General features: G+C 72.3%; 89 protein-coding genes, 1 tRNA gene, 4 pseudogenes and 1 riboswitch (2 of these 95 running past the window's edge). Of the genes and pseudogenes, 58 read left to right on the plus strand and 36 right to left on the minus strand.

Annotated elements, in window-relative coordinates:
* Together ACFZBU_RS23970 and ACFZBU_RS23975 are read left to right on the plus strand one after the other, a co-directional pair.
* On the plus strand, nucleotides 1-284 hold the 3' end of the coding sequence (locus ACFZBU_RS23970; protein ID WP_391585660.1) for a hypothetical protein. It extends 1,843 nt beyond the left edge of the window; only the last 284 of its 2,127 coding nucleotides appear in the window; its start codon lies beyond the left edge, outside the window; the stop codon is at nucleotides 282-284.
* 235 nt (nucleotides 285-519) lie between these two features.
* A complete protein-coding gene (locus ACFZBU_RS23975; RefSeq protein WP_391585661.1) occupies nucleotides 520-1,071 on the plus strand; it encodes a DinB family protein in 552 nt (183 codons plus the stop codon).
* A 42-nt stretch (nucleotides 1,072-1,113) separates the two neighbouring features.
* On the opposite strand, the gene ACFZBU_RS23980 is transcribed toward ACFZBU_RS23975, so the two are convergent.
* Nucleotides 1,114-1,743 carry a uridine kinase gene (locus ACFZBU_RS23980; RefSeq protein ID WP_391585662.1) on the minus strand — a complete coding sequence of 210 codons (630 nt, stop codon included), beginning with the start codon at nucleotides 1,741-1,743 and terminating at the stop codon, nucleotides 1,114-1,116.
* Between the two features lie 178 nt (nucleotides 1,744-1,921).
* On the opposite strand from ACFZBU_RS23980, the gene ACFZBU_RS23985 reads away from it, so the two are divergent.
* The 5 genes from ACFZBU_RS23985 (at nucleotide 1,922) to ACFZBU_RS24005 (ending at nucleotide 6,427) form a co-directional block, all read left to right on the plus strand.
* The gene (locus ACFZBU_RS23985; RefSeq protein WP_360311037.1) at nucleotides 1,922-2,242 is read left to right on the plus strand and encodes a multidrug efflux SMR transporter; all 321 of its coding nucleotides are present in this window, start codon (nucleotides 1,922-1,924) and stop codon (nucleotides 2,240-2,242) included.
* Nucleotides 2,239-2,787: a TetR/AcrR family transcriptional regulator gene (locus ACFZBU_RS23990; protein ID WP_391585663.1), complete on the plus strand. Its 549-nt coding sequence runs from the start codon at nucleotides 2,239-2,241 to the stop codon at nucleotides 2,785-2,787. Before ACFZBU_RS23985 ends, ACFZBU_RS23990 begins: the two co-directional genes overlap by 4 nt.
* A 261-nt stretch (nucleotides 2,788-3,048) precedes the next feature.
* Nucleotides 3,049-3,633, plus strand: coding sequence for a TMEM165/GDT1 family protein (locus tag ACFZBU_RS23995; RefSeq protein ID WP_391585664.1), 585 nt, complete (start codon nucleotides 3,049-3,051; stop codon nucleotides 3,631-3,633).
* A 196-nt stretch (nucleotides 3,634-3,829) separates the two neighbouring features.
* The gene (locus ACFZBU_RS24000) at nucleotides 3,830-4,795 is read left to right on the plus strand and encodes an LLM class F420-dependent oxidoreductase (RefSeq protein WP_391585665.1); all 966 of its coding nucleotides are present in this window, start codon (nucleotides 3,830-3,832) and stop codon (nucleotides 4,793-4,795) included.
* A gap of 450 nt (nucleotides 4,796-5,245) precedes the next feature.
* Nucleotides 5,246-5,440: riboswitch (cyclic di-AMP (ydaO/yuaA leader) on the plus strand.
* A 6-nt stretch (nucleotides 5,441-5,446) separates the two neighbouring features.
* A complete protein-coding gene (locus ACFZBU_RS24005) occupies nucleotides 5,447-6,427 on the plus strand; it encodes an NlpC/P60 family protein (RefSeq protein WP_391585666.1) in 981 nt (326 codons plus the stop codon).
* 564 nt (nucleotides 6,428-6,991) lie between these two features.
* Here the strand turns inward: ACFZBU_RS24005 and ACFZBU_RS24010 are convergent.
* Together ACFZBU_RS24010 and ACFZBU_RS24015 are read right to left on the minus strand one after the other, a co-directional pair.
* Entirely contained in the window at nucleotides 6,992-8,023 is a 1,032-nt protein-coding gene (locus tag ACFZBU_RS24010) for an ROK family protein (RefSeq protein ID WP_391585667.1), read from the minus strand.
* Nucleotides 8,020-9,582: an APC family permease gene (locus ACFZBU_RS24015; RefSeq protein WP_391585668.1), complete on the minus strand. Its 1,563-nt coding sequence runs from the start codon at nucleotides 9,580-9,582 to the stop codon at nucleotides 8,020-8,022. Before ACFZBU_RS24015 ends, ACFZBU_RS24010 begins: the two co-directional genes overlap by 4 nt.
* A 224-nt stretch (nucleotides 9,583-9,806) precedes the next feature.
* Between ACFZBU_RS24015 and ACFZBU_RS24020 the strand changes: the two genes are divergently transcribed.
* The 9 genes from ACFZBU_RS24020 (at nucleotide 9,807) to ACFZBU_RS24060 (ending at nucleotide 29,061) form a co-directional block, all read left to right on the plus strand.
* A complete protein-coding gene (locus tag ACFZBU_RS24020) occupies nucleotides 9,807-11,045 on the plus strand; it encodes an ROK family protein (RefSeq protein WP_391585669.1) in 1,239 nt (412 codons plus the stop codon).
* Between the two features lie 597 nt (nucleotides 11,046-11,642).
* On the plus strand, nucleotides 11,643-14,933 hold the full coding sequence (locus ACFZBU_RS24025; protein WP_391585670.1) for an amino acid adenylation domain-containing protein: 3,291 nt from the start codon (nucleotides 11,643-11,645) through the stop codon (nucleotides 14,931-14,933).
* Nucleotides 14,930-20,527, plus strand: a complete 5,598-nt coding sequence (locus ACFZBU_RS24030; RefSeq protein WP_391585671.1) for an amino acid adenylation domain-containing protein — start codon at nucleotides 14,930-14,932, stop codon at nucleotides 20,525-20,527. The genes ACFZBU_RS24025 and ACFZBU_RS24030 overlap by 4 nt, the downstream gene beginning before the upstream one ends.
* Nucleotides 20,524-22,038: an AMP-binding protein gene (locus ACFZBU_RS24035; RefSeq protein WP_391585672.1), complete on the plus strand. Its 1,515-nt coding sequence runs from the start codon at nucleotides 20,524-20,526 to the stop codon at nucleotides 22,036-22,038. Before ACFZBU_RS24030 ends, ACFZBU_RS24035 begins: the two co-directional genes overlap by 4 nt.
* Complete coding sequence (locus ACFZBU_RS24040) at nucleotides 22,035-25,229, plus strand: amino acid adenylation domain-containing protein (RefSeq protein WP_391585673.1); 3,195 nt, start codon at nucleotides 22,035-22,037, stop codon at nucleotides 25,227-25,229. Before ACFZBU_RS24035 ends, ACFZBU_RS24040 begins: the two co-directional genes overlap by 4 nt.
* Nucleotides 25,226-25,444 carry an MbtH family protein gene (locus ACFZBU_RS24045; protein ID WP_391585674.1) on the plus strand — a complete coding sequence of 73 codons (219 nt, stop codon included), beginning with the start codon at nucleotides 25,226-25,228 and terminating at the stop codon, nucleotides 25,442-25,444. Before ACFZBU_RS24040 ends, ACFZBU_RS24045 begins: the two co-directional genes overlap by 4 nt.
* On the plus strand, nucleotides 25,441-25,707 hold the full coding sequence (locus ACFZBU_RS24050; protein WP_391585675.1) for an acyl carrier protein: 267 nt from the start codon (nucleotides 25,441-25,443) through the stop codon (nucleotides 25,705-25,707). Before ACFZBU_RS24045 ends, ACFZBU_RS24050 begins: the two co-directional genes overlap by 4 nt.
* Nucleotides 25,700-27,163, plus strand: coding sequence for a condensation domain-containing protein (locus ACFZBU_RS24055; RefSeq protein ID WP_391585676.1), 1,464 nt, complete (start codon nucleotides 25,700-25,702; stop codon nucleotides 27,161-27,163). Before ACFZBU_RS24050 ends, ACFZBU_RS24055 begins: the two co-directional genes overlap by 8 nt.
* A complete protein-coding gene (locus ACFZBU_RS24060; RefSeq protein WP_391585677.1) occupies nucleotides 27,160-29,061 on the plus strand; it encodes a N,N-dimethylformamidase beta subunit family domain-containing protein in 1,902 nt (633 codons plus the stop codon). The genes ACFZBU_RS24055 and ACFZBU_RS24060 overlap by 4 nt, the downstream gene beginning before the upstream one ends.
* 150 nt (nucleotides 29,062-29,211) lie before the next feature.
* Here the strand turns inward: ACFZBU_RS24060 and ACFZBU_RS24065 are convergent, their stop codons facing one another.
* The 3 genes from ACFZBU_RS24065 to ACFZBU_RS24075 form a co-directional block, all read right to left on the minus strand.
* Nucleotides 29,212-29,709 carry a cupin domain-containing protein gene (locus tag ACFZBU_RS24065; protein ID WP_391585678.1) on the minus strand — a complete coding sequence of 166 codons (498 nt, stop codon included), beginning with the start codon at nucleotides 29,707-29,709 and terminating at the stop codon, nucleotides 29,212-29,214.
* A gap of 134 nt (nucleotides 29,710-29,843) precedes the next feature.
* Entirely contained in the window at nucleotides 29,844-31,208 is a 1,365-nt protein-coding gene (gene glsA, locus ACFZBU_RS24070) for a glutaminase A (protein ID WP_391585679.1), read from the minus strand.
* A gap of 247 nt (nucleotides 31,209-31,455) precedes the next feature.
* A complete protein-coding gene (locus ACFZBU_RS24075; protein WP_391585680.1) occupies nucleotides 31,456-32,391 on the minus strand; it encodes a LysR family transcriptional regulator in 936 nt (311 codons plus the stop codon).
* A 257-nt stretch (nucleotides 32,392-32,648) separates the two neighbouring features.
* Between ACFZBU_RS24075 and ACFZBU_RS24080 the strand changes: the two genes are divergently transcribed.
* Nucleotides 32,649-34,022 (plus strand): MFS transporter, encoded by a 1,374-nt coding sequence (locus ACFZBU_RS24080; RefSeq protein WP_391585681.1) that lies wholly within the window; start codon nucleotides 32,649-32,651, stop codon nucleotides 34,020-34,022.
* Nucleotides 34,023-34,157: 135 nt separating this feature from the next.
* Here ACFZBU_RS24080 and helR read toward each other — a convergent pair whose 3' ends face one another.
* Together helR and ACFZBU_RS24090 are read right to left on the minus strand one after the other, a co-directional pair.
* Nucleotides 34,158-36,311, minus strand: coding sequence for an RNA polymerase recycling motor ATPase HelR (helR, locus tag ACFZBU_RS24085; RefSeq protein ID WP_391585682.1), 2,154 nt, complete (start codon nucleotides 36,309-36,311; stop codon nucleotides 34,158-34,160).
* A 190-nt stretch (nucleotides 36,312-36,501) separates the two neighbouring features.
* Nucleotides 36,502-36,696: a hypothetical protein gene (locus tag ACFZBU_RS24090; protein WP_391585683.1), complete on the minus strand. Its 195-nt coding sequence runs from the start codon at nucleotides 36,694-36,696 to the stop codon at nucleotides 36,502-36,504.
* 615 nt (nucleotides 36,697-37,311) lie between these two features.
* Between ACFZBU_RS24090 and ACFZBU_RS24095 the strand changes: the two genes are divergently transcribed.
* Nucleotides 37,312-38,118, plus strand: a complete 807-nt coding sequence (locus tag ACFZBU_RS24095; RefSeq protein WP_391585684.1) for a sugar phosphate isomerase/epimerase family protein — start codon at nucleotides 37,312-37,314, stop codon at nucleotides 38,116-38,118.
* Between the two features lie 255 nt (nucleotides 38,119-38,373).
* Here ACFZBU_RS24095 and ACFZBU_RS24100 read toward each other — a convergent pair whose 3' ends face one another.
* From ACFZBU_RS24100 to ACFZBU_RS24115, 4 genes are all read right to left on the minus strand, one after another.
* Nucleotides 38,374-39,198, minus strand: a complete 825-nt coding sequence (locus ACFZBU_RS24100; protein WP_391585685.1) for a hypothetical protein — start codon at nucleotides 39,196-39,198, stop codon at nucleotides 38,374-38,376.
* A gap of 325 nt (nucleotides 39,199-39,523) precedes the next feature.
* Nucleotides 39,524-40,168 (minus strand): response regulator, encoded by a 645-nt coding sequence (locus ACFZBU_RS24105; RefSeq protein WP_391585879.1) that lies wholly within the window; start codon nucleotides 40,166-40,168, stop codon nucleotides 39,524-39,526.
* Nucleotides 40,169-40,221: 53 nt separating this feature from the next.
* Nucleotides 40,222-41,565, minus strand: a complete 1,344-nt coding sequence (locus ACFZBU_RS24110) for a sensor domain-containing protein (protein WP_391585686.1) — start codon at nucleotides 41,563-41,565, stop codon at nucleotides 40,222-40,224.
* Nucleotides 41,566-42,037: 472 nt separating this feature from the next.
* Nucleotides 42,038-42,655, minus strand: a complete 618-nt coding sequence (locus tag ACFZBU_RS24115; protein ID WP_391585687.1) for a CGNR zinc finger domain-containing protein — start codon at nucleotides 42,653-42,655, stop codon at nucleotides 42,038-42,040.
* A 38-nt stretch (nucleotides 42,656-42,693) separates the two neighbouring features.
* Between ACFZBU_RS24115 and ACFZBU_RS24120 the strand changes: the two genes are divergently transcribed.
* Nucleotides 42,694-44,022: an MFS transporter gene (locus ACFZBU_RS24120; RefSeq protein WP_391585688.1), complete on the plus strand. Its 1,329-nt coding sequence runs from the start codon at nucleotides 42,694-42,696 to the stop codon at nucleotides 44,020-44,022.
* Nucleotides 44,023-44,376: 354 nt separating this feature from the next.
* Here ACFZBU_RS24120 and ACFZBU_RS24125 read toward each other — a convergent pair whose 3' ends face one another.
* Nucleotides 44,377-45,804, minus strand: a complete 1,428-nt coding sequence (locus ACFZBU_RS24125; protein WP_391585689.1) for an MFS transporter — start codon at nucleotides 45,802-45,804, stop codon at nucleotides 44,377-44,379.
* Nucleotides 45,805-45,830: 26 nt separating this feature from the next.
* Nucleotides 45,831-46,493: an NAD(P)H:quinone oxidoreductase gene (gene wrbA, locus ACFZBU_RS24130; RefSeq protein ID WP_391585690.1), complete on the minus strand. Its 663-nt coding sequence runs from the start codon at nucleotides 46,491-46,493 to the stop codon at nucleotides 45,831-45,833.
* A 153-nt stretch (nucleotides 46,494-46,646) separates the two neighbouring features.
* Here wrbA and ACFZBU_RS24135 point away from each other — a divergent pair, with 153 nt between their 5' ends.
* Complete coding sequence (locus ACFZBU_RS24135) at nucleotides 46,647-47,099, plus strand: MarR family winged helix-turn-helix transcriptional regulator (RefSeq protein WP_391585691.1); 453 nt, start codon at nucleotides 46,647-46,649, stop codon at nucleotides 47,097-47,099.
* Between the two features lie 122 nt (nucleotides 47,100-47,221).
* The gene (locus tag ACFZBU_RS24140; protein WP_391585692.1) at nucleotides 47,222-47,737 is read left to right on the plus strand and encodes a DinB family protein; all 516 of its coding nucleotides are present in this window, start codon (nucleotides 47,222-47,224) and stop codon (nucleotides 47,735-47,737) included.
* 497 nt (nucleotides 47,738-48,234) lie between these two features.
* On the opposite strand, the gene ACFZBU_RS24145 is transcribed toward ACFZBU_RS24140, so the two are convergent.
* Nucleotides 48,235-49,305: a LacI family DNA-binding transcriptional regulator gene (locus ACFZBU_RS24145; RefSeq protein ID WP_391585694.1), complete on the minus strand. Its 1,071-nt coding sequence runs from the start codon at nucleotides 49,303-49,305 to the stop codon at nucleotides 48,235-48,237.
* A 213-nt stretch (nucleotides 49,306-49,518) separates the two neighbouring features.
* Between ACFZBU_RS24145 and ACFZBU_RS24150 the strand changes: the two genes are divergently transcribed.
* The 5 genes from ACFZBU_RS24150 to ACFZBU_RS24170 all read left to right on the plus strand — a co-directional run bounded on the left by ACFZBU_RS24150 (nucleotide 49,519) and on the right by ACFZBU_RS24170 (nucleotide 55,796).
* Nucleotides 49,519-50,688 (plus strand): Gfo/Idh/MocA family protein, encoded by a 1,170-nt coding sequence (locus ACFZBU_RS24150; protein WP_391585695.1) that lies wholly within the window; start codon nucleotides 49,519-49,521, stop codon nucleotides 50,686-50,688.
* On the plus strand, nucleotides 50,685-51,857 hold the full coding sequence (locus ACFZBU_RS24155; RefSeq protein WP_391585696.1) for a dihydrodipicolinate synthase family protein: 1,173 nt from the start codon (nucleotides 50,685-50,687) through the stop codon (nucleotides 51,855-51,857). Before ACFZBU_RS24150 ends, ACFZBU_RS24155 begins: the two co-directional genes overlap by 4 nt.
* A gap of 163 nt (nucleotides 51,858-52,020) precedes the next feature.
* Nucleotides 52,021-52,908 carry a sugar phosphate isomerase/epimerase family protein gene (locus tag ACFZBU_RS24160; protein ID WP_391585697.1) on the plus strand — a complete coding sequence of 296 codons (888 nt, stop codon included), beginning with the start codon at nucleotides 52,021-52,023 and terminating at the stop codon, nucleotides 52,906-52,908.
* Nucleotides 52,909-53,233: 325 nt separating this feature from the next.
* Nucleotides 53,234-54,343, plus strand: coding sequence for a glycerate kinase (locus ACFZBU_RS24165; RefSeq protein ID WP_391585880.1), 1,110 nt, complete (start codon nucleotides 53,234-53,236; stop codon nucleotides 54,341-54,343).
* A gap of 295 nt (nucleotides 54,344-54,638) precedes the next feature.
* Nucleotides 54,639-55,796 (plus strand): methyltransferase, encoded by a 1,158-nt coding sequence (locus tag ACFZBU_RS24170; protein WP_391585698.1) that lies wholly within the window; start codon nucleotides 54,639-54,641, stop codon nucleotides 55,794-55,796.
* A 295-nt stretch (nucleotides 55,797-56,091) separates the two neighbouring features.
* On the opposite strand, the gene ACFZBU_RS24175 is transcribed toward ACFZBU_RS24170, so the two are convergent.
* Nucleotides 56,092-56,712: a MarR family winged helix-turn-helix transcriptional regulator gene (locus ACFZBU_RS24175; protein ID WP_391585699.1), complete on the minus strand. Its 621-nt coding sequence runs from the start codon at nucleotides 56,710-56,712 to the stop codon at nucleotides 56,092-56,094.
* A gap of 69 nt (nucleotides 56,713-56,781) precedes the next feature.
* On the opposite strand from ACFZBU_RS24175, the gene ACFZBU_RS24180 reads away from it, so the two are divergent.
* Both ACFZBU_RS24180 and ACFZBU_RS24185 read left to right on the plus strand, forming a co-directional pair.
* Entirely contained in the window at nucleotides 56,782-58,029 is a 1,248-nt protein-coding gene (locus tag ACFZBU_RS24180) for an MFS transporter (RefSeq protein ID WP_391585700.1), read from the plus strand.
* Between the two features lie 10 nt (nucleotides 58,030-58,039).
* Nucleotides 58,040-58,111, plus strand: a tRNA-Arg gene (locus tag ACFZBU_RS24185).
* A gap of 269 nt (nucleotides 58,112-58,380) precedes the next feature.
* Here the strand turns inward: ACFZBU_RS24185 and ACFZBU_RS24190 are convergent.
* Both ACFZBU_RS24190 and ACFZBU_RS24195 read right to left on the minus strand, forming a co-directional pair.
* Nucleotides 58,381-58,689 carry an amidohydrolase family protein gene (locus ACFZBU_RS24190; protein ID WP_391585701.1) on the minus strand — a complete coding sequence of 103 codons (309 nt, stop codon included), beginning with the start codon at nucleotides 58,687-58,689 and terminating at the stop codon, nucleotides 58,381-58,383.
* Nucleotides 58,690-58,704: 15 nt separating this feature from the next.
* Nucleotides 58,705-59,373, minus strand: a complete 669-nt coding sequence (locus tag ACFZBU_RS24195) for a tetratricopeptide repeat protein (protein WP_391585702.1) — start codon at nucleotides 59,371-59,373, stop codon at nucleotides 58,705-58,707.
* Nucleotides 59,374-59,709: 336 nt separating this feature from the next.
* Between ACFZBU_RS24195 and ACFZBU_RS24200 the strand changes: the two genes are divergently transcribed.
* The 4 genes from ACFZBU_RS24200 (at nucleotide 59,710) to ACFZBU_RS24215 (ending at nucleotide 62,756) form a co-directional block, all read left to right on the plus strand.
* Nucleotides 59,710-60,138, plus strand: a complete 429-nt coding sequence (locus ACFZBU_RS24200) for a hypothetical protein (protein ID WP_391585703.1) — start codon at nucleotides 59,710-59,712, stop codon at nucleotides 60,136-60,138.
* A complete protein-coding gene (locus tag ACFZBU_RS24205) occupies nucleotides 60,132-60,371 on the plus strand; it encodes a helix-turn-helix transcriptional regulator (protein WP_391585704.1) in 240 nt (79 codons plus the stop codon). Before ACFZBU_RS24200 ends, ACFZBU_RS24205 begins: the two co-directional genes overlap by 7 nt.
* The gene (locus ACFZBU_RS24210; RefSeq protein WP_391585705.1) at nucleotides 60,368-61,345 is read left to right on the plus strand and encodes an NAD(P)-dependent alcohol dehydrogenase; all 978 of its coding nucleotides are present in this window, start codon (nucleotides 60,368-60,370) and stop codon (nucleotides 61,343-61,345) included. Before ACFZBU_RS24205 ends, ACFZBU_RS24210 begins: the two co-directional genes overlap by 4 nt.
* A 352-nt stretch (nucleotides 61,346-61,697) precedes the next feature.
* On the plus strand, nucleotides 61,698-62,756 hold the full coding sequence (locus tag ACFZBU_RS24215) for an NAD(P)-dependent oxidoreductase (protein ID WP_391585706.1): 1,059 nt from the start codon (nucleotides 61,698-61,700) through the stop codon (nucleotides 62,754-62,756).
* A gap of 327 nt (nucleotides 62,757-63,083) precedes the next feature.
* Here ACFZBU_RS24215 and lpdA read toward each other — a convergent pair whose 3' ends face one another.
* The 3 genes from lpdA to ACFZBU_RS24230 form a co-directional block, all read right to left on the minus strand.
* Nucleotides 63,084-64,490, minus strand: a complete 1,407-nt coding sequence (gene lpdA, locus ACFZBU_RS24220) for a dihydrolipoyl dehydrogenase (protein ID WP_391585707.1) — start codon at nucleotides 64,488-64,490, stop codon at nucleotides 63,084-63,086.
* Between the two features lie 54 nt (nucleotides 64,491-64,544).
* On the minus strand, nucleotides 64,545-65,237 hold the full coding sequence (locus tag ACFZBU_RS24225; RefSeq protein WP_391585708.1) for a helix-turn-helix domain-containing protein: 693 nt from the start codon (nucleotides 65,235-65,237) through the stop codon (nucleotides 64,545-64,547).
* Between the two features lie 192 nt (nucleotides 65,238-65,429).
* Complete coding sequence (locus ACFZBU_RS24230; protein ID WP_391585709.1) at nucleotides 65,430-65,894, minus strand: PPOX class F420-dependent oxidoreductase; 465 nt, start codon at nucleotides 65,892-65,894, stop codon at nucleotides 65,430-65,432.
* Between the two features lie 508 nt (nucleotides 65,895-66,402).
* Between ACFZBU_RS24230 and ACFZBU_RS24235 the strand changes: the two genes are divergently transcribed.
* From ACFZBU_RS24235 to ACFZBU_RS24250, 4 genes are all read left to right on the plus strand, one after another.
* A complete protein-coding gene (locus ACFZBU_RS24235; protein ID WP_391585881.1) occupies nucleotides 66,403-67,830 on the plus strand; it encodes a pyridoxal phosphate-dependent decarboxylase family protein in 1,428 nt (475 codons plus the stop codon).
* Between the two features lie 321 nt (nucleotides 67,831-68,151).
* On the plus strand, nucleotides 68,152-68,406 hold the full coding sequence (locus tag ACFZBU_RS24240) for an acyl carrier protein (protein ID WP_391585710.1): 255 nt from the start codon (nucleotides 68,152-68,154) through the stop codon (nucleotides 68,404-68,406).
* A 645-nt stretch (nucleotides 68,407-69,051) separates the two neighbouring features.
* Nucleotides 69,052-70,995 (plus strand): ABC transporter ATP-binding protein, encoded by a 1,944-nt coding sequence (locus ACFZBU_RS24245; protein ID WP_391585711.1) that lies wholly within the window; start codon nucleotides 69,052-69,054, stop codon nucleotides 70,993-70,995.
* Nucleotides 70,996-71,229: 234 nt separating this feature from the next.
* Nucleotides 71,230-71,625, plus strand: coding sequence for a Rid family hydrolase (locus ACFZBU_RS24250; protein ID WP_391585712.1), 396 nt, complete (start codon nucleotides 71,230-71,232; stop codon nucleotides 71,623-71,625).
* A gap of 257 nt (nucleotides 71,626-71,882) precedes the next feature.
* On the opposite strand, the gene ACFZBU_RS24255 is transcribed toward ACFZBU_RS24250, so the two are convergent.
* On the minus strand, nucleotides 71,883-73,079 hold the full coding sequence (locus ACFZBU_RS24255; protein WP_391585713.1) for a hypothetical protein: 1,197 nt from the start codon (nucleotides 73,077-73,079) through the stop codon (nucleotides 71,883-71,885).
* Nucleotides 73,080-73,934: 855 nt separating this feature from the next.
* Between ACFZBU_RS24255 and ACFZBU_RS24260 the strand changes: the two genes are divergently transcribed.
* From ACFZBU_RS24260 to ACFZBU_RS24290, 7 genes and pseudogenes are all read left to right on the plus strand, one after another.
* Entirely contained in the window at nucleotides 73,935-75,131 is a 1,197-nt protein-coding gene (locus ACFZBU_RS24260; RefSeq protein ID WP_391585714.1) for a porin PorA family protein, read from the plus strand.
* A 500-nt stretch (nucleotides 75,132-75,631) separates the two neighbouring features.
* Nucleotides 75,632-76,114 (plus strand): LLM class flavin-dependent oxidoreductase, encoded by a 483-nt coding sequence (locus tag ACFZBU_RS24265; protein ID WP_391585715.1) that lies wholly within the window; start codon nucleotides 75,632-75,634, stop codon nucleotides 76,112-76,114.
* A gap of 42 nt (nucleotides 76,115-76,156) precedes the next feature.
* On the plus strand, nucleotides 76,157-77,005 hold the full coding sequence (locus tag ACFZBU_RS24270; RefSeq protein ID WP_391585716.1) for an SDR family NAD(P)-dependent oxidoreductase: 849 nt from the start codon (nucleotides 76,157-76,159) through the stop codon (nucleotides 77,003-77,005).
* Nucleotides 77,006-77,216: 211 nt separating this feature from the next.
* Complete coding sequence (locus ACFZBU_RS24275) at nucleotides 77,217-78,203, plus strand: threonine/serine dehydratase (RefSeq protein WP_391585717.1); 987 nt, start codon at nucleotides 77,217-77,219, stop codon at nucleotides 78,201-78,203.
* Nucleotides 78,204-78,465: 262 nt separating this feature from the next.
* A pseudogene (locus ACFZBU_RS24280) lies at nucleotides 78,466-78,790 on the plus strand (FadR/GntR family transcriptional regulator); the annotation flags it as partial.
* 11 nt (nucleotides 78,791-78,801) lie between these two features.
* Nucleotides 78,802-79,137 (plus strand): annotated as a pseudogene (locus tag ACFZBU_RS24285) (FadR/GntR family transcriptional regulator); the annotation flags it as partial.
* A gap of 181 nt (nucleotides 79,138-79,318) precedes the next feature.
* Complete coding sequence (locus ACFZBU_RS24290; RefSeq protein WP_391585718.1) at nucleotides 79,319-79,924, plus strand: short chain dehydrogenase; 606 nt, start codon at nucleotides 79,319-79,321, stop codon at nucleotides 79,922-79,924.
* A 239-nt stretch (nucleotides 79,925-80,163) separates the two neighbouring features.
* Here ACFZBU_RS24290 and ACFZBU_RS24295 read toward each other — a convergent pair whose 3' ends face one another.
* On the minus strand, nucleotides 80,164-80,823 hold the full coding sequence (locus ACFZBU_RS24295; protein ID WP_391585719.1) for a hemerythrin domain-containing protein: 660 nt from the start codon (nucleotides 80,821-80,823) through the stop codon (nucleotides 80,164-80,166).
* 305 nt (nucleotides 80,824-81,128) lie between these two features.
* Here ACFZBU_RS24295 and ACFZBU_RS24300 point away from each other — a divergent pair, with 305 nt between their 5' ends.
* The gene (locus tag ACFZBU_RS24300) at nucleotides 81,129-81,509 is read left to right on the plus strand and encodes a hypothetical protein (RefSeq protein ID WP_391585720.1); all 381 of its coding nucleotides are present in this window, start codon (nucleotides 81,129-81,131) and stop codon (nucleotides 81,507-81,509) included.
* Here the strand turns inward: ACFZBU_RS24300 and ACFZBU_RS24305 are convergent.
* The 5 genes from ACFZBU_RS24305 to ACFZBU_RS24325 all read right to left on the minus strand — a co-directional run bounded on the left by ACFZBU_RS24305 (nucleotide 81,495) and on the right by ACFZBU_RS24325 (nucleotide 88,057).
* Complete coding sequence (locus ACFZBU_RS24305; RefSeq protein ID WP_391585721.1) at nucleotides 81,495-82,826, minus strand: hypothetical protein; 1,332 nt, start codon at nucleotides 82,824-82,826, stop codon at nucleotides 81,495-81,497. The genes ACFZBU_RS24300 and ACFZBU_RS24305 overlap by 15 nt on opposite strands.
* 526 nt (nucleotides 82,827-83,352) lie before the next feature.
* On the minus strand, nucleotides 83,353-84,681 hold the full coding sequence (locus tag ACFZBU_RS24310) for a nucleotidyl transferase AbiEii/AbiGii toxin family protein (protein WP_391585722.1): 1,329 nt from the start codon (nucleotides 84,679-84,681) through the stop codon (nucleotides 83,353-83,355).
* 77 nt (nucleotides 84,682-84,758) lie between these two features.
* Nucleotides 84,759-85,298: a GNAT family N-acetyltransferase gene (locus tag ACFZBU_RS24315; protein ID WP_391585723.1), complete on the minus strand. Its 540-nt coding sequence runs from the start codon at nucleotides 85,296-85,298 to the stop codon at nucleotides 84,759-84,761.
* Between the two features lie 195 nt (nucleotides 85,299-85,493).
* On the minus strand, nucleotides 85,494-86,930 hold the full coding sequence (locus tag ACFZBU_RS24320) for a GuaB1 family IMP dehydrogenase-related protein (protein WP_391585724.1): 1,437 nt from the start codon (nucleotides 86,928-86,930) through the stop codon (nucleotides 85,494-85,496).
* A gap of 242 nt (nucleotides 86,931-87,172) precedes the next feature.
* Nucleotides 87,173-88,057: a sigma-70 family RNA polymerase sigma factor gene (locus tag ACFZBU_RS24325; protein ID WP_391585882.1), complete on the minus strand. Its 885-nt coding sequence runs from the start codon at nucleotides 88,055-88,057 to the stop codon at nucleotides 87,173-87,175.
* Nucleotides 88,058-88,685: 628 nt separating this feature from the next.
* Here ACFZBU_RS24325 and ACFZBU_RS24330 point away from each other — a divergent pair.
* From ACFZBU_RS24330 to ACFZBU_RS24350, 5 genes and pseudogenes are all read left to right on the plus strand, one after another.
* The gene (locus ACFZBU_RS24330) at nucleotides 88,686-90,320 is read left to right on the plus strand and encodes an MFS transporter (protein ID WP_391585725.1); all 1,635 of its coding nucleotides are present in this window, start codon (nucleotides 88,686-88,688) and stop codon (nucleotides 90,318-90,320) included.
* A 222-nt stretch (nucleotides 90,321-90,542) separates the two neighbouring features.
* Nucleotides 90,543-90,971 (plus strand): OsmC family peroxiredoxin, encoded by a 429-nt coding sequence (locus tag ACFZBU_RS24335; protein ID WP_391585726.1) that lies wholly within the window; start codon nucleotides 90,543-90,545, stop codon nucleotides 90,969-90,971.
* A gap of 460 nt (nucleotides 90,972-91,431) precedes the next feature.
* Nucleotides 91,432-91,923: pseudogene (locus ACFZBU_RS24340) on the plus strand (cupin domain-containing protein); the annotation flags it as partial.
* An 87-nt stretch (nucleotides 91,924-92,010) separates the two neighbouring features.
* A complete protein-coding gene (locus ACFZBU_RS24345) occupies nucleotides 92,011-92,313 on the plus strand; it encodes a helix-turn-helix transcriptional regulator (protein WP_391585883.1) in 303 nt (100 codons plus the stop codon).
* A 778-nt stretch (nucleotides 92,314-93,091) separates the two neighbouring features.
* Nucleotides 93,092-94,159 carry a Gfo/Idh/MocA family protein gene (locus ACFZBU_RS24350; RefSeq protein ID WP_391585727.1) on the plus strand — a complete coding sequence of 356 codons (1,068 nt, stop codon included), beginning with the start codon at nucleotides 93,092-93,094 and terminating at the stop codon, nucleotides 94,157-94,159.
* 1,138 nt (nucleotides 94,160-95,297) lie between these two features.
* On the opposite strand, the pseudogene ACFZBU_RS24355 reads toward ACFZBU_RS24350, so the two are convergent.
* Nucleotides 95,298-95,974 (minus strand): annotated as a pseudogene (locus tag ACFZBU_RS24355) (class I SAM-dependent methyltransferase).
* Nucleotides 95,975-96,173: 199 nt separating this feature from the next.
* On the opposite strand from ACFZBU_RS24355, the gene ACFZBU_RS24360 reads away from it, so the two are divergent.
* Complete coding sequence (locus tag ACFZBU_RS24360) at nucleotides 96,174-96,851, plus strand: hemerythrin domain-containing protein (RefSeq protein ID WP_391585728.1); 678 nt, start codon at nucleotides 96,174-96,176, stop codon at nucleotides 96,849-96,851.
* A 1,020-nt stretch (nucleotides 96,852-97,871) separates the two neighbouring features.
* Nucleotides 97,872-98,378, plus strand: coding sequence for a GNAT family N-acetyltransferase (locus ACFZBU_RS24365; RefSeq protein ID WP_391585729.1), 507 nt, complete (start codon nucleotides 97,872-97,874; stop codon nucleotides 98,376-98,378).
* A gap of 220 nt (nucleotides 98,379-98,598) precedes the next feature.
* Here ACFZBU_RS24365 and ACFZBU_RS24370 read toward each other — a convergent pair whose 3' ends face one another.
* A complete protein-coding gene (locus ACFZBU_RS24370) occupies nucleotides 98,599-99,540 on the minus strand; it encodes a hypothetical protein (protein WP_391585730.1) in 942 nt (313 codons plus the stop codon).
* Nucleotides 99,541-100,083: 543 nt separating this feature from the next.
* Between ACFZBU_RS24370 and ACFZBU_RS24375 the strand changes: the two genes are divergently transcribed.
* The 4 genes from ACFZBU_RS24375 (at nucleotide 100,084) to ACFZBU_RS24390 (ending at nucleotide 102,814) form a co-directional block, all read left to right on the plus strand.
* Nucleotides 100,084-100,608: a hypothetical protein gene (locus ACFZBU_RS24375; protein WP_391585731.1), complete on the plus strand. Its 525-nt coding sequence runs from the start codon at nucleotides 100,084-100,086 to the stop codon at nucleotides 100,606-100,608.
* Between the two features lie 165 nt (nucleotides 100,609-100,773).
* Entirely contained in the window at nucleotides 100,774-101,610 is an 837-nt protein-coding gene (locus ACFZBU_RS24380) for a DUF4097 domain-containing protein (protein ID WP_391585732.1), read from the plus strand.
* A 532-nt stretch (nucleotides 101,611-102,142) separates the two neighbouring features.
* Nucleotides 102,143-102,241: a hypothetical protein gene (locus tag ACFZBU_RS24385; protein WP_391585884.1), complete on the plus strand. Its 99-nt coding sequence runs from the start codon at nucleotides 102,143-102,145 to the stop codon at nucleotides 102,239-102,241.
* Nucleotides 102,242-102,322: 81 nt separating this feature from the next.
* Nucleotides 102,323-102,814, plus strand: a complete 492-nt coding sequence (locus ACFZBU_RS24390) for a hypothetical protein (RefSeq protein ID WP_391585733.1) — start codon at nucleotides 102,323-102,325, stop codon at nucleotides 102,812-102,814.
* A 51-nt stretch (nucleotides 102,815-102,865) separates the two neighbouring features.
* Here the strand turns inward: ACFZBU_RS24390 and ACFZBU_RS24395 are convergent, their stop codons facing one another.
* Both ACFZBU_RS24395 and ACFZBU_RS24400 read right to left on the minus strand, forming a co-directional pair.
* Nucleotides 102,866-103,306, minus strand: a complete 441-nt coding sequence (locus tag ACFZBU_RS24395; protein ID WP_391585734.1) for an NUDIX domain-containing protein — start codon at nucleotides 103,304-103,306, stop codon at nucleotides 102,866-102,868.
* A gap of 438 nt (nucleotides 103,307-103,744) precedes the next feature.
* Nucleotides 103,745-104,320, minus strand: a complete 576-nt coding sequence (locus ACFZBU_RS24400; RefSeq protein ID WP_391585735.1) for a TetR/AcrR family transcriptional regulator — start codon at nucleotides 104,318-104,320, stop codon at nucleotides 103,745-103,747.
* A 539-nt stretch (nucleotides 104,321-104,859) separates the two neighbouring features.
* Here ACFZBU_RS24400 and ACFZBU_RS24405 point away from each other — a divergent pair.
* Nucleotides 104,860-105,558 carry a hypothetical protein gene (locus ACFZBU_RS24405; RefSeq protein ID WP_391585736.1) on the plus strand — a complete coding sequence of 233 codons (699 nt, stop codon included), beginning with the start codon at nucleotides 104,860-104,862 and terminating at the stop codon, nucleotides 105,556-105,558.
* 343 nt (nucleotides 105,559-105,901) lie between these two features.
* Here the strand turns inward: ACFZBU_RS24405 and ACFZBU_RS24410 are convergent, their stop codons facing one another.
* The 4 genes from ACFZBU_RS24410 to ACFZBU_RS24425 all read right to left on the minus strand — a co-directional run bounded on the left by ACFZBU_RS24410 (nucleotide 105,902) and on the right by ACFZBU_RS24425 (nucleotide 108,980).
* Entirely contained in the window at nucleotides 105,902-106,639 is a 738-nt protein-coding gene (locus tag ACFZBU_RS24410) for an NIPSNAP family protein (RefSeq protein WP_391585737.1), read from the minus strand.
* Nucleotides 106,640-106,744: 105 nt separating this feature from the next.
* The gene (locus ACFZBU_RS24415) at nucleotides 106,745-107,173 is read right to left on the minus strand and encodes an Rrf2 family transcriptional regulator (RefSeq protein ID WP_391585738.1); all 429 of its coding nucleotides are present in this window, start codon (nucleotides 107,171-107,173) and stop codon (nucleotides 106,745-106,747) included.
* Between the two features lie 256 nt (nucleotides 107,174-107,429).
* Nucleotides 107,430-108,071 (minus strand): TetR/AcrR family transcriptional regulator, encoded by a 642-nt coding sequence (locus tag ACFZBU_RS24420; protein ID WP_391585739.1) that lies wholly within the window; start codon nucleotides 108,069-108,071, stop codon nucleotides 107,430-107,432.
* A 273-nt stretch (nucleotides 108,072-108,344) separates the two neighbouring features.
* The gene (locus tag ACFZBU_RS24425) at nucleotides 108,345-108,980 is read right to left on the minus strand and encodes an HIT family protein (RefSeq protein WP_391585740.1); all 636 of its coding nucleotides are present in this window, start codon (nucleotides 108,978-108,980) and stop codon (nucleotides 108,345-108,347) included.
* Nucleotides 108,981-109,425: 445 nt separating this feature from the next.
* Between ACFZBU_RS24425 and ACFZBU_RS24430 the strand changes: the two genes are divergently transcribed.
* Both ACFZBU_RS24430 and ACFZBU_RS24435 read left to right on the plus strand, forming a co-directional pair.
* Nucleotides 109,426-114,786, plus strand: a complete 5,361-nt coding sequence (locus ACFZBU_RS24430; RefSeq protein WP_391585741.1) for a caspase family protein — start codon at nucleotides 109,426-109,428, stop codon at nucleotides 114,784-114,786.
* Between the two features lie 400 nt (nucleotides 114,787-115,186).
* Nucleotides 115,187-115,343, plus strand: the beginning of a protein-coding gene (locus ACFZBU_RS24435) for a DinB family protein (protein WP_391585742.1). It continues 350 nt past the right edge of the window; only the first 157 of its 507 coding nucleotides appear in the window; the start codon lies at nucleotides 115,187-115,189; its stop codon lies beyond the right edge, outside the window.

A 115,343-nucleotide genomic window follows, 5' to 3' on the forward strand; every position in this document is an offset into this window, starting at 1 on the left:
CGAGTGCGCAGATCCTCGGCTACGTCCCGCACGTCGGCGTCCCCGCCGGCCGGATGATGGACTGGTACGTCGCGCACGCGCTGGCCGCGGACACCGCGGCACTCGAACACGGTTCGGGCCTCGGTCGCACCGAGAACTACTGGAGCGGCTGGTCGAGTTCGACGGCGATGGCCGAGGAGTACGCGCGGGCGAACAACGCGAGCCCCGAGGAGATCGCCGATCTCGCCGAGGACCGTCGGTCCAACGCGATGGACGTCGCGCCGCGCCGCCTCGGGCGCAAGTAGGCGGGACTCGGGTGCACCCGCCCGCCCCGCGTCGGGTGTGAGCCCGCGCGGGACGGGCGCGGCGGGTGCGGTCCGGGGGCGGGGTCCGCCGGCCGGGGCGGGGTCCCTGGCCGAGGCCGTGTCCCGGGCCGCGATCGTGTCCGGGGCCGAGGCCGTGCCCCGGGTCGCGCCGGCGGCGGGAGATCGGGCCGGGGCGTCTGAAAGACTCGGGCCTTTCCGAACCGGAAGGTGGATCATGACCGAGCCGACCGCCGTGCCGCTGCACTACGCCCCGCGTTGGAGCGACGACTCCCGAACCTCCCCCTCCGAGCTGGGCGACGAGCGCGAGATCCTGACCGGCTTCCTGGACTGGCACCGGGCGACCTTCGAGCTCAAGTGCGCCGGCCTGTCGGCGGAGCAGCTGTCCGAGCGGGCCGTCTCGCCGTCCGGCCTGTCGTTGCACGGCATGGTGCGGCACTTGGCCGGCGTCGAACGCTGGTGGTTCCACATCCAGTTCGCGGGCGACGACGTCCCGATGCTCTACTACACCGACGACGACCCCGACCAGGACTTCGAGCGGCTGGACGGCGACCCGGCCGAGGCGTTCGCCCGCTGGCATGCGGAGTGCGACCGCTCCCGGGAGATCGTCGCCGCCGCGACGTCCCTGGACGACACGGGGATCCGCAAGTCCACCGGCAAACCGTTCTCGTTGCGCTGGGTCCTGGTCCAACTGATCGCCGAGTACGCCCGCCACAACGGCCACGCCGACCTCCTGCGCGAACGCCTCGACGGCGCCGCCGGCATGTGAGCACTTCCTGACGAGAGGCGGCCCAGGGCCGGAACAGCGGCCCTACGGCCGACCGCCGCTGCCCGCAAGCGCACGCCGCCCCGCGCCGGCGCCACATCGCCCGTCGGTCCCGTCGACGCGCAGGTGCGGGCGGGTCCAGGGGCGGTCTTCGGCCAGGTGCGCGGCCTCGGCGGTGCGCCACAACCGCCAGAACCAGGCCACCTGGGGGCCGTCCCGGTCCAGGGTGCGGGCGGCGGCGAGTTCGGCGGGCGTGTCCACCCGGATCCGCAGCGCGGTCACCGCGCCGAGTTCGCGCCGAGCCGCGCCGACCCCCTCCAGGATCAACACCGGCGCGGCCGGCACCTCGCTCCAGCCGCTGACCCGATAGCCGGCCCAGTCGTAGGTCTCGCAGCGGGTCGCCTGCCCCCGGGCGAGCGGTTCGAGCAGTTGAGCGCGCAGTCGCGGCAACCAGCCGAAGAAGTCCCCGGGTCGGGCGAAGTCGTCCAGACGCACCACGGGCGCACCCCCGAGCCGTACGGCGAGCGCATCGGCGAGCGTGGTCTTGCCCGAGCCACCGATGCCGTCCACCGCCACCAGCCGGGTGCCGCCGACCGACGGCGGCAGCACGACGGCACGCGCGGCGAGTCGAGCGGCCGTCGCGTCCCAGGGCGGATCCGGCCGTTCGATGGACACCGACGCAGCCTACCCACCGAGCCTTCCCGAACGCCCCGCGCGGCGGGCCGCGACACCGGGCGCACGTCGTCGTCCGGCCGCCGACCACACCGCCCTGGACACCTCCGAATCCTGCACCAGTACATTTGTACTTGTACATCTGTACCACTACGTCTTCACCACTCGGAGGGAGAGGCCTGTGGCCTGGCTGTTCCTGGGGCTGGCGATCTCGTGCGAGGTGATCGCGACCAGCCTGCTCAAGAGCACCGACGGGTTCACCCGACTGTGGCCGACCGTGACGTGTCTGGCCGGATATGCGGGGGCCTTCTACCTGTTGACGCTGTCGTTGCGACAGTTGCAGGTGGGCACGGCGTACGCGATCTGGTCCGGGCTCGGGACCGTGGCGATCGCGCTGGTGGGGGCGGTCTTCCTGAACGAGCCGGTGACGCTGCTCAAGGCGTTCGGGATGGCGCTGGTGATCGCCGGCGTGGTGGTGCTGAACCTGGGCGGTGCGCATTGAGCGGGACCCGCGATCCCGAGGGGCGGCGGCTGCGGATCCTGCGTGGTGCGTGCGAGGTGATCGCCGAGGTGGGCGTGGGCAACACGACGCATCGCCTGGTCGCGTCCCGGGCCGGCGTCCCGCTGGGGGCGACCACGTACTACTTCGCGACGCTCGACGACCTGGTCGGCGCGGCGCTCGCGCACGCGTCGGCGGAGACGGTGGCGCTGCTGGAGGAGTGGGTGCGGCGGGCCCACGACGCCGAGGACCTGCCGGGGGTGCTCACGGCGCTCACCGCCGAATACCTCGCGGACCGTTCGCGCGCGCTGGTCGAGTACGAGTTGTACCTGGCGGCGGCCCGCAGCCCGCAACTGCGCGGTTTCGCGGTGGCGTGGGTCGAGGGGGTCGGCGACTTCCTCGCCGGCCGGGTCGGGCGGCGGGCGGCGGCAGCGGCGCTGGCGGTCCTGGACGGCACGATGTTGCAGGTGCTCACGCTGGACACGGCCCTGGACGAGGAGCAGCTGCGCTGGTCGCTGGACAGGGTCCTGGGGGCGGCCGCGCCGTAGCCGGGCGGGGGGCGCGGTGCGGTAGGGTCGGCGACAGCGAAGGGGAGTAGCCCCGCGAACCGGTCGTCGACATGCTGGAGTCCTCGGACTCCCGGTGGCCGGGCCCGTGCTCGATGCGGGCGGGCGAGACCTTCGGCCAGGTATCGACGCATCCGCGTTCTTCGCGGGTGCACCCGTCGTGCCGGGCCGAGTGGTCCTCCGGTCGCCGAGCGGCGCCTTCGTGAAGACCCGGAGGCCCGGCTCTCGCAGAAAGCCACCCGGATGCACCTCGACCCTCTGGCGATCCTGACCGCCTTCGGGCTCATCTTCCTCGCCGAACTCCCGGACAAGACGATGTTCGCATCGCTGGCCATGGGCACCCGCATGCGGCCGCTGTTCGTCTGGTTCGGCACCTCGACCGCGTTCGTCGTGCACGTCGCCATCGCCGTCGGCGCGGGCGGACTGCTGGGCCTGCTCCCCGGCTGGATCGTCGAACTCGTCTCCGCCGCGCTGTTCGGCTTCGGCGCCTTCATGCTGCTGCGCGGCGGGGCCGGCGACGACGACGAGGACACCGCGGGCAAGACCGTGACCGGTTTTTGGCCGGTCTTCTCGACCGCGTTCACGGCCGTGTTCATCAGCGAATGGGGCGATCTGACCCAGATCACCACCGCCAACCTGGCGGCCACCAACGGCACCTGGTCCACCGCGATCGGCTCGGCCGCGGCGCTGATGTCGGTCTCCGCACTGGCCCTGCTGGCGGGGCGATTCATCGCCAAGCGGGTCCCCCTCCGGACGGTGCAGCGGATCGGCGGCGTGTGCATGCTCGGGCTGGCGATCTGGTCGGTGGTCGAGGTGTTCACGGGCTGACCTGACCCGGGCGGCCCGGGCGGCGGATGCCCGCCGGCTGCTCGTCCGGTGCTCGTCCGGTGCTCGTCCGGTGCTCGTCGGATGCTCGGCCGGTGCCCGGCGAGTGCCGGAGCCGCGGGCGTCGCGGGGACGGGCGTCGCGGAGGCGGGAGCCGCAAGGGCGGTTTTCCGCCGTGCCGCTCGGGCACCCGCGTCCCATGGTGAAAATCGGCTACACGATGATGACCGAACAGGCCGGACCCAAGGATCTCGTCGAGCACGTGGTGCACGCGGAGCGGGTCGGCTTCGACTTCTCGGTGACCTCGGACCACTACTTCCCATGGCTGGATGCGCAGGGCCACGCGCCGTACGCCTGGAGCGTGCTGGGCGCGGCGGCCCAGGCCACGTCGCGGATTCCGTTGATGACGTACGTGACGTGTCCGACGATGCGGTACCACCCGGCGGTGGTGGCGCAGAAGGCCGCCACCGTGCAGTTGTTGTCGGACGGGCGCTTCCGGCTGGGACTCGGCTCCGGCGAGAACCTGAACGAGCACGTGATCGGTGGCGGGTGGCCGGCGGCGGACGTACGGCAGGAGATGCTCGGCGAGGCGGTGCAGATCATCCGGGCCCTGTTCGCGGGCGGCTATGTCGATCATCACGGCACACACTTCGACGTCGAGTCCGCCAAGTTGTGGGACCTGCCGGATCGACCGCCGCCGATCGGCATCGCGGTCTCCGGCGCGCAGAGCTGCGCACTGGCCGGGCAACTGGCCGACCTGGTCATCGCGACCGAGCCCAAGGGTGAGTTGTTGGCCGAATTCGATCGGCACGGCGGCGCGGGCAAGCCCCGGGTGGGCCAGCTGCCGGTGAGCTACGACCCCGACCGGGACGCCGCGATCGCGCGGGCGCACGAGCAGTTCCGCTGGTTCGGGGGCGGGTGGAAGGTCAACTCCGAGCTTCCGGGCACCGCCGGCTTCGCGGGCGCCACGCAGTTCGTCCGGCCGGAGGACGTGGCCGAGTCGATTCCGTGCGGCGACGACGTGGGCGCCTTCGTCGACGCGGTGCGCCCGTACGTGGAGGCGGGGTTCACCGAGGTCGCGCTCGTCCAGATCGGCGGCGAGACGCAGCACGCCTTCCTGGACTGGGCTCAGGACAAGCTCTTGGCGGCACTGCGGGAGTTGTGACGGGTTGGGACTGCGGAAGCGGGACGGAGCGGGGGCGCGAGGTCGGCGCCCCCGCTCCGTGGTTTCGGCGATCGGCGGACGTGCGCGTGGGGTGGGGCGGGTGGGGTTGGGTGGATCGTTCGATCGCCGGCATGTCCGGCATGTCCCTTCGATCGAACCGTCCGAAATGTGATGTAGGCCGCATGGATAAAACGGACATAAATTACTAAGCCGACTTCGCGTGGTAATTCATTTCCCGCGCCCCGGCATGAGTTTCGACTATTTTCCGTGACCGGACGATCACGCCACTCTCCGAGATATCCCCTCGTCATCACCGGTGCGCCGCGCCGAGTCCGGGTGAGATGTCGCCTTTATTCCGCCTTTACGCCGGAGGCAAAGTCGGCGTTTCGGTTGTGATCCGGCATCGGCATTGCCTACCTTTCTCGCCGATTCACCTTTCGGGTGAACCCTGTCGCCGGTACGCCGAATCCCGTCGCCGGCAGCGGGAGGTCTACATCGAAGAATCCGACGGGAGCGGGGGAACCAGGTGGATCGCCGTGGCCGGGATCGTTCCGGTGACGGCTAGGGGTGAAGTCGCGTGTTGCGCGACCGGGCTGCTCCAGTCCGAATCCGACAGCTCACCTCGTAGGCGACAGGAGAGGACCCCATTTCATGCTGTCCGCAAACGCTCGCCACCGCGCCGCTCGCCCCGCCAACGTCCGCCGCTTCGTCGCGGCGGTGGGCATCGCCGGCATGGGTGTCGTAATCCCGGTCGCCACTGCCGGTACGGCTCAGGCACAAGCCCCCTCCACCTCCGAGCAGCCCACCTCCGGCGCCTCCGCCGTCCTGTCGGCGACTCCGACCGCCGCGGTCGAGAGCGCTCCGGTCCAGGCCGCGCCCGCCGCGCAGGAAACCGCCGTCCCCGCCGACAAGGCCGGCTACGTGGTCAAGGCCGGCGACACGCTGTTCGGGCTCGCCCGGGCCAACCAGGTCACCGGCGGCTGGCAGAGCCTGTACGAGCTCAACCGCGACGTGCTCGTGTCCGGCCCGGACCTGATCCAGATCGGCCAGACCCTCCGGCTGACCGGCGCCGCGCCCGTGCTGTCCAAGGCCGCTCCGGCCCAGCCGAGCATCAAGGTGCAGCCGAAGACCACCGTCACCCCCGGCAAGACCACCACCAAGCCGACGAGCAAGCCGTCGGCCGGGGTGTCGGTCAAGCCCGCCGCCAAGGCCCCCGCCAAGCCCGCCACCGGCGGCTCGAAGGGCAACCAGGCGCCGACCGGCGGCTCGTCCACCGCGTCGAGCAGCAAGGCCGCCCAGGCCGTGGCCTTCGCCAAGGCGCAGATCGGCAAGCCCTACGTGTACGGCGCCACCGGCCCGAACGCGTACGACTGCTCGGGCCTGGTCCAGGCTGCCTACAAGTCCGCGGGCATCTCGCTGCCGCGCGTGACCAACGACCAGTTCGCCGCCGACCCGCACGTGTCGGTCGCCAACCTGCAGCCCGGCGACCTGGTGTTCTTCTACTCGGGCATCAGCCACGTCGGCATCTACATCGGCGACGGCAAGATGGTGCACGCCGCCAACCCGCGCAAGCCGGTCGAGATCGCCTCGATCAGCACCATGCCGATCGCCGGCGCCACCCGCCCGGTCTGATCACCCCGCCGACAACCGTCGGCCGCAGTAGCACAACCGCACAGTGGGACGCCCTTCCGGCGCCGTGCCCCCCGACGACGGTCGGAGAGCACGGCGCCGCCCCCACATCCCCCGCCAGGTCCGCGCAACCTCAAGCCCCATCACACAAGCACCGCGAGTCCCGAACCCGAAGCAGCCACCAACCAAGTCGCGCACTCGTCGACGACCGGACAAACACAACGACCACCAGGTCCGTTCCCAACCACCAACCCACACGAACCCACCCAGCCCCGCCGGCGCTTGAGGCCACTCAGCCTCGCCGGTGCTTGAGGCGAACCCAGCCCGGCCGGCGTTTGAGGCCACTCAGCCCCGCCGGTGCTTGAGGCGAACCCAGCCCGGCCGGCGCTTGAGGCCAACCAGCCTCGCCGGCGCTTGAGGCGAACCCAGCCCGGCCGGCGTTTGAGGCCACTCAGCCCCGCCGGCGCATGAGGCGAACCCAGCCCGGCCGGCGTTTGAGGCCAACCAGCCCCGCCGGCGCATGAGGCGAACCCAGCCCGGCCCAACGTGCGTATGAGGCCGAGGCGTTCAAGCGCGGCCCGCGTTCGAGGCCCACGCGCCCGGGAGGCGAGGCAACAGTTCCGCAGCCAGCGAGAGAGCCCCCCGAAGCGCCGCATCCTGCAGGAACCGCGCCCGCACCACCGTGGGCGGAAACGGCACCCCCACCCGCACCCGCGCCCGAAGCGCGGCCAGCACCCGCGAAGCGGAGCGCATCAGGCCGCCCGTGACCGCGATCCGCTCCGCGTCCAGCGTGATCGCCAAGTTGGCCACGTGCACGGCCAGTTCGTCCAACGCCTCGTCGACCAGCGCGCGCACCCGCGGGTCCGGGTCGGCGAACAGCGCGGCGGCGTCCACCTCGCGGCCGAGCAGTTCGCTGCCTCGCGTGCCCAGTCCGATGCCGGAGGCGTACTCCTCCAGGGGTGCGCGTCCCGCGCCGAAGCCGGTGTCGGCGCGACCACGCAGCAGGTAGCCGATTTCGCCCGCCGCCCCGTGCGCGCCGGCCAGGACGCGCCCGCCCAGCACGATCGCGGCGGCGATCCCGGTGCCGGCCGTGAGCAGGATCGCCGGGTCCGCGCCCCGCAGTGCGCCCCAGCGGGATTCGGCGAGTGCGGCGGCCTTGCCGTCGTTGCCGACGGCCACCCGTTCGGGGTCCAGGCCCAGCCCCTCGCACAACGTCGCGGCCAAGGCCAGGTCCTGCCAGCCGGGCACGTTGGGCGCGAGCAGGATCCGGTCGGGCAGCACGATGCCCGGGCTGACCGCGCCGACGGCCGCGCAGTGGCCGCCGGCGGTCGCGGCGGTGTGCGCGACCAGTGCGCGGGTCGCCGCAACCGCGCGTCGCACCGCCTGGACCGCTCCCTCGCGGGCGTCGGTGATCAGCCGGTCGCGCGCCAATATCGTGCCGTCGGGACGCGCGGTGGCCAGCGCGATCTTGGTGCCGCCGAAGTCGATGCCGCAGACGAAGGCCTCGCCCGCGCCCGCGCCGGAGCAGGCGAAGACCTGCTCCGGCGCGGGCGCGGAGTCGGGAGTACCGGGGGCCCGGCCTCGGTGGAGCGCCGTCATGCGGGCTCCGCGACATTGCCGACCGCACCCGAACCCGCGCCGCCCGAACCCGCGCCGCCCGAACCGGCTTTGCCCGCACCGGAGTTCGAGCCCGAGTCGGAGCGCGAGTCCGAGTCGGAACCCGAACCGGATCCCGGGCCGGACCGGTTCAGGTACTCCTCGCTGATCTCGCGTGGGCCGAACGGCCAGGTCCGCTCCACCTTGGCCCACACCAGGAACGCGGCGCAGCCCAGTGCCACCCACGCCAGTGCCCACTCGATCGGGTGGCGTCCGGGCGAGTTCTTGTCGGCGTAGCAGAAGATCGCGATCCAACCGACCAGCGAGACCAGCGCCGGCACCGGGTACAGCCACATTCGGTACGGCCGGTCCAGGCCCGGTTGCCGGCGGCGCAGCACGATCAGTGCGGCGACCTGGGAGACCGCCTGCACGATCACCATCACCGCGGTGAGCAGCACGATGATCGTGTTGAAGTCGGTGTGGTTGCCGATCAGGAAGCCGGCCGCGGTGACCGCGCCCATGGTGAGCAGGCCCACGGTCGGGAAGCGGTGTCGCGGGTGCAGTCGGGCGAACTGTTTGAAGAACACCCGGTCGCGTGCCGCGTCGTAGGGCACGCGCGAGCCGCCGAGCAGGCCGGCGAACACGGATGCGAAGGCGGTGATCAGGATCAGTACGGTCACCGTCTGGGCCGCGCCCTTGCCCCACGCCTTCTCCAGGACCAGCGAACCAATGGAGGAGGAGCCGGAGATGGTGTCGGTGTCGGTGACCCCGAGCACGCCGATCTGCATGATCAGGTAGATCGCCATGATGCCGACGATGGAGTAGACGATCGAACGCGGCAACACCCGGCCGGGGCTCTTGATCTCGGCGCCGAGGTAGGCGGTGGTGTTGTAGCCGAGGTAGTCGTAGATGCCGATGTTGAGGCCTCCGACGAAGGCGAGCCAGAAGCCGGTGGCGCCCAGGTCGAACGCGCCGTCGGGGTAGGTGAAGGCCAGGTCCGCGTCGAAGTTGGTGTAGCACGCGATGATCACCGCGCCGACGCTGATCAGCATGACCACCCACATGACGCTGCTCAACAGGCCGATCGACTCGATCTTGCGCCACAGCAGCAGGACCACCAGGAGCACGATGCCGACGCCGACGAGGTCGCCCTCGGTCTGCGACATCGAGGGCCACAGGTATTGCAGGTACTGCACCATGCCCAGCACGCCGGTGGACATGATCAGCGGGATGAACAGGATCGCGGTCCAGACGAACAGGAACGGCATCAGCCGGCCGGTGCGGTACTGGAACGCCTCGCGCAGGTAGATGTACGTGCCGCCGGCACCGGGCATGGCCGCGCCGAGTTCGGCCCAGATCAGCCCGTCGGCGAGGGCGAGCAGCGCACCGGCGAGGAAGCCGAGGATGGCCTGCGGGCCGCCGAAGGTGCCCACCATCAGCGGGATGGTGACGAACGGACCGATGCCGCACATCTGACTCATGTTGATCGCGGTCGCCTGGAACAGGCCGATCCGGCGGACGAATCCGCCGTCCGGCGTGGTCGCTCTTGGGCCGGCGCTCACCGTGAACCTCCAGAACAGGGGACGCCCGGGGGACACCGGGAGTCGGAACGGGGTTGCGGGAAAAGGGATTTCGTGGTGCGGCCCGGCTCATGGCGCGGCCGGTTTGTAAAGTAAAATTCCTTAACTAATCCCCGTCAAGGGTGAGCCCGGATCCGGTCCACATCTTTGCCCTTCCATGGCCGTTACAGTGGCGCGAGCACCTCGACACCACTGACGGAGAACCGATGACCGCAGGTGGGATCCCACCGGAAAACGACCCGCCCCCCGTGGCGCACTGGAACCGGGGCGTGCTGCGCAGCATCAACGAGCGCGTGCTCCTCGACCGGGTACGCGCCGCGGCACCCATCTCGCGGGCCCAACTCGCCCGTGACACCGGCCTGTCCAAGCCCACCGTGTCCACCGCGCTGGAGGCGCTGGAACGCGCCGGGCTGGTCCGTGCGGTGGGCCTGGAGACCGGCGCGCGCGGTCGGGCCGCGCTGCTGTACGAACCGGATCCGACCGCGGGCTATGTCGTGGGTATCGACGTCGGACGGTCCTGGATCCGGGTCGCCGTCGCCGACCTGGACGGCCGACTGCTGGCCCGCCAGGACCGGCACAACCGGGCCCGCACCTCGGCGACGATGCTGGCCACCGCCACCGACCTGGCGCAGACCGTGGTGGCCGACGCGGGCCTGGCGCCGACCGCGGTGGTGCACACGGTGATCGGCTGTCCGGGCGTGTACGACCGCGCGGCCGACCGGATCCGCTACGCGGTCAACCTGCCCGGGTGGGGCCGACCGGGGTTGCGCGGGCGGATGGAGAGCGCGCTGGGCACCACCGTGGACATCGTCAACGACGCCAACCTCGCGGCGCTGGGCGAATACCACAGCGGGGCGGGCGTGGGCTGTCCGCTGTTCGTCTACGTCACCGTCGGGACCGGCCTGGGCATGGGCATCGTCGCCGATGGGCGGCTGTTCCCCGGAGCCTCGGGCGCCGCCGGTGAGATCGGCTTCCTGCCGCTGTCGCCGCGGCCCTCGGACCGCGTCGGGCACGGGGCGAGCGCGCCGGTACCGCGCCGCGGCATGCTGGAGGACGCGGTCTCGGCCGACGCCGTGGTGCGTGGTGCCCGGGCGCTGGGCATGACCGGTCCGCTCACCGCCAAGGGCGTCTTCGACGCGGCGCGGCGCGGGGTGGAGCCGGCCGCCGGCGCGGTGCGGCACGAGGCACAGCGGCTGGCGCACGTGGTGGCCGCGGTCACCGCGGTGCTCGATCCCGAACTCGTGGTGCTGGGCGGCGGCATCGGCGCGAACGCCGACCTGCTGATGGGCCCGATGACCGCCGCGCTGCACGAGTTGACCCCGCTGCGGCCCCGGGTGGCGGCGAGCAGTCTGGGCGAGGAGGCGGTCCTGTCGGGCGCGGTCGCCACGGCGGTGTCCACGGCCCGGGAGCGGGTCTTCGCCCACCACACGATGGCTCAGGGGTGAGTCGGGCTCGGCCCCGGGTCGGCGCGGGCTGATCCCTCCGCTCACGAGAGCGGCTCGGGCGATCCGGGCGCCCGGAGCAGCCCGGGCGACGGTGCCGACACCCGGGCGACCTTGGCGACCCGGGCGGCCCGAGCCGCCCGAGCAACCCGAACGTGCCGGCGACCCGGGCGCGCCGCCCGCCGGCATCGCGGACGATGTGCCTGCCACCGGCGCGGCCGGGCACCCACCGGGACCCTCGCCGGGGTCGAATTCGGGTGCGCAACGCGCGGACGAGGGTGTTTTCCGGCCGGCGCACCCGACCCGGGCAATGAACACCCGGTTGGTCTCCGGGGCCGGTCGGGCGGGTTCCGCTTGATTCAAGGTCTGGACCAATATTCGGTTTGGTATAGACCATTGACACTGTGTCGATGGCACTCCTAGCGTGGCCGACGCACGCCACGGGGGCGGACATTCGATCGGGCGACGGCAGGTTGCCCGACGCGCCGCCGTGCCGGGAATCGACCTGCGGCACCGGGTCGGATCCCGGGAACGGGATGACGGCGGGGCCGTTCGGTCGCTGCGTCGCGTCCCTCGGGCGATGCCGGCGAGGGGGTCGACATGGACGACGAACGAACGCTTTCCCACACCCGGTCCGGGGCACGATTCGACCCGGCCGACGGCGCCGGGCGAACCGGGTCGGCGGCGGCCGGCGGCTCCGGATCCGACCACGACCGCGCCCCCGGGGAACGTTCGGGGGTGTTGTCCTTCGGTCAGGAACGGCTCTGGTTCCTCGACCGGTTCGAGCCCGGCGACGCCGCGTACAACATCCCCTGGCTGCTGCGCCTGCGCGGCCCGCTCCGAGCGGATGCGCTGCGCGCCGCGTTCGATGGCGTCATCGCCCGGCACGACGCGCTGCGTACTCGCTTTCCCGACGACGAGGGCCGGCCGACCGCGGTGGTGCAACCCCCCGGCCCGGTCCCGATCGAGACCCTCGACCTGAGCGGACAGGGCGCGGAGGCACCGGCGCGGGTACTCGGCGAACGGGTCAACGCGGGCTTCGACCTCGCGGTCGCCGCACCGCTGCGAGTGAGCCTGATCCGGCTCGCCGCCGACGAGCACGTGCTGTGCGTGGTGTTGCACCACATCGTGGCCGACGGCTGGTCGCTGAACCTGCTCCGCCGCGAGCTCGAACTGCGCTACTGCGCACACCGGGACGGCGTCGACCCGGTGTTCGCGCCGCTGCCCGCCTACACCGCCCACGCCGCGCGCCAACGCGAACCCGACCCGGACACCGACCGGGCGATCGACTACTGGCGCCGGCAACTCGCGGACCTGCCCGCGCTCGAACTCCCGCTGGACCGCCCGCGCACCGCCGACACCGGCTCCGCCGCCGCCTTCCACACCCGCCGGCTCGCCGGCATCGGCCCGCTGTTGGACACCGTCGCCCGGGCCCGGCGCTGCACGCCGTTCATGATCCTGCTCGCCGGCTATCAGGCCGTGCTGCACCGGCACGGCGGACAGCGCGACTTCGCGGTCGGCGCACCGATCGCCGGACGCGGCGAGGTCGACCACGAGGAGATGATCGGCTACTTCTCCAACACCCTGGTGCTGCGCGCCGACCTGCGCGGCACGCCGACCTTCGCCGAACTCCTGCGGCGCACCCGCAGGACCGCGCTCGGCGCCTACGGACACGACCGCATCCCGTTCGAGCAACTGCTCGCCGAGTTGCGGGTGGACCGTGATCCGGCCGCTCCCGCACCGCTGTTCCAGACCCTGCTGACCGTACACACCCAGGACCGGGACACCGGACCCGAACACCGGTTCGCCGACCTGGTCGCGGTCGAGGAGGACGGCGGGCATCGGGCCGGCAAGTTCGACCTCTCGCTCGACATCCGGCGCGCCGGCGACGACCTGATCGCCGTGTTCGGCTACCGCACCGCGCTGTTCGACGAGACCACCGTGGCCGGCCTCGCCGCGCGCCTGGAGACCCTGTTGCACGGCGCCCTGGCCGACCCGGAGACGCCGGTACACCTGCTGCCGCTGCTGACCGCCGCCGATCGCACCCGGCTGCACACGGGCGCCTTCGCCCCGGGCACACCCGCCGATCCGGCCGAGAGCGTGCCCGCCGCGATCGCCCGGGTACCCGGCGACCGGATCGCGCTGCGAGCCCCCGGCGCCACCCTCACCTACCGCGAACTCGGCCTGCGCACGGACGCGGCGGCCCGCCTGCTGCAGGCCGCCGGCATCGGCCCCGGCGACCTCGTGGGCGTGTTGTGCCCGCGTGGCCCCGACGCGATCGTGGCGATGCTCGCCACCTGGCGGGCGGGCGCGGCGTATCTGCCGCTGGACCCCGAATACCCGGCCGCCCGACTGGCCTTCATGCTCACCGACAGCGGCACCCGGGTCGTGCTCACCGACGGCACACCCCCGCACGAGCTGCCCGAGAACGTGCGCGTCGTACGCGTGCCCGCCGCGGACACCGCCGACCCTCCCCCGCCCCTCGACCCGGTCCACCTCGGACCGCAGCACCCCGCGTACCTGATCTACACCTCCGGCTCCACCGGTACGCCCAAGGGTGTTCTGGTCCCGCACGGCGCGCTCGCCGCCCGGGTGCGCTGGATGCGCTCCGGCTACGGAATCCACGACCGGGACCGGGTGTTGCAAAGCGCCTCGCTGAGCTTCGACACCCATGCCGAGGAGCTGTACCCGTGCCTGGCGGCCGGCGCCACGCTGGTCCTGCCCGCCCCCGACGCCACGTTGCCCGACGTGCTCGCCGAGGGCGGCGCGGCCGACGTGACGGTGCTCGACCTGCCCACGCCCTACTGGCACGAACTGGTCGAGACCGGCGCCGACACCATCGCCTGGCCGCCCGCACTGCGCCTGCTCGTGCTGGGCGCCGACCAGGTCCGCCCCGGCGCCGTGGCCGCCTGGCGCGCCCGCTTCGGCGATCGGGTGCGCGTGGTCAACTCCTACGGCCCCACCGAGACCACGATCATCGCGACCACCTCGGACCTGGGCCCGGCCGACGCCCTCGCCCGCCCACCGATCGGCACCCCGATCGACGACACCCACATCGTCGTCGCCGACGCGCACGGCAACCCGGTGCCACCGGGGGTGGCCGGCGAACTGCTGATCGGCGGCGCGGGCCTGGCCCACGGCTACCTCGGTCGCCCCGGCGCCACCGCCGCCGCCTTCCGTCCCGACCCGGACGGGCCGCCCGGCGCGCGCCGATACCACACCGGCGACCGGGTCCGCCTGCGCCCCGACGGGCAGTTGGAGTTCCTCGGCCGACTGGACGCACAGGTCAAGGTGCGCGGCCATCGGGTCGAGCCGGGCGAGGTGGAGGCCGCGCTGCTGGCCCGCCCGGGCGTGCGCCAGGCCGCGGTGATCGCCCGCGACGAGGCGCTCGTGGGCTACGTGGTCACCGACGCCGACCTCACCGTCCCGGAGTTGCGCACCGAACTCGCCGGCCGGCTGCCCGCCCACCTGGTCCCCGACGCGTTGGTCCGACTGGACCGGCTGCCGCTGACCCCCAACGGCAAGCTCGACCACCGCGCCCTGCCCGCCCCGGACCGGCGCGCCGAACAGACCCACGCCTACCTCGCGCCGCGCACCGCCGCCGAGGAACTGATCGCCGAGATCTGGATCGACGTGCTCGGCCTGGACAAGGCCGGCGCCCTCGACGACTTCTTCGAACTCGGCGGCCACTCGCTGCTCGCCACCCGCGTGGTCGCCCGCATCGCCGCCACCGCCGACCTGAGCGTGCCGCTGCGCACGCTGTTCACCCACCGCACCCTCGCCGGGTTCGCCGCGGCCGTCGAAGACCTCCTGGTCGCCGACCTGGAGGCCCTGGACGAGGACACCGCCGAGCAGGAGCTCTCCCGGGAGAGGAACCGTCCGCAACCATGAGCACGGAATCACCGGCACGCGCAGCAACCCTCTCCGCGACCAAGCGCGAACTCCTGGAACGACGACTGCGCAGACGCGCCGACGCCGGTCCGGTCATCCCCCGCCGCCCCGAAGGCACCGTCCCGCCGCTGTCCTACGCCCAGGAACGCCTGTGGTTCATGGAGCAGTTCGCTCCCGGAACGGCCGCCTACACCATCCCGATCGCGCGCCGCCTGCGCGGTGCGCTCGACGTCGAGGCGCTGACCCGGGCGCTGACCGACCTGGCCGCCCGGCACGAGACGCTGCGTTCGCGCTACCTGGTGGACGAGGACGGTCGGCCGCACCTGGAGATCGCCGACCCGGCGCCGGTCCCGCTCGCCCGCGCCGAGGCCGCGGATCCGGCGCAGGCGCTGCGGTTGGTCTCGGCCGCGATCGCGACACCGTTCGATCTCGCCGAGGGCCCGCTGTTCCGCGCCCTGCTGATCGAGTCGGCCGCGGACGACCACGTGCTGCTGCTGACCGTGCACCACAGCGTCAGCGACGGTTGGTCCAGCGAGATCATGATCCGCGAGGTGCTCACCCGCTACACCGAGCACACCTCGGGCAGTGCCGCACCGGTGAGCGCACCGGCAGTGTCCTACGGCGACTTCGCCATCTGGCAGCGCGCGCGACTGACCGGCGAGGCGCTCGCCCGCGAGACCGCGTACTGGCGCACCGAACTGGCCGGCGTCGAGCCGCTCGAACTGCCCACGCGCGGGCCCCGGCCGGCCCGGCAGACCTTCGAGGGAGCCGGATACGCGTTCGAGGTCGACCGCGAACTCCTGGACCGGCTGGCCGCGCTGGCTCGCGAGCGCGGCGCGACGTTGTACATGGTGCTGCTCGCCGCCTTTCAACTGGTGCTCGCCCGGCACAGCGGCCAACGCGCGTTCGCGGTCGGTTCCCCGGTCGCCGGTCGGCCGCATCCCGAGGTCGAGGACCTGGTCGGGATGTTCGTCAACGTACTCGCGCTGCGCGCGCGCACCGACGGCGACCCGACCTTCGCCGAACTGCTCGACCGCACCCGGGAGACCTGCCTGGAGGCGTACGCGCACCAGGAGTTGCCGTTCGCGCAGTTGGTCACCGAGCTGAACGTGCCGCGCGACGTGACCCGTTCACCGGTGTTCCAGGCGGTGCTGGCGGTGCAGAACTACGCCACCGCGAACACCGACGGCGACCGTGCGCGGCTGTCCGCGGAGGTGTTCGGGATCCAGGCCGGCGGCACCCGCTTCGACCTGGAACTGTTCCTGATGGAGTGGCCGGACGGCTTGCGCGGCGCGTTCAACTACAACACCGACCTGTTCGACGAGCCCACCATCGCGCGCCTGGGCCGCCACCTGGGCCGGTTGCTCGCGGTGCTGGCCGATCGCCCGGACGTCCCGGTCTCCACGCTCGACGGCCTGGACCCGGACGAGCGCGAGAACCTGCTGACCCACTGGAACGACACCGCCGCGCCGGTGCCGACCGGGGCGAGCCTGGCGAGCCTGATCGCCGAGCAGATCGCCCGCACCCCCGACGCGATCGCGGTCACCCTCGACGAACGCACCCTGACCTACCGCGAACTGGACGCCGCCGCCGACCGGGTGGCGCACCGCCTGCGGGCCGAGGGCGTGCGTGCCGGCGACCTGGTCGCGGTCGGCGCCGAGCGCTCGCCCGAACTGGTCGCCGCGCTGCTCGGGGTGCTCCGGGCGGGCGCCGGCTATACCCCGCTGGATCCGCAATACCCGGCCGAGCGGCTCGCGTTCATGCTCGCCGACTCGGGCGCGCGGGTGTTGCTGACCGGGCGCGACCTGCCGGTGCCCGCCGACTGCGCCGCCCGGGTCCTGTACCTGGAGGACCTCGCGAGTTGGCCCGACCCGGCTCCCGGCGCGCTGTCCGACGCCGCGCCCGGGCCCGACGACGTCGCGTACCTGATCTACACCTCCGGCTCCACCGGTCGGCCCAAGGGGGTGCCGAACACCCATCGCGGCATCGTCAACCGGATCACCTGGATGCAGGACGCCTACCGGCTGACCGGCGCCGACACGGTGTTGCAGAAGACCCCGGCGAGCTTCGACGTGTCGGTGTGGGAGTTCTTCTGGCCGCTGACCACCGGCGCCCGGTTGGTCCTGGCCCGCCCCGGCGGCCACAAGGACGCCGGCTACCTGCGCGATGTGATCGCCGAACAGGGTGTCACGCTGGCGCACTTCGTGCCGGCGATGTTGACGATGTTCCTGGCCGAGGAGGACGTCGAGCACTGCACGACACTGCGCCGGGTGGTGTGCAGCGGCGAGGAGCTCACGCCGGACGCCGCCCGGGCGTTCCGCGAGCGGCTGCCGCACTGCGCGTTGGCGAACCTGTACGGGCCCACCGAGGCCGCCGTGGACGTCACCGCGTGGGAGTGCGAGGGCCCGCTCGCGGCGGTGCCGATCGGTGCGCCGATCCACAACACCCGGGTCTACGTGCTCGACGATGCGATGCGGCCCGCACCGCTGGGCACGCCCGGCGAGTTGTACCTGGGTGGTGTGCAGGTCGCGTTGGGCTACCACCGTCGACCCGGACTGACCGGCGAGCGGTTCGTACCGGACCCCTTCGGCCCGCCCGGCGCCCGGCTCTACCGCACCGGCGACCTGGCCCGGTGGCGTCCGGACGGCACCCTCGCCTTCCTCGGCCGGCTCGACGGCCAGGTCAAGCTGCGCGGCCTGCGCATCGAACTCGGCGAGATCGAGGCCGTGTTGCGGGCACAGCACGGAATCGACGAGGCCGCCGTGCTGGTCCGCGAGGACGCCCCCGGCGACAAGCGCATCACAGCGTATGTGGTCCCGGTCGAGAATCCGGCGAGGTCCGGAGCCGCCGAAGCCGGCGGGTCGGAGGTCGGCGAGTCGGAAACCGGCGGCGGCGAGGACGGGTTCGATGCCGACGGTGTGCGGGCCGCGCTCAAGCGCACGCTGCCCGACTACATGGTGCCCGCCGCGTTCGTCGCGCTGCCCGCACTGCCGCTGACCCCCAGCGGCAAACTCGACCGCAAGGCGCTGCCCGCGCCCGCCGCACGTCGTTCCAAGGGCGCCGCCGACGCACCGCCCACCACGCCGGCCGAGCTGCTGTTCGCGGCGATCTGGTGCGATGTGCTCGCGCTGCCCGAGGTCGGCATCGACGACGACTTCTTCGACCTGGGCGGACATTCGCTGCTGGCCACCCAGGTGGTCGCGCGGGCCCGCCGGCAACTCCCGGAGATCGGCGGGCGCGCCGTCAGCGTGATGGACGTGTTCACGCACAAGACGATCCGCGAGATCGCCGCGCTGTCCACCCTGTCCGAGGCCGAACGCGGCCCGGCCCGGCTGTTGTACCGGCTCACCAAGCCGGTTCCGGCCGAACGCCGCACCCTGTCCCTGGTCTGCGTGCCCTACGGCGGCGGCAGCGCGGTGGTCTACCAGCCGCTGGCCGACGCCTTGCCGGGCACGCACGACCTGTGGTCGGTGGCGATCCCCGGCCACGACGTGGGCGTCACCCAGGAGCGGCTGCCCTTCGACGAACTCGCCCGGCGGATCGTGGCCGAGATCCGAGAGCGGGTCGAGGGGCCGATCGCGCTGTACGGGCACTGCGGCGTCGGCAGCGCGCTGATCGTCGCGGTCGCGCGGCAACTGGAGGAGGCCGGACGCGAGTTGGCCGCCGTGTACATCGGCGCCCAGTTCCCCTTCGCTCGTCCGCAGAGCCGGGTGCTGAGCACGCTGAGCAAGGTGGCCGCCCTCGAACCGCTGCTCGGCGACCGGGTCTACGCCAACTGGCTGACCTCGATGGGCGCCGACATGGCGGACCTGGACGGCGAGCAGATGAAGTTCATCATCGGCAACATGCGCCGCGACTCGGTGGCCGCCGAGGAGTACTTCACCGAGGCGCTGTCCGACCGACGGCCCCGGCTGCGCGCGCCGATCGTGTCGGTGATGGGCGACCGCGACCCGGCCGCGGACTTCTACCAGGAACGCTTTCGCGAATGGCGCACCATCGCCGACCGGGTCGGCCTGGTGATGCTCGACGAGGCCGGCCACTTCTTCCTCAAGCATCGCGCCGCCGACCTGGCCGAGGTGATCACCCGAGTCCACCCCGCGCTGGTCGCCGAGAACACCGACGCGCTGCCCACCCGCGAGGCGGACGGTCCGTGGTGGTTCCACGGATCGGCCGGTCCACCGCGGGATCCGGAGACGCCCGAGCGCACCGGAGCACGCGAACCCCAGCCCGGGATGGGCCGGTTCCTGCTGGTCGCGTTCAGCCAGCTCGTGTCGATCACCGGCTCGGCGCTGACCGAGTTCGCCCTGCCGATCTGGATCTACCTGGAGACCGGCTCGATGGGCCGGTTCGCCCTGTACGCGGTGATCGGGATGCTCCCGGGCATCCTGATCGGCCCGTTGGCGGGCGCCATCGTGGACCGGCTGGATCGGCGCAGGGTGATGCTCGCCGGCGACATCGCCGCCGGCGGCACCCAGGGGGTGCTGTTGTTGCTGCTGGCCTCGGGCAACCTGCATCCCTGGCACATCTACGTGTTGCTGGGTTCGTTGTCGATGGCGCTCACCTTCCAGCGCCTGGCCTACGCCTCGGCGGTGCCGCAGCTGGTGCCCAAGCAATACCTCGGACACGCCAACGGCATCGTGCAAATGGCCGGTGGGGTCGCGCAGTTCGTGGTCCCGCTGATCGCGGTGGGGTTGATGGCCGGGATCGGCCTGCGCGGCATCCTGATCCTGGACGTGGTCAGTTACGCGATCGCGATCACCATCATCTCGTGCGTGAGGTTCCCGCGCACCCTGCCCTGGCGCCGGCGCGAGTCGCTGACCTCGGAGATCAAGCACGGCTTCACCTACTCCTGGCGCCACCGGGGCTTTCGGGCGATGTTGTTGTGGTTCGCGGTGTTGAACCTGTTCCTGTCACCGCTGTTCCTGCTCACCACACCGCTGGTGTTGTCCTTCGACTCGCTCGGCGGGGCCGCCCGGGTGTCGATGGCGGCCGGCGCCGGCGTGATCGTCGGCGGCATCGCGATGGGCTTCTGGGGCGGCCCGCGCCGGCAACGGCTGCGCGGCATGTTGTGGTTGGCGGCCGGTCTGGCCGGCGCGTCCGCGTTCACCGGACTGCATGCGAGCCTGTGGGTGGTCGGCATCGGCGCCTTCGGGATGTCCTGCGCACTGTCCCTGGTCAACGGCGTCTACACGACCATCGTCCAGGTCAAGGTGCCGCAGCGGTTCCACGGCCGGGTGTTCGCGCTCAATACCCTCGTCGCGTGGTCCACGCTGCCGATCGGACACGGGATCATCGCGCCGCTGGGCGCGAAGCTCTTCGAACCGTTGATGGCCGACGACGGGCCGCTCGCAGGCTCCGTCGGCACCGTGATCGGCCACGGCGAGGGTCGCGGAATCGGCCTGCTGTACCTGGTGTTCGGCGCAGCGATGGTCGCGCTCGTGGTGATCGGCCTGCGCCTGCCGGTGCTGGCCCGCTTCGACCGGGACGTGCCGGACGCACCACCGGACGACGAGGTCGGCATCCAGGAACGCGAACGCCGGCTCCGGGCCCGGGCGGTCGAGTCGGCGCCCGCCCTCGCGGAGGTGTCGCGATGAGCACCGGTACCCGCCCGCGCCCGGTCCCGGCCGCCCGCCGGGCGCCGGAGAGCCTGTCCGCGCTGCTCACCCACCGCGCCGAGCTGGAGCCGGAGCGGCCCGCGATCCTCAGCGGCCGGGAGAAGTTGACCTTCGGCTCGTGGCACGAACGCGCCGACGCCGTCGCCGCCGGGCTGAGCACGCGCGGCATCGGTCCCGGCGACCGGGTCGCGCTGCTGTACGGCAACGGCGATTGGATCGACTACGCGACCGCCTACCTGGGCGCGCAGCGGGCCGGCGCGGTCGCGGTGCCGATGTCGGATCGACTCGCGCCCGCCGAGGTGCGGCACCTGCTGCGGCACAGCGGAGCCGCCGCCGTGCTGCACCGCGCCGAGCTGACCCCGCCGGACGCCGGCACCGGCGCCTGGACCGCGCCGGTCGAGGACATCGAGACCTACCCCGGCAGCGAACTCCCGCCCCCCGCACCCGGCGACCTCGCCCAGATCCTGTACACCTCCGGCACCACCGGCACGCCCAAGGGCGTGGCCGCAACGCACGCCAACCTCGCGCACGGCTGCACGCTGGACGCCCGCCGCCGCCCGCTGGGCCACTCGGCGCACTTCCTGCACGCCTTCCCGGTCGGCACCAATGCCGGGCAGACCATGCTGGTCAACGCCCTGGACGCGAAGGCGACCGCGATCGCCGCGCCGCGCTTCACTCCCGGCCACTTCGCCCGGCTGATCGAACGGCACGCGGTGGGCAGCGTGTTCGTGGTCCCGGCGATGGCGATCGAACTGCTCGGCGCGGAACAGGTGCGCCGCTGCGACCTCTCCGACGTGCGGCTGCTGGGCTCCACCGCCGCCGCCCTGCCGCAGAGCGTCGCGCTGGGCCTGTCCCGGCTGTTCCCGCAGGCCCAGATCGTCAACTACTACACCTCCACCGAGGCCGCGCCCGCGCAGACCACGATGCTTTTCGATCCCGAACACCCCGACTCGCCCGGGCGGCCGGCGTCGCTGCGCGACCTGCGGGTGACCGACGACGCGGGCCGGGTACTGCCGGTGGGCGAGACCGGCGAGGTGTGGCTGCGCTCGCCGACCACGCCCAGGTCCTACTACGGCGAGGACCGCGATTCCGGGGTGTTCTCCGGGCGTTGGGTGCGGATGGGCGATCTCGGCTACCTGGACGCGGACGGCTTCCTGTATCTGGTCGACCGCGAGCGCGACGTGATCAAGTCCGGGGCCCACAAGGTCTCCACGCTGCAGGTCGAGGACGCCCTGCACGAGCACCCGGCGGTCATCGACGCGGCCGCCTTCGGCGTGCCGCACCCCGTCCTCGGAATGACCGTCGCGGCGGCGGTGGTACCACTGGGCAATCTGACCGCGACCGAGCTGCGGGTGTTCCTGATGGAGCGCCTCGCCGCACACGAACTGCCCGGACACGTGCTGTTCCGGGAATCCCTGCCGCGCAACGAGGGCGGCAAGATCCTCAAGCGTGAGCTGCGCCGGCTCCTGGACGACGAGGTCCGACCATGACTGTCACCAACGATCAGATCCCCCCGACGACCGAGGGCGAGGGCACGCCCACCACCGCTGCGCTCGCCGTCGAGCCGTCCTTCGCGCCGCTGTCCGCCGCCCAGTTGGGCGTGTGGGTGACCGAGCGCACGCTGCCCGCCGAGTCCGCCTACCACCTCTCGGTGCTGCTGCGCTTCGACGGCCCGCTGGACGTGACCGCGCTGACGGCGGCCTGCGCGGCCACCGTCGCACGCCACCCCGTGCTCGCGACGGCCGTCGGCGAGGCCGACGGCGTCCCCGGTCTGGTGCCGGCCGCGCCCGCGCCGATGCGGCGGGTACCGGCCGACGACGCCGCGATCGAGGCGCTGATCCGGGCCGAACTCGCCCGCCCGTTCGACCTGCTCGCCGGGCCACTGGCGCGCTTCACGCTGTTCACCCTGGGCCCGGACCGTCACACGCTGCTGGTGACGGCGCATCACATGGTCTTCGACGGAACCTCCAAGGAGATCGTCGTGGCCGGCCTGGCCCGGGCCTATCGGGCCGCCCGGGACGGCACGAACCCGGCGGGCACGGCGCCGGACGCACGCGGGCCGGCGGAGGCGGTCGAGGCCGGAACGGCCCCGGCCCGGCCGGTCACGGACGGCACCGGCGTGTGGGCCAGGCACCGCGAGGAGCCGGGGCGGGCCGTACTGCCCGGCCTGCTGCCCGGTACCCGCGCCGGCAGCGAACCCGCGCCGGGCACCTCGATACCGTTCACCCTCGGCCCCGAGGCGGTCGCCGCGCTCGAAGAGGCCGCACTGCGCCTGGGCGTCACCCACTTCGAACTGCTGCTGGCGGGCTGGCATGCGCTGCTGTTTCGCTACGGCAACGCGCGGGTGCGCACCGCACTGGAGTTGTCCACCCGCACGCCGGCCGACATCCGCCTGGTGGGCCTGTTCGTCAACGAGCTCCCGGTCTCCTCCAGGCCGCGCGCGGAGCAGGAGTTCGGCGCCTTCGCCCGCGAACTGCGCGCGGAACTGCGGGCCGTCTACGCGTTCCGCGACGTGCCCTACAGCCACACCGTGCGCGGCCTGGGCCCCAGGACCGCGCTGACCGACCTGACCGTGAGCTACCGGCGACGCACCCGAGCGGTCGAACCGGTGTTTCCCGGTGTCGAGGTGCGGGTCGAGTGGATCGTCCTGCCACCGACCGCACGCAACACCGCGCACCTGCAACTGGTCGAGGGCCGGGACCGGATCGACGGCGCGCTGCACGTGCCCACCGACGCATTCGCCCCCGCCGTCGCCGCGCGCATCCCAGGCCACTTCGTCACGCTGCTCACCACCGCACTGGCCGACCCCGACCTGCCCATCGGCGACCTGCCGCTGCTGCCCGAGGCCGAACTGGTCCGGGTGCTGCACGCGGACAACGCCACCGACACGCCGTACCCGGCCCGGGACACCGTCGTCGACCTGTTCGCCGCCCGCGCCTGGGCCGCCCCCGACGCGGTCGCCGTGGTGTGTGCCGGCCGGTTCCTGACCTACCGCCAGGTGGCCTCCGCGGCCTACGTGTTCGCCCGCCGGCTGCGCGCGGCCGGCATCGGCGCGGGCGACCTGGTCGCGATCGAGCTGGGACGCACCGGTGAGCAGGTGGCCGCCGTACTCGGCGTGTTCGCCGCCGGCGCCGCCTACCTGCCGCTGGACCCCGGCTATCCGGCCGAGCGGCTCGCCTTCATCCGCGCCGACGCCCGGATCGCGGCACTGGTCACCGAGCGCGGCGAACGCCCCGCCGACACCGCCGCCGAGGTCCTGGTGCTGACCGGGCCCGATCTGTACGGCCCCGACCTGTTCGGACCCGAACCCGCCCCGGTGGAGCCACCGGCCCGGCCCGAACCGGGCGATCCGGCCTACGTCATCTACACCTCCGGCTCCACCGGCCGGCCCAAGGGCGTCGAGGTCTCGCACCACGCCCTGGCCAACCTGCTGGCGAGCATGCGCGACCGGCTCGGCGCCGGCCCGGCCGACCGCTGGCTCGGACTGACCTCGCTGTCCTTCGACATCTCCACCGTCGAACTCCTGCTGCCGCTGGTCACCGGTGCGCGCGTGGTACTCGTGCCCGACGACCGGCACCGGGACGGCCCCGCGCAACTGGCCATCCTGGAGCGGTATGCGATCACCCATGTACAGGCCACGCCGAGCGGCTGGCGGGTGCTGCTCGCGGCCGGCCTGCACCGCCCCGGACTGACCGCGATCAGCGGCGGCGAGGCGCTGCCCGCCCCGCTGGCCGGCGAACTGCGCCGTGCGGTGGGCCGCTTGGTCAACGTGTACGGCCCCACCGAGACCACGGTGTGGTCCACCTACGCCGAACTGCACACCGACGGGCCGCCCGGGATCGGCCGCCCGCTGGCCAACACCCGCGCGTACGTGCTCGATGACCGGCTGCACCCGGTGCCCGAGGGCCTTCCGGGCGAGCTCTTCCTGGGCGGCGACGGCGTGGCGCACGGCTACCTGGGCCGTCCGGGGCTGACCGCCGAGCGGTTCGTGGCCGACCCCTTCGGGCCGCCCGGTGCCCGGCTCTACCGCACCGGCGACCTGGTCCGGCACGCGCCCGGCGGCGGCCTGGACTACGTCGGCCGCACCGACGCGCAGGTCAAACTGCGCGGGCACCGCATCGAGATGGGCGAGATCGAGAGCCTGCTCGCCGCGCATCCGGGCATCGCCCAGGCGGCGGTCCGGCTGCTCGACCGGGACACCGAACACGCCCGCCTGGTCGGCTACGTGGTCCCCGAACCCGGGCAACCACCGGTGCCGTCGGACCGGTTGCGTACCCACCTGGCCCGTACGCTGCCGCCCGCGATGGTGCCCACCACCTTCCTCGTCCTGGACGCGTTTCCGCTCACCCCCAACGGCAAGCTGGACCGCGCCCGGTTGCCCGAACCGGTCCCGGTCCGCCCCCAACCGGTCGATCCCACCGATCCCGCCGGGTCGCCGGGTGCGCCGGCCGACGAGGTCACCGAGATCGTCCGGGCGATCTGGGCCGAGGTGTTGCAGCTGGACGATCTCGGCGTGGACGAGGACCTGTTCGACCTCGGCGGCCACTCGCTGACCATCACCCGGATCGCCGCCCGCATCCGCAAGCGGCTCGGCGTCGAGGTCCCGCTCGACGTCTTCTTCGACACCCCGACCGTCACCGGCGTCACGGACGCCATTCGCGAACTCCAGGAGCAGCGATGAGCACCGACACCGAAATCACCGAGGAGCAGTACCGCGTGGTCGTCAACGACGAGGAACAGCACTCGTTGTGGCCGCTGCGCACCGACCCGCCCGCCGGGTGGGTACCCACCGGCTTCGTCGGCACCCGCGAGGAGTGCTCGGCGCACATCGACCGGGTCTGGCCGGACATCCGTCCGCTGAGCCTGCGCCGGCGCCTGGCCGGGGACGCGGCATGAGCGCCGAGCAGTTGCGCGAGCGGGTGGCCACGCTGATCGCCGAGGTCAGCGACGGCGAGGTGAGCGCGCGCGAGGTACTGGACAGCGAGGGCTCGTTGACCGCCGCCGGGGTGAGTTCGCTGACCTTCCTGCGGCTGATCGACGCGCTGGAGGGCGAGTTCGACGTGTTCTTCGACCTGGATGCCGATCTCGACTTCGTCGAGGACCTGGACACGCTGGTCGAACGATTGACCCGGCAGGGCGTGGCGGTGGGCGATGGTTGAGCGCGACGCGGCGAGAACCCCGGTCGCGGCCGGTGATCCGACCGCGGCCCCGCACGAGGTCCGGGCGCCGTTCGCGGTCGCCGCCGGCGGCCCGGTGGAGGCACCGCTGACCTGGGGTCAGCGGGCCATCTGGCAGGCCATCCGACGTACCGCGCCCAGCGACCACTACTTCAACATGGCCCGAGTCCTGCCGATCGCCGATCGCGGCGGGCCGGTGGACGTCGCACAGGCGAGTGCCGCACTGGGCCGGCTGATGGAGCGGCACGACGCGTTGCGCACCCGCCTGGTGACCGGCGACGGCGAGCCCCGGCAGATCCGGCACGCGGCGGGCAGTCTGCCGGTGCAGGTGTTCGAGGCGGCACTGATCGAGGACGCGGACACGGTCGCCGCGGCGGTGGCGGAGCGGCTCGGCGCGACCCGCTTCGACTACTTCGGCGCGTGGCCGATCCGGGCCGGGCTGATCGTGCAGGGCGGCCGGGTCCGCTACGTGGCGCTGGCCCTGTGCCATGTGGCCACCGACGGGCACGGCGTCGAGGTGCTGGTGCGCGATTTGCGGCTGCTGATCCGGCGCGGCTCGGCCGGCGGCCCGACCTCGGCCGGACCGCTGGATCTGGCCCACGAGCAGTCCTCGGCGACCGGACTGCGCCGGGGCGAATCGGCGCTGGCGCATTGGGAGACGCACTACCGGCGGATCGCGCCGACGGTGTTCGCCGATGTGGTCGCCGAACCCGCCGCGCCGCGCTTTCGCACCGTGCGCCTGGTGTCCGCGGCGCTGGCCCGGGCCACCGACGCGGTCGCGCTGCGGCACCGGATCAGTCCGTCCGCGGTACTGCTGGCCGGCGCGGCCGTGTTGGCCGCGCGGGCGGGTGGTCGGGACACGGCGGTGATGTTGCCGATCGTGGCCAATCGTTTCCGAGCGGACAGTCGCGACCTGGTGACCACGCTGTCCCAGGAGGGCCTGTTCGTGCTGGACCTGGACCCGGCCGCGTACTTCTCCGACCTGCTGCCCGCCGCGTGGCAGGCGTCGTTGCGCGCCTACCGCAGCGCCGGCTACGACCCGGATCGGTGGAACGAGTTGATGCGGCGGATCGCGGCCGAGCGCGGCACGCCGATCCGGCCGTTCTGCTGCTTCAACGACATGCGTCTGGTGGACCGGCCGCCGACGGCCGGCCCGGCGCCGACCACCGCCGAACTGGACGCGGCGCGCAGCCACAGCCGGGTCGAACCGGCGGGCGGGCACGAGTTCATCGCGTGCCGGTACTGCATGCACGTGGTGTCCGAGGGCGATGCGCTGGTGGTCAGCGTCACCGGCGACACGGCGTATCTCCCGGTGCATGCGCTGGAGGCGCATCTGGTCGCGTTGGAGGACCTGTTGATCCGTGCGGCGAGCGGACGGGAGGTGCCGATCGGCGCGTTGACCGGCTTCGCGGAGCGTGTGGCGGAGCCGGTCGCATGAGTGTTCTGGCGTATGCCGGCGCAACGTCCGTGGTCGCGGGCGGCCGGCTGCGCTTCCACCTCGCCTCGACCGACGGTGGCCCGGTGAGCGGCGAGGTCACGGTGATCGACGCGACCACCGAACGGGTGCTCACCCGCGCCCGAGTCGGCGGCGGGCTATGGGAGTTGGCCGTACCCGAGAACTGGCCCAGCTCGCTCTACCGGGCCGTGTTCGACGACGGCACCCCCCTCGCCGGCGTCGAACCACTGGACCACGAGGCGTGGTTCGTGGTGCGTGCGGCCCGCCCTGGCACGGCGGCCCGCATCCTGGTGTCCGTACCGTTCGCCACCTGGCAGGCGTACAACCGCTCCGGCGTGCCCGGACAGGGCCTGTACTACGCGGAACAACCGGACCGCGCCGCCCGGGTCTCCTTCGACCGGCCCGGCGGCGGCCCGCCGCCGGAGCGCTGGGAGGAGGGCCTGCTGCGCTGGTTGCGGGCCACCGGTCGGCGAGTCGAGTTCTGTTCCGGTCTGGATCTGCACGGCGGCGACGACCTGCTGGGGCACTACCGGCTGTTGGTGATCAACGGCCACGACGAGTACTGGTCGAAGGAACAGCGGGACACGGTGGAGGACTTCGTCCGCCGTGGCGGCAACCTGGCGATCTTCGCGGCCAATACGGCGTGGTGGCAGATGCGTCTGGAGGACGACGGGCGCACCATGGTGTGCCATCGGGACGCGGTGACCGACCCGATGGCGGCGATCGATCCCGAACGGGTCACCGTGGAGTGGTCCAGCGCACCGGTGTACCGCCCGGAGAACAGCATGACCGGGCTCAGTTTCCGGCGCGGCGCGGGCGCGTGGGGCGAGGGCATGAAGGTGATCCGGGAGGAGACCTACACCGCCCGGTTCACCGACCACTGGGTGTTCGCGGGCACCGGCCTCGCGGACGGCGACAAGTTCGCGCAGGGCGCGCTGGGCTACGAGACCGACGCGACCGAGTTGGACTGGAGCGGCGGGGTGCCCCGCGCCACCGGGCGGGACGGTACGCCGGCGTCCTTCGTCGTGCTGGCCACCGCCGACCTGCGGCACTGGGCCCGCTACGGGCAGGGCGGGGACGCGGTGATGGGTACGTTCCGGCTGGGCGCGGGCACGGTGTTCAACGCGGGCACGATCAACTGGGGCAGTGCGCTGGCCGATCCGGTGGTGGACCGGGTCACCCGCAACGTGCTCGATCGGCTCGGCGCGGACCGGCAGCCGCAATGGGAGGTGATCGGTCCCTCCGGCGACATCCGCGCGCTGGCGGCCTGTGCGGACGTGCTGTTCGCGGTGGACACCGAGGGCGCGCTGGTCTGCCGCGAGGTGAGCGGGCAGAACCTGCCGTGGCGCACGATCGGCACCGCACGACCCGTGCTGGCGCTGGCGGCGGCGCGCGAGGCGTCCGGGCCGCTGCCGTTGGAGCTGTACGCGGCCACGGCCGACGGCCGGCTGTTGCGCCGGCCGCCGGTGACCGGGCCGGCGCCGTGGACCTGGGTGGCCCGGCTGCCGGCCGGCACGATCGCGCTCGCCCTGTGCGACGGCGGCCTGTTCGCGGTGTGCGCCGACGACACGCTCCACCACGTGTACGCCGCCGACCTGCCCACCGACCCGGACGCGTCGCCACCCTGGCGCGAACTGGGCCGCGCGGGCGGCGCGATCGTCCTCACCGCGATGAACGGCAGGTTGTACGCGGCCGATCGGCGCGGCCGATTGTCCACCCGACCACCGATCACCACCACCGCGCCCTTCACCCCGCTGCCCGGAGAGCCGGCCGCCCCGGACACATGCCGGGCACTCACCGGCCACGCGGGCAGCCTGATCGCCACGGCACCGGGCTCGCGGGTACGCCGCCGGGCGGCGGTGCCCACCGCGAGAGGGTAGGTGTCGGGCCCTCCACGCCCGGCCGCCGCCGGCCCACGCCCCGCCCCGGCACGACCCCGTCGGTCCCCGTCCCGGCCCGGCATTCACTGCACGGCGCGCCGACGCCCCCGACCCGGCCGTCCCCGGCGCGTCACCGCCCCGACCCTCGCCCTACCCGCCGAGGTCCACCCAGTGGTTGTCGTGCCGCAGGAAGAACTGTGCGCGCTCCTTGTCCGTGAGATGTGCGAGCTCGGGCACACCCTCGAAGTACGCCTCGCGCGGCGCACCCGGGGCGAACTGGAGCAACATCGAGGCCGGCTCGCCGGATTCGTTGCGGAACGCGTGCAGGCCGCCGACGGGCACGTACAGGAAGTCGCCGGCCTTGGCGTCGCGCCATGCGTTGCCGTCGAACAGCCGGATCGTGCCGGACAGCACGAAGAACGACTCGGAGATGGTCCGGTGGAAGTGCGTGCCCGGGCCGCTGGGCACGGCGTGCATGTCCACCCGGTACAGCCCGTACTCGCCGTCCGTGGAGTCGGTCGTGGCCAGGTAGTGGAAGCTCGCCCCGGCCGTGGTCAGTTCCGGCGGATGCCCGGCCGGGCGGAAGCGGGCACTGACTTCGCCGCCCTCGCCGTGGTAGCGGGCCTCGGGGTAGGTCGGATACGACATGTCGTGACTCCTCGTGAACGGGGTCGGGCGGAGAGTGTGTGGCTCGCCCTCGGGGTGGGAACCTCCGAAGAATCTCTCCCACCGATGAGTTTCCGGCCGACCGGCGATCGAAGCATGTGAACCGGCCGCGCCCGTCACTCGGTCGGCTGCGCTGCCGCCTGCGCCGTCAGCAGCCGGTCCTCGCACCAGGCGACGGCCTCGTCGCGGCTGCGGAAGGGGGTCCACGGCGCCGGGTCGGCGATCGGGTCCAGCAGCGGTTCCCGGGCCGCGATGGCAAGCTCGTGGCCGGCGGTGGCGAGGTCGGCCGGCGCGGCGCCGAGCATGGCGGCGGAGCCGACGGCGATCCGGGTCACCCGATCCAGATCCAGCACGATCCAGCCGGGTGCCTCCGGCACGGACTCGCGGAGCGCGTGCAGCAGGTGCTCCGTCTCGGTGAATTCCAACATCCCCTGGACCCGGATGACCACGATGCGGTGCCCCTCGTGGTCGAGCACGGCGCGCTGGGCCGGGGTACGGGCCCGACGGGAGGGCAGGTCGAGCGCGGTGGTGATGTCGGTGACGGTCGCGATGTGCCGGCCCGGTTGGTGCATCAGGTGCAGGGCGAAGCGTTCGGAGAGTTCGGTGAGCGCGACCACACCGCGCACCGGGTTGCCCGCACGATCCAGTGGCGGGCTGTGCACGGCGATGCCGAAGCGCGCGGGGCTGCACGCGATCAGGCCGCCGGACACCCCGCTCTTGGCGGGTAGTCCCACTCGCAGCAACCATTCGCCTGCGGTGTCGTACATCCCGCACGTGGCCATCACCGAGAGCGCCCGCACCGCGACCGGCTCGGCGATCACCCGGTCCCCGGTGACCGGGTTGACGCCGCCGTTGGCCAGGGTCGCGGCCATCACCGCCAGGTCGGCGACGCGGACCCGGATCGAGCACTGGCGGAAGTAGGTGCGTACGGTCTCGTCCACGTCGCCGGACAACGATCCCGCGCCGCGCATCAGGTAGGCCAGGGCTCGGTTGCGGTCGCCGGTGTCGACCTCGGAGCGGTATACGTCCTCGTCCACGTCCAGGGGTCGGCCCGCGAACGCGGACAGGCACGCGCGGATGCGCTCGAAGCGGTCCACCGGGTCCGCCGCCGGAACCAGCGAGGTGGTCACGATGGCGCCCGCGTTGACCATGGGGTTCGCCGGCCGGCCGGTGCCGGGTTCGAGGCTGATCGCGTTGAACGCCTCGCCGCTGGGCTCCGCGCCGACCCGGCGGCTCACCTCGGCGGGGCCCAGTTCGGACAGCGCGAGCGCGTAGACGAACGGCTTGGACACGGACTGGATGCTGAACGGCTCGTCGGTGTCGCCGGCGCTGTAGCAGTGGCCGGACATGCTCACCAGGGCCAATCCGAACGTCCGCGGATCGGCCGAGGCCAACTGCGGGATGTAGTCCGCCACTTCGCCGTCGGAGAGGACGCCCAGCCGATCGTGGATCTCGACCAGGGAGGTGGTCACCGGGTCCATGACGCCACCCCGCCCGGGAACCGGGGCACATCCCGTCGTCGCCGCACCATCGCACTCCCATCCACCGACCGACGCCCACCGACCCGCAACGGAGGGTGACCGCCGGCCGCGGAACGTAAACGCCAACGGACACGGCCTGACCACCCCGCCGCCCGCGAGACCCGGGCCGGATGGACCGGTCCGATGGACGGGCCGCCACCCCGGCCGACGCGGCTCGGCCGGCGGGCGGGCGGGCGGGAAGCCCGGGTCAGGGCGCCGTGTGCGGGGCGACCGTGCTCGTGAGAACGGGGGTGCTGCCGGGCGTGGGGGCGGCTGCCGCGTAGAGCACTTCGCGCAGGCCGGGGACGGACTCCCGGTCGGGGCGCCAGACCAGTCGCAGGGACAGGTCGGGGGCGTCCAGGGCGAGTCGGATCAGCTTGCCGGAGGCAAGTTGGTCGGCGACCGCGAAGGCGGGCAACAGGGCGACGCCCAAACCCTGTTCGGCCCACGCCCGGATGACCGCCACGCCACCGACCCGGACCTGTTCCACCTCCGCACCCAGGAGTCGATCGCCGGCCAGCCGGAACGAGCAGGCCGCCGCGTTGACCAGGAGCCGGTGGCCGCGCAGGTCGTCGCCGACGATCGGTGAACGGCCCCCGAGCGGGTGGCCCGGCGCCGCGACCAGGACCAGCCCGACCGGTTCCAGGTCGACGAACGCCAGTGCGGCGGGCGGCGGTTCGAAGCCCAGTTCGCCCAGCCAGGTACCGGTGTCCAGGATCAGGGCGGCATCGAGGCGGCCGGCGGCCACGGCCTCCAACAGGTCGTCGCGCGTACCGTCCGAACGGACCTGGACCCGCAGGTCGGGCCGGCGCGCGCCGAGCCGGGCCAGCACCGGGGGCACGTGCGTCGCGGCGATGCTCTCCAGCGCGCCCAGCCGTAGCGGCGGCGCGGCCTCGGCGACCTCGCGGCGGGCCTGTTCGGCCTGGTCGAGCAGGCGGTGCGCCCAGTCCCGCATACGCTCACCGGCCGAGGTGAGCGTCATCCCCCTGGGGCCTCGGTCGAACAACGCGACGCCGACCGACTTCTCCAGCACCCGGATCTGTTCGGAGACCGACGAGGGCGCGATGCCGAGCACGTTGGCGGCGGCGGTGACGGTCCCGGTACGGGTGACCGTCTCGAACGTGCGGAGCTGGCGAAGTTCCATGGCCCGACAACCTCGGCAGCGCGTTCGGATATTCCGAACGCGGCATGCGGCAGAGCCGGTCGAGCCGAATCCGCCGCGGCCGCACAGTGGTTGCCCTCGAACCGTTTCCTGCCGCCGACGCCCGACCTCGGCGGTGCGCCCGTGTCGAGCCCTGCCCGCCGGACCTGCTCGGGCTCGGACCGTCGCACGAGCGCCGTGCCGTGCGGTGGCCCTGCCCTCGCCGGGTTCGCGCCCCTCCCGTGCTTGGAGAACTCTCGATGACTGTCCTCGATTCACCCGTTTCCACCCGGCCCGCGCCGACGGCGCGCTCGCGTACGATCGCCCTCCTCGGCATTGCGCTCGGCTACTTCATGGTGCTGCTCGACCTGACCGTGCTCTCGGTCGCCGAGCCGGATCTGGCCCGCTCGCTGGGCAGTTCGGTGGCGGGTCTGCAATGGGTGGTGTCCGGGTACACCGTCGTGTTCGGCGCGCTGCTGCTGACCGCGGGCGCGGTGTCCGACCGGTTCGGTGCCCATCGGGCCTTCCGGGTCGGCATCGTCGCGTTCGGCCTCGGCTCGCTGCTCAGCGCATGGGCACCGGACCTGTGGACCCTGGTGGCCCTGCGCGCACTGCTCGGCGTGGCCGCCGCCGCGTGCGTGCCCGCGTCGATGGCGATGGTCACCACGCTGTATCCGGTGCCGGCGGAGCGGGCCAGGGCGGTCGCGGTCTGGGCCGCGCTCAGCGGCGCCGCACTCGCCGTGGGACCCATTGCCGGCGGAGTGCTGGTCGACGCATTCGGCTGGCGGGCCATCTTCCTGATCAACGTGCCGCTCGCCGCCCTCACCCTGGCCCTGACCGCCGGACGCAAGGTGCACTGCCCCAAGGGCGTACGGCCGATCGACTGGACCTCCCAACTCGCCGCGTGTGTCGCGCTGGGACTGGCCACCGACGCCCTGATCGCGGCCGGCTCCGGTGGCACGACGCACGCGGCTGCCTCGGGTGCGGGTGCGGTGTCGGCCGGGCTGCTGTTCGCCGGGTCCGAGCGGCGCAGCGCCAACCCGGTACTGGCCCGGGCGATCCTGCGCTCGCGGGGCACGGTGTCCGCGTTGCTCGCGGGGGCCGCGGTCAACTTCGCGCTGACCGGGCTGCTGTTCGTCCTGCCGCTGCTGTTTCGGCAGAACCTGCACATGTCGCCGCTGGAGACCGGTGTCGCGTTCCTGCCGATGACCCTGCCGTTCGCGGTCAACCCGCTGCTCACCGGCCGGATCGTGGCCCGATCGGGGGCACGCGGGCCGATTCCGGCCGGGTTGGTTCTGCTGACCACGGGCAGCGTCGTGTTCGCGGTGGCGGTGTTGACCGGCTCGGCGTACCCGGTCTTGGCCATCGGCCTGGTGTGCACCGGCTTCGGCGTCTCCTTCGCGCTCCCCGCACTGGTCACCACGGTCATCGCCACTGCCCCCGAGGGCACTGCCGGTGCCGCCGGGGGCCTGCTCAACGCGGTCCGCCAGATCGGCGCGACGGTCGGCGTCGCCGCGATGGGCGCCTTCGTCAGCGTCGACGGCGCGGCCGACCCGCACGACCTGGCCTGGGCCCTGCTGCTGCCGGCCGTGCTGTGCGCGGCCGTGACCCTCGCGGTGTGCCGCCGCCGCTGACCCGCAGGTCGGGCACCGGCGGTGGCGGTGGCGGCGGCACCGTCACCCGGTTCCGCTTCCCCTTCCGCTCCCGCTCCCGCTCCCGCACCGGGACGTCGCCGGCCCGGCCGGGAGCGGGTGTTCGGCCGACCGGCCTCAGGAGCTCGTGAGGACGACGAGTTGTCGGGTCGCCCGGGTCATCGCGACGTAGCGGTCGACCGCTCCTTCGATGCCCGTGCCGAACCCTTCCGGGTCGACGAGGACGACCAGGTCGAACTCCAGCCCCTTCGACAGCTCCGGGGTCAGCGACCGCACCCGGGACGTCGCCCGGAACGCGGGATCGCCGATGACGCAGGCGATCCCCTCGGCATGTGCGGCGAGCCAGGTGTCCAGGATCGAGTGCAGTTCCGCGGTGGATCCGTGCCCGACGGGGATGCCGCTGCTGCGGATGGAGGTGGGCACGTTGGCGTCCGGGAGCACCGCCCGAATGACCGGCTCGGCCTGGGTCATGACCTCCTCGGGTGTCCGGTAGTTGATGCTCAGGGAGGCCAGGTTGATCCGGTCCAGCCCGATCCGTTCGAGCCGTTCCTGCCACGACTCGGTGAATCCGTGCCGGGCCTGGGCCCGATCCCCGACGATGGTGAAACTGCGGGACGGGCACCGGAGCAGCAACATCTGCCACTCCGCGTCGGTCAGTTCCTGGGCCTCGTCCACGACGACGTGCGCGAACGGACCGGCGAGCAGGTCCGGTTCGATGCCGGGCCGGGCCGACTCGTCGACCAGGGAGGTCCGCAAGTCCTCCCCGCGCAGCATGGTCACCACGCCCTCGCCGTCGTCGTCGGCCTCCAGCAGGGCGTCCACGACGTGCGACATCCGCTCGCGTTCGGCGGCTGCGGCGGCCTGGTACCGGCGCCTGTGGCGCGCCGCGTCCGGGTCGCCGAGCCGCTGCCGCGCCGCGTCCAGGAGCGGCAGGTCGGACACCGTCCAGGCATGGGCGTCCGCGCGCTGCAACGTGCGCACTTCGTCGGGTGCCAGCCAGGGAGCGCACATCCGCAGGTAGGCGGGTACCGTCCACAGGTCCCCGACCACGTCGGCCGCTTCGAGCAGCGGCCACGCGCGGTTGAAGGCCGTGAACAGTTCCCTGTCCCGCGCCAGGGACCTGCGGAGCAGGTCGGCCGGGACCTCGTCGTCGTCGTGCTTGTCCACCAGGATCGTGAGCAGTTCCTCCCACACCTGCTCACGCGCCTCGTTGTGCGCCGTACCGGGCTCCGCCGCCTCGAACGCCTCGGCCCAGTCGGCCGCGGTCAGCCGGATGTCCGACCAGTGGGTCGTGATCGTCATCCCCTTCGTGGGCGGCTCCTCGTAGAAGGTGACGGCCTTCTCGATCGCGTTCACCAGGTCTGCGGACGATTTCAGGAGGGCCACCTCCGGGTCGGCCTCGATCCCCGCGTCGGCTCCCTCGGCGACCAGGTCCCGCAGGGTGCAGGTCTGCACACCCTCCTCGCCGAGGCTGGGCAGGACGTCGGCGACGTAGCCCAGGTAGGGCTGGTGCGGTCCGACGAACAGCACACCGCCCCGGCGATGACCCAGGTGCGGGTCGGAGTACAGGAGGTAGGCGGAGCGGTGCAGGGCGACGACGGTCTTGCCCGTGCCCGGCCCGCCGTCGACCACGAGAGCACCGCGGGAGCCGGCGCGGATGATGGCGTCCTGGTCGGCCTGGATGGTGCCGAGCACGTCGCGCATCCGACTCGACCGGTTGCCGCCCAGACTGGCGATGAAGGCGGACTGGTCGTCGAGCGCGGCGTGTCCGACGAACCCGTTCGCGGTGAACACCTCGTCCCAGTAGTCGCTGATCCGGCCGCGGGTCCAGCGGTACCTGCGGCGGCTCGCCAGACCCATCGGGTTGGCGTGGGTGGCTCCGAAGAACGGCTCGGCCGCGGGGGTTCGCCAGTCGATCAGCAGTTGACGACCCGTGTCGTCGGTGAGGCCGAGTCGTCCGACGTACACGGGCTCGGAGTCGTCCGTGCCGACCATGTGTCCCAGGCACAGGTCCAGCCCGAAGCGGCGCAGGGCCCGCAGCCGGGTGGTCAGCCGATGGATCTCGATGTCCCGGTCCATCGCCTGCCGGCCCTTGCCGCCGGGCGACTTGCGCTCGGCGTCGAGGCGGTCGGTCAGGTCGGCGATCGACTGGTCGAGGCATTCCGCAATGGCCGCGAAGTGCCGCTCGTCACCGGCGATCAGCGTCGGGTCGGCCTTGGCGGAGAGGCGGTCGGGAAGGTCGAACGCGCTGATGGCGGTCAGGGGGTTCACGGCATCGGCTCCGATCTGCGGTCGCGGTACGACCGTGGCGCGTGGCAAGGGGTTCGGACCGTCGGGACGAATCCGGTGGCCGGGACGGGCGACACTTCGGCCGACGCGGCCCCATGGCCGCGGTCGGTCCCGGTCTCCGGGGAGTGCGGGTTCTCGTCTTCCTGGTCCCGGTTGGACAATCCCGCGCGGGTCACGCGGACATCGGCGGCCTGTCCCGGCCGGGCGCATCGAACGCGTCGGACGTGTCGAACGCGTCGGACGTGTCGAACGCGCCGGGGGCGTCGAAAGCGTCGAACGCGACGCACGCGTCAAGGGCGTCGAACGCGATTCCCGGCACCGGTTCGACGTCCGCGCGCGACCCGAACGACAACAACTGCACACGCACGTGATGAGTCTCCTGTTTCCGCAGATTCCGCCCCATGCTCGGGCTCAGGTCGACGATTCTGCGGCACGAAGGGGGCCTTGCCACAAGGCCCCCGGTGCGTTATAAGTTGTATACGGCGAGGAGGATATTTCCCTCGCCTTTTTCATGTCCGGCGTTCATGTCCGGCGTTCACGTCCGCTTTCATGTCGGGCTTTCCCGTCCGGCGGACGGACGGCCTCCCACGCGAAGCACCGGCGTGCGCGCGGCAGTCGGCGGGGGCGGGTGCCGAGTCCATCGCCAGCGACCCGGTCGACGGGCAATCCGGTCGACACCGGCGCGGTGGGGACATGCTCTCGGCGAGCGACCTCTACGGCAACCTCGCCGCAGACGTGGCCGTGGCGCGCTGCACCGGCAGGTCGGGATTCGGCACGTCGGCGATTCGGTGGCCGCGAGGGTTCCTACGTCCCGCATCACCCGCTCGACCGAGCCGAAGCGCCCGGATCGGCGTGGCGGCGGGGCACGCTTGACCGGCTGTCCGACGGCGATCTAACCTCGCGTACGGAAAGCGCTTTCCGGTCAACGATCCGGCCCGGCCGGTCGGTGGCGCGGGGTCGGGCCAGGGAGTCGAGGACACACGTGAGCACACCCGAGCGTGCGAAACAATGGGCGTTCAGCACGCTCGGCGCGCCCGGCCGGCCCCTGTCCGAGCACCTCGCCCGGGCCCTGCGGCACGGCTGCACGGGCCTCGAACTACGCGTGCATCAGGACGAGTTCGTCCATCTGGAGCTACCCGTCGGGGAACGCCGGGACATCCGCGCCCGAATCACCGACGCCGACCTCGCCGTGCCGTGCCTGGCCGGCTACGCCGGCATCTGCGCGCCCACCCCCGACCCGGTCGTGCTGTCCACGATCAGCCGGCTCCTGGACCTCGCGCACGACCTGGGCGCACCGGCCGTCCGGATCTTCCCGGGCGGCACCGGCGAGGGCGACGCCGAACGCGCCGGACACAGACTGGCAATGCTGCTTCCGGAAGCCACCGCGCGCGGGGTGACCATGCTGGTCGAGACGCACGACTCGCACCCCACGGGCGCGGCGGTCGCCTCCCTGGTGCGACCGTTCGCGGGCGCGGTCGGGGTGATCTGGGACGCGTTGCACCCGTGGCGGCACGGCGAGCAGCCCGCCGACACGGCCGAGGCCCTCGCCGGGCTGCTGCGCTACGTGCAGATCAAGGACGCCGCATCCGCCATCGACACCACGCCGGTTCCCCTGGGCACCGGGTCCGTGCCGCTGACCGCCATCGGAACCATCCTGCGCGAACACGACTGGCGGGGCTGGGTGTCGTTGGAGTGGGAGAAGGCCTGGTACCCGGACGTGGCCTCGCTCGACGAGGTGTTGCCCGCCGCGGCCGACTGGGTGGACCGCTTCGGCTCGACGACCGAGTAGCGGAGCCGCCCGAGCACGGCGCGTGCGGTGGGCGAACGGGGCGAAGGCGTACAGCCGACGGCCGATCGTCCGCGGGATGTCTGACCGTCCGCGCGCAGTGCCTCGCACCCACGGGGCGCCCCACCGTTCGTACGTCCCGCAGGACGCGTGGGTGCGGCACCGTTCGTGCGCGGTGTCTCGCACCCACGGGATGCCCCACGTTCGCGAGGTGCCGCACCGTTCGCACGGTGCGTGCCTCACCGGCCACGAGGCGCCTTACCAGCCGCCTTCGAAGAAGGCGGCGAGTCCCGGCCTCGGGTCTGTCGCGTTGCCCGTGTTCACCACCGCGACGACGATCAGGACCAGCGACGACAACACCGTGAGAACGCCGAACGCCCCCGACAGACGCCTCGTTCGCCGGTCGGACGACGCCGTCCTCGCGTACCTGTGCCACGACACCGCACTCATCCCGATCAGGACGACCGCCAGGACCGCCCCGAGCACGGCCATCGCCAGGTGGTACCGGGCGAAGTCGTCGATCATCATGTCGAGGGGCGGCGGGGTCTGCTCGCCCGCACCCGAGGGTGCGGCCAGTCGCTGTCGGACCTGGTCGAGCGTGGCGGCGAGTTCCCCGTCGCGGGCACCGGTCGGCAACATCGACAACAGCGACGCGAAGGGCGCCACCGCACCCTGGATGTTGGCCACCGTCGTCACCGCCGCGAACAGCGCGAGGAGCGTGACGAGAATGCCGGCCGACGCGAGGCCGGCGCGCTGTCCCGCGCCGAGACCGCCGGCGCGCAGGAACGCCTTGCGGACGAGAACGCCGAGCGTGACGAGCACGATCAGCAGGATCGCCGCGATCACGGCCTTGGCCACGTGGTAGCGGAACCAGTAGTCGACGACCCGTTCCATGCCCGGGGAGAAATCCCGATTGCCGGCATTCCAGTATTCGACGAACGCCTTGCGGAAGGATTCGGCGAGGTTGCCCTCGTCGAGTGCGGCGCCCGACCCGGTCGCCGCCAACGCGCCGGGGCCGACGAAGAGGGCGACGAGGAGCGCCACGGTGAGGACGACGAGCGCGGCGAGTGTGCGGCCGGGCATGCCTGCGAATCGGGGCGGGGCTGCGCGACCTTGCCGCGGGCCCGTGGTGTGTGGTGTCGCTGTCATGCCGACCACGGTTTCGCACCGACGGCGCCCGGTCACCGGGGCAGGCCGGACACTCGGGGGTATGGCAGGCCACACCCCCGCGCCGAGCCGGCGGCCACCGGGGGAGGGTGGAGGAGGGTCGAATCCGGAGGAAGCCGACCGCCTTCGGCTCCCCGGAGGGTTGGGACTCGGGGGTTCGGCCCGGGGGGGGCTCGGCCCTCCCGGAGGCTCGGCATCCCGGGGTCCGGCATCCGGGACGGGTTCGGTCGCTGAGACGGGTTCAGCCTCTGAGATACGTGAGGACTGCGAGTACCCGGCGGTGCCGGGCGTCGTCGGGCAGCAGGCCGAGCTTGGCGAAGATGTTGCCGATGTGCTTCTCCACCGCGCTGGCGGAGACCACCAGTTGCCGGGTGATGGCGGTGTTGGAACAACCCTCGGCCATCAGCGCCAGGATCTGCCGTTCTCGCGGGGTCAAGGTGCCCACGGGACTGTCCCGGCGCTGGTCCGTCAGCAACTGGGCGACGACCTGGGGGTCGAGTACCGTCGCGCCGTGGGCCACGCGGTCCAGTGCGTCCAGGAACTCGGCGACCCTGGCGACCCGGTCCTTGAGGAGGTAACCCACCGCGCCGGAACCGTCCGCGAGCAGGTCGCCGGCGTAGGAGGCCTCGACGTACTGGCTGAGCATCAGCACGGGGGTTCCGGGAAGGTGCGAGCGGGCGGCGATCGCCGCGCGCAGTCCCTCGTCCGTGTGGGTCGGCGGCATGCGCACGTCGACGATGGACACGTCCGGACGGTGTGCGAGAACCGCCTCCACCAGGGAGGGGCCGTCGCCGACCGCGTCCACCACCTGGTGACCGTCCTCGACGAGCAGCCGGACCAGGCCCTCGCGCAGCAGCACCGAGTCGTCGGCCACGACGATCCGCAACGAACCGCGCACCGCCCGGTCCGGGGCCGATCCGGGCGCTCCTTCGTCCGGGGTCAGCAACACGGCAACACGGCGGTGATCGTCGTCGGGCCCCCGGAGGGGCTGTCGACCTCCAGCCGACCGCCGACCGCACGCAGCCGCTCGTCCAGCCCTCGCAGTCCGTGCCCCTTGGCCGGCGCGGCGCCGCCCACCCCGTCGTCCGTCACCCACACCCGCAAGGTTCCCCCACTGTGCCGTAGTGCGATCGTGCACCGCTGCGCATGGCTGTGCTTGGCCACGTTGGTCAGCGTCTCCGCGACCACGAAGTACGCGGCCGTCTCGATGTCGGCGGCCGGCCGACGGTCCAGGGGAACCGTATCGAGTTCGGCGGGGACGGTGGAACGCGCGGCCAGGGCGGTGAGCGCGTCGTTCAAGCCGCGGTCCACCAGGATCGGCGGGGCGATGCCGCGCGAGAGCGCCCGCAACTCCTCCAGCGCCTCCTGCGTCTGCACGATCGCGTCGGCGAGGGCCGCCCGGACGGTCTCCGGCCTGCTGTCGAGGTAGTGCTGGGCCCGCCCCAACTCCATTGCCAGGCGCACCAGTCGTTGCTGGGGACCGTCGTGGATGTCGCGCTCCAGTCGGCGCAGCGCGGTCGCCTCGGCCGTCACCGCGGCCACGGTCTGCGCGCGGGCGGTGTCGCGCTCCCGCTCCAGGCCGCTGATCCTGTGATGCAACGCGGACGCGTGGGAGAGCAGCGCCTGCCCCAACCCGACCTGGGCGGTGGTGCATGCCCGGGTCACCAGCGGCAGGGTGACCAGCAACAGCAGGCCGACGGTGGTGCCGAAGGCGACCCGATCGCTCGGCGACGACAACCCCAGACTGACGGTGATGTGCGATTCGGCGCTGCCCGCGTTCAGGGACAGCGGTCGCAACGACCCGGGCGGTGCGTACCGGTAGCGCAAACCGCACGTGACGCAGGCGAGTCCGACGAACCACCACAGTGCGGTCATCACCGACGTGACCAGGGCGACCGGGAACACCACCACCGCGTGGACCACGCCGAGCCACCGGCCACCGGCGGACGCGGCGGCGCCTCCGGGCGACCTCGACGGCACATCGCCGCGTTCCTCCGCCGCGGCCGGGGGACGAACCCTGGCAATGCGCCACCGTTCCAGATCGGCGCACCACCGCGCCGGTGCCAAGGCGCGGGCCGCGACCGGCGATCCCCCGGGCAGCAGCAGAGCGACCGTCGCGACGACCACTCCGCCGAGCACCGCCAGGAGGCCGGCCGCGGCGGTCACCGGCGCGGTGAGCAGGTAGAGCGATTGCACGAGCGTGTGCCGCCCCGTACGGGAGACGACCCCCGCGCCCGACCACCACCACCGACCCCGGACCACGGAGGAGAGCGAGTTGGTCATGGCCCTACGCTAATACGGCTGCGGAACGGCCTCCGCCGGCCGTTCCGGCACCGGCGTCGGCGTCGGCGAACTGCCCGGTATCCGCGCGCCGTTCTCGGTGCGCGGCCCGGCGGCGAATGCCGGGTGCGAAGACCGCGTACGTGCCGGCGCCGTACCGGTCGTCGCCCTCGATCACCTCGCCGAACGTGATCGCGGACCGGGACGTGCTGTACGTGGACCGTGGCGACCCGGCCACCGGCGCCGAGTCGGGCGCGGGCATCGACCCGTACCTGCACCCGGTCCGAAATCGTCCACAGCACCGGCCGTGCCGCACGGGTGTGCTCGCGCGCAGCATGGTGCTGCCGACCGCACCGCGAGGGTGGCCGACTCGGCTACGCAGTCCGCCCGTTGCCCGTACGCACCGGCGGGTCGCCGGCCCCGCTGATCGATGGGGCGACGGAGCATCTGGGCACTCTGCGGCGGCTGCGCGGCACTAGACCCGAGTTCGTCGGTGGGCCGCCACTCGCTCGCGGGTGGCGCAGCGGCGGGAGCAGTAGCGGCGGGGCGGGCCGCTGCCCTCGTTGGTGAAGACGTGGTGACAGGTGCCGGACGCGCACACGCCGCCGGGCGGCCGTTGTCGATCCCACACCAGGATGGTCAGCGCCAGGCAGGACGAGGCCAGGAACCACTCGCCCCACGGGGCGTCGTCGTCGCTGTCCAGATGCGGATGCCAGGGGCTGCGCCCGTCGTGCGAGGTGAGCCGGAGGGCACCTCGACCACGACGCAGCAGGCGGTTGAGCGCGGCTGCGGCAGTGGCGACGTCCTCGGCGGCGAAGACCGTGCGCAGCAGTACGGCGGCGGCACGCAGGTCGGTGACGTCGGCCGGGGACAGGTCGATCGGGTCGGGCTCGCCATGGGCCCGCAACAAATCCGCGAGGGCCGCCGGCGATGGCGTCGCCGGAACCTGATCCGGCGCCGTGGCCCGGCCCGCCGCCGGATCGTTCCCGGTCAGGGCGTTGACCAGGGCCACCGTCCGGCGGGCCACGGCCTGGACCGAGTGGCGGGTGGATCGATCGTCGTTCGTGGGAGGCACACTTCGAATGTAACGCATCTGGCGAAGGTTTGAGTTACTTGCGTAACGTTCCGGTCATGGCAAAGCGTTACGGAATGTGGTCGTACACGGTAGGGGCCGCGGCCGCGCGTACGGGCGACGAGATGTCGGGGCCGGCGCTGCTCCTGGCCGGATTCGCGGTCACCGGGTCGGCGGCCACCGGGTCGGCGCTGCTCGCGGCCGTCACAGCGTCCGCGGCGCTCGGTGGCCCGCTCCTCGGAGTGCTGCTGGACCGGTCGGCGCGGCCCGGCCGGTTGCTCACCGGGGCATTGGCCGGCTATGCGGCGGCGCTCGCGGTGATCGTGCTGTGCCTGGGACCGCTCCCGCTCCCGGTCACCCTCCTGATCGCGGCGTGCGCGGGCCTGGCGGCTCCGGCCCTGGCCGGCGGCTGGACCGCGCAACTGCCGCGCGTCGTACCGGCCGCGAGGTTGCCCCGCGCCACCGCGCTCGACGCGATGACCTTCAACCTGGCCGGCCTGACCGGACCGGCCCTGGCCGGCGTCGTGGCCGGCCTGGCGGGTGCCCGCGTCGCCGTGGTCGCCTCGATCGCACTGATCTGCCTCGCGCTGCCCGCGGCCCGGACGCTGCCCCCATCCCGAGACCACCCGCGGCGAGCGCGGTCGACCACGTCGATCGGTACCGACCTGGCCGCCGGCTTCCGGGCCGTCTTCCGCACTCCGCCACTGGCCCGGGCCACGGTCGCGTCGATGTCGTCCTGCGTGGGTCAGGGCATCCTGGTCGCGTACAGCCCGCTGTTGGGCGAACAGGTCTTCGGCTCCGCCGCGCACGGCACGATCCTGCTCTCGGTCGTGGCCGGCTCGGCCCTGACCACCAACGCACTCCTCGCCCGCCGGCCGCACGCCGTCCGCCCGGACACGGTGATGTGGTGCAGCGCACTGATCCTGGCGGGGGCGTTCCTCCTGGCGTCGACCGGCCGGCCGATGTTGCTGATCGCCGCGATGTTGCTCGCCGGTATCGGCGAAGGCCCGCAGCTGACCGCGCTGTTCGCGATCCGCCACCGCGAGGCCCCGGACCGGCTCCGCGGTCGGGTCTTCACCACCGGCGCAAGCCTGAAGATCACCGCCTTCGCCCTCGGCGCGGCCCTCACCGGCCCACTGACCACCCACGCACACCCGATCCCCCTGTACGCGGCAACCACCTTCGAAGTCCTCGCGGCACTGACCTTCGCGCACCTGCGCCCGCGCCGACCCGCCGTACACGTGTGCTCCCGACCGACGCCGTCGCTCCCTGCGCCCGCGCCCACGCCGACCCGACCCGACCAACCCGACCCACGAACGCATGCCACCCCCGTCCGAGGAGAGCCCCCGGAGCCCGCCACCGCCACCGAGGCTCAGCCGCCCACCTAGGCCGTGTCCGGCGGATCTTGGTGGGGCCGCGCCCGGCAACGTTTGCGCCGTCGTGGTGTTCGGTGCGGTGCATCGCCGTGCCGCCGGAACGTTCTCGTACTTGGAGTACTCGGACGTTTCGGCGTGGCGGCGAGGTGCCGTGCCGGGCGCCGCGACGGGGTGAACGTTGCCGGGCACGGCACGAGCTGGTAATAGCCCTTTGCGCCGTCGAGGAGTTCGCGGTCCGAGGTCGTTGTGGAACCACTCCGCGTCGCTCCGGAACCACGCCGCTTCGCGGACCAGGCGTTCGACCTCGTCTCGCCTCGGTACTCCCCCGGGAGACCCACACGGCGACGCCGGGCCTGCCGTTCGCGCTCAGGTGCGCTGGTGGCGCGGAAGAAGCATGCCGACCAAGGCGATTGCCACGGCCAGGCCTGCGGCTATGAGGAACACGAGGCCATAGCCGTCGGCCAGGGCGTTCGCCGAATCGGCATCGGACGCATGGGCCGCCCGGGCGGCCGCAGCCGTGGCGAGCGCGGCAAGCCCGAGCGATCCGCCCACCTGGACGGCGGTGTTCGCCAGACCGCCGGCCGTACCCGCGTCCCCGCCCGCGACCCCGGCGGTGGCGGCAGCCATCAAGGTCGGGAAGGTCACACCGATGCCGGCCGCGATCAGCAACGTCGGGCCGAGCACGTCCGCGAGGTAGCCACTGTCCGCACCGGCCCGGGACAGCAGGCCGAAGCCGACCACAAAGCACGCCGAGCCGCCGAGGACCAACGGGCGCGCACCGACGCGCGGAAGCAGGATCGCCGACTGTCGGGCAACCAGCATGAACGCGACGGCGGCCGGGGTCTGGCCGAGCCCGGCGCGTAGGGCGCTGTAGTCGAGTACGTTTTGGAGGAACAGCGACGTGAAGTACCACATGGCGATGGTGATCCCGCCGAACAGCAAGAGCGTCAGGTTCCCGACGGCCACACCGCGGAGACCGAAGAGTCGCAACGGAAGCATCGGTTGCGCGGCGAACCGGGCCTCAACGACGGTGAAGACCGCCAGTAGGACCAGTCCGGCGGCGGTCGGCGCGACGACGTGCGGCGACGTCCAGCCGAACTCGGTGCCCTGCATGACACCGTAGATCAGCGCGGCGAGGCCGGCCGTACCGGTGACCGCGCCGGTCAGGTCGAGCGACGTGCCGCGTTCGGCACGTACGCCGGGCAGGACGGTCATCGCCACGGCGACGAGGACCGCGCCGATCGGCATGTTGATGAGGAAGACCCATCGCCACGACAGGCCCGTGGTGAGCGCGCCGCCCGTCAACGCACCGGCCATCCCGCCGACGCCGCCCGCGGCCGACCAGGCGCCGAACGCCCGGGCGCGGGCGTGTTCTTCGGTGAAAGTGGTGTTGAGGACGGCCAGAGTCGTCGGGGCCAGCACCGCGGCCCCGACACCTTGGGTGATGCGGGCACCCACCAGGATTTCCGGAGTACCGGCGAGGCCGCCGACCAGGCTCGCCGCGGAGAACACCGACAGCCCGGCGACGAGCATCCGGCGATGGCCGAATACGTCGGCGGCACGGCCGCCGAGCAGCATGAAGCCGGCGAAGGTGAGCAGGTAGCCGTTCACCACCCAGGCCAGTCCGGTCGAGGTGAAGCCGAGGTCGCGGCGGACGGACGGCAGCGCCACGTTCACGATCGACGCGTCCAGGATGACCATGAACTGGCACGCGCAGGCCAGGGCCAGGATCAGCGAAGCGGGGCCGGAGCGGGGTGCGGTGGCTGCGGGTTCGGTGGCTGGGGTGGTGGTCATGGCTTCCCCTCGTGGCAGACGGAGGCTCATGCGGCCCGGGTGGCGGGCGTGCCGCCGTCACGCGGTGCGTCGGCGGTGCTGTCACGGCCTGCGAGGAGCCGGTCGGTGATGGCGACCAGGCGGCGACCCTGGTAGGCGGCCGCGTCCAGCGCCGCATCGTCGGGGCCCTCCCCGGTCGGGCCTGTGACGGCGGAAGTGCCGTAGGGGTTGCCGCCCGCCGCATGGACGGTGGGGTCGGTGAATCCGGGCGGCACGATCAGCGCGCCCCAGTGGTAGAAGACGTTGCTCAGCGACAAGATCGTCGCCTCGCTGCCGCCGTGCCGGTGGTACGCCGACGTGAAGGCGGTCACGGGCTTGTCCGCCAGACCCCCCTCGCGCCACAGGCCGCCGGCTTGGTCGAGGAACTGCTTGAGCTGTGCGGCGGGTGCCCCGAATCGGGTCGGTGTGCCGAACGCGAAGGCATCGGCCCAGGCCAGGTCGTCGATCGCGGCTTCGGGGATGGACGCGGTGGCATCGGTGTGGCGGCGCCACAGCGGGTTCTCGTCGATCGAGTCGTCGGGCGCGAGCTCGGCGGCTCGGCGCAGGCGCACGTTCGCTCCGGCCGCGGCGGCGGCGTCCGCGAGGGCCCTGGCGAGAGCGTGCACCGAACCGGTGGCGCTGTAGTAGACGACGGCGATCCTGGCGGTCATGTACGGCTCCTGGGGAAGGCGAGGGCGCGTGGGTGCGCGTGAAGGCATGCGGCTGCCGGAACCGCCCTCGGGGTGGTGCGGGTAGAATGCTTACGCGCATAAGATTATCTGCATAATGTTATGCGCATAAGTATTTCGTCAAGGAGGAGGACCGTGGACTTCGCACAAGCCGATGCCCTCAACCAGGCCATCCGACTGTTGAGCCTGCGGCACCGGGCCCGGGCTGCGGCGCTGATCGCGCCGCTCGGACTGCACCCCGGCCAGGAGGCACTTCTGCTCGAACTCGCCCGCACCGGCCCGCGCATCCAGGCCCAGTTGGGTGAGGCGCTCGGGGTGGAGCCGCCGAGTGTCACGCTGATGGCCCGCAAGCTGGAAGCGTCGGGGCACATCCGTCGCACGCAGGCCCCTTCCGACAAGCGCGCGAGCATCGTCGAGTTGACCGACAGCGGCCGGGAACTCGCCGAGCAGATCAAGGAGCTGTGGCGGAAGCTCGGCGAGGAGACGGTGGCAGGGATCGCCGAGGCGACGGTGGCCGGGCTGCCCCGCGTACTCGCGGCGATGACGGCCAACGTCGACCCGCGTCGCGTCGGCAGGGGCGTGTCATGAACCTCGGACGGCAACGAAGCGCCGGCTCGGCAGGGCAGCCCGACCAGCCTGGACGCCCCACCGATCGCCCCGCGCGAATAGCCGGGCGTGTTCTCCCGACGGCCCAGGAGGCCTCCGCCGACATGGCACCGGAACTGCAGCGCCCTCCGCTCCAGGCGGACGAACGTACGGCGATCATCGGCTGGCTTGACCTGCAGCGGCAGATCCTGCGCTGGAAATGCGAGGGTTTGAGCGATGCGGACGCGCACCGCTCGGTCATCCCGACGTCACCGGCCATGACGATCGCCGGCCTTGTCTCCCACATGCGCTGGACCGAGCACATGTGGTTGGAGGTGCTGTTCCTCGGCGGCGACGCGAGGCGGAACCCGTCCTTCGACGAGTCCACCGAGGACGCCGACTGGCACACCGACGGCCGCCCGCTCGCCGAACTCCTCGCGGAGTATGAAGGCCAGTGCGCCCGCAGCAACGAGATCGCCGCCGGGGCGTCCCTCGACGACACCGGCCGCCACACCGGATTCCGCTCGGGCAGCGCCAACCTCCGCTGGATGCTGATCCACCTCGTCGAGGAGACCGGCCGCCACGCCGGACACGCCGACATCGTCCGCGAACTGCTCGACGGAACGAAGGGCTACTCCTGAATCACGCCGGTCGGCCCCGGCGCGGCCGCGAGAGGGCGCCGGACTCGTCCGGAAGACGCTGCGTCGGCGCCCTCCCGGCCGCTTCGCCCCGGTGGCCCCCTTCGTCGCCGTCCACAGCGAAGGCCGCCCGGCCTCGACCGGCAGGAAATCAACGCACGCGCAGACTGTCCGGTCCCGGACCCGACGCCCGCCCCGACACGTACCGCCGTCGGCGAACGCCCGGAGCATCACCCCGATGCCGTCGAGGTCCGCTCCCATCCCCGCCGACGCACGCGACCCACGTGTCGCTCCGCGTGAAGCCGACCGACAGGGCGGGGAACACCCTCGACCGGACGATCGTGCGGGCATACGCGCTGTTGAACACGTAGCCCTCGAAGGAACCACGGCGGCGCCCGCTCCGGCGACGCGCGGCATCGGACGCCGCCGAGCCCGACGCGGGATTGCAACCCCGCCCCGGGCCGCGTCCGGCGGACACGGCCCACCCCGCCGGACGCGGCCTAGCGCGGCGCGGTCGTGGTGCTGCTGCGGACGACGAGTTCCGTGTCCAGGTCGAGGGTGCGGGGTTCGATGGTCGGGCCGGTGAGGATCATGTCCATCGCGCGGGCGCCGATGTCGGCCAGCGGCAGTCGGATGGTGGTCAACGGGGGATTCAGGTCGGCGGCGAACGGCAGGTCGTCGAAGCCGACCACCGAGATCCGTTCGGGTACGCGCAGCCCCAGGTCGTCGCGGAGCGCGGCCAGGACGCCGGCGGCCATCACGTCGTTGAGGACCACGATCGCGGTCAGTTCGGGCGCGCGGGTCACGAGCGCGCGGGCGGCGACCCGGGCCTGCTCCCGGGTGAAGCCGCCGTCGATCACCTGTGCCGCGGGCAACGCCACGCCCAGGGAGCGAAGTTGCCGGCGGGCGCCGTCCAGCCGGTCGCGCACGGTGGTCAGCGCGCGCGGTCCGGAGACGATGCCGAAGTTGCGGTGGCCGAGGTCGTACAGGTGCCGCACGGCGAGCGCGGCGCCCGCCCGATTGGCGGGGCGGACCGTGTCCGAGGCGATCCCGTGCGCACCGACGGCGACCACGTGACCGCCGTCGGCGCGGTAGGCGTCCACCTCGGCGGCCAGACGTCGGGTGAACTCGTGATCGGCGAAACCACTGCCGGCCAGCACCACCGCGCGGGCACGTTGGGCGCGCAGCCGGGCCAGGTAGTCCAGTTCGAGTTCCGGGTCGCGGAAGGTCGCGGCGAGCATGACGAGCAGGCCGTGTTCGCGGGCGACGCCCATCGCGCCGGCGGCGATGGCGGCGAAGTACGGGTCGGCCACGTCGTGCACGACGACGCCGACCACCGTGGTCGTCGACCGGGCCAGGGCCTGGGCGGGCGCGTTGGACACGTAGCGCAGTTCGCGGGCGGCGTCCAGGACGCGGCGGCGCAACTCCTCCCCCACGATCCGGGTGCCGCTGCTGCCGTGCAGGGCGCGCGAGGCGGTGGCCGAGGACACACCGGCACGCTCGGCCACCTGCTGCAGGGTGACGGGGCCTCCCGGGCGGGTCGCAGGCGGATCGGAGGTCGGATTCGGCATGGGCACACAGTAGCGATTGGAAAGCGCATACCCAACTTGTCGGGGCGGGCATCGGCTCCCGAGCCGCATGAGTGCGGTGATCCCTTGACCTGATCGTCGCGCCGCCCTAACTTACGGGAAAGCGCTTTCCCGGCGGGAAACAAGGCCACGACCACCACACGGCGCACCCGACCGGCCCACCGCTTCCGTTCCGTCCGCTTTTGAGAGGCCCCCATGACCACCCACACCCTCGGCGTCGTGATGAACGGCGTCACCGGCCGGATGGGCTACCGTCAGCATCTGGTCCGTTCGATCCTGGCCATCCGCGACCAGGGCGGCGTCGCGCTCGCCGATGGGTCCAGGGTCCGGCTGGAACCGGTCCTGGTCGGCCGGGACGCGGAGAAGTTGCGCGCGATCGCCGAGCGGCACGGCATCGACGCGTGGACGACGGACCTGGACGGCGCGCTGGCCGACCCGGCCAATTCGATCTACTTCGACGCGCAGGTGACCACGGCCCGCGAGCAGGCGATCCACGCGGCGATCGCGGCGGGTAAGCACGTGTACACCGAGAAGCCGACCGCCGAGACGCTCACCGGCGCACTCGACCTGGCCCGGGCCGCCGACGCCGCCGGTGTCAAGCACGGCGTGGTGCAGGACAAGCTCTTCCTGCCCGGCCTGCTCAAGCTGCGTCGGCTGATCGAGGGCGGCTTCTTCGGCCGGATCCTCTCGGTACGCGGCGAATTCGGCTACTGGGTGTTCGAGGGCGACTGGCAGCCCGCCCAGCGCCCGAGCTGGAACTACCGCTCCCAGGACGGCGGCGGCATCGTCGTGGACATGTTCTGCCACTGGTCCTACGTACTGGAGAACCTGTTCGGTCGGGTCGAGGCGGTGACCGCGAAGGCGGTCACGCACATACCCACCCGGTGGGACGAGCAGGGGCGCGAGTACCCGGCGACCGCCGACGACGCCGCATACGGCATCTTCGAACTCGCAGGCGGAATCGTCGCGCAGATCAACTCCTCCTGGGCGGTGCGGGTCAACCGGGACGAACTGGTGGAGTTCCAGGTGGACGGCACCGAGGGCAGCGCGGTCGCGGGCTTGCGCCGCTGCCGGGTGCAGCACCGGTCGGCGACCCCGACTCCGGTGTGGAACCCCGACCTTCCGGTCACCGAGCCGTTCCGGGACCAGTGGCAGGAAGTGCCGGACAACGCGGGGGACGCCGGCTTCGACAACGGATTCAAGGTGCAGTGGGAGGACTTCGTCCGGCACGTGGTGGCCGACGAACCGTTCGCCTTCGACTTCCTCGCCGGGGCACGCGGCGTGCAACTGGCCGAGTGCGGACTGCGCTCCTCGGCCGAGGGCCGTCGGGTGGAGCTGCCCGTGCTGGATGGGAAGTCCGCGTGACCGCCGACCTGTTGCTGCCCACCACGAGCGGCGCACTGGAGGCGTACCGGCCCACCGGGGTCTACCTCGGTGCAGCCCCCGGGGGGCCGGCGTTTCGTAGCCGCACCGCATACGCCGCCGCGCACGTGGTGGCCGACCCGCTCGCGGACAACACCCCGGGCCGGCCGGCCGTGCCGGACTGGGACGCCACCCTCGCCTTCCGGCACCACCTGTGGTCGCACGGGTTCGCGGTCGCGGACGCGATGGACACCGCGCAGCGGAACATGGGCCTGAACTGGGCGGCCACCGCCGAACTGATCCGGCGCAGCGCCGCCGAGGCGGCCACGGTCGGCGATCCGTACACGCTGATCGCGTGCGGCGCGGGCACCGACCACGCCGGCCCGGACCTGACCGTCGATCAGGTGATCGCCGCCTACACGGAACAGGTCGCGGTGGTCGAGGAATCGGGCGCCAAGGTGGTGCTGATGGCCAGCCGTCAGCTGGCCGCGGCCGCGCGCGGCGCCGAGGACTACCGCCGCGTGTACGGCGCGCTGCTCCGGCAGGTGCGGCGTCCGGTCGTACTGCACTGGCTGGGCGAGGTGTTCGACCCGGCGCTGGCCGGCTACTGGGGATCGGCCGACGTGGACGCGGCGACCGAGGTCTTCCTGGAGCTGGTGCGCGAGCACGCGGACCGTGTCGACGGGGTCAAGGTCTCGCTGCTCGACCGCGACCACGAGATCCGGTTGCGCGCGGAACTCCCTTCGGGTGTACGGCTCTACACCGGGGACGACTTCCACTACCCGGAGCTGATCCGGGGCGACGACCGGCACTTCAGCCACGCGCTGCTCGGCATCTTCGACGCGATCGCCCCGGTTGCGGCGGGTGCACTGCGCGCCCTGGATGCGGGCGACTCGGCGGGCTACGACGCCCTGTTCGCGCCGACGGTTCCGCTGTCGCGGCATCTGTTCGCCGCCCCCACCTATCACTACAAGACCGGCATCGTCTTCCTGGCCTGGCTCACCGGCCACCAGCCCGCGTTCACCATGATCGCCGGCGCCCAATCGGCGCGCTCGCTCCCGCACTTGGCGCAGGCATATCGCCTCGCGGACGCGGCGGGCCTGCTCCCGGACGCCGACCTGGCGGCCGACCGCATGCGGGCGCTGCTCGCGGTCGCGGGGGTGCGCGCGTGAGGCGGGCGGGCGCACTCGGCGCCGGGCGTCCGGTGTACGTCCTCCGAGGCGGAGGCACACGCGGACGCGGGCCGGGCACGACTACGGAGACGGGCACGGAAGTGGGCACGGGGACGGGCCGCGAACGGCATTTGGAAGTGGACACGGGCACGGGAGCGCCGGCATGAGCACGTTGGATGTACCGAGCGGACGGCCCGCCGCCACGGCCACTCCCGAGGCCGGTGACCCGCGGCTGGCGCGGCTCTCGCTGAACCAGTGGACGACGCGCGAATGGTCGTTGCGCGAGGCGGTGGACGGGTGTGTGCGGGCGGGCCTGCCCGCGATCGGGTTGTGGCGGGACAAGGTCGCCGACGCGGGCCCGACCGAGGCCGCCAAGCTGGTGCGCGACGCCGGGTTGCGGGTGTCGTCGCTGTGCCGCGGCGGGTTTCTGACGGCGCGTGAGCCGGGCGCGTGGGCCGAGGCGATCGCGGACAACCGCCGTGCGATCGAGGAGGCCGCGGCGGTGGAGGCGGCGTGCCTGGTGCTGGTCGTGGGCGGACTGCCCGACGGGGACCGGGATCTGTTGGGCGCACGGGAGCGGGTGGCCGAGGCGCTGGCCGAACTCGCGCCGTACGCCGGTGCGCACGGCGTGCGACTCGCCTTGGAGCCGCTGCACCCGATGTACTGCGCCGACCGGGCGGTGTTGTCCACCCTCGACCAGGCGCTCGACCTGGCCGAGCCGCATCCGGTCGGGCAGGTGGGCGTCGTGGTGGACGCGTTCCATGTGTGGTGGGATCCGTACCTGTTCGCGGCGATCGCCCGGGCGGGCGAGCGGATCGCCTCGTACCAGGTCTGCGACTGGGTGTTGCCGCTGCCGGCCGACAACCTGCTCGCCCGGGGCATGATGGGCGACGGCGTGATCGACTTCCGGACGCTGACGGCGGCGGTCGAGAGGGCCGGTTACACCGGCGACATCGAGGTGGAAATCTTCAACGCGGACGTCTGGGCCGCGAACGGCGACGCGGTGGTCGACACCATGAAGCGCCGCTACGTGACGGAGGTCCTCGCCTGACCCCACCGACCGCGAACCGTCCCCCGGACCCCGGTCGGCCACGGCCGTGGCCCGGGGCGACCCGTCGCCCGGTCGCCCCGGTCACCGACTCTGCACATCCGTCGGAACCACCACCCGATCGGCATCGACGTCGAACCCGAGAAACGGGTGGCCGGCGCCGCGTGTACGCCCGCACGCCGGTGCGCCGCGCACGCCCTACCGTTGGTGGGTCATGTCGCCGTCGTGATCGTTTCGGCCCGTTGGTTCGGGACGGCGCCTCCCGACGAACCTGTCGCCCCATTCCCGGTCGCCATGGCGGCCGGCGAGCAAGAAGGTGGAATGCGTGATGCGCATCGTGATCGCTCCCGACGCGTTCAAGGGCACCGTCGCCGCCGATGCGGCCGCGGGCGCGTTGGCCGAGGGGTGGCTGGGGGTGCGGCCCGGGGACGAGGTGGTGGGGCTGCCGCTGGCCGACGGTGGCGAGGGCACGCTCGACGCCGTGGCGCGGGCGGTGCCCGGAGCCGTGCGGGTGCCGGTGCTCGGTGCGCCCGGTCCCGACGGGCGGCCCGTCGACACGGCCTGGTTGCGGCTGCCGGACGGCACGGGCGTCGTCGAGTTGGCCGCCGTATCCGGGTTGCCGCTGATGGCCGCGCCGGACCCGATGGGCGCCCACACCGCCGGCCTCGGCGTGGTCGTCGGCGCGGCGCTGCGGGCGGGGGTGTCCGCCCTGGTGGTCGCGGTGGGCGGCTCGGCCTCGACGGACGGCGGAGTGGGCGCACTGGCCGCGCTCGGCGCCCGCTTCCGCGATCTCGACGACAATGAACTGCCGTACGGCGGACGGGCTTTGGCCCGCCTCTCGGCGATCGACACGACCGGCTTGGCGACACCTCCACCCGGCGGCGTGCAGATCCTCACCGACGTCACCAACCCGCTGCTGGGCCCGACCGGCGCGGCAGCCGTGTTCGGCCCGCAGAAGGGCGCGTCCGCCGCCGATGTCACCGCCCTGGACGCGGGCCTCGCGCGCCTGGCCGCCCTCCTCGGCGGCGACCCGGCCGCCGCCGGAGCAGGTGCCGCAGGTGGTACGGCGTACGGGTTCGCCGCCGCGTGGAAGGCCTCGATCGTCCCCGGCTCCATCCGCGTGGCCGAACTCGCCGGCCTGCCCGACGCACTGGCCGGCGCGGACCTCGTGATCACCGGCGAGGGCCGCTTCGACGCCACGTCCACGCACGGGAAGGTGGTCGGCACGGTGCTCGACCTCGCCCACCACGGCTCCGGCGTGCCGGTGGCGCTGGTCGCCGGATCGGTGGCCGCGCCGCTGCCGGCCGGTGTCGTGGCCGCCACCGACCTGACCCGCCTCGCCGGGTCGACGGCCGCGGCCCAGGTCGACGCCGCACACTGGCTGCGCCGGGCCGGCGCCGTACTGGCGGAACGCTTCGACCTCGGCCACGCCGACTGACGCTGCGACAAAGCGCCCGGGCGGATCGCCGCCACCGGGCCACACTGCGCACCCCCCTGCTCGCCGGCGGCCCGGGCTCGGAGGCCGCCCGAGCGCTCGGGCCCGGTCCCGGCGCGCGCAGGCGGCCCCACGGGGACGGCCTCGATCGTGGGGCAGCCGAGTTCGGTCCCGTCGATCGGCGCCCGATCGGCGGCCCCGTCCGACCCGTCGTGCGGCGGAGCGACCGCCGAGCGACCGCACCCCGGGCCGACGCGCGGCCGGGGGTCGGCCCGAGCCCGGCTAGGCTGGGTGGACAATGAACCGTTTCTCTGCGCCTTCCGGCGAGTTCGAGCTCACCCGTTACCCCGAGGACCCCCGCGATCTGCTGCGCGCGTGGGACGCGGCCGACGAGTACGTGCTGCGGCACCTCGCCGGGATCGACGACGACAAGCCGACGGATCTGTCCGGCAGCGTCGTGGTGGTGGGCGACCGGTGGGGCGCGCTGGTCACCGCGCTGGCCGAGTCCCGGCCGGTACAGATCAGCGACTCCTTCCTCGGCCAGGAGGCCACCCGAGCCAACCTGGCACGGAACGAGGCGGATCCCGACTGGGTGCGGTTGTTGTCCACCCGGGACGCACCGCCGGAGCGCATCGACGTACTGATCGTCCGGGTCCCGAAGAACCTGGCCCTGTTGGAGGACCAGTTGCACCGGCTCGCGCCGAGCGTGCACGCGGACACCGTGGTGGTCGGTACCGGGATGACCACCGAGATCCACACCTCGACGCTCAAGCTGTTCGAGCGCATCATCGGCCCGACCCGGACCTCGCTCGCGGTCAAGAAGGCCCGGCTGATCTTCACCACGCCCGACCCCACGCTCCCGCGTACGGCAAGCCCCTGGCCGCGCAGCTACACGCTGCCCGCCGACGTCGGCGCGGGATCCGGGATCGTGGTCACCAACCACGCGGGCATCTTCTGCGCCGACCGACTCGACATCGGTACCCGCTTCCTGCTGCGCAACCTCCCGCGCCGCACCGGTCGCGACCGGGTGGTGGACCTGGGCTGCGGCAACGGCGTGGTGGGTACCGCGGTGATGCTGGCCAACCCGCGCTCGGACGTGTTGTTCGTGGACGAGTCGCATCAGGCCGTCGCCTCGGCGCGGGCCACGTTCCAGGAGAACCTGGGATCGGATGCCGGTGCCGAGTTCGTGGTCGGCGACGGTCTGACGGACGTGGCGGCCGAGAGCGTCGACCTGGTCCTGAACAACCCGCCGTTCCACACCCATCGGGCCACCACCGAAGCCATCTCGTGGCGGATGTTCGCCGGTTCGCGTGCGGCGCTGCGCTCCGGTGGCGAACTGTGGGTGATCGGCAATCGGCACCTGGGTTACCACGTCAAGCTGCGCCGGCTGTTCGGCAACTGCGACATCGTGGCCAGCGACCCGAAGTTCGTGGTGCTGCGGGCCGTCAAGAACTGACCGGAGCCGAACCGGGGGCATGCGGTGCCGGGGACGCGCGGCGCCGGAGGACAGGGGTTACCGGGGCACGAGGCGCCGGGGTGCGGGACGCGGGAGGGCGCGGGCGCGGGCACGGGCACGGGCACGGGCACGGGAGAACATCCGGGAGCGCCCGAAAGCAACGTGCGCATCGGTCGCGCCTGCGTGTCCCCGCTCCGGGCCCGGGTGCCGACCCGGGCTCGGATGCCGACCCGGGGGCCGGATGCCGACCCGGGGGCCGGATGCCGATCGCGTACGTTTCTGCCCCCGCGCCACCTCAGCCGGCGTTCTCCACCCGCAGCAACATCCGCTTCAGCAGCGCGATCAGTACGTCCTGATCCGGCTCGTCCAAGGGGTCGACCATCGCGCGTTCGGCCCGGTCGAGCAGTTTCATCGCGGCCGTCCAGTGCGCGCGGCCCGACTCGGTGAGTTCGACATCGACCCGGCGACGGTCGTCGGTGCCGCGGATGCGCCGGATCGAACCGGCCTCCTCCAGGGTGTCCAGCCGGCCGGTGATCCCCGCCGGCGACACCATGAGCTCCGCGGCCAGTTCGGACGGCGTGGCCCGGTAGGGCGTACCGCGCGAGGCCAGTCGGTGCAGCGTGTCGAACTCGAAGGCCTGGAGCCCGACCTCGGCGAGCGCACGTCCCTTGACCTGTGCCAGGTGCTTGGTCAGCATCTGGATCCGGGTGACGATCCCCTCCACGCGCTCGTCGAACGGCGCCTTGTGCCGCCACCGCGCGATGTGCCGGTCGACCGAATCCTCGACGGCGACCCCCGCCTCGGCCTCGGCGGACACGTCGACGGCGCCCGCGCCGCCGGCCTCGCCCTCGGGTCGGGCCGGACCGTCGGCGCCGCCGTCCCGTGCCCGTCTCTGTCCCCGGCCCTCACCGTGCATGCGGCCATTATGCTCGGCCGATGATAATTCGTTGACGAATGATTCGCTGGCGAAATACATTTCGATGCCATGACCCCACCCATGCGCCGGCTCCTGCTCGGCCGCACCTTCGCCGCCCTTGCGACGGCCCTGATCCCCACCACGCTGACCCTGGCTCTCGTACACACCGGCTCGGGCACCGATCTGGGTCTGGTACTGGCCTGCGAACTACTGCCGATGTTGCTGCTGCTCCCGGTCGCGGGCGTGATCGCCGACAGCTTCCCCCCGCACCGGGTGATCCTGGCCGCCGACCTGGTCCGTGCCGGCGCCCAGCTGGCAATCGGCGCCGAACTGCTCGCGGGCCCGGTGCGAATCCCGGACCTGGCGATCCTGTCCGCGCTCACCGGCGCCGCCGTGGCCTTCGGCACCTCGCCGATCCACACGCTGGTGGTCGCGGTGGTGCCCGAGTCGGAGCGGCTGCGGGTCAACGCCCGGCTCGGCGTCGCGCAGGGCCTCGCCCAGGTGGCGGCCCCCGCTGCCGCCGGCACCCTGATGCTCGCCGTCGGGGCCGGCTGGTCCTCGCTGCTCACCGGCCTGCTGTTCGTCGGGTCCGCCGCCACGTTCGGCGGCCTGCGCCCCGAACGCGTCGTGCGCAAGACCGAACGCGGGCCATTTCTCGGCGAGTTGCGCGCGGGCTGGGTGGAGACCCGGCGCCATCCCTGGTTCCTGGCCAATGTCGTCGCGCACGGCGTCTGGCACCTGGCGGCCGGCTTCCTGCTCACCCTCGGCCCGATCATCGCGGTGGACCGACTCGGCGGCGACCGCTCGTGGGTGATCATCGCCCAGGTCGGCACCGTCGGTGTACTGCTCGGCGCCCTGATCGCGTCCCGGCTGCCCGTGCGCCGCCCACTGGTGGCCACCTCGATCGGCGCCGCCCTGTACGGCCTCCCGCTCGCCGCCCTCGCGCTGCGGGCACCGCTGACGGTCGTCGCCACCGCCTACTTCCTGGCCATGCTCGGTCTGGGCGTGCTGAGCCCGTTGTGGCAGACCACGCTGCAACACCGCATCCCGTCGGAAGCACTGGGCCGGGTCGGCTCGTTCGACGCGCTGATCTCCTTCGCCACGCGCCCGCTGGGCCTGGCGATCGCCGCCCCCGTCGCCGCGGCGATCGGCACGAGCACCCCGCTGCTGGTCGGCGCGGTGTTGGTGGTGGCCACGAACGCGGGTCTGCTGCTGCTGCCGGACGTACGCGCGATCGCGTCCACGCCGAAGGCCACCGCCGCCGCCGGCGCCCAATTGCGGCGGCCCTCGTCCCCCGGGCGCGGCACTGGCGTGTGAGCGACGACAGCGGCGTGTAGCTCAGCGGTAGAGCACCGGACTTCGGATCCGGAGGGCGCGGGGGCAGCACCCGCCATGCCGGCTGGGAACGACAACGATGAGCGGCGTCAGGGGCCTTCGCCCGCGAGCGGCGGCCACGGATACCTCGATCGGCAATTGGCCCGAGCACTCGGCACCGCCGCGAGCCACGAAAACACGGACACCCGCGAACGCGCCGAGCGCCGGGTCGAGCACTGGCGCCGGGTATTGCGCGGCGTCACGACCGGGCCCCTCCGGGTGGGCTCGCGTACACCGGTGGCCGAGTTTCCCGTCCGGGTGACGCCCGAGGTGGTCCGCGGCGGTGGGGGCGGGTCAGCGAATCCGGGTCCCGTTGCGCCACACGCCTCGGATGCGCCGGTCCAGTGCGGTCGGGTCCGGGGTGGTGCCGGCGAGCAGGACCAGGTCGGCGCGTTTGCCGACGGCGATCTCGCCCCGGTCGTCGGCGAGGCCGAGCAGCCGCGCCGCGTCGTGGGTGGCCGCGCGGAAGGCACCGGCGGGGCCGAGGCCGACCCGGGACAGGTGCTCGATCTCGCGGAGCACCTCGGTATGCGGTCGAACCGGGTTGTCGCTGCCCATGGCGATCGGGACACCCGCCCGGATCGCGAGGCACGGGCGGATCACGCACCGGCGACGGCCTCAGAGCGGGGGAGGCACGTCGCCCGCCAGATCCGAACGGGCCTCCTCGACCATGCGCACGATGCCCTCGGCGCCGGCGGACTTCGCGATCGTGCCCGCCTCCTCGATCAGCGCCCACGCGTCGTCGCGGCGACCCTGCCCGGCCGCGATGTACGCCAACCCGACCAGGTTGGCCGCCACGCCGGGCAGGAAACCCAGTTCGCGGCGCAGCCGCAGCGATTCCTCCAACCGTTCGCGCGCCACGGGCAACCGGCCGTCGATGTGCGCCGCAATGCCAAGGTGGCGAAGCGCGTACGACATGGTCGCTTTGTCGTCGACGCTCGTGGCCAGTTCCAGGGACCGCTCCAGTGCGGGCAGCGCGGAGGCATGGTCGCCCCGGACCACCTGATGGAACGTGCCGACCCAGAACAGCGCTTCGCCTTCGCCCCGCGCGTCGCCGAGCGAGCGGTAGAGCTCCGCGGCCCGTTCGAACAGGGCCCCCTCGCGGGGATCCTCGGCGCTGCGATCGGCCAGGAAGCGCGCGTGCGCCACCCGTCCGCGGGCCAGCGCCAAGTCCGCCTCCACCGCGTCCAGTTCCCGGTCGGCCACCGGAAGCCCGGTCGGGTCGCCTCCGAAGACCGCCCGTTCGTAGCACAGTCCGGCCCGTTCGATCCGTTCGTCCGTGCCCATCGTCGCTCCAGCCACCCGAATCCCACGCCCATCGGGCACGGCGCACCGCGGCAAAACGGCGTCCCCCGCCCGAATCGAGCCGTCCGAGCGGCGAGTCTAGGCCGTGTCCGGCGGATCTTGGCGGATCGGGCGGTGCGGTCGGCGCGGTCGGTGCGGTCGGCTTCCGAGACGGTCGATCGATGTAAAGAAAACTAGACCTGGTGTCAGTGTTGCTTTACATTGACTGGTGTCCGTATGGATTCACATCGGCTCGTCTTCGCAGGGCTTCTCCGCGTCCGCTTGCGTGCGCGTGGCCTTGCCATCCAGGTCCACCATGCTCGAGCCGGGAGTCGTCGCGTGGCTTTTGAAGAGAAACGTGCATGGATCATGGCGGTGGTCACGGTCTGCGCATACGCGACCTACCTCGCCGTCGTGGTGGGGCGAGCGGGCAATGCCCCACTCGCCGAGGTGTCGTACGCGTCGACCCTGCTGTGGACCATCGGCGCGGCGATCCTGGCGGCGATCGTGCTGCACATCGTGGTGTCGATCGTCTCCCCCGAAGGCGCCAACCAAAAGGACCAACGCGACCGGGAGATCGGCCGGTTCGCCGAGTTCGTCGGCCAATCCCTCGTCGTCGTCGGCGCCGTGGCGGCGCTGGCCATGGCGCTGGCCGAGTTCGACCACTTCTGGATCGCCAACACGATCTACCTGGCGTTCGTACTCTCCGCGATCCTGGGCTCCGGAACCCGGATCGTCGCCTACCGCCGGGGCTTCCAACCATGGTGAAGAAGCCGCCGACCCGGGTCACCAACACGATCCGCGCCCTGCGCTTCACGCACGGCGAGATGACCCAGGCCGAACTGGCCGAGCGGGTGGGCGTCACCCGGCAGACCGTCATCGCCATCGAACAGGGCCGCTACTCGCCGTCCCTGGAGATGGCTTTCCTGATCGCCCGGGTTTTCGGCGTGCCTCTCGACGAGGTCTTCCAATACCCGGACCCGGCAAGGGAGACGCCGTGAAGGCATTCGTTCAGGACACCTACGGACCGCTCGACGTGCTGCGACTGGCCGACATCGAGCAACCGGCGGTGGGCGAGGACGACGTGCTGGTCCGGGTACACGCGGCCGGTGTCGACCCGGGTGTGTGGCATCTGGTGACGGGCCGGCCGTACCTGCTTCGGCTCACCGGTTACGGCCTGCGCGCACCCAAGGACCGCGTGCGGGGCATGGATGTCGCGGGCAGCGTGCATGCGGTGGGCCGCAATGTGACTCGATTCCGGCCCGGTGACGAGGTGTTCGGCACGTGCCGGGGTTCCTTCGCCGAGTACGCGTGCACACCGCAGAGCAGGCTCGCCACGAAACCGGCGAACCTCGACCCGGCCCAGGCGGCGGCCGTACCGACCTCCGCGTTCACCGCCCTTCAGGCGCTCCGGGACAGCGGCCGGGTGCGGCCCGGGCAGCGCGTCCTGATCATCGGTGCGGGGGGCGGCGTGGGCACGTTCGCGGTGCAACTGGCCGCCCACGTGTTCGACGCGCACGTGAGCGGGGTGTGCAGCACGGGCAAGGTCGAGTTGGTCCGCTCGCTGGGCGCGGACGAGGTGATCGACTACACGCGCGAGGACTTCGCCGACGGCACACGACGATGGGACCTCATCCTCGACACCGCGGGCAATCGGCCGGTCGGGCTGCTCCGGCGAGCGCTCACTCCGCGGGGGACCCTCGTCATCGTCGGCAGCGAAACGAAGGGGCGTTGGTTCGGCGGTGTCGACCGCATGCTCCGGGCGCTGGCGCTGGGCCCGTTCGTACGGCACCGGCTGTGCGGCGTGATGTCCACCGAACGCGCCGAGGATCTGAACCTGTTGCGGGAGTACCTCGAAGCCGGCCGACTCACGCCGGTCATCGATCGCACGTATACGTTCGCCGAGATTCCCGAGGCGATTCGCTACATCCACGAGGGTCACGCACGTGGGAAGGTCGTGGCAACGGTGGCGTGAGGAAGACGGGGAGGCACCGATGCAACGGCTGGCGCTCTTCGACCCGAACGGCTCCCGGAGTGGCCGATCGGGCCGACGGGACCACCCGAGCATCGGGTCACCGATGTGACGGATGCCTTCGAACTCCTGCTCTTCGACGGGTCATAGCGCAAACTGCCGTCAGCCGACGGCGGGTCGCCGGTCCGAAGTCGTCGCGGTCACCACGGACGTCCTGATCACCACGCGGCCGCCGCCGCGATTGACGGGCCGCCCGTCGTGGCCCGGCACTCGGAAACGCGGCGGCGGCCCTGCGTGGTTGGATGCGGGAGCGTCTCCGGGCGCCGGTAGGGTCCGGGCCGGGAAGGGGAATTGCATGGAGCGGGGTCGGATTCTGCTGTTGGACGCGGCTCCCGGTGATTTGCTCGGCCGGGAGTTGGAACGTCTGCTCGGGCACGGGATGGCCGTCACGCTGAATCTTCGGCGGGTGGCCGATCGGGCCGGTGCGCGGGCTGCGTGGGCAGGCCGGGTGAACTTCACCGATTTCGATGCCTTCGACGAGGCCGCGCTGGTGGCCGAGTTCGTCCGGGACGGGCTCGGCCACCACGCGGTCAAGTCGCGTGCCGGTGTGCCGTTGCGCGCCTCGTTCCTCGCGGCGGCGACCGACACCGCCCTGGCCCATCGGCTCCGCGTGGTCGGCCGGGCCGGCGCCGGCACCGACCACGTCGACTCGGCAGCCGCAGCCCGGCACGGCGTCGCCGTCACCCATACCCCGGGTTCCAATGCGAACGCGGTCGCCGAGTTCGCCTTGGCCCAACTGCTCGCCCTGACCCGGGATCTCCCGGCACACAACTCGGCCGCACACCGGGGCACCTGGCGCGCACCGGCCGCACCGGCGGTGGAGCTGTCGGAATCGACCCTGGGCATCATCGGGCCGGGACGGATCGGACTGGCCCTGGCCCGGCGGGCAACCGCCCTGGGCATGCGGGTCCAGGCCCTCTCCCGGCGCCCCGTCGAGATACCGCTCCCCTCGGCCCGCTCGCTCACCGCACTGCTGACCACCAGCGACGTGGTCTCCCTGCACCTGCCGCTCACCGCGCAGACCCGGGGGCTGATCGGCAGGGCGGAGCTGGCGCTGATGCGTCCGGGGTCGATCCTGCTGAACACCGCCCGCGGCGGGATCGTCGACGAACAGGCTCTCGCCGACGCCCTGCGCGACCCGGCACACCCACTCGCAGCCGCCGCCGTCGACACCTTCGAGCACGAACACGCCGCCTTCGCCTCGCCCCTGTTCGGCCTGCCGAACGCCCTGCTCACCCCGCATATCGCCGGAATGACCAGGAACGCCATGGCCGCGGCGGCACTTCGCTGCGCAGACCACATCGCCGCCCTGCTCGCCGACCGCCCGGAGGGCATACCCGTGGTGACCGCGTGACCACGAGGGGCTCGGGGGCGGGCCGGACGCCCAGCACCCACAACGGCCCGCCACCACGTGGTCGGGCATGCCCAACGCCAGGTCGGCTCGTGTGCGCGTAGCGGCCGATCGCTACCCCGCAACGGCCATCCATGCGGGCGATCCGAGCCCCGAGCGAAGCGGCGGGAAAGGGCCGACACGGGACGGACCGAGGTCGAACCGTCGGCAATGGCGCGAACGGGCGGGAACCGGGGGCCGCAGGGCCACCGATCCCCGCCGACACGGCATGCGTGCCCCCCGGCGCACCCTGCGCGCGTGTTGCGCGATACATGCCGGAGGGCTGCCGGGTCACATGTTGATCATGTGGCCGGCCAAGCCGTGGATGGCCTCCTTGACGGCTTCGCCGAGGGTGGGGTGGGCGTGGACGTTGCGGGCCACCTCGTGCACGGTGAGGTCCCACTGTTGGGCCAGGGTGAGTTCGGGGAGGAGTTCGGTGACCTCGGGGCCGATCAGGTGGGCGCCGAGGAGTTCGCCGTGGGTACGGTCGCTGATCACCTTGACGAAGCCGACCGGGTCGCCCAGGCCGTGGGCCTTGCCGTTGGCGGTGAACGGGAACTTGGCGACCTGGACGTCGAAGCCCTGCTCCCGGGCCTGGGCCTCGGTCCAGCCGAAGCTGGCGATCTGCGGCTGGCAGTAGGTGGCGCGCGGGATCATCACGAAGTCGAGTTCCATGGTCTCGGCGCCCGCGATCGTCTCGGCGGCGATCATCGCCATCGACTCGGCCGCGTGTGCGAGCATCAGCTTCGCGGTGACGTCGCCGATCGCGTAGATGTGCGGGATGTTGGTCCGGCCCCGGCCGTCCACGTCGATCGCGCCACGCTCGGTGAGTCGTACGCCGATGGTCTCCAGGCCGTAGCCGGTCACGCGCGGGGCGAAGCCGATCGCCTGGAGGACCTTGTCGGCCTCCAGGACCTGCTGCTGTCCGTCGCGGGTGACGGTGACCCGGACCTTGGCGTTCGGGTCGCTGTCGTCGATCGACTCGACCCGGGTCGAGGTCAGCACCTCGATGCCCAACCGGCGGTAGCGCTTGGCGAGTTCGGTGGAGACCTCGACGTCCTCCAGCGGAACGACCCGGTCGAGGAACTCGACGATGGTCACCTTCACGCCGTAGTTGTGCAGCACGTAGGCGAACTCGACGCCGATCGCGCCGGCACCCGCGATGATGATGCTCTCCGGCAGTTGTTCGGTGAGGATCTGCTCCTCGTAGGTGACCACCCGCTCACTGAGCGAGGTGCCCGGCAGCAGGCGCGTGGTCGCGCCCGCCGCGATGATGCAATGGTCGAACGTGACGGTCTCGACACCGCCGCCCGCGAGCGAGACGTCCAGCGTGTGCGCGTCGGCGAACGAGCCGTGGCCGTCGTACTCGGTGATGTTGTTCTTCTTCATCAGGTAGTGCACGCCGTTGACCCGGCCGTCGGCGACCTTGCGGCTGCGCTTGAACGCGGCTTCGTAGTCGAACGTCACCGAACCCTCGACGCGGATCCCGAAGGTCTTGGCCTCCTGCGTGAAGATGTGCGCGAGTTCCGCGTTGCGCAGCAGTGCCTTCGACGGGATGCAGCCGACGTTCAGGCAGACGCCGCCCCAGTACTTCTGCTCGACGACTGCGACCCGCAGCCCGAGCTGTGCGCTGCGAACCGCTGCGGTGTATCCGCCCGGACCGGCGCCCAGGACAACGACGTCAAAGTGTGTACTCATGATCCACACGATATGCGGCCGGCGCCGATGCCGGCGCGGCGGCCGGGCCGCCCGCTACCCCGCTCCCTCGCCCACCCTCGGCCGCACCCGCCGACCCGTCACGTGCTCCGCCCGGATCCGGATGCAGACGTCCCGGCGGTCGGCCGGCCACGGGGCCTCGGCGGCCGACGGGACGTCCGCCGGGTCCGAGTCCCGCTCCGCCGTGCCGCGGATCAGGACGCTCCAGCCGATCCGGGCCGCGTCGACGATGTCGTCCACCTCGAACAGGACCGGGCCCTCGACCCGGGCCAGGACCGAGTCCGCGGCCGTACAGAAGATCACGTCGCGGCCGAGCATCACGTAGTTGACCGGCAACACGAACGGGTCGGGCCCGTCCAGCGCGGCGATCCGGCCGACCAGTTGCAGCAGCAGGTGGGCCTGACACTCCTCGTCGGTCATCTCCACCAACTCCCGCCCCGGGCCCGGGTCCTGACCCGGCGGACGAGGCGGGACCCGGTGGGTGAAGCCGGCCGACGGCGCGGAGAGCAGGTCGTCGACGGTGGTTTCGAGCGCGTCGGCGAGGCGGGACAGCGCGGGCGCGGACGGTGCGGTGGATCCGCTCTCGACGGAGCTCACCCATGTTCCGGGCAATCCCGTACGGCGGGCGATGTCCGCCACGGAGAGCCCGAGTTCGCGGCGGCGGGCGGCCAGCCGGCCGGGCAGCGCATCGACGGATGGACGGACGGTACCCGCAGTCTCCTCGGTCATCCCCCCAGCCCACCCCCCGCGAACCGATTTCGCCGGGCATTGCGCCGATCGGCGGCGCGCCCCGGACGACGTCCGTACGGCGCCGCGACGAGCGCACCGCCGGCGTCCCGACCCCGCCCCGATCACCTCGCGACGCACGTGCCGCCGGCCGCGCCCGCCGGCACCCGGGACCCGCGCCCTCGCAACCCCGCGCTATTCGGCCGCGGCCAGGCGAGCCGGGAAGCCGCCCGTGGCGATCGGACCCCAACGGTCGATGTGGATGCGGATCAGCGACTTGTCCTGCCTGCGCATCGCCTCCCGATACTCGTCCCAGTCGGGGTGCTCACCCGAGATGCACCGGAAGTAGTCGACCAGCGGCTCCAGCGCCTCCGGCATGTCCAACACCTCGGCGCGGCCGTCCACCTGCACGTACGGGCCGTTCCATTCGTCGGACACGACGCACATGGACACCCGCTCGTCCCGCCGGGCGTTGCGGGCCTTGGCCCGGTCGGGGTACGTGGACACGACGATCCGGCCCGCCCCGTCCACCCCGCAGGACACCGGCGACATCTGCGGACGCCCGTCGGCGCGGGTCGTGGCCAACAGCCCGCGATGGCGCGGGCGCAGGAATGCCAGGAGTTCGTCGAGGTCGGGGTGACGCGCGGTCGCGACGGCCATGAATCTGCCCTTCGAGTGGCTCGGAACGTGTTCCTCGGGTCTCCCGACCCTAGTGCCGCGTCCGGCAACGTTTGCCCCGCCACCGCGCCCGGCACGGCACCTCGCCGCCCCGCCGAAACGTCCAGGTACTCCAGTACGAGAACGTTCCGGCGCGACACCGATGCACCGCACCGAACACCGCGACGGGGCAAACGTTGCCGGACGCGGCACCAGGCATCGCGGCCCGATTCATCCGGGCCGCAACACACCCACCCACGCGGTGCCGCTCGCGCGCGCCCCGCTACAGACATCGCCCGCCGGCCGCGCTACGGTGCCCCGAACCGGTGACCGGACCGCACCGGAGCCCGGCCGGGGACGCATCCGGACCCGGTGCGGGAGATCCGGAACTCGGAACCGCAGGCGCAAACAGCAGTGGGCGGTGGCCGCCGCGTTCGCCGCAGCAGCCGCCGCATCGGCAGACGCAGCCGCGGCAGCAGCCGCGTTCACAGGCGGGGAGGCACGCGTGGGCATGTTCGCGGACGGACGGCCGGTGGCCGAGGTGCTGGCGGAGTTGACGGCCATGCACGCCGGAGACGAACCCGGACGCGGGCGGCCCGGAGTGGCCAATACGTTCGATTCCGGCGCGGCCTCCGTCGAAGCGGTCGCCGTTCGCGCGTTCGAGCTGTACCTGCACGTGAACGGCCTGTACCCGACGTCCTTTCCGAGCGTCGCAACGCTGGAGCACCAAGTGGTCGCGGCCGTCGGCGAGATGCTGCACGCACCCGCGGGTGCGGCCGGCAGCTGGACCAGCGGCGGTACCGAGAGTTGCCTGCTGGCGGCCAAGGCGGCTCGGGACGCGCGGCCCGACCTGGCGCGCCCGCAAATCGTCTTCGCCCGTTCGGCGCATGCGGCCTGGGCCAAGGCGGCGAAGTACTTCGGGCTCGACCCGGTGATCGTGGACATCGACCCGATCCACCTGACCGCCGACGTCGCCGCGATCGAGCGCGCGATCACCGACGACACCGTCCTGGTGGTCGCCTCCGCACCCTCCTACGGGCACGGCGTCGTGGACACCATCCCCGAAATCGCCGCGATCTGCGCGCGGCGCGGCGTGCGCTGCCACGTGGACGCGTGCATCGGCGGCTGGGTGCTGCCGTTCGCCGAACAGCTCGGACACGCCGTGCCACCCTGGGACTTCCGGGTGCCGGGCGTGGATTCGATCTCGGTGGATCTGCACAAGTACGGTTACGCGCCCAAGGGTTGCTCGATCGTGCTCTACCGCACCGCGGCGCTGCGCCGGACCCAGTACTTCGTCGCATCCGACTGGACCGGCTATCCGGTGGTCAATTCGACGATGCAGAGCTCGAAGTCCGGCGGCCTGATCGCCGCCGCGTGGGCGGTGCTGCGCCACCTCGGCGCGGACGGCTACCGCGACCTGGTCACCCGTACGCTGGCCGCCACCACCGATCTGGTCGAGGGCGTCGCGGAGATCGCGGGCCTGCGCGTGCTCGGCGCGCCTGCGGCGAGTCTGGTCGCGGTGACCACGGACGGCGTGGACTTCTTCGCGTTCCTGGACGAGTTGGAGCGCCTGGGATGGGCCGTGCAACCCCAGCTGTCCCAGCCCGGCATCCCGCCGACGATCCACCTCACGATGACCGCCACGCACGGTCCGCACATACCCGAACTGCTCACCGCGCTGCGCTCGGCGGTACACGCGGCCGGCGAACGCGATCCGCTGCCCACCCCCGAGCAACTGGGCGCGGTCGCCGAGCTCACCGCCCTCGCCGACTCGGAGGCTGGGGTGACCGCCGACGCGCTGACCGAACTCATGTTCAAGACGGGCCTGTTGACCGACGGCCGGTTGGCGCCGGTGCACGCGCTCCTGGACCACCTCCCGGCGCATCTGCGGGAAGCGGCGCTCCTCGCCTTCTTCGAGGGCCTCAATCCGCCGCTGTGACACCGCCGGGCGCGGCACCCACGCCACGCGGTGGGTACGGCCTGGGCTCGCTCTCCACCGCTCCAACCGCCGGGCACACCGATTCGCCACGCTTCGCCACCCGCGACGGGTCGGCCACGTTCTACCGCCGGGACCTGGGCTCCTACTAGCGTTTCCCGTACGACAGGAGCCGGTGTCGGGTCGGTGGGCCCAGGCACAGGCGGCCGGACCGGTACCCGCGAACTCCCCACATCGGCCCCGGGAATGCTCGTATCGACGTGCCGATCCAGCCCGGACATCCCGCGCCTGGGACGCATTCATGACCCGTCAAGGAGCCTCACCGTGCCCGTGGACGCCGCCCTTCTCGACGAGATCGTCGATCAGACCGCCCGACTCGTCTCCCTCGACATCTCCCGGGTCGACCCGGACGACACGTGGGCGGAACTCGGCGTGGACGCGGCCCTCGCGGTCGAGTTCGCGGACGTGCTCGGCAAGCGGTACGGCATCGCCGTCGAGCCGAAGGTGATCCTGGAACGCGCCACTCCCAGCGGTTTGGCCGAGTTCGTCGCCCAGGCCCGGGCGGGCCGCAGCGGGTGAGCGGCGCGGCGGGGGTCGCGGCGGGGGCGGCGCCCCGGCCCGGCAGACCCTCGCGGCCTGCGCGTGCCAGCGGTCGACCGTTCCGCCCTCCGCGTGGCTCGCCCGGCTCGGCGCGCCGTCGACCTCGACCGGCCGATCCTGGCGATCCGGTCGATCCGGTCGATCCGGGCGACGCGTCGGGCGATCCGGCGCCGCTCCCGCCATCCGATCGCACGGCGCGCGTCGACCGCCCGGATCCGCCGGAGTGCGGCACAGCGCGCGGCCCCCGCCGTCGTCGTTGGATCCGCGCCCGAACCCGACGTGGTACAGCGTCGGTTCGGCCCGCCGGTCGGGCGCGTGCTCGAGCGTGCCGCGAGACGGATGCGCCCGGCCCGTACACCCGTACGCCCTGTCCGATCCGCCGGGCCGGCGGGCAGCATGTGCGGTCGTCGGCAACACCTCGGGATCGAAGGGGAACGTGGTCACCTTGGCAACGGCACCATCGCGAGTCACGCCTTTCCGTACGTCCGCTTTCCGTACGTCTGACTTCCGCACGTCTGCTTTCCGTACGCACGCGCCCGTACCGGCCCGCCGGCGACCGCATAATCCTCCTCGGGAGGTCCGGTGAAGTTTCGTCGACGGGCGCCCGCGCGGCGGACGATTCCGGTGTCCGAGTCCGAACAGCTGCTGTTCGGCGGCGCGTTGCGCTACGACATGTCCTTCACCGACCATGAACAACCACTGCTTCGGGTGTCGTTCTGGGCGATGGCACGGCAACTGCCGAGCATGGTCGCGGTGGTCACGCGCGCCGCCTGGACGGTGGATCGGCCCGCGGTGCTCGCGCTGCTCGTGGCCGAGATCGGTCAGGGGCTCGCGGCCGGGCTGGGGCTGCTCGCCACCAATCGCGCGCTGGTGGCGCTGTTCGCCGACGTGCCGACCACCGATCGCTTGCGTGACGCCGCGCCGGCCCTGCTGTTCATCATGGTGGTCACCGCCCTGTCCGCACTGCTCGCGGCGGTCTCGGTGGGTGCGACCAGCCGGCTCGAACCGCAGGTCGAGCGGGTCTGTACGGCCCGCTACTACCGGCTCGCCGCCCGAGTGGAACTCCAGGCCTTCGAGGAGGCGCGCTTCCATCGCACGCTGGACGCGGGCCGGTTCGGCACCGACTCGGTGCGGCGCATGATCGGCGCCTCGGTCGCGGTGATCAACGCGCTGGTCGGCCTGGTCGCCACCGGCAGTGTGTTGACCCTGTTGAATCCGGTCCTGCTGCCGTTGTTGTTCCTGGTCGCGGCCCCCAAGGGCTGGGGAGCGGTCCGATCCGCGCGCCGTCAACACGAATCCGTGCACGCCTGGCTGGAGCACCGGCGTGCGATCGAGATCCTCGGGCACAGCCTGATCGATCCGGCGCCGGCGGCGGAGGTGCGGGCGCACCGGGCGGGTCGGCTGGTGCTGGACGCGTTCGAGGACATGTCCGCGACGATGGAGGCCGAGCACCGCCGACTCGCGCACGCCAAGGGCCTGACCCAGGCGACCGCGTCCGCGATGTCCGGAGTCGGCGCGCTGTTGGTGTATGCGGCGTTGTGGCTGCTGCTCACCGAGGGCGGCATGCCGCTGGCCGCGGGCGGCACCGCGGTGATCGCGATCCGTACCTGCACCAGCGGCCTCACCGCGCTGGTCATGCAGGTCAACCGGCTGTACGAGGAGTCGCTGTACCTGCGCGACCTGGAGGACGCCTGCGCCGAGTCGGAGCGGCGGGCGATCCCGACCGGCGGACTTCCACTGCCGCATGTCGTGGACGAGGTGCGGCTGGATCACGTCTCGTACTGCTACCCCGGCAACGACACGCCGGCGCTGGACCGGGTAAGTCTGCGTATCCCGGCGGGCAAGGTGGTCGCGCTGGTCGGCGAGAACGGCTCCGGCAAGACCACGCTGTCCAAGCTGGTCGCCGGGCTGCTGCTGCCCAGTGAGGGCACGCTGAGCTGGGGCGGCGTGGACGTCCGCGACGCCGATCGGGACCGGATCTTCGACCGGGTGGCGGTCCTCGGGCAGGACTTCCCGCGCTGGGCGATGACCGCGCGGGCGAACGTGTTCATCGGCCGCCCGGATCGTCCGCTCGACCAGGCCCGGGTGGAGGGGGCGGTCGACCGGGCCGACGCGAGCGACCTGGTCGACGGGTTGCCGCACGGTTGGGACACGCTGATCGTCAAGGGCTACCAACGCGGTTCGCAGATCTCCGGCGGACAGTGGCAGAAGATCGGCAACGCCCGGACCCGGTATCGCGGCGCGCCGTTCGTGATCGTCGACGAGCCGACCTCCGCGCTGGATCCGGAGGCGGAGATCGCCGCGTTCGCCGCGCTGCGGTCGATGACCGAGGACGGGACGACGGTACTGCTGATCACCCATCGGCTGGCCGCGACCGCCACCGCCGACCTCATCTACGTGCTGGAGGGCGGGCGGTTGATCGAACAGGGCGACCACGACGGCCTGATGGCGCTCGACGCGGGTCGGTATCGGGCCATGTACACGGCCCAGGCGGCGCAGTACGGCATCCGCTCGGAGCCGACCGTGTCGCCGATTCCGCATGCGCGAACGGCAGGGGTGGAGAGTTGACGCCGACCGGGTCGCACGACCTCGCTCGACGCCTACGGAAGCGGGCGATCGGCCCGCATCGGCGTGTTCGGCACCCGACCGGTGGGTGTTCTGGCTAGAGTCGCCGGCGGGATTTGTTCCGATTCGGGGTTTTCGTCGATGGGCCGGGCCCGGGCCTGTTCGCCGGTCCGGGTCGCCGGTTGCCGCCGCCGAGCCGGGACCGCGTCGGGACCGACCACGACGGAGGGTGACGCGATGCACAGGCAGGACATCGGACCGCGGATGTTCGGCGACCGACTCGGCTACAACCGGGCCGTGTCGGTGACGAATCCGGAACGGTGGCTGGTGTTGGCCGGGCACGAGTCCCGGGGTCCCGACGGCGCGATCGTGCACGTGCGCGACCTGCGCGGACAGATCGAGACCACCTTCGACCGGCTCGCCGAAACGCTGGCCGAGGCCGGCTTCACCTTCGCGCACGTGGTGCAACTGCGCTACTTCGCGGTCGACGTCGCGGAGGTCACCCGGCACTTCGACGTGATCACCGCCCGCCTGGAACGGGAGGGATGTCGCCCGGCGACCGTCCTGGTCGGCGTCACCGCACTGTCCGATCCGAACATGCTGATCGAGATCGAGGGCCTGGCGGTCCGCTGACAAGGGTGCTCCGAGCGCATTCCCGGGGCCCGTCCTCGATCCCACGCCGAGCACCGCGACGCGGGATCGAAGACGGCCCGGGGGCAACCCCCGCCCCGAACGCGACCGATCACGAACGGGGCGCTGCTACGCGCGGATCCCTCCACCCGGGACCGCCAAAGCCGGCCGACTGGAACCGATCAATGGCCGCCGACCCACCGGACGCCGGGCCGGCGCGCGCGCGCGCGCCGGCCCGGCCCGGACCGGTTCGCCGGCCGTCAGCTGTGCAGGGCGGCGGCCTCCTCGAAGGCGGGGATGCCGTCGCGGGCACGGCCTACGGCGGCCAGGAGGAGGGCGTGGTCGGTGAGGGCACGGGCCAACAGGGGTTTGGCCACGGCCGGTTCGGCGATCGCCGGCGAGCGGGCGTGCTCGACGGCTTTGGCGTACCTGGGCAGGAGCAGGCGGGCTGCGGCCGTGCGGGACATCGGCGCGAAGGTCGCCCGGACGTTGAGTCGGCGTTCGAGCACGAGGCGCTGTGCGGGCGTGGTGGTCGGTGCGTCGAGCGCGGCGCGGAGCGCGGGTTCGGCCTCGGTGTGCCGGATCAGGCGGGTCGGCGACCAGTGGTCGGACGTGGTGGCGTGCGCGATGTCGTCCGGTTCGTCGGCCGCGCCGATAACGGCGAGATGGTGGGCCAGCAGGTCGTGCCGCAGGCCCCGGGTGGGGCTGTGCGCGGCGCGCGTGCGATATGCCTCGACCGCGCGCGCCAGCACCGTCCCGCTCTCGGCGGGGCGATTCGCGGCGGCGAGCAGGTGCGCGCCGTACAGCAGGATCGGGACTTGGCGGTCGTCGTGGGTCGTCTCCAGAAGCGGCCGGTACGCGTCGGCCGCGTCGGCGAATCGGCCGCGGGTGGCGAGCCGGCCCGCCTGCGCGGTGATGTACCAGTGTCGGTCGGCGTTCGGAAGGTACCCTCGGCCGAGGCCGTCGGTGACCGCGACGGCCTCGGCGAACAGCGGTTCGGCCTCGTCGTCGCGGCCGTCCTCGACCAATGCGACGGCGACTTCGAGAAGCGCCTCGGCGAGGGACCACCGACCACCGGCGCCGGCAGCGGTACGGGCGCCGGCGCGGGCCAGGGTGAGGATCTCGTGTCGTACGGCGAGCGCCTCGGCTCGCCGGTCGTAGCGGTACAGCGCCCACTGGTAGGTGACCAGGATGCCTCGCAACACTGCGTCCCGATCCCGGTGTTCGGCCGGGTCCAGGCCTCGGCACAGCCGGATCGCCTCGGTCAACCGGCCGAGCGTGAGGCCCATGTCGGCCCCGTGGTGCCCGAAGACGTGCCCGGTCGTGTGCAGCGCCACGGCCAACCGCCGGGCGTAGTGCTCGGGTCCGTCGACCTCCCCCAAGACGCGATAGATCCCGACCAGTCGTTCCGCCGACACCCGGTCGACGTCGAACAGCATGACTCGCGCGCGAGCCACGACATCGGCATTCGCCACATGCACCCCTGTCTCTGTTTCCACCCCGCCGCACCGAATGGCACGACGCCGGAACGAGCCCCGGATTCGGGCCCACGCATGCTCGAGAACCACCGGACTCCCCCGGTGGCTCGAATCGGCTTGGCATGGACGACATCCGACGCCGCGTCCCGTCCCGGCGGCTCGTTGTCGCGGAACCGTACAGCGCACGATGCGCCTTCAGAGTGTGTGCGAATTGGCTTAGGGTGAGGGCGTATCAACCCCGGGCCGGATGGGCCGGATGGGCCGGACGGGACGGGCAGGCCGGACAGGCCCCCGGTGTCGCCGGGTTCGGGTGGGTCAGGGGACCCGGCGAGGACAGAGTGCGCCGGGCCCGGTCGCTCGCGTCCCGGAGCGTGTGCCACAGCCGGATCGCGCCGATGTGCCTTTCCGCCACTTTACGCGATGTCCCGATGAGCACGACCAAGGCTGGCGCATCTTTCGCCCGTGACCACAAAAAGGGCCTGTGACCTGGTACTTGCATGGCGAGATGCATCGTGAGGTGCATGGCGACACGCATCGGGATATGGCACGGGAGCCGCAACGCGGGCTGTGACGTACGGGGTTGGACCGGTCATCGCCGTTCCCACGGACGAACGCCTTTGTGACGAAACGAGGTTCCTGGGTCGCGGACCGGCGCGGGCCGGGGCCGGCGCCCGATATACCACCAACGGGTCGGGCTGGGACGGAAATCGTGGTATCTGGCGCGATCCGTTGCCGATCCTGGTGAGGTACGGGCCATCAGGTCGCGTGCGCCGACGCGACGGGAGGACATCCGGCCCTCCCGGGGCCATCTGGCGACCTGCGGAGGCTGTTCTGATGAGAAAGACGTCCTGGTATCTCGGCGCCGCCGCCACGTTGCTCGTCGCGACGAGCGCGGTGACCCGGTTCGTCGTGCTGCCCGGCGTGCACCAGGTGCCCGACGACGCCGACTTCACGATGCACTTCGCCGGCGGCATGACCCTGTTGGACGCGCAGGCGTTGCAGGCGGGCAACCTGCCCGGGGCCATCGTGCGCGACCTGCCGGTCACCGTGGACCGACATGTGCGTGCGGTGCACACGTCCGGGGCGACCGTCGTACTGAACGACCGCACCGTGGTGTCCGGCCCGCAGAAGCAGGCGCTCACCACGGTCGAGAAACGGTGGTCGGTGGACCGCAAGACCCTGCTCGACCGGCCGATTCCCAAGGGGGTGGCGGCCGAACCGCATCGGGGCCTGACCGCGGGCTTCCCGTTGGAGCCCGAGAAGAAGAACTATCCGTACTGGGATTCGCCGACGCAGACCACCGTCCCGGCCACGTACGTGCGCACCGAGCGGCGCGCGGGCCGTGAGACGTACGTCTTCTCGATCCGTACCAGCGGCCCGCTGGCCGACCCGGGCTCGCTGCGTACGCTGCCGCCGGCCATGCCGCGAGCGGCAGTGCAGGGTCTGGCCGGCGTCGCCTTCCCGGGTCGACCCCTGGAACTGGCCGGGCAGGCCGATCCGGTCCCACTGGCCTACACCGCGACGACGGACCTCACCGGCTGGGTCGACACCGAGACCGGCGTGACCGTGGACCTGGAGTCCACCCAGGGCGTCACCGCAACCGCCGTGTCGGCCTCCGGCGCGCAGGCCGAGGTCTTCCCGGTGTTGTCGCTGAAGATGACCACGACACCGGCCTCGCGCGCGGAGCTGGCCGACACCGCCGCCGACGGCGCCCAGGCGCTCTGGCTGCTCGGCGTCGTGGCACCGCTGGTCGCGCTCCTGCTCGGCCTGGCCCTGCTCGGCCTGGCCGGCTATCTGGAACACCGGTCCCGTCGAGGCCGCTCCGACGCGACACTGCCCGGCCCGCGGTCCGAGGCCACGTCGGATGCGGCCTCCGCCGCGGGGCCGCCCCCGGCCGCCGCACCCGCGTCGGGCCCCGCATCCGGGTCCGAATCCGGGTCGGGGTCGGGGTCCGATTCGGGATCCGGCTCCGCGTCCCGCGCCGGTTCTGCCGATTCCGACTCGGAGACGAACGCGCCGACCACCGGCTAGCGCCACCCGGTCTGCCGGTGGCATCGAGACCCACGACGTCATCGGCGTCCGACGCCCGGCTCGGAGTTTCCCGAAACTCCGGTGCCGGGCTTTTCCATGCCGCGCACACGGTCGACCCCGCCAGGCCGGGTCCGGCGGATCTTGGTGGGCCTAGCACATTTCCTGGTGGTTTCATCGGCGCGACCGCTCTGCCATGATCGCCGGCACCCGATCGAGGGGATGTGGAGGCGTGCCGACGGAATACCCGAAACCGGCGAACCAGGCGGAAGACGCCGTATCGGCGGAACCGACCGGGCTCATCCGGGCGGCGATGCCGTTCGGGACCGGGTCGGTCTCGCTGCGGATCCATCCGCACGACGGGCTCGACGCCTCGGGCGTGGCCGCGGAGGCGATCGGGCAGGCAGTACTGGCCGCGACCCACGGGTTCGACGGCGTGATGACCAGTGAGCACCACGGCGGCTTCGCCGGCTACCTGCCCAATCCGCTCCAGGTGGCGCTGGATGCTGGACCGGATGCCGTCCGGGTGGGCCGCCGCGGCGCCCGTGCTGTTGCCGTTGCGGCCGGTCGCGCTGCTCGCCGAGGAGGTGGCCTGGCCGGCCGCCCTGCATCCCGGCCGGGTGGGCATCGGGGTCGCGATCGGCGGCCTGGAGCTGAATTTCCGGGTCATGGGGCTCGACTTCGCGGCTCGGACCGCCGGATTCCGGGTGGCGCTACCCCGGTTGGCCGCGCTGCTGCGCGGCGCGGGGTTGGGCGAACCGGCGGGGGATCGGGCCCTGTTCGAGTGTGCCGCACGACCGGTGCCGGTGGTGAGCGCGGCGATGAGTCCGGGCGCGGTGCGGCGGGCGGCACAGGCCGGTGCCGGGATCCTCTTCGACGGCGGCTACGAGGCCGCTCGGCTCCGCGAACTGACGGATCGATATCTCGACGCCGAAGGCGTCGGGCCGCGCGTGCTGATCCGCCGGGTGTGGCTCGGCGGCCGGTGACGACACGAACACACAGGGAGTACAGCGGTGATAGCCGAACGCATGAGGTTGACCGGCCGAACGGTGATCGTCTCCGGCGCCGGTGGCGGCGGGATCGGCACGACCTGCGCACGCGGGCTGCTCGAAGCCGGGGCCACCGTGCTGGGCGTGGATCGCGACGCCGAGCGACTGGCCGCGATCGAGACCGAGTTGGCCGAGCCGACGGGCCTGGGCGGGCCGGCCGGCACGCTGCTGACGGTGTGTGCGGACGTGTCCACCGCCGACGGCGTCGCGACCGTGGTGGAGCGGGCCGTCGCCGCGCCGGGCGAGTTGTACGGACTGGTCAACGTCGTCGGCGGCAGCCTGTTGCCGCACTGGGCGCCCGCGCTCGACTTCGACCGCGAACAGTGGGACCACTCCCTGGATCTGAACCTGCATCACGTGATGTGGCTGTCCCAGGCCGTGGCCCGGCACCTGGTCGCCCACGAGGCGCCCGGCTCGATCGTGACCATCAATTCCACCGGCGGCGTGGTCGCGGCGCCCTACCACGTGGGCTACGGCACGGCGAAGGCCGCGGTGCTCGGGCTGACCCGGACACTGGCCCTGGAGTGGGGCCGGTACGGGATCCGGGTCAACGGCGTCGCGGCCGGCTCGATCACCACGCCGCGGGCGACCGCCGCCGCGCAGGATCCGGCGCTCGCGGGCCGCGGCGTACCGCTGCGCAGGCGGGGGACGCCGGCCGACGTGGCGGCGGCCGTACTGTTCGTGATCTCCGACCTGTCCGCGTACACGACCGGCGCGGTGATCCCGGTCGAGGGCGGCGCGCTGCACCGGCTCGGCCTGTTCGACGAGGACAACGTCCCGGTACATGTGAGCAATCCGCAGATCCTGGCCCGGATCCACGGGGACTGAGGGCCCGCCCGCCGGCACGTCGGCCGTGTGCGCGGGCATCCGCGGCTCCGGACGCCACGGACCCACCCGCGGAGGTCACGGACCCGCCCGGCCCACGGCCCTCCCGAGTCCACCTCCGGGCCGACGCGGCCGCGGCCGTACCCCGAGCGCAGGGGCGTCCCGGGTGGACCCCCGTTGGACCGATGGCATGCCCACACCCCACGATGGCGTCATGGAAGCCGACCTCGTCACCACCGCCACCGACCCCACCTTCGCCGACGTCGTGGCCGCCCGCGCGTTCCTCGACGGGCACCTTCCGCCGACCCCGATGTGGTCGTATCCCGCCCTCGACGCGGCCACCGGTGCGCACATATTCGTCAAGCACGAGAACGTGCAGCCGGTCGGCGCCTTCAAGGTCCGGGGCGGGCTGACCCTGCTGGCCGGCCTGAGCCCGGCGGAGCGGGCCCGGGGTCTGGTCACCTACTCGACGGGCAACCACGCGCAGTCGATCGCGTACGCGTGTGCCGCGTTCGACGCGTCGTGCACGGTGGTGATGCCGGCCGAGGCGAACCCGGCGAAGGTGCGGGCGGTGCGCGCGCTCGGCGCCGAGGTACTGCTGCACGGCGCGGACATGGCCGGCGCCCAGGCGCGGGCCGAGGCGTACGCGGTCGCCGAGGGCCGGCTCCTGGTCAGCCCCGGCGACACCGCCGCGCTGGTGGCCGGGGTGGGCACGACGTACCTGGAGATCCTCACCGCCGAACCCGACCTGGACGCGGTGCTGGTCCCGGTGGGCAGCGGTACCGGAGCCGCCGGTGCGGTGCTGGTCGCCGCCGAACTCGCGCCGAGCTGCCGGGTGATCGCCGTGCAGTCGACCGCCGCGCCGGCCGCACACGACTCGTGGCGGGCCGGCACGTGCGTCACGCGCGCCAACACCACGGTGGTGGACGGCCTGGCCACCGGCCGGGGGTTCGAGTTGCCGCAGCGCGTGCTGCGGTCCGGGCTCGCCGACTTCCTGCTGGTCTCGGACGCCGACATCGCGCACGCACAGCGCCTGCTCGCGACGCACGCACACACGCTCGCCGAGGGCGCGGGCGCCGCCGCGCTGGCCGCCGTACTGGCCCACCCGAGCGAGTTCACGGGCCGGCGGATCGCCGTCGTGTGCTCGGGCGGCAACGCCTCCCCGGCCGAGATCGCGGCACTGGGGCGGGACGGGGGCTGACTCCGTCCCGGCGTCCCGGCGTCCCGGAGTTCCGGCGTCCCGGCCTCCGGTGTGCGGTCGTGGAGCGGAGCCCGAGCCGGGCCCAAATCCGGACCCGGACTCGGACCCGGACCCGGACCCGGATCCCGAGTCCGCCCCCCCGGATCCGGATTCGGAGACCCCCGCGCGGCCCGCTCGCATCGTGCCGTTCGCCGACAGCCGCCACCGTGCGCCGATGCCCGCCATACTGGGGAGTCATCGGATCTCCGGAGGGGTCAGCGGCGTGGCGGTCACAGACGAGGCCATCGACAAGATCAAGGGCATGATCGTGTCCGGGGAGCTGCAACCGGGCGAGAAGCTGCCCAAGGAGGCCGACCTGGCCGCCAGGCTCGGGCTGTCCCGGAATTCGCTGCGCGAGGCGGTCAAGGCGCTGTCGCTGATCCGGATCCTGGATGTGCGCCAGGGCGACGGTACCTACGTGACCAGCCTGGAGCCGACACTGCTGCTCGGCGCGATCTCGTTCGTGGTCGACTTCCACCACGACAAGAGCGTGCTCGACTTCCTCCAGGTCCGGCGGATCCTGGAGCCGGCGGCCACCGCGCTGGCCGCCGAGCTGGTCGACGCCGAGGGCATCGCGACGCTGCGCGCGCTGGCCGATCCGCCGAGTCCGGATGCCGGGCACGACGCGCTGATCGAGCAGGACCTGCGCTTCCATCACCAGATCGCCGTGTTCGGCGGCAATCAGGTGTTGTGCTCGCTGCTGGAGACACTCTCCGGCCCGACCATGCGCGCGCGGACCTGGCGCGGTCTGACCGAGGACGACTCGTGGCAGCGCACGATCCGCGAGCACCACGCGATCGTGGACGCGCTGGAGAGCCGGGACGCGAGCGCGGCACACGCGTGGTCGACGGTGCACATCAGCGGCGTCGAGCAGTGGCTGCGGCGAATGACCTGAGCCCTCCCGGGCGTTCGGAAATACGGCTGCGCGGATGCCGAGGACGGGTCCTGGCGGCAACGCACACGGTGACGAGCGACATACCGAGCGGAATCGGCAGGGCGTCGAAGACGCGTCGGTTGCCCATCCCGGCCGAACCGGCAAGGATCGAACGCGATATCGATCCACAGCGGAGGTTGATGTGAAGGTCCTCGTGGTCGGCGCCACCGGCGTCCTGGGTACGGCGGTCACCGAGCTGTTGTCCACACGGCACGACGTGATCACCGCCTCCCGGAGCGGGAAGACCGATGTCGCGGTGGACATCACCGACCCCGACTCGGTGGCGGCGATGTACGCGCAGGTCGGCCGGGTGGATGCGGTCGCGTGTGCGGCCGGTGGGGTGCCGTTCAAGACGATCGGCGAGCTGACGCACGCCGACGTCAAGAGCGCGGCGCTGGACAAGCTGCTCGGACAGGTCGAACTGGTCCGGGGCGGGCTGGACTTCGTCGCGGACAACGGTTCGTTCACGTTGATCACCGGCATCCTGTCCGGCGAGGCGATCCCGACCGGCGCGATGGCCTCGATGGCCAACGGCGGCATCGACGCGTTCGTGCGCGGCGTCGCGATCGAACTGCCGCGCGGGTTGCGGATCAACTCGGTCAGCCCGACGGTGTTCACCGAGTCGCTGGAGGCGTACGACTCGTTCTTCCCGGGCTTCCCGCCGGTCGACGTCGCGACGGCCGCGATGGCGTACCGCCGCTCGATCGAGGGCGGTCAGACCGGTCAGAACTTCCGCGTGGGCTGGTAGCCGGGGTCAACGGCCCCCCGGTGCCGCCGTGTTGCGGCGGGCTCCGGCTCGCCGCGCCGACCCGTCCGCCCGGGCACGGACCGTTCACCGTCGACCGAGCGCCGGTGCGGATCCGGACCGCCCCGCGATCCGGTCCGCCTCCGGTCGTTCGGTGCGGGTCCCCGTCCGGGACGCGGATGTCCTCGGGTGACCGGCGGATGGCGCCCGGGCGTGGGTCGGCCGCCGACCGACCGGGCCGTTCAGACCTCGGTCGAACCCTGCTTGGGGCCCCACAGGTCCAGCGCCGCGTAGGCCGGCTGCCACTCGTCCCGGTACGCCTGGCGCAGCGATTCGGGCAGCCGGCCGAGCACCGTCGCAGCGACGTCCTCGCTCGCGCCGTCCAGGTACCACGGCACGTACATGGGGCTGTCGTTGCCGACTCGAATGGCGTGTTCGGCGCCGAAACGCTGGAGCAGTTCGGGCGTGGCGTGCCGGTCGATGATCGCGAGGGCCTCGTCCTCCTCGTGCCGGAGGTGTCCGCCCAGGCCGCCGACCAGGCGCTCGACGATCGCAGCCAGCCGCTCCGGGCCGGATTCACGGTCGGCCAGTGCCGCGTCCACGGCGTTCAATCCGGGGTCGACGATGGCGTGTTCGGCCTCCATCGCCTCGATCACGGCCAGCTCGTCCGGCAAGTCCCGGACCGCCGACCGGATCGCGGGCCACAGCACGTCGTCCTCGGCGCCGTGGTGGACGTGCAGGTAGCGCTTGAACAGTTCCCAGCCGAGCGCCGCCTGGAGGACCCGACGCGGGTCGTCGGTCGCCTCGGCGGTGATCCTGGCGATCTGCGCCAGTTCCCGACGAAGCGCGTCGTGGAACGCGTACATCATCGACATGTCGTTCTTGAAGGTCTTGCCGGTCATGGTGTGCTCCGATTTCGCGTTCTGCCGACCTCGGCTGGGACGCGGTGTCCCCGGCCCGCGGCGGCGCTGCCACCGGGTGCCGGTACCGGTCCGTTCGGCTCGATGTCGTCGGCTCGTCCTCGGCGGCTCGCTGCCGCCCGACACACCAATGACGGATCCCGGCCCGCGAATGTGACCGATCCGCGCCCACCACTTTCCCGCCGCCCGACCTCGCCGGCCACGCGGGCGTTGCACCACACGGAGGCGGCGACGGCCCTGGGGCGGTCGAACCGGCCGTTGTCCGCCCGATCGGACATCATGGGGGCATGAACACGCATCGGCCACGAGGCACCTGCGGCGTGTGCGGTCGCCGCGTCGCGGTGACCGAGACGCACGCGCTCTGGCGCCACGACGACCCCGGTCACGCGCGCGCCGACGACGCGCCGATCTCCTGCCGAGGCTCGTGGACACCGGCCGCCGAAGCGACCGGCCGCGCCGACGGCCCCGTGCAACTGGACCTGCTCGGCTTCGGCGGACTGCCGGACGGGGAGAGCGCCGTGCCGGACGGCGGCAGGCCGGACGAGGGCCACGGCGCAGTCCGACCCGAGGACCCGGACGACGACCCGGAAGCGGCCCTCGCCGACGCGCCCGATCCGCTGTTCGCCGGTTCGGCCCCCGCGCCGGCCGACGGCTCATTCGCCCGCTGAGCCGAGCCGATCGGCCACCACCGCCCGGGCGGTGGTCAGCAGTTCCACGATGGTGCCGGTGAAGTCCGGGAACAGGCGCAGCGCCACGATCCACGCGTCGGCGTCGGTGCCCAGGAATTCGTCGACCAGCGCGCCCGCCTCGGCCCTGGGCGCGCCCGAGGCCCACCACTCGGGCGAGGTGCGGTCGTCGGTGCCGGCCAGGATCGACAACACCGCCGGGGCGGGGCGGGCGTAGCGCATCAGGTCGGCGCCGGAGAGTCGGCCGTGCACCAACGCCTCGTGCAGCCACACCCGTTCCTCCCGACCGTAGCTCGGCAGGCCCTGGGCGAGCAGGGCGACCAGCAGGTCGTACGGGCAGTCCGGGGCTTCGGCGAGCCGGATGTGCAGCCGGTCCGGCAGCGCGGCGACCCGGTGCGAGCGGAGCAACTCCGCCCACGGGATGGCGCCGCCGTCGGCGAGGACGGCGTCGACCCGCTCGCGCTGTTCGCGGTCGTTGCCGTCCCGCAGGAACGCCACGACGTGTTCGGGGTCCTCCTCGGCGGCCAGCCGCGCGCCGAGCACGGCCGAGCCGTCCGGTCGCCGGAGGGCGTCCTCGATCCGTTCGCGTGTGTCGGCGGGAAATTGCGCCTCGGTCAGCAACCGGCGGACCTCGGCCGACCCGTGGCGTGTCCACACCCCGACGACCACCCGCAACCGGCCGGCCTCGGTGCGCAGCGGCAGCCGATTGACCACGACCCGGGCCACCTCGGGATCGCCCGACGTCATCCCCGCGGTGAGCCACCCGGCGCAGCGGCTCGACTCGGTGTCCCACAGCAGGTCGACGAGCGGGCCGGGAACCGGGCCTCGGGTGCCGTCGCGGCGAACTCCGGCCAGCAGCCGGGCACGTTCGGTGTCGGGCAGCAGCGAGCCGGCGAACAGCCGGGCGTCCACGTGCGGATCGTCCAGATCGAGGAGCGCGTCCACCTCGGCGGCGGTCAGATCGCCTCGGGCGGCCCGCCGAACCGGGTCCTCGGCGCCCGCCCGGTCGGGCAGGGTCGGGGCCACGGGTCCGGCGAAGGCGGGCAGCGGGAGCGCCGGCGCGGCGGTCGGCCTCGGCCGTTTGTCGCGCGTCCCGCTGCGCTCGCCCTCCTCGTACGCGGCGATCAACGGGAGGTTGCCCGAGGCCGGTATCGCGGCGGCCAACGCTGTCGGCACGGTGGCCATCCGGCGCAGCGCCGGCGCCAGTTCGAGGCCGAGCCGCTGCACCAGGACGGGTACGAGGGCCGGGTCGGCCAGGGTGAAGACGGCCCTGACCACGGACGGGTCGATGGTGTTCACGGGGTCCTTCCGGTGCGGTGGGTGGACGGCGCGTCGAGCGGCCCGCGAGGACCGAGGTGCGGGCCGGCGGGGGTGTCGGGGCGCACGGGGGTCCGAGGGGCCGACGCGGAGGTCGGTGGGGCGGGCGCGGGCGTCCGGCGGACCTGTGCGGGCGTCGGTAGGGCGGGCGCGGGCGGCTGGCGCACGTGTGCGGACGTCGGTGGGGCCGGCGGGCGTCCGGCGGACCTGTACGGGCGTCCGTCGCGCCCGCCCGGGGTTTCCGCCGGAGCTACCCGGGCTCGCATCGGGCCCGTCCGGGCTTCCGGCGCGCCCGCCGGGGCGACCGTCGGAACCACCGGGGCGTCCGGCGGACCCAGCCGGGCATCCGGCGTACCTACCCCGGTGTTCGTCGGGCCCGTCCCGGCTTCCGGCGCGCCCACCCGGGCGACCGTCGGAACCACCGGGGCGTCCGGCGGACCCAGCCGGGCATCCGGCGTACCTACCCGGGTGTCCGTCCGGCCCGGTGACGGTGAGGGTACCGGGGCGGTCAGACCCGGTCCCGCAGCGTCGCGAGCGTGGCGGCGAGCACGTCGGGGTTGCGCGTGTAGTAGCCGAGTTCGCCGGACGAGTACGGGAGTTGGGCGATGTAGGCGTCTGCCGCCTGCTCGGGTGTGCAGTGCTGCGGACCGACCACCTCGCGGATGATCACGATGTTCTCGGCCAGACTCAACTGGCGGCCGCCGAGCCACGCGACCAGTGCGGGCATGCCCGCGCGAGCCGCCTCCCGGCGCGCCTCGGGGAGCAGTCGGTCCAACCAGCGCAGGCGCCAGGCGTAGCCGTCGCCGGCGGCGGCCGCTGCGGCGCTCTCCTCGGCGAAGACCGGTTCCAACGCGGTGAGCAGGCGGCCCATGAGCACCTCGGCGGTGCCGTCGACGTCCGGATATTCCTTGACGAACTCGTCCCAGTCGGTGTCCTGTCCGGCGAACGAGGCGGCGGAGACGCATCGTCCGGCCCAGTGCGGTTCACCGGCGACCAGGGTCCGGTGCAGCAGGTCGGCCCGCAGCGACGTCGACTCGGCCAACAGCACCGCGTCGTAGAGGTCCTTGCCCTGTGGATAGGAGTCGGAGAGCAGCCAGAGCAGTTTCCAGGCCAGCGACTGCTCGGCGGTCGCGGCCAGGATGCGGTGCGCGCCGGAGCCGTCGTGGCGTGGCACGTCGGTGTACTCGGCCGCCGAGGGCAGCGACTCGTTGAAGACGAAGTCGAGTTGCACGATCCCGGACGGCAGCCCGTGCGCACGCCAGGGCAGCACCAGGCGCCGTCCGGGCACCCGGTCGTAGGTCCAGATCTCGTCGTCGACCGCGCCGGCCGCATCGATCCGCACATCGCCGGCCGCGTCCGAGTGGGCCTGCGCGCCGCGGGCGATGTCGGCGAACATCCGGTCGGTGCGCGGTTCGACCAGATCCCAGGTGACGGGCACCACGACGAAGTCGAGGTCGCCGGGCTCGCGGGCGGCGGGGCCGTACCAGGCGCGGAGCAGCATGCTGCCGCGCAGCACCAGATGTTCGGCCCACGGCGATTCGGCCAGCGCCGCCAGCACGTGGTCGACGGCCTGTCGGCGCGCGGTGTGCCAGCGCTCGGCGACACCGGGCGAGGCGAACTGCGGTTCGCCGGCCCGCATCGCGCTGCCGTACTGCTTCAACGCCGGGTCGAAGACCGGTCGTTGGCGCACGCCGGGATCGGCCACGGACACCAGAGTTCGGGGCAACTGGCGCTGCTCCCGGGTCGGTTCGTCCAATGGCTCGGATGGCAGGGCCTCGTCGTCCCACGGACCCCATCCCATGGTCCGCCAGGTCTTGCGCTGGCCGCTGTCGGTCATGGTCGCTCCCCCGTTCGTCGTAGCCGTGCTCGGACCGGCGCCATCGTGTCGCCGGTTGCCGCGAAGTCCCGCCTTCTTCAGGCCGGATCGGGCCGATCGGCGGCGGTCAGGTCCTTCGCGTACCAGATCTCGGCGTACGGGCCACCGTTGTACGCCGGCACCTCGACGTAGCCCGTCCTGGTGTACAGCGTGCGGGCCTCGATCAGGTCCAGGCGGGTGTCCAGCATGATCCGGCCCACCCCGAGTGCGCGGGCGGCGTCGTCGACGGCGGCCATCAGGAGCCGGCCGCCGCCGGTGCCGCGCAGCTCGGGTCGTACGAACACGCGGGTCAGTTCCGCCGTGTGCTCGTCCCGCAGCAGCAGGCCCGCGCACGCGGCCGGCTCGGTACCGTACCTGCCGATCAGGAAGAGGCCCTGCGGCGGCACGAGATGGTCGCTCGGCGCGGCGGCGAGGCCCTCCTCGATCTCGGTCGGGGTCGAGTCCCGGCCCTCGTGCAGCCGGTAATAGCGGTCGCTGACCTCGACGAAGTACGCGCGCAGCAGTGCGAGTGCCTCGGGCGAATCGACCGCGCCCGGGGTAATCGTCCAGGTCTGCGTGCCGGGGGTGGCGTTGAGCATGGGAAAAGTGTTCCGCACCCGTCAAACCGTTTGCCGGGCGGGGAGGCGGCCGGGTCGGGCGGGAGGCGGCCTTGCCTGCCGGCAGCGGGTGTGGGGTGCCGTGGGACCTGGTGAGGCGCAGCGGGGCGGGGCGCGGCGGAATGGTGCGGGGTGGGGAGGGGCGGCGCGACCCGTCGTTGCCGCGCCGCCGCATCCTCACCAGCTCTCGGGCAGCGGCTTGCCCTCCGCGTAGCCGGCCGAGCTCTGGATGCCCAGCACGGCGCGTTCGTGGAACTCGGCCAGCGTGCGTGCGCCGGTGTAGGTGCACGCGCTGCGCACACCGGCGCCGATCGAGTCCAGCAGGTCCTCGACGCCGGGCCGGTTCGGGTCCAGGTACATCCGCGAGGACGAGATGCCCTCCTCGAACAGCGATTTGCGGGCCCGGTCGAAGGCGGATTCGGTGGCGGTGCGCAGCCGGACCGCGCGAGCCGACGCCATGCCGAAGCTCTCCTTGTACAGCCGGCCCTCGCCGTCGCGATACGCGTCGCCGGGTGATTCGTAGGTGGCCGCGAACCACGATCCGACCATCACGTTCGAGGCACCGGCCGCCAGGGCGAGCGCGACGTCGCGCGGGTGCCGAACCCCGCCGTCGGCCCAGACGTGCCGGCCCAACCGGCTCGCCTCGGCCGCGCACTCGGCGACCGCGGAGAACTGCGGACGCCCGACGCCGGTCATCATCCGGGTGGTGCACATCGCACCGGGGCCGACGCCGACCTTGACGATGTCCGCGCCCGCCTCGATCAGATCGCGCACGCCCTGCACGGTGACCACGTTGCCCGCCACGACCGGTACGGGCGGGTCGAGCGCCCGGACCGCGCGCAGCGCCTTGATCATCTGCTCCTGGTGGCCGTGCGCGGTGTCCAGGACCAGCGTGTCCACGCCCGCCTCGATCAGGCCCTTCGCCTTGTGCGCGACGTCGTTGGTGATGCCGATCGCGGCGGCCACGCGCAGCCGACCGGCCGCGTCCACGGCGGGCGTGTACAGGGTCGAGCGCAGTGCGCCGGTGCGGGTCAGGACGGCGACCAGACGGCCGTCGGGGTCCACGATCGGCGCGAGCTTGTGCCGGCCCTCGTAGAGCCGGTCGAACGCCTCGCGCGGATCGACGCCGTCCGGCAGGGTGAGCAGCTCGGTGGTCATCACCCGCGCGAGTTGGGCGAACCGGTCCACGCCCAGGCAGTCGGCCTCGGCCACGATGCCGACCGGACGCCCGGCCTCGGTCACCACCACCGCGCCGTGGGCGCGCTTGGGCAGCAGGTTCAGCGCCTCGCCGACGGTGTCGGTGGGGGCCATCGTGATCGGGGTGTCGTAGACGAGGTGGCGGCGTTTGACCCAGGAGGTCACCTCGGCGACCACGTCGACCGGGATGTCCTGCGGGATGACCGCGAGGCCCCCGCGGCGGGCGATGGTCTCCGCCATCCGACGCCCGGCCACGGCGGTCATGTTGGCCACCACCACCGGGATGGTGGTGCCCGTGCCGTCGGAGGTGGTCAGGTCCACGTCGAGGCGCGAACCCACGCCGGAGCGCGACGGTACGAGGAAGACGTCACTGTAGGTGAGGTCGTGCGGCGGTACCTGGTCGTGGAGGAATCTCATGTGCCGGTACGTACCCAGCCGGCCGGGCTATCGATCTTCCGGGCCGGTGGGGGGAGTTGGGTCGGGGCGGGGGTTGGGGCGGGGAGTTGGGTCGGCGGGGCGAGTCTGGTCGACCTGGTCCGGGGCAGCTGGGTGAGTTGGTCGGGGCGGGCCGGGCTGGGGTGGCCGAGTCGGGGACGGTGGGGCGAGTCGGGTCGGTTCGGCCGGGTCCGGGGGCGGCGGGCCCGGCCGGATACCGGCGTTCAGCTCGCGAGCACCGTCAGGTCGAGCCGGCTCAGGCGTTGCGGGTCGGCCAGGATGTCGATGGTGACGATCCGGCGCTGCACGATCGTGAAGGCCAGCACCGACATCGGCTGTCCGGCGGCGACCGAGACGATCCCGGCCGTGCCGTTGACGAGCGCGGGTCGGGCCACCGCGGCGAGCCGCGCGAAGGTGAGCGCCTGTCCGGCCACCTGCGCCGCACCTCGGACCACGCCACTCGGGCGCAGCGCCCCGCCGTCGGCTCGGGCCACCACGTCCGGGTCGAGCACCGCGACGAGCGCGTCGAAGTCGCCGCCACGGGCCGCGGTCAGGAACGCGTCGACCACCTCGCGCTGCACGGCGAGGTCACCGTCGGGGGACGGCGCGGCGCCCTGGACCCGGCGGCGCGCGCGACTGGCGAGTTGCCGGGCCGCGGCCGGCGTACGGTCCACGATCGGCGCGATCTCGTCGAACGGCACCGCGAACAGGTCGTGCAGGACGAACGCCAGCCGCTCGGCGGGCGCGAGCGTCTCCAGCACCACCAGGAGCGCCAGGCCGACCGAGTCGGCCAGGAGTACCGCGTGCTCGGGATCGGCGTCGGGCATGCCGGAGATGATCGGGTCGGGGATGTGCACCCGGGCGTCCAGCGGCTCCTCGCCGCGGGAGCGACGCGAGCGCAGCATGTCCAGGCAGACCCGGCCGACCACCGTGGTCAACCAGCCGGCCAGGTTGTCCACCTCGTCCGGGTCGGAGCGACTGAGTTTGAGCCAGGTCTCCTGGAGTGCGTCGTCCGCCTCGGTCAGCGAGCCGAGCATCCGGTAGGCCACGGCAAGCAGGTGGCTGCGGTGCGCCTCGAAGCGTTCCGCCAGAAAGTCGTGCTCGGTCATCGGCGTCGTGCGGTACTCGCCGGCGGGCGTCGTGCGGTGCTCGTCCGTGGGCGTCGTCTGGTGCTCGGTCATCGGCGTCGTCCCGTCCTCTGGTCGCGTCTCGGTTGTTCTCGGCGCGGTTCTTGGTTCCTTGACGCGGGGGGCGGCGGCGATGTGACAGGAGGCGGGGGTAGGCCGGGGCGGCGGGTGAGCCGGGGCGGCGGGTGGGCGGCCGGGGCGGGGAAATCGGTTCGGCCCAGCTGTCACATTCGTCCGCCGGGATCCGTCAATGCGGTGGCGAACGAGCCCCGGCCGCCGTGACCGGGGGCGGAACCGGTGCGGAGGGTACGACCCGCCGGTTCGGCAGCCACCCGGGCACCACGCTCGGCCCGGTGGCGTTCGGCGGCCGTCCGCCGATGCCGGGGACCGCTCTCGAAGAGCCAACGAAGCCGTACGCAGCCGTACAAAGCCGCACACCGAACGAGCCCCGACACCGAACGAACGCCGAACACGAGCGAACACGAGCGAACTCCGTGCACCGCGACCGCAACCACGACCGCGACTACGACTACGACTACGACCGCGACCGCGACCGGTTCGGGTGCCCCGCTGCCGCTCGCCCGATTCCGCATGGCTTAGGAGATTTGTGATGTCTGCCACCGACTCGGCCCCGAGCCGATCAGGACCCGGTATCGGCACCGGGGCGATCCTGGCCTTCCTGTGCCTGGGCCAGTTCATGGTGTTCCTCGACGTGTCGATCGTGAACCTGGCACTGCCGTCGATCAAGGACGGCCTGGACATGTCCGAGGTCAGCCAGAACTACATCGTCACCGCGTATGGCACCGTGCTCGGCGGCTTCCTCCTACTCGGCGGGCGACTCGCGGACACCTTCGGGCGTCGCCGCCTGCTCCAGGCCGGTTTCGTGGTGTTCGCACTGGCCTCGCTGGCCTCCGGTCTCGCGCAGAACGGCACGATGCTGATCACCGCGCGCGGCTTCCAGGGCCTCGGCTCGTCGATGATCGCGCCGGCCGCGCTGTCCATCCTGACCAACACCTTCGCCGAGGGCGCCGAACGCAACAAGGCGCTGGGCATCTGGGGTTCGCTGGCCGGAATCGCGTCGATCCTGGGTGTGATCCTGGGCGGTGTACTGGCCGACGGGCCCGGGTGGGAGTGGATCTTCTGGATCAACGTGCCGATCGGCCTGGGCGTGGCCGTACTCGCACCGCGCGTGTTGCCGGAAAGCGTGGCCGAGGAGCGCGGCCGGCCGTTCGACCTCGCCGGTGCGATCACCTTGACCAGTGGGCTGCTGCTGCTCATCTTCACCCTGGGCGAGGCCACCACGGTCGGCTGGGCCACCACCCGCACCATCGTGAGCCTGTGCTGCGTATTCGTCCTGCTGACCGCCTTCGTGGTGATCGAGGCGCGGGCGGCGTCGCCGATCCTGCCGCTGCGGGTCTTCCGCTTGGCCACGATGCGCACCGCGAACCTCTCCGCGATCCTGGTGTTCGGCATGTTCGGCGCAATGTTCTTCTTCGCGAGCCTGTTCATGCAGCAGGTGTACGGCTATTCACCGCTGCGGGCGGGCTTCGCGTACGTACCGCTCGCGGTGTGTGTGGCCATCGGCGCCGGCGTCGCGTCGGGGCTGATCACCAAGATGGCCGCCCGACCGGTGCTCATCGCGGGCCTGGCGATCACCACCGTGGGGCTGTTGCTGCTGTGGCGCGCGCCGGTCGACGGCAGCTACCCGGTGGACGTACTGCCCGCGTTCATCGCCCTCGGCCTCGGCTGCGGCATGTGCTTCGTGACCCTTCAGATCGCCGCGTTCGTCGGGATCGGCGAGGAGGAGGCGGGCATGGGCGCGGGCCTGATCAACACCAGCCAGGAGGCGGGCGGCGCGCTCGGCCTGGCAGTGGTCGCGACCATCGCGTACAGCGGCTTCGCCGGCGACATGGCCGCGGCCGGAGGCAACGGGCACCGGATCCGCGAGGCGCAACTGGCGGTCAACCACGATGCGTTCCTGTCCGCCGCGTGCCTGGGCGCGGTCGCGCTGCTGTTCGCGGTGTGGCTGATGCCCAAGGGCCAGGGCTCGATGAGCTCCGCCGAGGCGGTGGCGAACGCCGGTACGGGGGAGGTGGGTTCGGACCAGGTTGGTACGCCGGAGACGCGGCTCGACCTCGGGTCGGCGGGGGCGGACGACGCGGATGGGTCGCGGGCGGCGCGGGCGGCGCAGGTCCCGCCGGCTTCGCAGGCTCCGCATGCCTCGCAGGTCGAGAGCCGGAAGTAGGTAGGAAGGAAGTAGGAGAAAGTCGGAAGTCGGAAGCAGGACGTAGGGAGTAGGGAGTAGGAAGCAGGACGTAAGCCGCGCGGCCTATGTCGGCGGGCGGAGCGCCGCCCCGGATCCGTTCCGGGGCGGCGTCGCGCATCCACGTCCGCGTTCGGTGCTCGGCGGGGGCTCGCGGGTGTGCGCCTGGCCGTCGAGTCCGCGTCACGGTACTAGCATCGACCCATGACTATTCGTAGCGCGACAGCTCAGTGGCAGGGCACCATCCTTGAGGGTGCCGGCACCATCCGCACCGGTAAGGGCGGTCTGGAGGGGGCCTATTCGTTCAAGTCCCGGTTCGAGGAGGGCGAGGGCACCAACCCCGAGGAACTGATCGGGGCGGCGCTCGCAGGCTGCTTCTCGATGGCCCTGGCCAAGGGCCTGGGCGACGCCGGTTTCCCGGCGACGTCGGTGGACACCACGGCCAAGGTGCACCTGGACAAGGTCGAGGGCGCCCCCACGGTGACCCGCATCGACCTGGAGACCGCCGTCGTGGCCGCCGGCATCGACGAGTCGGAGTTCCTCAAGATCGCCGACGTCACGAAGCAGAACTGCCCGATCTCCCGGCTGCTTTCCCCGGGCGCCGAGATCACCCTGACGGCGTCGCTGGGCTGACCCGCCCCGCCCCGACCCGGTACGGACAGCCGGGGCCGGCGCGGTAGGTCCGGTACCAGACGGCCGGGGCGGCCCGTTACGTCCGGCACAAGACGGCCGGGGCGGCCCGGTACTTCCGCTACTTCCGGTACTTCCGCTACGGACGGCCGGGCGGCCCGGTACGTCCCGGTACAAGTCTCGGCCGAGGCGGCCCGGCACGGACAGCCGAGGGCGTCGGTGATCGCGCGGTTCGCGCCGCGACCGCATCCGTATACCGACGCCGACGCCCTCGACGTCGCCCGCCCGAGTGGCGCTTCGCCGTCGCTTTCGGAGGGACCGACGGGTTCGGGCGGGCGATTACGCTGACCCGATGGACTACCTGGCTCGGATCACCGCCTCGCTGCGCACGCAGCCGCCGCGCTGGGAGCGGATCGAGGCGCCGGCCTCCTGACCGAGGGCCGTCCGCCCCGGCACGGAGACGGCGTTCCACGTGGTGCTGCGCGGCAACGTAACGCTGACCTCGGCCACCGGCGCACGTCTGGAGCCGGGTGCGGGAGACGTGGTGCTGGTGACCGGCGACCATCACCTCGTGTCCGGGCCGGCCACGGAAACGGCCGGGCAGTTGCCGGCGGTCCCGGCAATGGAGTTCCGCAACGTCCCGCACCCCCGGACCCCGGTAGCGCGGTCGGACGAGCCTCCGGGCAGCCTGACGCAGAGCAACCGGGACCCGGTACCGGGGCTGCTGCTCAGTGGCACGTTCCGGCTGGACGCGCCGGGCGGACTCTCACCGACGATGGACCTTCCCGAGACGATTCACCTGGCAGACGGCCCGAACCAGGACGCCTCCGTACGGGCCCTGGTGGACCTGCTGCGCCAAGAGGAGACGGAGCCCGCGCCCGGCAATGGCTCCCCCGGAGCGATGGCAACACACACCGTCACCGATGCGCTGCTGGACGCCCTGCTGGTCTGCCTCCTGCGCTGGTGGCATCGGCAACACGGTGCCCACCCGACCTGGGACATGAGCGTGCCCGACCCCGCCATCGGCCGGGTGTTGTGCGCGATGCACCACAACCCCGAACAGCCGTGGACGGTCGAGCGGCTCGGCGCAGTGGCCGACCTGCCCCGTTCCACCTTCGCCCGGCGCTTCACCGAGTCGGTCGGCCGCCCCCCACTCAGCCACCTGACACTGGTTCGAATGAACGCCGCCGCAACGCTGCTTCGTGACACCGATGCACCCCTGAGCGCGGTCGCCCAACACGTCGGATACGCCTCGGAATTCGCCTTCTCAACAGCCTTCAAACGAGAATTCGGAATCGCCCCGACCACCTACCGCCAAAAGCAGCCGACCACCAGGGTCGCCTGACCCCCGCCCGGCCGGGCGGTCAGCCTGGACCCAACCTGTGGCGGTCGGCGGGGAACGTCCAGCCGGCGGCGGTCGGCCGGGGCGCCCAATCGGGGACGGCCAGCCCGTAGCGTCCGGTCGGAAACGAACAATCGGGCGGCCGGGGGACGGTCGGTCGGGCGGCCGGGGGCCCAGCCGGTGACGGTCGGCCAGGGACGCCGGCCCGCAGCGGTCGGCCGGAAACGGCCAGCCGGTAGCGGTCAGCCAGGACCATCAGTTCAGAGACGGCCACTCGGGGACGGCCACGTGGGGACGGCCACGCGGGGACGCTCAGCCAGGGTCGGCTGGGGTAGCCGGTCGGGAACGCCGAGCCAGTAGCGGTCGGCCAGGGACCGCCAGTCCGGGACGACCACTCGGGAACAGCCGGTCGGGGACGACCAGTCAGGGGCGGCCGGTCGGGGACGGCCGGCCGGGGGACAGCCGGCCAGTAGCGGCCGGCCAGGGGACCGCCGGCCGGTAGTTGCCGGTCAGGAACTGTCGGACGGGAACAGTCAGCCGGTAGCGGTCGGCGGGGACAGTCGGCCGGGACAGCCCGTAGGAAACGGCCGCCAGGGACGTCGACTGGGGCGGCCGGCCGGGAACGGTCAAACCAGTAGCGGTCGGCCGGGACCGCCAGGAGCAGGCGGCCGGACGCAGTCGGCCACTCCGCCAGACGTGCCCGTCGGCCGGCGACGGCCCCCGTCGAAGGCGTCGGCGATAGTGGCTCGCCCGGCGCGGGGGCCGCCGGCACCATGAGCGGATGCGTGTGGGTGTGATCGGGCTGAGGATGGGGCTGCATCTGGCGACCTGGTCGCGCCGGGTGGGGCTGGACGTGGTGGCCGCATGCGATCGTGATCCGGAGCAACGTGCCGAGGCCCGCAGGCGGTTGCCGGGCGTCGAGCTCACCGATCGGTGGCAGGATCTGCTCGACCGGCGCCTGGACGCGGTGATCCTGGCCAACGACTTCGACGCACACGCACCGCTCGCGGTGGCGTTCCTCGACCAGGGTGTGCACGTATTGTCCGAGTCGGCGGCGTGCGTGAACGAGGAGGAGGGTCACCGACTCGTCGACGCGGCCGAACGCTCCACCGCCACCTATTCGTTCGCGGAGAACTACGTCCTGCATCCGCATGTCCGACTGCTGCACCGGGTGGTCGAGGCGGGCGAGGTGGGCCGGATCAGCCTGATCGAGGCCGACTACCTACACGGGATGTCCCCCACCGCGGTGGCCGAACTGATCGGCGATCCCGGGCATTGGCGCGGCCGGATCGCGCCGACCGCGTATTGCACCCACACCCTCTCCCCCGTACTCGCGCTCACCGGCGAATGGCCGGTCGAGGTCACGGCGTTCGCCGCGGACGAGGGCGACCCCCGGGCCGCGGTGGTGCTTGTGGTGCGGCTGTCCGGCGGTGCGTTGGCGGTCACCCGGCACGGCTTTCTCCAAGGCGAACCGGACAGCCACTGGAGTTGGATCTCGGTACGCGGCACCCGAGCCCTCGCGGAGTCCGTGCGCGGACCGGGCCCGCGGGCCTGGTCGGTACGGGTCCGTACCGAGGGGTGGGCAGCCCCGGACGGCCGGCTTCGAGACGAGGAACGTGTCCCGCCCGCCCTCTCGCTCGACGGCGCCACCGTGGAACGCGCCGCCGAGGGCACTGTCCTGCTGCTCCAAGGCTTCCGGGCCACGGTCGAGCAGGGAGCGCCGCCGCTGATCCCGGTGCGCCCGGCCGTGGCCGCCTCGCTGGTCGGCGTCGCGGGGGCACAGTCGCTGCGGACCGGCTCGCAACCGGTACCGGTACCGAACTTCGCCGCCCCACCGAGCGGGCACTGACCCATCGGCAAACACCGACCTGACTGGTGGCCGGGATCCCATCGAGAGCACCGCTCTCGCCCGCGAACATCGATCGCACCTGCGGACACCGATCCCGTGAGCACCGTTCGCACCAGCGAGCACCAAACGCGTTGGTGAACACCGATCTCGCCAGCGGACACCGATTCCATCCGCGAGCGCCGATCTCGCAGAGAGCAGCGATCTCGTGGAGCGCCGATCGCACCCGCGAGCACTGATCCGCCAAGTGAGCACCGATCTCTTCAACGAGCACTGATCTCATCAGCAAGCGCCGATCATACGGAGAGCACCGATCTCATCAGCGAACACCGATCTCATCCGCGAGCACCTGCTGCGTACAGGGCAGGGCACCGATCTCGTCAGCAGGCACCGATCTCATCCGCAAGAGCCATTCGTGCAGAGCATGAATCGCGGTTCGGCACCGATGCACCCAGCGGGCACCGATCAGCCCGGTGAGCGCTGCTCTCATCCGCGAGCACCGATCTCGCTGGAGAGCCCCGATGCCCCCAACAAGCACCAGGGGCCCCGAGCACGAGCACCGCACACGTCGGTGAACGTCGATCTCGCCAGCGAGCACCGACCTGAAGAGGACACCGATCGCGTCCCATCCCCGAGCGGCGATCTCGCGTGAGAACACCCGATCTCGCCCGAGAGCACCGATCTCATGGAGATCAAGAGCACTGATCTCATTTGGAGATCACCGATGCTCCCAGCAAGCACCGGACGCGTCCTACGAGCGCCGCACACGTCGGTGAATGTCGATCTCGCCTGCGGACACCGATCTCTTCAGCGAGCACCGATCTTGCAGAAAGCACCGATCGTGACCGCGAACTCGATCGCTTCAGCGGGCATTGATCTCGTCCGCGAGCACTGATCTCGACAGCAATCGTCGATCACGTCAGCGGACACCGATCGCGTTCGAGAGCACTGATGCCCCGAGAGCACTGATCACGCCGGCAGGCGTCGATTGCGCCGGTGAACATCGATCCCGGCGGGGACGTCCCGCCCGCTGCATGGGTCTGTCCACGCAGTGGCCGGACCGGCCCGCACCGTAACCGAGCCGGGCCGATCCGGGTGGTCTGGCCGGGCCCGCCCCACCCGGAGCCGGATCCGGATCCGGTCAGTCGTCTTCTGCCGGCAGCGGCTTCCGGGCCAGCAGGAAGGCCTGCTGCGCGGGTCTTACGCTCTCGCCCGGATCGGGTTCGCGGATCATCTGCGCGTGCATGGTCAGGCCGGCGCCCGTCACCAGTTGGGCGATTCGCTCCGGTTGGCGGCGGTGGAAGTCGAGGGATACCGACCGGCCGAACGCCTCCGTCAGCCGCAGCGGTTCGTCGCCGACCTGGAAGGCCAGCAGAAGCCGGCCGCCGGGCGCCAGTACACGGTGGAACTCGGCGAACACGCCGGGCAGTTGCTCCACCGGACATGGATGATCGAGTACCACGCCACCAAACCGCCGAGGGAGTCGTCCGCAAGGTCCAGGTCCGTCATCGAGCCGACCTCGAAGCGCAGGTCCGGGTGCTCACTGCGGGCCGCCGCGATCATCCCCGGCGACAGGTCGATTCCGAACACGTCCAGCCCGAGGTCGCGCAGGTGCGCGGTGATCCGACCGGTCCCGCACCCGATGTCGGCCACGGATTGGGTCCCGGCGTCGGCCGTGCACACGAGTTCGGCGAAGGCGGCGAGTTGGGCTCGGTCCAGGGGCTTGTTCGCCAGGTCGGTCCGAGCAAATTCGATGTACTCGGTGGCAATGGCGTCGTAGGACACCCGGGTGGCATGCAGGAAGTCGGATTCGATCACGACCGGGCACCCTACCTCCGGCCATCCACGACGCACAGGCGAGCACCCGCCGGAGCGGCGGCGGGCAGAGGCGACGACGCCGGCACCTGTCGGCCCACGGGACGACGAATGCGGCGTCTCAGTCACATCCCGGGGCCGGGTTCCGTCTTAGGAATGGAGGTTCCGTCCAGACGACAACGCTCGACAAGCGAGGATTCCCGTGCGCGGCAAGGCCTTCCGACACGACATGACGATGATGTTCGCAATCCACGACGCGCTGCGCCGCGACCTGGAGCGACTTGCCCGGGTCGCCGCGCGTACGGACGACGACCCGTGGCACATCCTGCGGGTCGGCACCGGGTGGGACCTGTTCCGGCGCTACCTGCGGGTGCACCTGGGCGCCGAGGACGACCTGCTGTGGCCGGTAATGCGCCGAGCCTTGGCCGATCGGCCGGACGAATTGGGCCTGATCGCGGTGATGGAGGCCGAACACGCCACGTTCGAGCCGCTGTTGCATGCCATCGACGCGGCGTTGGCCGACCACGACACGGGACGCGGGCGGCTCGGCGATCTGCTGGATGGACTGGTCAGCGGGCTGCGTGGACATCTCGAGCACGAGGAGGACGAGGCGCTGCCCCTGATCGACGCGGTCGTCACCGCCGAGCAGATGCACCGCTTCGGCGCCGAACACGGCCGACGGGTCGGCTCCGGTACGTGCCGCTATCTGCCGTGGCTACTCGATCACGCGAGCGCCGAGAACGCCGCCATCATCCTCGGCCAACTGCCGGAATCCATCCGCCCGACCTACCTGAACCTGTGGCAACCTGCGTACGCCGCACAGGATCCGTGGGGCGCCCGAGGCAGCCGGCGCACCGCCCGCCGCCCGCATGGGGCCTGACCGCATGGTGCCTGAGGGGGCGAGATCACTAACGCGGCTTCCACGGCCTCCTCGAGCGGACGCCGGAGACGGCGAGGGCACGACGCGTGCCCCTGCACCTGTACACGAACGTCCGCCCGAATGCAGGCACCTCGTCCATGGCCGGCACGCCCGCCCCGCGCGACCGCACAGATCCGTGGGGCGCCCGAGACAGCCGGCCCGCCGCACGCATGAGCCATGACGGGGTCGAGATCACCGACGCAGGGCAAGCCTTCTCGGCTGGACGCCGCCGGCGGCGAAGGCGCGACGCGCACCGGCACGTGTACACGCGCCCCGGCCCGGGCGAAGGCGCCTCGCCCGTGCCCGGTGCCGCCCGGCCGCGCCACCGCACAGGATCCGCGGGACGCCCGAAACAGCCGGCCCGCCGCCACTCGTGGGGGGGCAGAACAGGGTCGAAATCACGAACGCGGGGCCTGCCTCGTCAGGTAGACACCGACGCGGCAAGGGCGCGACGCGGCCGCCCGCACGTGTACGCGAACCTCGGCCCGAGCGAGGGCACCCGACCATGCCCGCCCCGACGCCGCCCGGCCGGCACCACCACACCGGACCCGCGGGGCGCCCGAGGCAGCCGGTCCGCCGCCCCGGCACGCCTGGGGCATGATGGGGTGGAGATCACCGACGCGGGCCCAGCCTCGCCGGGTGGACGCCGACGACGACGGCGCGATACGCCTGCCGTGTACATGAACCTCGGCCCGCACGAAGGCGCCGCCCATGCCGGGCGTCCCTCGGCCCGCGCCGCCGCACAGGATCCATGAGGCGCCCGAGACAGCCGGCCCACCGCACGCCACACCCATGGGACACCTGACAGGGGCGGGATCAGCGGTGCGGCCCCACAGCCTCCTCGGGCGGACGCCGACGATGGCGATGGCGCTCCGCTCGCGCGCACGTGTACGTGAACCTCGGCCTGAGCGAAGGAGCTTCGCCCGTGCCCGGCGCGCCCCGCTCGCTCCGGATGTCGGGCGGCGGGGATAGCCTGACGCGATGGGCAAGACCGTGGTGTACCTGGAGATGACCTCGCTCGACGATCTGCGGCCGTCCCGTTCCGTTCCGGCGCTCGCATTGCGCCGCGTCGACGCGGCCACACCCATGGTGCAGGCCCTTCAGGCTCGGGTCGGTGCGTCGTACGGCTGGCGGAGCGCGTCCCGAACCGAGCACGAGTGGGCGGAACTTCACGCCGCGCACCCGCTGCGGCAGCCCTGGCTGATCACGCACGCCGGCGAGACCGCGGGCATCGGCAACCTGGAGCCGCAACCGGGCGGGAACGTGGAGGTGGTCACGTTCGGCCTGCTTCCCGAATTCGTCGGCAAGGGCCTGGGCGGCTACGCGCTGACCCTCCTGCTTCGTCAGGCCTGGCACATCGCCCCGTTGTCGAGTACCGAGCCGGTCCGCCGGGTGTGGCTGCACACGTCCTCCGAGGATCACCCCAACGCCCTCGTCAACTACCGCGCCCGGGGCCTGCGCCCGTATGGCGTGGAAGCCCGGGCGTAGCCGTCGCATAGGGCGCGGCCGGCCCGCCTGCTCGCACCGCGCCGGTCAACAGGCAAAAGGGGCAGTCGGATCCATGGCATCGCCGAGGCAGGCAGCGCCAACCGGGTCGGATGCGGCAGACATCCAAGCGCACGCCGCCTGCGTCCGTACGGTATGGAAGCCCGGGCGTAGACGTCGCGTCGGGCGCGGCGGTCGGCCGGCCCGATCACATCGGAACGTATCAACAGGCGAATGGGTCCGTCGGGTCCGTGGCGTCGCTGGGGTGGGTGGCGTTGCCGGGGCCGGAGGCGGGAGGCCGTGAAGTGGGCGTTGCGGGTGACGCGGGGTGGGCGCCCGGGGGCGGGACAACGGGCGGGTCGACGGGCGGGGCGATCTCTGCGGACTGCTCGCGTTGGGTGCGCAGCCTGGCCGACACCGCGTCGGTCCGGGCGCGCAGGACGCGGATACGCTCGGCCGCCGCTGCGTCGCCGCCGGCTTCGGGTGCGGCCGTGGTCACTTCGATGCCGTGGGCGCGTGCGGTGGCCACGAGGCTCTCGGCGACGGCGGTCTGTCGGGCCAGCAGGGCGGTGGCGAACAGGCTCGCGCGCAGTGTCTTCTCTCGGCCGAGCAGGCCGCGGTAGGTGATTTCGCAGGCCACCTGCGCGCTGTCCAGGCGACGGTCGTCGGCCTGCTCCAGCGACGCGAGGACCACCGTGAGCAGGCCCTCCACCACCTTGGTGACCGCCCATTTGCGGCCGGGCAGCGGCGGCAGCACGTCGCGGATGCGGTCCACCTCGGTGTCGAGTGCGGCCGTGGTCATCGAGGCGAACGCGTCGTGCAGGGTGAGCCGGACGACCTTCTCCCACGGGATGTCCTCCCCGTCGAAGCCGACCGTCTGCGGGCCGAACCGCACCGCGCCGAGGCCGTCGAGCAGCCGTAGCGGTCGCGCGGTGATCGCCGGCACCTTCGGATGCCGACACACCAGCGCACCGAGCGAGAATTCCCAGGCCTCGGTAGCGGGTGCAGCGGGTGCGGGCAGCGCATCCAGCGTCCCGTGCACCCAGTCCCCCGACGCGACCCGGGCCCGGCCGGCGCCGATCCGGCCTCCCACCGCCGCGCGCCCCGAAGCCGCCGCGGCCCCGACCGCGCCACCTATGCCCCGCAGTTGATCCCGTATCGCCACGTCCCCGAGCCCCTCGCCGCACACCGTGTCGTCCCGCCCCGTCGTGATCACTCTAGCCAGAGCCGGCGCCGACGACCGATGTGCCGCAACTGCGCGGGATCGACCGAGAACGCCGAACCGAGCGGAGGCACACGGGCCACACACAGGAACCGGCACCGGCACCGGCACCGGCACCCAGCCGCCGGCCCGGGCGTCGACTCCCCGTCGGCTCAGGCATCCACCTGCCACCGGCCGGGCATCGACCCACCGGCCGTCGCACCGAGCGGGGCGGACACGGAATACGGGCGAGGACCGAACACGGGCGGGGTCGACCGACGGATCACTCTGGCCCAATCAGGCGCCGCCATGGCGCATCCTGCGCACGACCTCCAAGGTAGGCATCTTTACCTGCCCCTTTACTGACCCCAGGCCGCTTGACCGCCCCTACTTCGACGCTCAGCCACCTCTTCCGCAACGCTCGCACGCCAGGATCGACACGTGAATGGCACATCTATGACGTCACTTCATCTCGCTATGGGGCCATCAATGTGCCATGATGGCGTCATGGATCTCACCCCCTACGTCGACAGCCTTCGGAACGAACTTGCAGTCGCCGCGGATGCGGGCGGTGGCGAGGCCCGAAAGTTGGCCGAACACCTCACCGCTCCACTGGAGTCGGCCACCCGGGTCGTCCTGCTCAGTGCCCTGTCCGCCGCCATGGCAGAGGTCACCGGCGACCTCGCACCGGGGTCGGTCGAGATTCGACTACGCGGGCTCGACCCCGAGTTCGTGGTGACGGCGCCGCCCGGCCCGGAGGCGTACACGGAACCCGCCCCGCCCGGGCGCGCGCCGAGTGCGTCGGTAGCGGCGGACGGCGACGAGGGCGGCATGGCTCGAATCAACTTCCGGCTGCCGGCCCACCTCAAGTCCCGGGTCGAGGACGCCGCCGCGCACGAGGGCCTCTCGGTGAACGCCTGGCTGGTCCGCGCCACCGCCGGCGCCCTGGAGCCCGACGCCCCCCGTACCGACACGACCGACCCCGCCGGCCGACACCCGGACCGCCGCCGCTATTCCGGCTGGGTCCGCTGACCCGCGCCGCACCCGACGCCGCACCACCATGCACGGCACCGCGCCGGCCTCCGGATGCCGGCACCGGACCCTGCCCGCTTCGCCCTCCGCCCGCCCGCCCGCCCGCCGATCGGCAGGGCAAGTCCGAAGGCCGGCAAGCAGCCCACAGCCAAGAGGAAGGCACCCATGCCGACGTTCGACACCCCGAAGCCGATCTCCGCCACGCTGGAATTCGACGTCGGCTCGGTCCGGGTCGGCGCGAGCGACCGTACCGACACGGTCGTCGAGGTGCTGCCCTCCAACGGCGCGGACGAACTGGATGTACGGGCCGCGCAGCAGACCACGGTCACCTGCTCGGGCGGCACGTTGTCGATCAAGGGGCCCAGGAAGCGTTCGCTGTTCGGCAAGAGCGGTTCGGTGGAGATCACCGTCGAACTGCCGGCCGGCTCCGATGTCCGGGCCACCACGCCGCTGGCGGACTTCGCGTGTTCGGGCCCGCTGGGCGACTGCCGGCTCCGGACCTCGGTCGGCACCATCCGGATCGACGAGGCCCGGACCCTGTACGCCAGGACCGGCCACGGAGACATCCGAGTGGGCCGCACGACCGGGGATGCCGAGGTCATCGCGGCGGGCCGGATCGAGGTCGGCACCGCCGCCGGCGCGGCGACGATCAAGAACGCCAACGGCGAGACCACCGTCGGCGAGGTCGTCGGCGACCTGCGGGTCAGCTCCTCCAACGGCCGGATCGCCATCGGCGTCGCGCATGCCGACGTCGACGCCAGATGCGCCAACGGCGCGATCCGGATCGACGAGGTGACCCGCGGCCGGGTCCACCTGCAGACCGGCGCCGGTGACCTGGAGGTCGGCATCCGCGCCGCCACCGCAGCCTGGCTGGATGTGCAGACCCGCATGGGCAGCGTGCGCAACTCGCTCGGCCCGACCGAGAGTCCCGAGGCTTCCGAGCAGACCGTGGAGGTCCGCGCCCGGACCGCCATCGGCCACATCGTGATCCGGCGCGCCTGAGTTCGGCCCACGCCCGGGACGGGACCGCAGCGCCAGGATTCATGGGAGACCGCTGTCATACCCCCCTGTCGGTTGCCCCTGAGCCGATCCGATCACGGTTTACGGTTCCGAAAGGCCTCTGACCTGGTACTTGCATGGTGAGCTGCACGGCAGCATGCACGGCAAACTACAACGTAATCTGCAACGAAACATGTCCGCCAGGCCACCACCCTCACCGGCACCTTCGCCCGCATCCTCGCCACCACCGGTACCGGCACGGTCACCGCCCGCAGCACATGCGGCTCCCCTGGGCCCACGTCCAAGGGCCGGCCGGCCGGGGCCCCCGCCCCGGAAAAGAAGGTCGTGACGCCGTGTTCGCCGGCCGGTCGGATCCGACCGGCCCGCGGGCCGCCGAGGCGCCGATACTCATGCCGGCGGCCGCCGCGCCGGGTGCGATCAACGCGCGCGAACGCGAGGTGTTGGTACTTGTCGCCGCAAGTCGGGTCGCACCGGCGCCGAGATCGCCCGACCCCGGCACATCACCAAGCGCGCCATCAAGACCCACGTGGGCCACCTGCTCACCGGGCTCGGCGCCCGCGACCGGGTGCACCTGGCCATCATCGCGTCTCGCGCGGGATCGGGGCCCGCCTGAGCCGTGTTCCGGCGGCGGTGCGGAGGACGTGACGTGGCGCGGCGCGGCGCGGCGCGGTGGCGGTAGATAGGGTGCCGACGCGTGAGTGATCTGTACGAGTTGACGCTGGATGTGGTGGTGCGGGGCCCGCTCTCGGACCCGGAAGTGGCCGAGTTGCGGTGGCATGTGGGGCTCGCGGACAGGGCGATTCCGGAGCCCGGCGATCGGCGCATCGTGACGGCGTTTCCGGTGGTCGTGGTGGACGACCTCGGGGTGCCGACGGTGGTGGACGATCCGCATCCCGTGTTGGGAGGCCCGGATGGGGTCGCGCTGCGGAGCGGTGGTGTGTCGGCCACCGGTCTGGCGCCGACCGCCGGCGGGTGGGCGCTGACCGTGCGACGGGAGCTGCATCCCGACGAATTCGACGAGGTCGGTGGGCTGTTGGCCTGGTTGGCCGCGCGGGTCGCGGACGCGCACACGGATCCGGACGGCTCGATCGTGCTCGGGTGGTTGCGCTTCATCGAGGACACCGAGGCCCGGCCGTTGGTCTTTCGGGACGGGTGTGTGCGGTGGCCCGATCGGGAGGCGGGGTAGGCCGCTCGCGGGGTGTGTGAGACGGCCGCCGTCCGCCGGTTTCGGGGCCGGTCAGGCCCATCGGGTCGGGGCGGACCTGCGGTGCCAGGCGGTGACCGCGCCGGCGTCCGTCGGTTCCACGTCGGCCGGGAGGTCGGCCGGATCCAGCCAGGCCAGCCGGGCGCACTGGTCCGGTTCGGCGTTGACCGGGTCGCCCGACCAGGCCGTGGTGTGGAAGTACCAGCCGATCACCGGCGCACCGGTCTCGCCGAGCACTTGGGCCACGTACGCGGTGCGCAGATCCGCCGTGGCGACGTCGGTGGCGATCTCCTCCTTGGCCTCGCGGGCGCATGCCTCGATGAGGAGTTCGCCCGGATCCGCCAGTCCGCCCGGCAGGGCGAGCAGGCCGTCGGCGAAGCCGGTGTCCTTGCGTTCCATGAACAGCACCGCGCCGTCCGCGCGTTCGAGGATGATGGCGGCATAGGCGATGGCGTTGTGGCGGTGGTCGCTCAAGTGTCGCTTCTCCCCATGGTCGATCCGGGTGCGTCGGACGTCGCTCCCGGCTACACGGCGGTGTCCTCGGCCGGCACGCGTCGGACCTCGGCAACCGGCCCGCGTGCCGGGACGCACACCTCCGCCCGGACCAACGACCGGTCCCGGACGGACGTCACGCCCGAACCGTCGGAAGCACGTTCGGCACGGCGCTGCCGTCGGGCAACCGCCCCATTCGGCGGGCCGGTTCCGCGCGCTTCGCAGATCGCGCCGGTCTCGCGGGTCCGCCGCACGGCGTTCTTCGGCGCGAAGCCCGCTCATGCCACCGCCGGGTCCGTGCTCGCCGGGTCCTTGTTACGCGGTTACACGGTTGCGCGGTTGCGCGGTTGCGCGGTTGCGCGGTTGCGCGGTTGCGCCGCCACGGGGGCACCCGATCACTCGGTCACGAGGGTCACCCGATCACAGGATCACGATGCGTTCGACGGCGGCGGCTACGAGTTGTTCGCGCTCGGCTTCGGAGAACACATCGGGCAGGGTGAGTTGTTCGACGATGAGCCAGTTGAGGGCCAGATACAACAGGCGGACCGCGGTCGCGTCGCCGGGCAGGCCGGTCTGCTCGTGGTAGGCGACGTTGGCGTCCACGTCGGCGCGGACGCGCTCGGTCAACACCACGCGCAACTCCGGTCGCCGGGTGGCCTCCAGGCGCAGTTCGAGCAGCGCGAGATAGCCGGTCCGGAAGGCACTGACCCGGCCGACCACCTCGCGCATCAGCGTCGTGTACGTCTCCTTGTCAGGGGTGGCCGCCCGCTGTCGCGCGATCAGCGCCTCGTCGGGTTGAAACCGTTCGTAGACTCGGGCGCCCGCCTGGGTGAGCAGCGCGTCGCGGCTCGCGAAGTAGTTGGAGGCGGTACCGGTGGGCACCCCGGCCTCGACGTCCACCGCTCGGAAGGTCAGCCCGCGGGCGCCCTCCTTCGCGAGCACCTCGATGGCGGCGTCGACGAGCGCCGCCCTGCGCTCGGAGTTCCTGCGAACCATTGATACCACTCCGGCTGTAGTACTACATTCTGGCCACTATAAGGTAGCCACACAGGCCGCCGACTACGCCGCCTGGGTCAACGCCCGCCACCCCGAGACCGTACCGACCGCCATTCGCGCCCGGGCCGGCCCCGCGGACGCGCCGAACTTGCGCGCTTCGGCACGGTCGTGATGGGCCACGGCTCCGTCACCGCCGGGCCGGAATCCCTTTATTCGAGGGGGAGTTCGGCGGGGAGTTCGGCGCGGAGTCCGGCGGGGAGTTCGATCCTTCTCGGTTCCGGTTCACCGTCGCGCATCGCAGGACGTTTCCGAACGACGTCCCGGTCACGTGGTCGACGGCGCGACGCTGAACGCCGACTCGTCCGGATGGGCGCGGCGCCGATGGCGCCGATGGGTGCGCTTCGGCCCTCTGCGCGGCCTCTGCGGCACCCGAACGGCACCTCGCCGGGGCTTCGACGGCACCTCGACGGGGCTTCGGCAGGTACGGGCGCGTGTGACGATACGGTCCTGCCATGCTCGAATCACCTGAAGGTGCTGCCATGCCCGAATCACCCGCAGACGACGCCTGGGCAACGTCGACGGGCGGATCGTCCGCGCTGCCGGAGCACGGGACCGGGCCGGTGACCGCCGACGATCTGGATCGGGTGGTGCAGCTCGCGGTCGCCGCGCTGCGGGGCGTGCCGGCCTCGGCGTGGGAGGCGAAGGCCGGTGCGTTGGAGTGGGACCGATGGGAGACCGTCGAGCACCTGAGTGACGACCTCTTCGCCTACGCCGCCCAACTGGGCCCCCGGGTCCCACCGATGTCCGGCGAGGTGCCGTTCGTCTGGGCGAGTCGGCGACCCGGCGGCCCGGCCAACGCGATCCACGCGAACCATGCGGCGGGTCCGGAGGGGCTGTTGCAGGTGCTGGAGGCGAGCGGTGCGCTGCTGGTCGCCATGGTGCGGACGACGCCGTCGAGCGTACGCGCCCACCACGGTTTCGGCGCGGCCGACCCCGAGGGCTTCGCCGCGATGGGCATCGTGGAGACGCTCGTGCACACTCACGACCTGGTCGAGGACCTCGGGCTCGTCTGGACCCCGCCCGCCGACCTGTGCGCACGCGTACTCGCCCGGCTCTTCCCGGACGTGCCGCAGGACACCGAGCCCTGGCCCACGATGTTGTGGGCCACCGGCCGCGCGGACCTTCCGGGCCACGAGCGACGCACGTCATGGCGCTGGTACGGGGAACCTCGCGCATAGGGGCGGGCCGCCTCGCGCGTGGGTGGCGGAGCCCTCGTGGCGTGCCGGGTCGGGTTGATCGGGCCTTGGCACGTCGCTGGGCCTTGGCACGTCGCCGGGTAGGGGAGGGTCGCCGCGGCGCGTCGGGTCGATCCGGGTCGCGTGGGCGAATTCGACGTCGCGCGTCGCCGTCCCCCAATCGGGTAATGGGGGCACACCCCCGGGCCGATGTCGGTGGTCGGCGCTGTGACGAAAGCTGGAATTCCTGCTGCTGAAAGGCAATTCCGGTACGACGGTGGGATCGGGTGGGTCGGGTCGCGGCGGGACGACGAGGTGGCCGTCCGTCTGCCGGCCCCCTTGGAACTCACCGCAGGATCGACCGCTCGGTGGGTGCCAGCCGTAGCCGTTGTGGGGTCCTCGCCCACCGTTGCGAAAGGGTCGGCAGCACCTCCTCGCGCCAGCGTTCCGAATGCCGCAAACGATTCAGGTGGTCGTCGATGTGGCCTTCGTCGGTGAAACGTGCGAACCATACGAAGACCTCCTCGTTCATCCGAACCGGCAGCGCCGGGAAGGTGTTCGGGGAATGTTCCGACTGTAGGTACGCCAGTGGCTCGACGCCGGTCTCGGCCAGTACGGGTTGCACGCACTGCTGGAAGAACTCGACGAACGCCGTGTCGAACGGGCCGCGGCCGTACCAGATCGTGGCGAGGACGAGCGATGGTGGCGATGGCGCCGGCTCGCCGGGAGCCGGCCGGGCGCCGACCGGTACGGGGAACCCGCCGCGCGCCGAGGCCGGCCGCAGCAGCAACACGTCATCGGAGTCGATCATCGTCGCGTTCGCCTCGTCGCGGTGCGCCTGCCAGACCGGCCCGCCGTAGAAACTCTCCAGCGCCTCGGCACGGCTCGGCATGTCCGCGAAGCCGCGGAGCCAGACGAACCGGTCGGGGTCGTCCAGGTCGCGGAACTGCCCCAGGACGGTCATGCCCACCGCTTCTTGGGACTCGACGAACTCCCGGTCGAACAGATCGCTCAGTACGTCTCGCCGGCCCGGGTGCAGCGTGTACTGCCGCAGTTCGACCACTGGACACCGTGGGGCTTTCACCAGTCATACTCCTCGTTCAGTGGCTGGAACAGACTTTGTTACAACAAACGCCATGGCGGCTGTATGACCACCGGCCCGCCGGCGGGGATTCCGCCGGGCGCGGCACTAGTTCACCAGCGTCTCGCGAAGCACATCGGCGATCGACATCTCCGCCAACTCCCGCCGCATGGCCCGCTCGACCCGGCCGTAGACCTCGCTCAGGGCGGGCCGGATGCCTCGGCCGACCGGACACTCCAGATTGGGCTCGGTGTGGTGCAGACCGAACGGTGGCTGCGCATCGACGGCGTCGTACACCTCGAGCAGGGTGATCGTCTCCGGCTCACGGGCGAGACTCCAACCCGCACCGGCACCGTGCCGGACCTCCACCAGGCCGGCTCGCCGCAGGTCACCGAGGCTGCGCCGGATGATCACGGCGTTGGTGTTGACGCTGGCCGCGACCTGCTCCGAAGTGAGAACCTCCCGGCCACGGCGCTGCGCCAAGGCCAGCCAGGCCAGCACATGCGTCGCGATGGTCAATCGACTGTTCGCCGCCATCACCCCTCCTTGCTGCAACAGCTTCTGTTACAGCCACCCTCGCAGTCAAGCCACGTCGGTCGTCGAAGGCTTGCCGCAGTGCAACCCGCCTGTGTGGGCCGGTCCAGGCCGAAACCCTTGCGTCGGCGCGCTCGACGGGTGGACCGTTGATGAAGCCGCCTCCGGCGCGAACGACGGCGACGAGGTGGGGTGCGTTCACGGCCACCCGCCAACGGGCGGGCGTCGTGGTGCCCGGCGGGAGGATCGAAGCCGGACCCTACGCGTCGGCCGCCTCTTCGCGGGCCAGTGCCCGGGTCAGCGCGTCGAAGCCGGCGGCAACACCCTCCGTGTCGCCGCTGGTTCGGGCGTCCACCAGGAAGCCTCGCAGCGCCGCGAGGATCATCTCGGCGACCTCGAGCTTGCGTCGGTCCGACCAGTGTTCGGGACAGATGGCCAGCAGCGTGGGCAGATACTGCCGGGACGCGCCGCGACCGAGTTCCGCGTAGCGGTCCGGGTCGTACATCGCCAGGCCGATCGCCTGATCCAGGACTCGGGCCTCCTCGCCGACCAGGATGGGCCACACCGCGCGCACCCACTCGGCCAGCGACAACCGGGTCGACCCGCCGCGGGCGGCGGCCGACGACTTGTCGATCCGATGGTCGCGCAGTTGCAGAATCGCCTGCCTGAGCAGGTCGTCGGCACCGTCGAAGTGGTAGAGCAGCACCTTGTGCGTGGTCCCCGCCGCCCGCGCGGCCCGTCGCAACGAGAAGTCGACGAGGCCGTTGACCGCGAGGTCGTCGGTGACCCGGTCGAGCAGCTCGCGCCGCCGCGCCTCACCGCGCGGCGACCCCGCCGAACGCCGATACCCGGCCTGCCCGGAGGCCCCGTCACCGGAGGCGTCCGCGTCGACATCACTCATGGGCGAACGTCCTTACCTGATCCGATGCCGAGAAGTCCAGGAAGTCGGGAAAGTCGGGAAGCCGGGGAAGCCGGGGAAGCCGGGCGGATATGGTTCGGCCGAATCGGGCACCCGAGCGCGTCGGCGCTGTCGAATCCGTCGACCCGGCCGACCCGGCCGACCCTGTCGACCACGTCGAGCGCATCGGCTCCGGCCTCGACTCCGGCACATGCATTGCGTACACGGTCCGACCCTAGCTTCCGATCGCCCGTCGACGGCGTCGGGCGCCGCCCCTCACACCGGCCCACCGTCACCCGAGCCGGCCGGCCCGCCTCCCCCCGCACCGTCGTCGCACCGGCCGTCTCCGCCGCCCGCCGCCCGAGTTCCCCCCATCTGGACCAGGAGCGCGCGCAACCCCGCTGCGTCGGACCGGATTCGGGCCTCGTCCTGTTGGTCGTGCTCCAAGTGGGCGAACACCGGAGTGCGTTCCGGGTTCGGTTCGTCGGGGTGACGCGGAATCAGATGCGCGTGCAGGTGTGGGATGTCGTTCTCCAGCAGGGACACGTTGAGTTTGGGCGCCGGTCGATAGTGCGCCTCGATCGCGCGCCCGACCCGGGTCACCTCGGCCATGAAGCCCGCGAGTTGGCGGGCGGAGAGCGCGGTCAAGCGCGCGACGTGTCCGCCGGTCCAGACCACCACGACATAGCCGCGCACCCGACCGGCACGCCACAGATACGCGTTGCCGTACACGCCGCGCTTGATCAGCAACCCCCAGCCGATGTCGGGCGCGGTGAAGTCCTTGTCACACATCGAACAGGCTGCGCCGGTATCGGGTTCCGCGTACCGCTCCGGCCAGGTCGACGCGGCGAGTGAGCGGGGTCCGGGCACCTGGGAACCACACACGACGGCCTCCAACTCGAACGGGGACATGAGCCTGCTTGCGGCGGCAAACGTTCGGTTGAAGAAACGATCGTCGCGGGACGGATGTCACGCCTTGATCCGGCCTGTGACCTGCCCGCAGCACGTCTGGGACACACTCGCGACGGATCCGCCCGCCGGAGTCCCTCCGATCCGGCCCCTGCCCAACCCGCCGGCCCTGCGACGAACCGGCGGAGTGCGCTCGGCAGGCTACCCACAAGCCCGGAGCCACCGACCGAGCAGGCACCGAGCAGGCACCGACCACGCGCCGACCACGCACGGAACACGACCCGACCACGCCCGCCGGCCCGATCAGGCCCGCCACGCCCCTCGCTCGCACTACGCTGAACTGCTCGGCAGGCCAAGGGGGATGGATGCGTGTGCGGATCGGCGACCGAAGCGGCGGCCGGGCCGGGCCGACGTGAATGCGGGGCCGCACAATCCGCGGGGCTCTCGGGTGGTCCTGGTCGGCGCGCACGACTTCACGCACCTGGCTCCGCTGCCGGCGGTGGCCCGAAACCTGGCCCGCCTAAGGGAGTTGCTCACCGATCCGCGGGTGTGGGGGCTACCGGCGCAGCACTGCGTGGTGATCGAACAGCCCGAACACCGGGACGAGGTCCTGGACGCACTGGCCGATGCGGCCGCCGCCGCGACCGACCTGGTGCTCCTGTACTACGCCGGCCACGGCCTGATCTCACCGGACACCGAGGACCTGCTCCTGTCCCTCCCGCGCTGCCGACCCGACCGGGCGTACACCACGCTGCCCTTCCAGGAGGTCCGCAACGTGCTGCGTTCGGCCCGTCGTGTCCCCGCCAAGGCGGTGCTCCTGGACTGCTGCTTCGCCGGCCGCGCGCTGACCGGCGGCATGGGCGCCGAGGACACCCGATTGGCCGAACTCTCCCGCGTGGAGGGCACCTACGTCCTGGCCGCCGCCTCGGCGACCCGGCAGGCGATCGCCCCTGCGGGTGAGCGATACACCGCCTTCACGGGACGGCTGATCGACGTCCTGGAGCACGGCGTGCCGGGCGGGCCACGGGCCTTGGACCTGGCCACCGTGCACGACCATCTGCACCGCGTGTTGCCGGAGTCCGGCTTTCCGGCGCCGCAGCAGCGCAACGACGACCACGGTGCCCGAATCGTACTGGGTTGGAATCGGCATCCGTCCGCCGCCGATCATGTGCCCCGACTGCCGCCGCACCTCCGGGAGTTGCTGCACGCCCAGGCCATCGCCGCACGCAACTTCACCTACCGGCTGTACGACGCGCCGCTCGACGGCCTGGCCACCGTCTACGTACGCCAACAGGCCCGCAGCGCGCCGACCACCGGGCCCACGGTCGAGACCCGCGAGGAGTTCCGGGACCGCGGGCGCAACCGCCACGACGGCGAACGCCCCAGGCACCACTTCGTCCCCCTGGAGTCGGCCGTGCACCCGGTGGCCCCGGCGCGGGCCGCCGAGGACACCCTCGCCCTGCACCGCCACGTCCTGATCACCGGCGGTGCGGGCCAGGGCAAATCCACGCTGAGCCTGCAACTGGCGGCTTCCCTGGCCGCCGCCTACGCGGCCCACGCGGCACAGGCGCCGGGTGCCGCGGCCGGCCGCGAAGGGCCGGCGGGTCCCGAGCGAAAGGACCGCCCCGAAAGGCTGTTGCCGCTGCGCGTCACGGCGGGCCGACTCGCCGCCGACCGCAGCGCGCTGGTCCCGCGCCTGGTCCGGCTCCTGTCCGAGGAACTGGCCCCGCACCTGGACTACGCCCTCCCGGACGATCTGCTGGAGAACCTGCCCGAGGACACCACGTGCCTGTTGATCGTCGACGGCCTCGACGAGATCACCGACCCGGAGCGCCGACGCGCCCTGGTCGCCGAGTTGGCCGGTCGAGTCCGAAACCCCGACGGCCGCTTCCGGTTGCTGATCACCACCCGTCCGCTGCCCAACGACGAACTGGCCCCGCTGCAACACGCGGCGACCGGGACGTACACCCTGGAGCCGTTCGACCGCGAACAGTTGCGCGATTTCGGGCACCGCTGGTTCCGCGACCACGCGGACGGGCAGGCACTGGCCGAGGGCTTCCTGCGCCAGACGGAGGCAGCCGGGATCCGGGATCTGGTCCGCATCCCGCTCCTGGCCACCGTGGCCGCGCTCGTCTACCGCAAGCACCCCGGGACACCGCTTCCGAGCAGCCGATTCACCCTCTACTGCGACTACTTCACCCTCCTGGCCGAAGCCCATTTGCAGGAAGTCCACGAGCAGCAACAAACCGTGCTGCACCGCTGGACCCTGCGCCCGGCCGCACACCGGGCAAGCGCCGCCTTCCTGTTCGAGCACCGAGCCGAACTCGTCGAGCACCTGGCCGTCACCGTGGTCACCGACCCGACCGCCGCCACCCGGGCGGTTCTCGACCTCGCCCTCGACTGGCTCGACTCCCACGGCTGCCGCCCCACCCGTCGCGGCGTCCCCGAATGGCCCGGCCTGGTCACCTCGGTACTCGGCACATCCGGCGTCTTCACCCACCACACCGACCATCTCCGCTTCACGCACTACAGCTTCGCCGAACACATCGCGGCCGACGTACTGGCCGGCCGGCTGCCGACCCGCTTCGACGCCGCCGATCCCGATTGGGCCCACACCGTGCGTCGGGCCGTCACCGGCGACCTGTTCGCGCACGCCGTGCTCACCCACCACGCCCACCGGTACGACTCGGGCGACGCCGTCCTGGCCTGGTTGACCAGAGGAACCGGCGACTACGCGGCCCTTGCCGGCGAGCTCCTGGCCGGCGGGGTCCCCGCCTCGGCCGCGCACGTCGAGTCGTTCGCCGCCCACCTGGTGCTGACCCTGACCATGCCACCGGGACGGGAACGACTCCAACGGGTCGTCTCCGACGCGGCGGCGCTGATCCGGCAACCGGCCGTACGCCGCGTCCTCGACGACTATCTCGCGAGCTGCTACGCGAATCGCGAACTGCGGGTCGGAATAGCCCAATCGTTGATCGCCCACGACCCCGTGATCGCCGCCGACATCCTGCACGACGTGTTGGCCGCGACCGACACCACGGCCTCGGTACGGGTCGCGGCCGTGCGCGCGCTGGTCCGATGCGGCCCGGAGCACCTCGCCGAGGCAACCGAGGCCCTACGTGCCGCCACCACCTGCTCGAACCCGACGGAGGTGCTCGCCCGGATCGACGCCGCGACGGGAATCGCGGCCCTGGGCCCGGAACATGCCGATATCGCGGCCGAGACCCTGCGCGACATCCTCACCGACGTGCGCACCACTGCCAACGAACGCGGGCGCGCCGCACGTGCGTTGCGCGAGGTCGGTCCGGAGCACGAGGTGACGGCCGCGAACGCACTGCGCGCGATCCGAACGGCCGCCGACGCGTCCGTCGACGATCGCACGCGCGCCGCGGAATGGTTGGCCGAACTGGGCCCGGCCTATGTCGCAGAGGCGGCGGAGGCATTGCACGCCGTCATCGGCGCGCCCGAGGCCAGTACGTCCGAACGCCACACGGCCGTCGCCGCCTTGGGCGCACTCGGTCCCGACCAGGCGGCAGAGGCCATCCGCCTGCTGCGTGCGGACTGGGCCGCAAGCAACACCGATGCCTCCATCGTCGCAGCGAGCGCGGAGATGCTGGCGCAGTTGGCACCCGACAGCCTGACCGAGATTCTCGATCCGCTCCACGGGCTCCTTTCGGCACCCACCAGCACCGCCCACACACGATGCGATGCCGCGCGCATCATGGCACGGCTGGACCCGGATCGGGTTGTCGAGGCCGCAGCCGTCATCCGCGCGTCCTTCACAGCTCCGACCTCGCGCGTCTCTGAGCGAAGCGAAGCCGCCCTACAGCTCGGCGAGTTGGGCCCGGAGTACATCTCGGAGGCGGCATCCATGCTGGGCGAGGTTCTCGAAGCGCCGACCACGAGCGCGAACGAACGCCGCCGCTCCGCGCTCAATCTGGCCGGGCTCGGGCCCGTCTTCGTCCCGGCGGCGGTACGAGCATTGCGCGCGATCCTGACGGCTCCCGATGCGGACGACTCGGATCGCGCAAGGGCCGCCCAGGGCATGTCCCGACTCGGCGCCGCATTCGTGCCGGAGGTCGTCGACGTCCTGGGCCGACTGTTCAGCGCCCCGGAATCCTCCGCTGCGGTGCGCGAGACCATCGCGCGGACTCTGATGAATCTCGCACCCGATCAGGCTCTGCGGCCGGCAGCGGTGCTTCGAACACTCCTCGCCGCGTCGGATGCCTCGGCCCACGACCGGATCGAGCACGCTCGCATCCTGGGCTACGTCGAGCCGGGGTGTTCCGGCGACGTGGTGGACGTCCTCCGTGGCGTCCTGAACGCGCCGGACACCCGGATCGTGGACCGACGCCGAGCTGCGGACGCTCTGGCCACACACACGCTCTCACTCGCGGAGGGCACGAGTGCGCTGCGGGATCTCCTGACCGATCCCGATGCGGACACGGACACACGCATATGGATCGCCTACGACCTCTCACGTCTGGGGCGCGAGGGCCGAGCAGCGGCGACGAGCGTGTTTCGCGACATCTTCTCCTCCGCCACTGCCAAGCCCGCCGAACGCGCCTTGGCGGCTCGAATCATGCGGTACGTCGGGCAGGGGTACGCAGAGGAGGGCAGCCACATGTTGCGGGCCATCCTGGAGGACCCCGAGTCGGATGCACGCATTCGCGTCGATCTCGCCGGCAGTTGGTCCGACCTCGGACCGGGCTCCGCGGAGGACGCTGCCGCGGTCCTGCGAAGAGTCATCGAAAACGCGGAATCCGACTCGGGCCTGCGCCGGGTGGCGGCTTGGGAACTCGGCTGGCTCGGTCCGGATTATGCCGTCGAAGCCCAGGAGACGTTACGACAGTTGCTCGTTTCGTCGCATCTCGACGCGAAAGAGCGCTGCAAGGCGGCAGAGGCTCTCCTCAACATCGGGAACGGCTACACGGGTGATATCGCCGAGGCGATGCGTGGGCTTGCGACGGACCCGGCAACAAGCACCTTCACTCGTATCGCCGCCGCCAAGACGCTCGGCGGCCTCGGCATCGGCTACGTCGAGGAAGGCGCCGAGCGACTGCGCACATTCCTCGCGTCGCCGGACTTCACCCCGGCCGCGCGCGGCGTGGCGGCGAACGAACTCGCCCGGCTCGGGCAGGGGTACCACGCCGAGGGCATCCTCGCCCTCCGCCGCTTGCTCGGCTCCCCCGAGGCCGAGGCCGAGGCCGAGGCCAATGCCGACAGCGACACGGGCACGGACACCGAGGCCGATGCCGAGACCCACACCGACACCGCCGCCGGTGCCGGTGCCGGTGCCGCCGCCAGTGCCCACGACCGCGTCTCGATCGCTCGGCTCCTGTTCGGCTTCGGCCCGCCGTACGTCCCCGAAGCCGCCGACGCCGTGCGGGCCGTCCTGGCCGATCCCGCGTCCGGCGCCTATGTGCGCACTCGTGCGGCCCGGCTGCTCGGCGACCTCAGCCCTCGGTTCGTGGACGAGGCGGCCGGGGAACTGCGTCGTCTTCTGGCCGACGCCGCCCCCGCGGCGGCACCCGTCTCGACGCGGCGGGCCGCCGCGGCACTCGGGCTGCTGAGCCCACGCTTCCGGGCGGAGGCGGCGGAGGTGCTGCGGGGGCTTCCGGCGGGTGGGATCGCCCCCGGCTCCGGGTCGGGGGCCGGCTCCGGACTCGGCACCGGGGACGGGTCGTCCCGTTCCGACGCCGAACCCGACACCGGGGCCGGGGCCGGGACCGGTGGCGCTCCGAGCACCTACGCCCGCCGCGCCGTCACCCGCATCCTGCGCGACTTCGGCCAGGGGTACGCCCCGTAGCGACCCGCCCTTGTTGCAGGCCGAGCCACCGGCTCGCACGTCACGCACGGTGGGGAATCGCTCCCGAGTGCATACCGGCACGCGCACCGGCCAGCCACCCGAGTCCGCCCACCCACCCGCTTCCGTCGACCCACCAACGCACGAGCCCCGAGCCCCGAGCCACGAGCGGCGCCCACCCGCGCGCTCCGCACCCGAACGCCCCTCGCCCCACCACATCGCGCAGAATCGAAGCTGCCGGCAGGCACGACCCGCGCCGCGGTCCTCGCGCACCCGCCGTACGCCCGCGACCACGCCGCGCGTACCGTACCCACCCGCGCCCGACCCGCACTCCCGAACCTCTCCTACTCACACGTCACCGCTCCACCAACCACCCGCCCACTCCGATCGAAAGCGAGCCACCATGACCACCGAACGCCCCGAGCCGCCCGTGATCGCCGACGAGCGCGAAATGATCCGCAGCTTCCTCGACTACCACCGGGCAACGCTCGCCATGAAGTGCGACGGCCTCTCCGACGAAGACCTGCGCCGCCAGTCGATGCCGCCCTCGACGCTCTCCC

The organism is Embleya sp. NPDC008237 (assembly GCF_042956465.1).
GTDB lineage: Bacteria > Actinomycetota > Actinomycetes > Streptomycetales > Streptomycetaceae > Embleya.

Excerpts from the sequence above, each read along its gene's own strand:
- ACFZBU_RS24420 (WP_391585739.1), bottom strand. The coding sequence starts at position 108,071 with ATGAGTGATGTCGACGCGGACGCCTCCGGTGACGGGGCCTCCGGGCAG.
- ACFZBU_RS24310 (WP_391585722.1), bottom strand. The coding sequence starts at position 84,681 with ATGACCGACAGCGGCCAGCGCAAGACCTGGCGGACCATGGGATGGGGT.
- ACFZBU_RS24020 (WP_391585669.1), top strand. The coding sequence starts at position 9,807 with ATGACCGCAGGTGGGATCCCACCGGAAAACGACCCGCCCCCCGTGGCG.
- ACFZBU_RS24115 (WP_391585687.1), bottom strand. The coding sequence starts at position 42,655 with ATGCGTTACATTCGAAGTGTGCCTCCCACGAACGACGATCGATCCACC.
- ACFZBU_RS24400 (WP_391585735.1), bottom strand. The coding sequence starts at position 104,320 with ATGGTTCGCAGGAACTCCGAGCGCAGGGCGGCGCTCGTCGACGCCGCC.
- ACFZBU_RS24150 (WP_391585695.1), top strand. The coding sequence starts at position 49,519 with ATGACCACCCACACCCTCGGCGTCGTGATGAACGGCGTCACCGGCCGG.
- ACFZBU_RS24335 (WP_391585726.1), top strand. The coding sequence starts at position 90,543 with ATGACTATTCGTAGCGCGACAGCTCAGTGGCAGGGCACCATCCTTGAG.
- ACFZBU_RS24030 (WP_391585671.1), top strand. The coding sequence starts at position 14,930 with ATGAGCACGGAATCACCGGCACGCGCAGCAACCCTCTCCGCGACCAAG.
- ACFZBU_RS24380 (WP_391585732.1), top strand. The coding sequence starts at position 100,774 with ATGCCGACGTTCGACACCCCGAAGCCGATCTCCGCCACGCTGGAATTC.
- ACFZBU_RS24330 (WP_391585725.1), top strand. The coding sequence starts at position 88,686 with ATGTCTGCCACCGACTCGGCCCCGAGCCGATCAGGACCCGGTATCGGC.
- ACFZBU_RS24010 (WP_391585667.1), bottom strand. The coding sequence starts at position 8,023 with ATGACGGCGCTCCACCGAGGCCGGGCCCCCGGTACTCCCGACTCCGCG.
- ACFZBU_RS24080 (WP_391585681.1), top strand. The coding sequence starts at position 32,649 with ATGACTGTCCTCGATTCACCCGTTTCCACCCGGCCCGCGCCGACGGCG.
- ACFZBU_RS24205 (WP_391585704.1), top strand. The coding sequence starts at position 60,132 with ATGGTGAAGAAGCCGCCGACCCGGGTCACCAACACGATCCGCGCCCTG.
- ACFZBU_RS24065 (WP_391585678.1), bottom strand. The coding sequence starts at position 29,709 with ATGTCGTATCCGACCTACCCCGAGGCCCGCTACCACGGCGAGGGCGGC.
- ACFZBU_RS24195 (WP_391585702.1), bottom strand. The coding sequence starts at position 59,373 with ATGGGCACGGACGAACGGATCGAACGGGCCGGACTGTGCTACGAACGG.
- ACFZBU_RS24215 (WP_391585706.1), top strand. The coding sequence starts at position 61,698 with ATGGAGCGGGGTCGGATTCTGCTGTTGGACGCGGCTCCCGGTGATTTG.
- ACFZBU_RS24250 (WP_391585712.1), top strand. The coding sequence starts at position 71,230 with ATGCACAGGCAGGACATCGGACCGCGGATGTTCGGCGACCGACTCGGC.
- ACFZBU_RS24145 (WP_391585694.1), bottom strand. The coding sequence starts at position 49,305 with ATGCCGAATCCGACCTCCGATCCGCCTGCGACCCGCCCGGGAGGCCCC.
- ACFZBU_RS23995 (WP_391585664.1), top strand. The coding sequence starts at position 3,049 with ATGCACCTCGACCCTCTGGCGATCCTGACCGCCTTCGGGCTCATCTTC.
- ACFZBU_RS24110 (WP_391585686.1), bottom strand. The coding sequence starts at position 41,565 with ATGACCAACTCGCTCTCCTCCGTGGTCCGGGGTCGGTGGTGGTGGTCG.
- ACFZBU_RS24005 (WP_391585666.1), top strand. The coding sequence starts at position 5,447 with ATGCTGTCCGCAAACGCTCGCCACCGCGCCGCTCGCCCCGCCAACGTC.
- ACFZBU_RS24270 (WP_391585716.1), top strand. The coding sequence starts at position 76,157 with ATGAGGTTGACCGGCCGAACGGTGATCGTCTCCGGCGCCGGTGGCGGC.
- ACFZBU_RS24260 (WP_391585714.1), top strand. The coding sequence starts at position 73,935 with ATGAGAAAGACGTCCTGGTATCTCGGCGCCGCCGCCACGTTGCTCGTC.
- ACFZBU_RS24120 (WP_391585688.1), top strand. The coding sequence starts at position 42,694 with ATGGCAAAGCGTTACGGAATGTGGTCGTACACGGTAGGGGCCGCGGCC.
- ACFZBU_RS23975 (WP_391585661.1), top strand. The coding sequence starts at position 520 with ATGACCGAGCCGACCGCCGTGCCGCTGCACTACGCCCCGCGTTGGAGC.
- ACFZBU_RS24375 (WP_391585731.1), top strand. The coding sequence starts at position 100,084 with ATGGATCTCACCCCCTACGTCGACAGCCTTCGGAACGAACTTGCAGTC.
- ACFZBU_RS24100 (WP_391585685.1), bottom strand. The coding sequence starts at position 39,198 with ATGCCCGGCCGCACACTCGCCGCGCTCGTCGTCCTCACCGTGGCGCTC.
- ACFZBU_RS24265 (WP_391585715.1), top strand. The coding sequence starts at position 75,632 with ATGCTGGACCGGATGCCGTCCGGGTGGGCCGCCGCGGCGCCCGTGCTG.
- wrbA (WP_391585690.1), bottom strand. The coding sequence starts at position 46,493 with ATGACCGCCAGGATCGCCGTCGTCTACTACAGCGCCACCGGTTCGGTG.
- ACFZBU_RS24000 (WP_391585665.1), top strand. The coding sequence starts at position 3,830 with ATGGTGAAAATCGGCTACACGATGATGACCGAACAGGCCGGACCCAAG.
- ACFZBU_RS24050 (WP_391585675.1), top strand. The coding sequence starts at position 25,441 with ATGAGCGCCGAGCAGTTGCGCGAGCGGGTGGCCACGCTGATCGCCGAG.
- ACFZBU_RS24345 (WP_391585883.1), top strand. The coding sequence starts at position 92,011 with ATGCACCACAACCCCGAACAGCCGTGGACGGTCGAGCGGCTCGGCGCA.
- ACFZBU_RS24365 (WP_391585729.1), top strand. The coding sequence starts at position 97,872 with ATGGGCAAGACCGTGGTGTACCTGGAGATGACCTCGCTCGACGATCTG.
- ACFZBU_RS24140 (WP_391585692.1), top strand. The coding sequence starts at position 47,222 with ATGGCACCGGAACTGCAGCGCCCTCCGCTCCAGGCGGACGAACGTACG.
- ACFZBU_RS24320 (WP_391585724.1), bottom strand. The coding sequence starts at position 86,930 with ATGAGATTCCTCCACGACCAGGTACCGCCGCACGACCTCACCTACAGT.
- ACFZBU_RS24035 (WP_391585672.1), top strand. The coding sequence starts at position 20,524 with ATGAGCACCGGTACCCGCCCGCGCCCGGTCCCGGCCGCCCGCCGGGCG.
- glsA (WP_391585679.1), bottom strand. The coding sequence starts at position 31,208 with ATGGACCCGGTGACCACCTCCCTGGTCGAGATCCACGATCGGCTGGGC.
- ACFZBU_RS24415 (WP_391585738.1), bottom strand. The coding sequence starts at position 107,173 with ATGGCGGCGAACAGTCGATTGACCATCGCGACGCATGTGCTGGCCTGG.
- ACFZBU_RS24160 (WP_391585697.1), top strand. The coding sequence starts at position 52,021 with ATGAGCACGTTGGATGTACCGAGCGGACGGCCCGCCGCCACGGCCACT.
- ACFZBU_RS24275 (WP_391585717.1), top strand. The coding sequence starts at position 77,217 with ATGGAAGCCGACCTCGTCACCACCGCCACCGACCCCACCTTCGCCGAC.
- ACFZBU_RS24300 (WP_391585720.1), top strand. The coding sequence starts at position 81,129 with ATGAACACGCATCGGCCACGAGGCACCTGCGGCGTGTGCGGTCGCCGC.
- ACFZBU_RS24125 (WP_391585689.1), bottom strand. The coding sequence starts at position 45,804 with ATGACCACCACCCCAGCCACCGAACCCGCAGCCACCGCACCCCGCTCC.
- ACFZBU_RS24425 (WP_391585740.1), bottom strand. The coding sequence starts at position 108,980 with ATGTCCCCGTTCGAGTTGGAGGCCGTCGTGTGTGGTTCCCAGGTGCCC.
- ACFZBU_RS24230 (WP_391585709.1), bottom strand. The coding sequence starts at position 65,894 with ATGGCCGTCGCGACCGCGCGTCACCCCGACCTCGACGAACTCCTGGCA.
- ACFZBU_RS24225 (WP_391585708.1), bottom strand. The coding sequence starts at position 65,237 with ATGACCGAGGAGACTGCGGGTACCGTCCGTCCATCCGTCGATGCGCTG.
- ACFZBU_RS24180 (WP_391585700.1), top strand. The coding sequence starts at position 56,782 with ATGACCCCACCCATGCGCCGGCTCCTGCTCGGCCGCACCTTCGCCGCC.
- ACFZBU_RS24165 (WP_391585880.1), top strand. The coding sequence starts at position 53,234 with ATGCGCATCGTGATCGCTCCCGACGCGTTCAAGGGCACCGTCGCCGCC.
- ACFZBU_RS24045 (WP_391585674.1), top strand. The coding sequence starts at position 25,226 with ATGAGCACCGACACCGAAATCACCGAGGAGCAGTACCGCGTGGTCGTC.
- ACFZBU_RS24295 (WP_391585719.1), bottom strand. The coding sequence starts at position 80,823 with ATGACCGGCAAGACCTTCAAGAACGACATGTCGATGATGTACGCGTTC.
- ACFZBU_RS24405 (WP_391585736.1), top strand. The coding sequence starts at position 104,860 with ATGCCCGAATCACCCGCAGACGACGCCTGGGCAACGTCGACGGGCGGA.
- ACFZBU_RS24175 (WP_391585699.1), bottom strand. The coding sequence starts at position 56,712 with ATGCACGGTGAGGGCCGGGGACAGAGACGGGCACGGGACGGCGGCGCC.
- ACFZBU_RS24055 (WP_391585676.1), top strand. The coding sequence starts at position 25,700 with ATGGTTGAGCGCGACGCGGCGAGAACCCCGGTCGCGGCCGGTGATCCG.
- ACFZBU_RS24325 (WP_391585882.1), bottom strand. The coding sequence starts at position 88,057 with ATGACCGAGCACGACTTTCTGGCGGAACGCTTCGAGGCGCACCGCAGC.
- ACFZBU_RS24350 (WP_391585727.1), top strand. The coding sequence starts at position 93,092 with ATGCGTGTGGGTGTGATCGGGCTGAGGATGGGGCTGCATCTGGCGACC.
- ACFZBU_RS24040 (WP_391585673.1), top strand. The coding sequence starts at position 22,035 with ATGACTGTCACCAACGATCAGATCCCCCCGACGACCGAGGGCGAGGGC.
- lpdA (WP_391585707.1), bottom strand. The coding sequence starts at position 64,490 with ATGAGTACACACTTTGACGTCGTTGTCCTGGGCGCCGGTCCGGGCGGA.
- ACFZBU_RS24075 (WP_391585680.1), bottom strand. The coding sequence starts at position 32,391 with ATGGAACTTCGCCAGCTCCGCACGTTCGAGACGGTCACCCGTACCGGG.
- ACFZBU_RS24170 (WP_391585698.1), top strand. The coding sequence starts at position 54,639 with ATGAACCGTTTCTCTGCGCCTTCCGGCGAGTTCGAGCTCACCCGTTAC.
- ACFZBU_RS24315 (WP_391585723.1), bottom strand. The coding sequence starts at position 85,298 with ATGCTCAACGCCACCCCCGGCACGCAGACCTGGACGATTACCCCGGGC.
- ACFZBU_RS24025 (WP_391585670.1), top strand. The coding sequence starts at position 11,643 with ATGGACGACGAACGAACGCTTTCCCACACCCGGTCCGGGGCACGATTC.
- ACFZBU_RS24060 (WP_391585677.1), top strand. The coding sequence starts at position 27,160 with ATGAGTGTTCTGGCGTATGCCGGCGCAACGTCCGTGGTCGCGGGCGGC.
- ACFZBU_RS24235 (WP_391585881.1), top strand. The coding sequence starts at position 66,403 with ATGTTCGCGGACGGACGGCCGGTGGCCGAGGTGCTGGCGGAGTTGACG.